Source organism: Arthrobacter sp. 8AJ (genome assembly GCF_902506025.1).
Taxonomy (GTDB): Bacteria; Actinomycetota; Actinomycetes; order Actinomycetales; family Micrococcaceae; genus Arthrobacter.
In genome coordinates this window covers 1,031,137-1,146,479 of sequence record NZ_LR733289.1, presented here as the reverse complement: position 1 = coordinate 1,146,479, position 115,343 = coordinate 1,031,137, and the positions used below count along the sequence as shown (strand labels likewise).

The window sequence follows — 115,343 nt, the reverse complement described above, 5'->3', positions numbered from 1 at the left end:
TGGGCTGGACGTCCTCGCAGCGGTCCATCTTGGTGGGGCCCACCTTGTCCGCAGCCAGGCGGGTGTACACCAGGACCTCTTCGACGGACATGCCGGGGACTGCCGACTTTCCACCGACCACCAGGGGCAGCCATTCGCCGGTCCCGTCGAACGCGCCGTCGGACGGAAGCGCCCCGGTCCCGGTGATCTCCGCGGCGGGCGAGTTGCCGGTGAACTTGGCAACGTAGAGGTCGCCCTCGGAGAGCAGGTTCATGTTGTTCCTGCGGTCGCCTTCCATGTACTTGCCCTTGGAGACGAACTTGTAGAGGTAGTCGAACTTCTCGTCGTCGCCCATGTAGGCCACCACGTGGCCGGATTCGGCCACGATCACATTGGCGCCCTCGTGCTTGAAACGGCCCATGGCGGAGCGCTTCTTGGGGGTGGAGGTGGGATCGAACGGGTCGACTTCGACGATCCAGCCAAAGCGGTTGGCCTCGTTCTCGTACCCGGCATTGCGGGTGTCGAAGCGGGGGTCATCGAGTTCCCACTTGCGTGCCGTGGGCTTGGCGGTGAGGCCGTAGCGCTTGTCGCCGGCTGACGTGCCGCCGGCGACGAAGTAGCCGTTGAAGTTTTCCTCCCCTGAGAGGATGGTGCCCCAGGGGGTGGTGCCGCCGGAGCAGTTGCCGAACGTGCCCTTGATGGCGCGGCCGGACGGGTCGGCCACAGTCTTCACCAGCGCCGAGCCGGCAACCGGGCCGGTCAGTTCGTAGGTGGTGTCGGAAAGGTAGCGGCGGTTCAGCGGCGCGCCCTTCACGTAGCTCCACGGCTTGGTGGTGTTCTTGCGCTCCAGCTCCACCACGGCCAGGCCGTGGGCGGCGCGGCCGATGGCACGGGTTTCCACCGGGTCATAGCCGGCCGGGACCATGATGTTTTCGTTGGTGTACTCGTGGTTGGTGAACAGCACCGCGCGGCGGCCCTTGCTGCCCGGGATTTCCACGATGTCCGTGTAGTCGTTGTTGTAGCCGAACTGGCGGGCCTGGGCTGCTGCCGTCTGGTTGTTCAGGTCGAACTCGGGGGAATCGCTGAACAGCGGGTCGCCCCAGCGGATGATCGGCTGCCAGGTGAAGCCCTCCGGCACGGTGAAGGCGTCGACGGCCTTGTCGACCGGCTTGATGGCCGTGAACTGAAGCTTGGAGTTGCCGAAGCCTTCCTTGGCGGCCTTGGACAGGCCCGCGGCGGAGGCAGGTTCGGCGGAGCTCACGGCTGAACCGAGGGCGACGGCGAGCGCACCGGCGGCGCCAAGGCCCAGGGCGGCGCGGCGGGACATGGTCGCGGAGGCGATGTCGCGGAAGTAGCTGTTGGAGCTGGTGTTGCAGACGTCGCCGGCGCAGGCGTTGTCGCACTTGAGCGCACAGGTGACGGGGCTGCGCTTGCCCTTGGTATGGCCGAGCATGGGCAGCAGGGTGAACTTGCGGGCGGTTTCAGACATGGGGAACCTTCCAAGGAATCTCTCTGGGGTGCCCGATCACCCTTCCAGCCGCTTCCTACAGGAACCCATCCAGTTGATGAAGTTAGGGTTAACCGCCCGTGACCTGCAGGAACGTTGCCAAATCCCTCATCGACTGCTGCGTAATTGTCGTTGTGGAGCCCCACAACGACAATTACGCAGCAATCGATGGTTTAGGCGGGAAGAAGGCGCGGGCCAGCAGCAGGAGCCCGGTCAGCGAAAGGGCGATGAAGACCACCTGGTGGATGTGGTCGTCGCCCGGAGGGAGGTTCCCTATGAGGTGTGCCGCCCAGAAGAACGGGTAGAACCAGAGCGCGTACCAGGCCCACCGTTCGCGCCGCCGGAAGGGCACCAGCACGATCAGCACACCGAAAAGGCCCAGTCCCGCCGAAGCCAGCCCGTCCGCCCGGTACAGGCCGGCATCCCCGGCCGGCGGAAACAGGGCAACCACCACACCGAACACCAGGATGCCGGCGCTGACGGCAGCAAGGCAGAGCCAGCCCACCCGCATTGTCAGCTTCTCCCCGCGCACGGCGACACCCTACCTACTCGGCAATCGACGGGGTGAGGAGGGCGTGGACGCGGCGGAGCCGGTCCAGCCACCAGTCCCGCCGCTCAGCGGGAGCCGCAAACCGCTCCAGCAGCCCGGCGTCGGCGGCCACGTCGCGGAGGCGGATGGCGCCGTCGTCGGCCACCAAGGGGTCCAGCGTGATATCCGATTCGAACAGCGACACCGTGCCCAGGCCGCAGGCGTACGGCAGGTCCGGCAGGGCGGCGGCCAGCGCCAGCCCGGCGCGGATGCCCACCGAGGTGTCCAAAGCTGAACTGACGACGGCGGGAAGTCCGGCCTGTGCCACGATGTCCAGGGCGCGCCGCACTCCCCCAAGCGGTGCCACCTTGACCACGATCAGGTCCGCCGCGCCGGCCCGGGCCACGCGGAGGGGGTCGGTCTCCTTGCGGACACTCTCGTCCGCGGCGATCAACACGGGAGTTCCGGCGTCACGGAGCCGGGTCCGGACCTCAGCCAGGCCCTCGATGGACGGCACCGGCTGCTCTGCGTACTCGAGCCCCACCGGCGCCAGCCGAGTCAGTGCCTCCACGGCGCCTGGAACATCCCACCCGCCGTTGGCATCCACGCGGACGGCAGCATCCGGCAAGGCGGCGCGGACGGCGTGAAGCCGTGCAACGTCGTCGTCCAGTGACTGCCCCTGCTCGGCCACCTTGACCTTGACGGCGTCCACCCGGCCGAACCGTGCCAGCACGTCCGGCACCCGGTGGGCGGGGACGGCCGGGACCGTGGCATTGACCGGAACCGTCGCTCGCAGCGGGGCCGGGAAGCCCTGCCACCCCGCCTCGATGGCGGCCGCCAGCCACCGGGAGGCTTCGGCGTCCCCGTACTCCGGGAACGGGCAGAACTCGCCCCAGCCCGCGGGACCCTGGAGCAGGAGGGATTCGCGCTGCATGATCCCGCGGAACTTCACCCGCATGGGCAGGCTGACCACGCGTGCTCCGGCCAGCAGTTCCGCCAGCGGGGGAACTGCTTGGGGCGGGTTGGCAGGAGNATGGCCGCCAACGGAGCACCGGTGAAACGGGTCATGACAGACAACGCCTTCGCCTACCGGCTCTCCCGCGACTTCCAGGACGCACTCGCTGCCCTGGGCGCCAAACACATCCTGATCAAACCCCGCCACCCCTGGCAAAACGGCAAAGCAGAACGCTTCAACCGCACCCTCCAAGAAGGCTGGGCCTACCGCCAACCCTTCACATCCAACCAAGCCCGCGTCGACGCTCTACAGTCCTGGCTAAACTTCTACAACAACCACCGGCCACACGGCAGCCTCGGAGGCAAACCACCTATCAGCAGGTGCAACCAACCTACTGGCTGAGTACACCTAGGACCGGTCCCCTGCCAGCAGCAGCCTGCACCAGGCATCGGCCAGCCACTCAGCGAACTGCCGGGGACCCCACCCCCGCTGGTCCACCAGGAGCACCCAGTACTCGGGACCGTTCATGCTCCAGACCGCATCGGCAAGTTCGGCCGCGGGGCGGTCCGTTCGCAACTCCCCGGTGGCGGCGAGGTCCCTAACGAACAGCAGCATGTTTGAGGCACGGCGGTCGGAAATCTCGGTCCACAGCGCAGCGCAGTCGGGATCAGTGCCGGCGGCGTCGCGCAGCGCCAAATAGACCGGCGCCAGGCGGGGCTGGATGCCGGCCAGCGCGTGGGCGTAGATCGAGATTTTCTCGGACGCTGCCTTCGCCTCCCGCAGGCGGACCACGTAGTCCCGTTGTTCAGCGGGCACGGCCTGGCCGGTGCCCGAGATGGCCGCTTCCACCACCTCCCGCAGCAGGTCCGGCTTCCGACCGATGGTCGCATAGATGGTGTCGACGGCGACTCCGGCCCTCCGCGCAATGCCCGCCACCGTAGTGGCCCGGTACCCCTCCCCCACGAAGAGCTCGCGGGCGGCGGCCAGCACGGCGTCGCGGGTGGCGGCCGCCTGCTCCTTCCGCAAGGGCGAGTGGTAGCGGCGTGCGGGGGCATTGACTTCACTCATCGCCGGGCCTAGCCTTAATTAATCCGAATACTATTCGGATGAATTGTAGCAGAAAGCCCCGGACAGCAACGCACGGCGTCAACGCAGCGGAACAGGGGCGGAAGGGCAGGGCATCATGTCAGAGCACTTCGACACCGTGGTGATCGGAGGCGGCCAGGCAGGCCTGGCCATGGGCTACCACTTGTCCCGCGCCAAGCGTTCGTTCGTCATCCTTGATGAGAACCCGCGGACCGGAGACAGCTGGCGCACCCGCTGGGATTCCCTCAGGCTCTTCACCCCTGCCCGGTACGATGCCCTTCCCGGAACCCGCTACCCTGCCCCGCCGTGGTCTTACCCGTCGCGTGAAGAGTTTGCCGACTACCTCAGCAGCTACGCGGAGAAGTTCGGGCTGCCGGTCCGGAACAACGTTCGGGTTAACCGCCTCAGCCACAACGGAAACAGCTTCGCCATCGAAGCGGGCGGCCTATACCTGGAAGCCGACAACGTGGTGGTGGCACCCGGCTGGGACAGAACACCCAACGTGCCGGCCTTCGCACGGCAGCTCACCCCGGACATCAAGCAACTCACGGCGGGAAGCTACAAGAACCCGAAGGACCTCGCGCCAGGACCCGTCCTGGTGGTGGGGGCCGGCAACTCCGGCGCGGACATCGCCCTGGAGCTTGCCGCCGGCCGCACGACCTACCTCTCCGGCCGGCACCCCGGCGAGATCCCCTGGCCCATCGACGCCGTGGCGGCCCGGCCCCTCACCCTCGCTGTTTTCTTCGCGTTCTCCCACGTCCTCAACCTCAACACCCCCGCCGGCCGGAAGGCCCGCCCGCAGATCCTTGCACACAGCGGGCCACTGGTCAGGGTGAAGAACCGGGACCTGGTGCGTGCCGGCGTCGAACGCGTCCCCAGGACGGAAGGCGTCCGGGACGGCCGGCCACTGCTGGCTGACGGACGAACACCCGATATCGCCAACGTCATCTGGTGCACCGGCTTCCGGCCGGACCTGGCGTGGATTGACCTGCCGGTGTTCGGCCCGGACGGCGAGCCGGACCACGCCCGCGGGGTGGCCAAAGCCCGGGCGGGACTGTACTTCCTGGGAGCCACGTTCCAGCAGTCGCTGGCATCCTCCATGGTGCACGGCGTGGGCAGGGACGCAGCCTTCATAGCCCGGTGCATCGCCGCCAAAGCGCCACGCGGATCAGGGACAACGCAACTGCCCGGGGACGTCAGGCCGGAAGGTTCAGCTGCTCCACAATGATGCGGGCGGTCGCGGGGTCGCCGAGGATCCGGAAATGCCCGGCCACCGGCAGCTCGATGTTGGTGGCCCCGGGCAGGACGCTCCCCTCCGGAATGTGCGGATCGAACGGTCCGTAGAGCGACGTGATGCGGCTGTTGATGGCCAACTCGCGGGACATCTGGAGGGTCAGGGCATTCCGCGGCGAGAAAATCCGGAGGCTGGGCAGCAGCATGTACCGGGCGTAGCGCGAGCCTGAAAAGGGCGAGCACACAGCGATCATCCGGGCGATCCGGTGCTCGGGATCCAGGGACAGCATGGTGTACTTGCCGATCAGGCCGCCCTTGCTGTGCGCCACCAGGATGGCATCGCGCAGCCCCGCCTCCTCCAGGTGCTGTGCCACCAGTTTGGCGGCGTCCGGCACCTTCAGTTTGTTGCGTTGGAGCACCGTGACCACATGCACCGGATGCCCGGCGTCGTGGATGGCCTGGATCAGCGGCATCATGAACTGCCAGTTTTCGTACACGCCGGGGATGATTACCACAGGCGGGCGGGTGCCGTTGCGGAAGGACGCCGGCTGCACGCGCGAGAGGAACCCGCGGACCTGCCAGCCCGCGGCGTACACATAGTCCTGCGCCCACCACACAGCCTTCTGCAGCGGACTGATGCGGGCAGCGGCGCCGGGATCACTCATGAGTCGAGAATAACCTCGGCGGGGCGCCTACCCACCAACCGGGCCCGCAAACACGCCTCAGTAGTTGCGGCGGTGCTTCAGGCGGGGAATCACGACGGCGAACACGGCCGCCGCGGCGAAGCCCAGGACGCCCGTGGCGGCGATCCCCGGACCCAGGGAGGCGAGGGCCGTCACCCCGGAGAGGAGCACCGGTCCCCCGGTGGAGCCGGCGTCCGCCATGAATCGCCAGAGGCCCAGGAACTGTCCCCGGCCGCGGTCCGGTGAGAAATCGGCGCCCAGGGTCATCACCAGCCCGGAACTGATGCCATTGCCAAACCCGATCAGCAGCGCGGCCAGCAGCAGCCCCACAAAAGACCCGGTCAGCGGAATGAGGAGCAGCGCGGTCCCCATGAGCAGCGTGGACGGAACCGCCACCCACTGCCGGCCCTTGCGGTCCATGAGTTTTCCCGCCGGGTAGAACACCAGCATGTCGATGGCGCCGGACAGCCCGTAGATCAGGGACGCTGAGGTGGCATCCATGCCAAGGTGGTCGGACCAGAGCGGGATCACCACTTGCCGGGAGGACCGCAAGGCGCTGAGCAGCAGGATGCCCACCCCCAGCGAAAGGAACACGCCGGCATGGGACACCGCGACGCTGCGGAGCGTGGGCTGGGGGCCAGCGTCCGCACCCAAGCGGACCTCCGGCGTCGTAAGGTCCGGGATGGTCAGGGACAGCATCGCGGCTGCCGCCATGGCCACCACCCCCACCCAGTAGGCGCCGGCGATGCCGAAGAACTGCATTACCGCTGCCCCCGCAAAGGGGCCGATGAAGACCCCGATCCGGTTCACGCCGCCCAGCGTGGACAGCGCGCGGGCACGGAATGCCACGGGCACGGCCTCGGTGAGGTACTTTTGCCGCGCCAGGCCAAAGACCGCACCGGACATCCCGACGACGGTCATCGCCACGGCGAGGAGCCATAGTCCGTTCGGGGTGAGGGAGGAAGTGGCGGCGGCCGCCAGGGCCAGGCCGGCGGCGACGGCGGCGCCCACGATGGACCAGCGTTCGCCGAAGCGCAGGGTCACCAGGGAGGCGGGCAGGTTGAAGAACCAGGACCCCAGTCCGATCAGGGTGACGATCAGGGCTGCCACCGCCACCGAGGCGCCCAGGTCGCGGGCAGACAGTGCCACCACCGGGAGGATGGCGCCCTGCCCGATTCCGAAAAGCAGTGTGGGGCCGAAGGCGGCCACCGCAATGCTGCGCAGGTTGAAGGGCTCGGGGTCATCCGGGGAAGTCATCAGATTTATCCTATGACCGCCGGATCCGCACCCCCCGCATCGCCGGCTGTCCGCGGCGCCTCCGGTGTCTTAGCGGGCCCGCGGCTCGAGCCCGGCAAGGGCACGGAAAAGGTTGACCAGCTCAACAATGGCGCCGATGACCGAGCCCACGATCCCAAGAACCAGGAGCACCCTTACCACAACGGGCCAGCCGGACCAGCTGGTGCCGAAGTCGAACGGGAATACCTCCCAGAGACGCATCATGGCGGCCACGCCGACGCCCATGACCACCAGGTTTCCCAGTGCCAGCAGTGCCCTGGCACGAATCACCGCGCAGACCAAGTTCACGATGATGCCCGCGATCAAGGAGGCATTGATGAGGTCCAGGGCGCGGGGCATGTCCGCCGTCAGGAACGGCAGCACCCGCCACCCGGGCCAGACGTTGATCCCGTACAGCAGCAGGGCGTTGACTATGGCGGAGCCAATGCTGCCGCTACGGCTGATGGTCCTGTCCGCCATGCCCACCAGCGTGGCCCGGAGGTTAGCCTGCGGGAAGTGCCGAAGGTCCCCTGAGCCGGGCTCAGTAACCGGCCAGGAGTTCGGCGGCCTTGCCGTCCGCGGCCGCGTTGACCAGTTCCTCTGCGACGATATGCAGTTTGGTGTTGGCGTGCTGGCTTCGGGTGGCCAGGACCTGGAAGGCCGCCTGGCCGTCCACACCCCGCAGTGCCATGACGATGCCTTTGGCCTGCTCAATGAGGGCCTTGTGCCCGTACGCACCCTCGATCGCTTCCTCCGCCGCGTGCTGGGATTCGATGCGCAGGCTCTGGGTCACGTCCACCATGAATCCGCGGACATACTCCACCTGCCCCGACGGCTCTGCAACGGCCTGGACCGCGGAGAAGACACGCCGTTCCCTGCCCCGGGCGTCTATGACCCGGTGGAGCAGGGCCCCTTGGCCTCCGCCGTCCAGGAGGTTCGTCCAGAGGGCACGGACCGGCTCCCGGTCCAGCGGGTGCTTGTGGGCCATGAACAGTTCCCAGGTAGGCACCACGTCGCCCTTCTTGAGGCCGTGGATGCCGTACATGCCTTCGGACCACTCCATCTTTCCGGAGGGGACGTGCAGTTTAAAGGTCCCCGAGGGACACAGCGCCGGCGGCTGGAGCGGAAAGAGATACGTATCCAGTTTTGACCACATATTATCCTTCTCAAGTCAGCCGAACCCAGCCGAAAGCAAGGCACCCACCATAACTTTACTTGCCGGCCATATGTCACATTCCATGGCAGGCTCCCCAAAATTGTGGGGGTCACAAAGGGCCCGGCGAGGAGTAGCGTTCGCCTTATGGGGTGCTGAAGCGCGTCCCAATCCAAGGGGAGGTCAGTTCATGGGTGAAGTATGGATCCGCACGCTGGGCAACGGGCTGGTCCGGTCAGACCGAGTCACCGAGATTTCATCCACCCGGGGGTCCCTGCACGAGGACCGCGGGTATTCACTGAAGGTCATCGTGGACGGCAAGGGCCACGTACTGATTGACGACGGCGGGCTGCAGGGTTCGCTGCCCGAGCGGCTGGAATATGCAAGGCACATGGAGGACGCCCTGCTGCTGGCCATCGACGAGGCGCGCGAAAGCGACGCGTCCATGGTGATCTCGTACGAGCCGGAACGCGAGCGCTGGTCATCGGCCCCCGTTTCCGTATTAACGGGAAGGCTCCCCGAAGTCGTCTGACCTGGGGAGCGTTCCCGCTGCACACTGTTCAGCTGTGGGTCGGCTCCTCCACCAACGCCGTGGCGATGCTTGCGGCATCCTCAAGCGCGGCCAGGAAGCGTTCGGCGTCCAGGGCAGCGGCGCAGCCGGTGCCGGCGGCGGTGATGGCCTGCCGGTAGCGGTGGTCCACGGCATCGCCGCAGGCGAAGACGCCGGGCAGGTTGGTGCACGTGGTGGGCGCGTCCACCTTGATGTAGCCTTCGTCGTCCAGGTCCACTTGGCCTGCCACGAGTTCCGTGCGCGGCAGGTGGCCGATGGCCACGAAGATGCCGGTGGCGTCCTGGTGCCGGGTTTCACCGGTGCGGGTGTCCGTCAGGGTGACGCCGCTGACTTTGCCGTCGCCGTGAATGGCGGTGACGGCGGAGTTCCAGGCGAAGCGGATCTTGGGGTTGTCCTTGGCGCGCTGCGCCATAATGCGGGAGGCCCGCAGTTCGCCCTTGCGGACGACGACGGTGACGGACTTTCCGAAACGGGTCAGGAAGGTTGCCTCCTCCATGGCGGAGTCGCCGCCGCCCACCACAATGATGTCCTGTTCACGGAAGAAGAATCCGTCGCATGTGGCGCACCAGGAGACGCCGTGCCCGCTGAACTTCTTCTCCTCCGGCAGGCCGAGCTCCTTGTAGGCGGAGCCGGTGGCCAGGATGACGGCCTGGGCCTCGTAGGTCTCCCCGCCGCCGGTGACCACGCGCTTGACGGGACCTTTCAGGTCGACGGACGTGGCGTCGTCGTACTCAATGCGCGCGCCGAACTTTTCCGCCTGCTGCTGCAGCCCGTCCATCAGTTCGGGGCCCTGGACGCCGGCCGGGAAACCCGGGAAGTTTTCCACCTCGGTGGTGTTCATCAGCGCGCCGCCGGCGGTGACGGATCCGGCCAGGACCAGGGGGTTCAGTCCGGCACGGGCGGCGTAGATGGCGGCGGTGTAGCCGGAGGGGCCGGAGCCGATGATGATCAGCTGTTCTTTGCTCATTGCGTGTCCTTCGGTGGCGGTACTGCGGTGCGTCCGCGGGCTGCGCGAACAGGAGTCGGGTGGTCAGTAGTTTCTGTGCGTGCCCTGATCACCCCGTCCGATTGTTTCATTGCTTGGCGGGCCACGGCCAAGCAGCGGTCCGGGCTGCCAACTGGCGAACCCCAAAGTGATAGGAAACTGCGGTCGATGTAATAAACGTCACCGTGTTGCGCACATCACATCGGTTGCCTAATCTAATTGAGGCTTAAGCAAACAGGCCATGCAAGAAGCTGCAGCGTCGCAGCCAATGCCGGGGAAGGCTTTACATCTTGAACTCTAAGCTGAACATCGTGGTCCGGATCGATCTGGACCACAGCAAGGCCCAGGTGATTGCAAAGGGGCATATCACCATCCACAGCATCAACGCCCTCTACGTAGTGGCAAAGCGCGCCAACTCCCTCAGGGGAGGCCTGGACCTGGAGCTCGATATCTCCAGCGCCTGGGTGGATCCGGAAGCGCTGGATATGCTCCACGCCGCTTCCGAGAGCGGGCAGCTGCCAGCAATGATCGATCCGGACCAGGCACCCTGCACCATCAGCGTGCTGGCCGACCGCCGGCATCCACGCACCGCGCCGTCCCGCCTCGCCGCATAGGACTCCCGGCCGCTCGCCGCGCCCACGTTTCGGGCCAGAGCAGGCCGCCAACCACTTCTTCCACCGCTCCAACAACCCGAAGTGCAGCTGCATCTGAACAGACGGATGGCTGCACTTCGGGGCTGTGCGGAGCCCCCGGGCCCCCGCGGGGCCCAAAACTTACATCAGCGGTGATCCGCCATCCAGGAATTCCCGGAGCTCCACCGCGCTCAGGCCGGCAGCCCTGCCCAGGGCCCCCTCCCCCGCGCCGTGCTTCGAGGCGTTCCTGACTGCATTCCCGAACTGCTCCTGCGCAGCGTCGAGCTCCCACTGAAGGCTCTCCACCCGTGCCGAAGCCAGCCGGACTGCTTCCAGGGGGTCGCCGGCCGGGCTGCCGTCCTCCGTGTAGCCGCAGGTACAGGACCATTCCGATGCGCCGAGCTCAAGCGGCGCCCACCCCAGGGACGCGATCGGAACCGGCCCGGAGGTCATTGCCACGCCGCAATGGAAGGGTGCGGCCGGCTCATCAAGCTCCATGGCCGGCGCCGGACCGTCCAGCAGCGCGGACACCGGGGATTCATCGAACGCACTGGGTGCAGTCGGCTGGAGTTGAAATACGTCATCGGCCTGGACGTGGATCCGTTGTCCCGCTGCCTGAGGTTCAAGTACTGCAGTCATGCGATCCGCCATCCGATAGTTTCTAAACAATGTAGCTAGTCTAACTAGGATTAGCCGCTTGTCTAGCGCAAGCCCACCACGTCACCGGGTACCACCGCATCCACAGCCTCGCGCATGCAACCCAGGAAGTGCATCACCGCTTTGATTTCCTCCACCGAAAGCGACTCGGCGGCCTCAAGCATGCGCTTGTGCATCTGGTTAAGGTTGTGCCGCACCTCCTCGTCGGCACCGGGCGTGGGCCGGATGATGACAGCCCGCCGGTCGGAGGGATGGGGCTCACGCGTCACATGGCCGGCTGCCACCAGGCGGTCAACGAGGCTGGTCATGGACGCGGAGGTGATGCCCAGGCGGGCCGCAAGCTGGGTGGGGCGGATGCCAACGCCGGCAGCTTCCGCATCGATCAGGTACCGAAGCGCCAACAGGTCGGTCTCCCCCATCGCGGCGGAGGAGCGGGTGCGCCTTCTCATGGCACTTTCAGAGGTCCGGAACTCCCTGAGGGCGTTAATGACGTCAACAGCACCGGGCTGCGCGCCCTCGCGGGGTGGGTACCAGTAGCCTTCGCTTGCACCGTGCGGGTTCATGCGAATTCCTTCGATATCCTACTTGCTTGGCCGTCTAACAAACCCATCGTAGCCCACTTGCCGCGGCGGTGGCTCCACGGGTCAACGGCCGAACGGGTACCCGCGGAGGGCCTGCAGGAAAAGTAGAGTACCGGCTACTCGTGCCGCTGCCGCGCGGGCCCAATAGGTTTTTGTGCAACCCCCAAGGCAGTACGGCCACGGGGCAATCGCAGATGGGGGTGCAGGGTGGCTTTTGGCCCGGCAGATAATAAGGGGCCCGACCGGCAAGGGTTCCTGCTGGATTTAGTGACAGGGGCCGACGGCGAGGCAGAGTCCCTGCAAAAACTCGCCGGCGCAGCGGCCCGCTGGATGAGCACCACGGCGGGCACGCCGGTTGAGTGCGCAGCCGTGCTGCACCGGCAACGGTCCTGTACCGTCACAGCCGGAAGCACGGCGGGCACCGCCGCCCTTGCAGCCTCGGAGGACGAGCACGTGGACGGCCCCACGGCACTGGGCTCCGCCTTGGCCGCTCCGACAGTGATCGGCCAGGCAGGCGCACGCTGGCAGGCCTACCGGAAGCGGTTACTGGAGCACGGCCTCGGCGCAGCCCTTGCCCTCCCCTTGGAACTGCAGCCCGGCTCGTCCGCGGCCCTCGTTTTCCTGGGCCCACCCGACTACGGTTTCCCCGCCAGGATCCTCGCTGACGCGTCATGGTTCGGCGAGGTGGCATCACAGAGCCTGAAACTGGCCCTCGACGTGCACGGCGTAATCCGTGCGGGGGACAACCTCAAGCAGGTACTGGAGAGCAGGACCAGCATCGACGTTGCCTGCGGCGTGCTGATGGCGCAAAACCGCTGCTCCTACGCCGAAGCCTTCAGCAGGCTCGCCGGCACCTCACGGAACCGCAACCTGAAGGTGCGCAGCGTGGCGGACGGCATCCTGAAGGCGATGCCCAGTGGTGCGCCCAGAACCCGTTTCGAACCCCCGGCGATTGCCTAGGAACTGCTGCGCACCTTCCTTGTGGTCCGCGGGAGCTATGCCTGGTGCCGCGACCGCGCCCTGATAAGTCCGGCCGCCACGAGTCCTGCACATCCGAGTGAAGCCAGCATGCCGCCGAGAGCCACGATGTAATCGGTGATGGTCATTGTCCTGCGCTCCTTCCGTCCTGCCTCCGTACTGCCTGATCCGCCCAAACTACGCGGCGAAACTCAGTGTTCGCTGAAGAATCGCCAGCAGCTTTGGTCAAGATCCGGTCACGGGGCATGCGGAAATCCACATGGTTTAGGCGTGCAATCTTTCCTTTATCACGGTGTTCCGTATTATTCATGCATGTGGACTAAACAAAGCCAGAGCTTCTGCCCCACCTGCGGCAGGACCACCAATCACGTCACCCACTTCCAAAAGGACGACGCCGGTTCCCTGGTTGCGGACGTTCGCTGCGCTGAATGCCCCGAGGTCGCCGGAGCGGTCGCCTAGGAAGGTTCGTTCCCCGAAGACTGCAGCCCCGGGCGCACGGCATGAGGACGGACGACGGCGAAGATCACCATGGCGGCTGCCTGCACTGCCGTGACGGTGATGGCCAGGGCAGGGATTGAGTACTCGTACAGCACACCGATGAGGAAGCTCCCGGCCAGCCAGGCGAGGCCGTAGCACGCAGTGAACATTCCATAGGCGCTCCCCCGCCGTGCCGCCGGAGCCAAGCCCGCCACGCCTGCCCGCATGGTGCTTTCCTGGACGCCCATGGCAGCTCCCCACACCAGCATGCCCGTGACCGCGAGCGCCGTGTTGTTGCTAAAGCCCAGCCACGGCACCGCAGCCGCCAGGACGGGCAGGACCAGGAGGACTTTCAGCCCCACCCGGTCAAAGAGCCAACCGGAGGCCAGGGCGGCCACGGCGTCCACTCCCATGGCCGCGGCGTAGAGGACAGGGACCACCGCCGGCGGGAGGAGCCCGGTGGCCACCAGGTGGAAGGACAACAGCCCGAACGTTGCATAGCCGAACATGGTCAGGCTGCTGAACGCGGCATACAGCCAGTACTGCCGGGGCATGGGAACAGCCTTCACGGAAGCGGGACCGGGTCCGCCAGGAGCAGGGAGCGCGGTGGCCGGTGATGCGTCCGCCGCCTCGTAAACGGCCGGCTCCGGGACCCTTCGCCGCAGCCGGAAGAGAATCAGCATGGCCGCCAGGCCTGGAACAGCAAGCAGCAGGAACCCCGGACCATAACTGCCCGACAACGCCAGGGCCACCCCCACCAGCAGCGGCCCCAGCAGCGCTCCCACCTGGTCCAGCGCCTCGTGCAGTGCGAACGCCTTGCCCTGGCCCAGCGCCGAACCTGCCTCGGCCAGCATGGTGTCCTTCGCCGGGCTCCGGACGGCCTTGCCCAGCCGTTCCGCCAGGACCAGGAGGCAGGCAACCCAGAGCGCGTCAGTGATTCCCAGCAACGGCACGGACACGGCCGTCAGCGCGTACCCGCTGATCGCCAGTGCCCACCGCAGCCCGGGCCTGTCCGCCAGCCGCCCGAACACCAGGCGAAGGACCAGGGCCACAGCCTCCCCGGCGCCGGTGACCACGCTGACCAGGAGCGCGGACGCGCCCAGCGCACCGAGGAACGGGCCGGTAACACTCCGTGCGCCCTCGTACACCATGTCCATCAGCGCGCTGATGATCCCGAAGACCAGGATGAAGCGGATGGCGGTCATGGGCGCCGCGGGAACGCTCCCGGCGGCGCTAGCGCTGGTGGGCATACTCCCGGACCTGCTTCACCGCACGATCAGCCACGGCACCATTCTGCCCGCCACCGTTCTGTCCGGCACCGTTCTGTCCGGCACCGTTCTGCCTGGCACCGCGCGAGCGGGCCCGGCGCACGCGGGCGCCGCGGCGCACGGGGGGAACAGTTCCTTCCGGACGGGTCACGGCAAGGATCACCCCAATCCCGGCCAGGGAGGAGACCATGGCTGAACCGCCGTAGGAGATGAACGGAAGCGGCACGCCGATCACGGGCAGCAGCCCGCTGACCATGGCGATGTTGATCACGGCCTGGCCCAGGATCCACGTGATCACGCTGCAGGCCACGGTCCGCGAGAACGTGTCCGTGGTGCGGGCAATGGTCTTGAACACGGCAATGGCCAGGATGGCGAACAGGCCCAGCACCAGGAGCGAACCGGCCAGGCCCAGTTCCTCGCCGAGGATTGAGAAGATGAAGTCGTTGTGGGCTTCCGGGATCCAGTTCCATTTCTGCCGGCTCTGCCCCAGGCCCACGCCGAACCAGCTGCCGGAGGCCAGGGCGTAGGCGCCGTGCTGCGCCTGGTAGCCCATGCCCTGCGCGTCCTCGTCGGAGCCCATGCCCAGCCAGGAGGAGATCCGGCCCATCCTGTTGCCGCTGGTGGCTGCGAGTACCAGGGCGCCCGCCGCGCAGATCAGGCCGGCCACGGAGAACACCTTCATCCGCACGCCGCCGTAGAACATGGTGGCGGCGAGGATCATCATGATGATCATGGTGGTGCCAAGGTCGTGCCCCAGCGCCACGATGCCCATGATCAGTGCTCCGGCCGGTCCCAGCGGGATGACCGCGTGCTTCCACTGCCCCAGCAGGGCCTGCTTCCGGTCCAGGATCCCGGCGCCCCAGACAATCAGCGACAGTTTGGCGAACTCGGACGGCTGCGCGGTGAAGCCTCCCACGCTCAGCCAGTTCCGGTTGCCGTTCACGGACATGCCCAGCGGCGTGAACACCAGCACCAGGGCAAACAGGGAACCGATCAGCAGCGGCCAGCCCAGCCAGCGGATCCGCCGCACCGACATGCGCGCCAGCACCAGCATGATCACCACGCCGGCCACGGTCCACATGGCCTGCTTCAGGGGAAGATCGTACGGATTGTTTCCTGCCGCCACGGATTCCACGGACGACGCCGATGCCACCTCCACGAGTCCGATCGCCGAGAGCGTGAGGACCACCGCCAGGATCAGCGGCCGGAGGCGTCCCGGGGAGTCGTCCTCCAGCCACACCGCCAGTTTGCCCAACCCGCGCCGGGCAGGACGGCCCGTCCCGCGCTGCTTTTGTCCTGTATTCATCTGTCCGTTCCTCAGCCTGCACACCAGGGCTTCCCCCATGGCCGGGCCCACCTCCGGGGCGGGTACCGCCGAGAAGAAAGAGTACGCCCCTGCGCCCGGTGCACGGCACCGGGACACCCGCCAGCCCAAGTGTTCTGGGCGAATTGCCAGCTTGGGCGTGTAGCGTAGCGGAAACCTGTCCCCTCCCGAAGGTCATTTTGTCGTGTTCGGTTCCAAAAAATCCCCCGGCCCGGAACAGGAAGCCGCCAGCCCCGCCGCCTACCCAGGCCAAGGCGAGCTGTACGCGGCCAGTTCCCGCCGCCGTCGCCCCTTCCGCCGTGCCCCGCGCTGGGTCAAGGCCGTCACCGCACTGGTGTCGGTGCTGCTCCTGGGCGTCCTGGCGTTCGGCGGCTACTGGGCTTGGCGCCTGCAGTCCAACATCAGCACCTCGGAGCTGACCGCCGGCGGCCAGCGCACCGAGGGCGCCGTGAATGACAGCACCGACCGTCTGCAGATTTTGGTGCTGGGCTCAGACACGCGGGAAGGCAACAACAGCCAGTTCGGCACGGCGGACCAGTCCTCCGGCTACGGGCAGTCGGACGTGATGATGCTGCTGGATATCTCGGCGGACAACAAGCACGTCAACGTCATTAGTTTCCCCCGTGACCTGCTGGTGGACGTGCCCGCGTGCACGGATTCCAAGACCAACCAGAAGTATCCCGAGCAGAAGAGCGCCATGATCAACAGCGCCATGGCCCAGGCCGGCATCGGCTGCGCCGTGGACACGGTGAACAAGCTCATGGGCCTGGAAGTGGACCACTTCATGATGGCTGACTTCAACGCCGTGAAGGAGCTCTCCAACGCAGTGGGCGGCGTGGAGGTCTGCGTCACCGCCGCCGTCAACGATCCCGATTCGCACCTGACGCTGCCCGCCGGCAAGTCCCAGGTGCAGGGCGACCAGGCGCTGGCGTTCCTGCGCACCCGGCACGCCTTCGCCAACGGCGGAGACCTGGGCCGCATCCAGGCCCAGCAGGGCTTCCTGGCCTCACTGAGCCGCAAGCTCAAGTCCGAGGGAACCCTGGGCAACCCGCAGAAGACGCTGACCATCGCCGATACCATCACCAAGAACCTGACGGTCGATTCGGGATTGTCCTCCATCCCGTCGCTGCTCACCATCGCCAACCGGCTGAAGAACATCGATCCAGCCAACATCAACTTCATTACCACCCCCACGGTGCCGTCGCCGCAGGACCCCAACCGGCTGACCCTCGATGAACCGGCGGCGTCCAACTTCTTCGCCGCCCTGCGCAACAGCCCGGACCTGAGCCAGCCTGCCCCCGAGGCGCCCACGGAGACGCCCGCAACACCCGCCGCCCCGGCCTACGACAAGTCGCTGCAGCCGGTCTCCATCGCCAACGGCACCGGGGTCACGGGCCGGAGCAACGCGATTGCCGGCCTGCTCTCGGATGCCGGTTTCACCAAACTGACCAAGTTGCAGGCCCAGGCGCAGAGCCAGACCATGGTCTATTACTCCGCCGGGTTCGAGGACGTCGCTGCCGATGTGGCAGCACTGTTCGGCCTGCCGGCCACCAGCGTCCAGCAGGTGGCGAACATCCAGGGCGTGCAGCTGTACGCCGGCACGGACTTTGCCACCGGCGACAAGCCCGCTGCACCGCCGTCGTCCGCTGACTCCTCCGGCAGTGTGGTGGCGCAGACCGGCAGCGACCAGACCTGCCAGTCAGCCAACCCCACCGGCTACTAAACCAGCCCACGCAAGGGATCCATTTTTGCCTGAATACAGCAACGGCTGTACTTTGGGAGGATGCAGACACTCACCCATGCGCCCGTGCTGGCCCGCTTCGGCTATGCGGTCTCGGACCCCACCCGTGCGCGGGTGCTGTTGGCTCTTGCAGAGTCGCCGTCCTATCCCTCGGACCTGGCGGACAGCCTGAAGGTGTCCCGCCAAAGCATGTCCAACCACCTCACCTGCCTGCGTGGCTGCGGCCTGGTGGTTGCCGCGCCGGATGGGCGGCGGAGCCGGTACGAGCTGGCGGACGCGCGGATCGGTCATGCCATCAAGGACCTGCTGAACGTTGTCCTGGCTGTTGACCCTGCGTGCTGCGCGCCTGACGGGGAGTGCCTGGCGTGACCGGGGCACCTACTGAACCCAGCACGGATCGCCGGCGGATTCTGACCCGGCGGATCAGGCTCTTGGCAGCAGCCACCATCACCTACAACATCATTGAGGCCATCGTGGCACTGTGGGCCGGCGGCGCGGCTGATTCCTCCGCGCTGATCGGCTTCGGCCTGGATTCCGTGATCGAAGTGGCCTCCGCCGTGGCGCTGTCCTGGCAGTTCTCTGCCAAGGACCCCGAGCGGCGCGAGCATCTGACGCTGCGGATCATCGCCGTTTCCTTCTTCGCCCTGGCCGCCTTCGTGGCGGTGGATGCCATCCGGTCCTTGGTCGGGGCCGGGGAAGCGCAGCATTCGGTGCCGGGCATCATCATTGCGGCATTGAGCCTGGCCATCATGCCCATCCTGTCCTGGGCGCAGCGCCGTGCCGGGCGGGAACTTGGCTCCAGGACGGCTGTAGCGGACTCCAAGCAGACGCTGTTGTGCACGTACCTCTCCGCAGTGCTGCTGGTGGGCCTGGTCCTGAACAGCAGCCTGGGCTGGTGGTGGGCCGACGCCGGAGCAGCACTGGTCATCGCCGCCATTGCCGTCCGTGAAGGCATCAACGCCTGGCGCGGGGACTCCTGCTGCGCTGTTCCGCCCCGCGTGGACGCGTTGGAAGAAAGTACGGGCTGCTGCCCGGGCTGCTCCGCGTCCAGTCCCGCGTCCGCTTCTGCCGGCGGACAGCCCCTGGGCCTGCCAACCGTCAGAAACGACGGGTTTTCAGGCAGCGGACAGAGGACCAGCGGCACTTAGCCTGCTGACGCCCCTACGGATGCCCGGGAAGGGCCGGCGGAGGAAGGCACGACGGCGGGCTCCAGCTTCCGGTTCGCCCAGAGCCGGAGCGGCCGCTCAACGAAGCGGAAGGACGCGTACGCCAGCAGCACGGTGAAGGCTGCGGTCAGGGCGATGCGGAGCGGAAGGGCCGGGATGAGGGGCATCAGCAGCAGGTAGACCGGCAGGTGCCAGAGGTACATGGCGTAGGAAAGATCGCGGCCCGGGCGGGCCAGCCAGGGATGGCTGAGGATGCGCGACAGGAAACCGGCAGGCTGCAGGACCAGCGAGCCGATCAAGACGGCCGAGATCAGCGCGAGCGCCGTGGGGCCCACCGTCCAGAACGTGTTGAACCAGGCTCCGGGGGTATCGGGCTCCTTCAGCAGGAACAGCGCGGCCACCAGGGCCAGGCCGGCAAGCGGGGCACCCCAGCGGGCCACCGATGCCATGGCGTTGTGCAGCCGGGAACCCTGCCGCACCGCGGTGAACAGCAGCGCCAGCGCGCAGCCGATCAGCAGTTCGTCGGCCCGGGTGTCCGGGCCGTTGTAGATGCGGTCCAGCGGCTTGCCCGCGTTGACCAGCAGGAACCGGTTCAGCACGAAGCCTGCGGCCAGGGCCACGGTGGCGATGGCTGTGGTGCGGACCTTCCAGAACCGGAGCATCACCAGCAACAGCAGCGGCCACACCAGGTAGAACTGCTCCTCCACGGCCAGCGTCCACGTGGGGCCCAGGGTTTCGCCGGCAATGGAGTCGCCGAACATGCCAAAGTGCGCCAGGTTCATCACGTAGCCGGCAGCGGGTAGGACAAACCCCGCCTGCCCGCCCCAGCCTGAGTCGGGAAACACGACGCCTGCCGCCACGATCACAGCGCAAAGGGCCAACAGCGCCGGCCAGAGGCGGGCCAGGCGCTTGGCGTAGAAGATGCCCAGGTGCAGCCTGCCGGTGGCGATCCGTTCCTTCATGATCAGCAGCGTGATCACAAAGCCGCTGAGCGTGAAGAACACGTCCACGCCGATGGAGCCACCCGGCATGGACTCGGTTGCCGTATGGAAGAAAAACACGCCGGCAACGGCGATGATCCGGAGCCCGTCCAGGGCATGCTTGCGCCCGGCGAGGAGCCCTGTTCCGGGCGCCGCCGGACCTGCTGGTGCTGACAAATTTGCGCTGCTTGACCTCAAAACCACTAAGCAAGCATATATAACGTTTCCATAACTGCGCTGTACGGCAGCTGGGCGGCGGCTGGCAAGAGAGGGTCCAGAGCGCCCTTGTGGAGGCTGGCCGCCGCTTCTACATTGAAGGCATGGTGGACCAGGACATGGCAGAAGACCTCGAAGAGCTTGTGGACCTCATCGCCGGAATGGAGGACATCAAATCCGTCCTCGACGACCTCACCGGATATGCGGCGGCCACCATGACCAGCACCACGGGAGAGCCCATCGAGTGCGCCGTTACCCTGCACCGCCGCAAACTCACCGCCACCATCGGCGGCAGCAGCAGCAGGGCCGTGGTGCTGGACCGGATTGAACAATCGCTGGGAGACGGGCCCTGCATCGAGGCCCTCGAAACCGGGGTTCCTGTCCTGCTGGATGACGTGTCCTCGGACCCGCGGTGGCCTGAGTACCGCACGGCGCTTTCCGCCGCGGGCGTCGCCAGCTCGCTGGGCGTACCCATGAAGCTGGATAACGACGCCGGCGCGGTCCTCGATTTCTTTGCTCCCGTCAGCGGACTCTTCAGTGAGCGGGCGGTCGCCGACGCGGCGAGGTTCGGCGACATGGCGGGCAAGGCGCTCCGGCTGGCCGTGCGGATCGCATCAGCGGAGCAGCGCGCCGACAACCTGAAAGCCGCGATGGACACCAGGACCGTCATCGACCTGGCCTGCGGGATCATCATGGCGCAAAACAAGTGCACCAAGGACGAAGCGTTCGACGTCCTCCGCAGCGCCTCCAACAGCAGGAACCAAAAGCTCAACGAGCTCGCCGAGGGACTGGTGAACCGCTTCTCAGGCCGCAAGGATGCGAAGGCCCACTTCGACGACTGAAGAGTCCGTGGCCCGGGGGCCAGCGACGCTGCTGGTCCCCGGAGTGTAAGACGGGATGTGGCCCACCCCCGAAAATTGGATACCCTGGGCCACATCCGCGTCGGCTTCACGGACTGTCGCATGCCTGGGAATGGTTGGCCAGCGGCCCGGAACGAGTCGGGGTGGCTGTGGATAAGGGTTCCTTAGGCAGCAACAGATGGGCCGCCTGCCTGACCCGGGGATCAGCCTAACAAACCCGTGCCGCCGGGCAATAGGGGGCGGTCCCGCAGTTTTTGCTCAACTTCCTGCGATTAATGCATCTGTGGCGCCCGGAGGGCTCATGAACCCTTCACCGGCCCAAATTTGCCGAACCACGTGCCGAGGGCCTCGGCGAGCCCGTCCGCTGAGCCTTCGCCCACCCAGGCTACGTAACCGTCGGGCCGGACCAGGACTGCCGTTGGCGCGGCAACCGCGCCCAGCACGGGAAGCTGCCACGCGCCGTCGTACGTTGCCCGGACGTGCTGCACGTACCCGGCCCACGCGACAGGTTCCAGCCCCGGGCCACCGAATTCCAGCAGCACCGGACGGCCCCGGTGCAGTAACCCGTACACCCTGGCCGGCCCGGCGCCAGTGGTGATGTCCAGGTCCGGCATCCGGCGGCCCAGCAGCGGGTGGCCCGGACCCACCTTGTAGGCGACGTCGAGCCCGGTGATGAGTGCCGCGATCGGAGCTCCCGCACCGTCAACGCGGAGCACCTCGCCGAGCAGGTCGCGCAGGGCTTCCTGCCGCGGATCGGACTTCTGAAAGAGGGACTGGGCCATGGTGTACTTGAGCGCCCGCTCCCCCGCCGGGTGGCGCTCCGCGTGGTAGGTGTCCAGCAGCCCGGCGCCGGAGATGCCCTGCAGCACCTGCCCCAGCTTCCAGCCCAGGTTGACGGCGTCCTGCAGCCCCAGGCCGATGCCCAGCCCGCCCGTGGGTGAATGGACATGGGCGGCATCACCGGCCAGCAGCACCCGGCCCTTCCGGTAGGACTCCGCCTGCCGGGTGGCGTCCGTGAAGCGCGACAGCCACGTGGGGCTGTGGACCCCGAAGTCGGTGCCGAACACGTCCGTCAGGGCCTGGCGCAGCTCGGCCAGGGTCGGCTCGGCAGCCGGACCGAGGGAGGCTTCGGTCACCACCACCCGGACCAGGCCGCCACCCATCGGGTGCAGCCCATGGATACCGCGCCCGTCCACCTTCCCCTGCTGGACGGGCTCCCCCGCCACCTCCACCTCCGCGATCAGGCTGCTCCGCGTCGCATCCGGACCCACCATCGGAATGCCCGCTGCCCGCCGCACCATGCTGCGCCCACCGTCGGCACCCACGACGTAGCGGGCCCGCACAGGTCCGCCGGCGGCAAGCTGGACCTCCACGCCGTCGTCGTCCGCCGAAACTCCGGTGACCTCCACGCCGCGCCGGATCTCCACGCCCAGCTCCTCCACCCACTCCAGCAGCAGCCGCTCGATGTGGTTCTGGAACAACGCCAGCGTGTACGGGTGACGCGTGGGCAGCCCGCCCAGGTCCAGCTGCGTATTGCCGAAGGAGGCCGTCTGGACGGTCTTGCCCGCGGCGAGGAAGCGCTCCGCGATGCCGCGCTGGTCCAGCAGCTCAATGGTGCGCGAATGGATTCCGCCGCCGCGCGAGCCGGCCAGCTCCTGGGAGGGGCGCCGCTCCAGGAAAACCGCGTCCACTCCCGCCAGCCGGAGCTCCCCCGCCAGCATCAACCCCGTGGGTCCGCAGCCCACAATCACCGCATCATGCATACCGTCCCCGTTCTGTTCGACGGCCAGTATGCGGCCGGACGGGGGCCTTGCGGCAAGGCCCCCGTGGCGAGGTACCTTGGAAATGCGGGGAGCACTGCGGCGGCCGGCAGCGGCTGCCGATGGCCACGCCCCCCGGCCCTGTTTAGTATTTCCCCATGAAGGACTGGGTCCGGGCACATCCCTACAAAGCCTTTGCCCTGGGTTACGTGGCATATTTCGTGCTCACTACGGGGGTCTGGATGGCCGTCGGACACACCCTGGAAGACGCCCTGGTCACTGCCGTCATATGGACCCTGGGCTATGCGGCGTTCGCTTACGTTGGCTTGCGGCAGCGGCTCAAGGCAAAGGCGCGTCTCGAGGAACACGGCCAAATCCGGGCTTACATCCGCTACCCGGAAGCGCTCACCGGTTCGCTTGGACGCATCTGGAACCAAGGGATTCTGACACCCGGCGCCGGCACTATCCACTTCCAACCTGCGGTTTACGACTCGCTCGAGCCGTCAGGGCGGCCTCGCACGCTGACAGTGCATCAGTTGCTCCCGGAGCGGCGCAACGTGACCGGGAAGGACCGCAACTACATCCAGGAATTTGAGGTCCAGGCCCTGACGCTGATGACGGACGGCGGCAAGGTAGAGATCGCAGGGCACCCCGAGACGCTGGACAAGCTACAGGAGCGCCTGGGTGCGGACATTGCAGAAGGGTGACGTCACGACGGCGGCACGCGGCTTCTGCCCGGAAGCCGCCCTTGAAAATCGCTTCGTGCTGTTGTCGATTTGTGCGTCCCGTGCACGTCGTATGGGTAGGAGCCCGGTGAAGGGGCTCTGCACAAACGGCAAAGGAGCATGACATGTCCAAGTATTTGATCCTGATCTACCAGGACGAGGCCGTGGCCCGGCAGGCCGAAGGGGAATCCATCAGCGCCAGCTATCAGGAGTTCCAGCAACGGCACGGCGCGTCCCTGCTCGGCGGCGCAGCCCTGCATCCCTCCTCCACGGCGACGTCAGTCCGCCGCGACGGGGCCGGCGGGTTCCTGGTCACGGACGGCCCGTTCGCCGAGTCGAAGGAAACCCTGGGCGGCTATTACCTCATCGAGGCAGCTGACCTCGATGAGGCGCTTGAGATCGCCAAGGAAGTTCCGGCCGGCGTCGGAGTTGAGGTGTGGCCCGTACGGGTGGCGAACTGATGCCGGAGGCCGCCAGCCCGGAGGTTGCCGCGGCGGTCGCTGACGCGCACCGCCGTGAATGGGCCTTCGTCCTGGCGGCCACGGTCCGTGTTGCCGGCAGCATCGATGCCGCCGAGGAAGCCGTCCAGGAGGCGTACGCCAGCGCCTTGGCCACCTGGGGAACGAGCGGCATTCCGCGGAACCCGGGGGCGTGGCTCACGGTGGCGGCACGACGGCGGGCCCTGGACATGCACCGGCGTGCGGCAACGGCTCAACGGGCGCTGCCCAAGCTGCTTGGGCGGGAGGATGACGACGGCGGCCTGCCGGACATGGCGCCCGAAGAGGTCCCCGACGACCGGCTCCGGCTCATCTTCACCTGCTGCCATCCTGCCTTGGCACTCGACGCCCGGGTGGCCCTGACGCTGCGGCTGCTGTGCGGGCTGTCCACGGCCGAGGTGGCACGGGCGTTCCTCGTCCCCGAGGCCACGATGGCGGCCCGCATCACCCGTGCCAAGAAGAAGATCGCGGCGGCCAATATCCCGTACCGGGTGCCGCCGGCAGGCGAGCTGCCCGGGCGGCTGGATGGCGTGCTGTCGGTGGTGTACCTGGTGTACACCACCGGGCACACCGCCCCGTCGGGCGTTGACCTGATGCGCCGGGACCTCGCCGACCGCGGGCTGGAACTGGCCAGGATGCTGCGCGTCCTGCTTCCCGGAGACCGCGACGTGGCCGGACTCCTGGCCCTGGTCCTGCTCACCGGGGCCCGCAGGGACGCCCGGGTCGATGACCAGGATGAGGTGGTTCTCCTGGAGAACCAGGACCGGTCCAAGTGGGACCGGCAGGCCATCGCGGAAGGCGTGGCGCTCCTGGGGGAATCACTTGCCGGACGGCCTCCGGGGCGTTTCGCCCTCATGGCGGCGATCGCAGCCGTGCATGACGAGAGCCCGTCCTGGCTGGACACCGACTGGCAGGAAATCCTGGCTCTCTACGACCTGCTCATGGACAGGTGGCCGTCCCCGGTGGTCCGGCTCAACCGCGCCATCGCCCTGGGGTTCGCGGTGGGTTACGCGGAAGGCCTGGCGGAACTTGACGTCCTGGGAGGCGACCCGCAATTGGCCCGCTACCCGTATCTGGCTGCCGCACGCGGGGATTTCCTGGTCCGGCTTGGCCGCCCGGAAGAGGCACGGGTGGCGTTCGAGGAGGCGCTGATCCTCACGGACAACGACGCTGAGCGCCGGTTCCTCCATGGCCGGTTGAGCGCGTTGGGCGGGTGACGGCCGCGCATCTGAAGGTCCGCTCCGGCGTCTGCTTTTGCCAGTATTCCAAGTAGTTCTTTGGCGCCTCGCGGCCGAAAAGACAGGTACCACCTCTTGTATCGAGGCCTGCAGACCGCAACCTAGGCTGACTTCACCGCCAAGGTAGCAACACTGGAACTACAAGTCGCCATCGCAGCACACCTGCCTGGAAGCGAAGACTGCGACTCATCGGGAGCAACCATGTTTTTTGACGTGCAGCGGCTGCGGCCCGGCGGCCCACCAGCCCTCGGAAATGCGGCAGACAGCCCCACCATCGTCCCCAGCCGGACCGGCTTGGCATGGCTCATGCCGCCCCAGGACGGGGAGAAATACTCCTATCTGCGCACGCCGCAGCACCGCTGGGTGTTCTGGCTGTCTGCGCTGGCCATGGCCGGTTTTGCGGCCAGCTTCGTCGGCCTGGCCACCCAGTCCTACTGGACCCTGGTCTTCCTTCTGCCACTCGTCCTGCTGGTCACCGAACAGTGCCTCAGCCTCCGGACCTCCACCTACCGCCGGCGCATTTCAATGGCTGACCACGCGGCCACCGTCGAACTGTGGGAACCCACCCAGGTGCCGAGTGTCGACGTCTTCATTCCCACCTGCGGGGAAGATCTGGAGGTGCTGGCCAACACCGCGCACCACGTCCGGAACCTGCAGTGGCCGGGTGTGCTCCGGGTCCATGTACTGGACGACGCCGGGCGCGAGGAAGTGCGTGAACTCGCCGTTGGGAGCGGTTTTGGCTACGTGGCCCGGCCGGGCAACGCCTTCAAGAAGGCCGGGAACCTTCAGCACGCCTTCGAGCGCACGTCCGGCGATCACGTGGTGATCTTCGATGCGGACTTCGTGCCCCGGCCGGACTTCCTGCTGGAGCTCGTGCCGTACCTGGACGATCCGACGGTGGGGATCGTGCAGAGCCCGCAACACTTCTACACCCACAAGTCGATGTCCTGGCTGGAGCGGTGTGCCGGAGCCACCCAGGAGATGTTCTACCGCTTCATCCAGCCCTCGCGGGATGCGGTGGGCGCCGCAATCTGCGTGGGCACATCAGCCGTTTATCGCCGCCAGGCGCTGATGGCCATCGGAGGTTTCCCGCAGATCGGCCACAGCGAGGACGTCTACACCGGCCTCCACATGAAGGAGCAGGGGTACCAGCTCAAGTATGTGCCAGTGCTGCTCTCCCGGGGCCAGTGCCCTACAGACATCGATTCGTTTATTTCCCAGCAGTACCGCTGGTGTGAGGGATCGATGTCGCTCGTGGCGGCGGATTCATTCCACGACACCCCGTCGCTGACGCTGCCCCAGCGGATGAGCTTTTGGTCAGGTTTCCTGTATTACATGAGCACGGCGATGCTGGCGCTTCTCGCACCCATTCCGCTGATCGTCATGGCGTTCTTTTTCCCGGCGAACATCACGCCGCTCAACTCCCTGCCACTGCTGGGCGCGATTGTGCTGTGGCTGATCGCGCTGCCGGTGGTTTCCCTGGGCCGCTGGCGGCTGGACGTGCTGCGCGTCCAGGCCATTTATGGTTTCGCCCACCTCTTCTGCATCGCTGATATGTTCCGGGGCCTGGTGTCGGAATGGGTGCCCACCGGCAGCGCATCGGCGCAGATCCCCGTCGCCCGGCGGGTACGGTCCTTCATGGGTCCATACATCCTGGCCACCCAGGCTCTGACCCTGGTGGGTTTGTGCTTGGGGGTCAACCAATACGGGATCGAGCAGTTCTGGGCCGCCATTGTCCTCTTCGCGCTCTCGTCCTACGTGTTCGTTCCGGTGGGGATCCTGGCGATGGGCCGGGGAATCTTCTCTGCGGCCAAACCAGCCGCTGTGGCAATCGTGGAGAGCGCGTGAGCACGGGCGTCGCCGCCCGTCCCACGTGGCGGGCGGCGCTGGAGTCATTCCTTCCGGCTGCCAAACGGCCCAGCGCGGACAAGTACATCCGGCGCATTCCCATCGCCCTGATCCTTTTGGTGCAGGCGGTCTCGGCGCTCCGGCTCAGCAACACCGCTTTCCAGGACGAAGCGCTGTATTTGTACACCGGCGACTGGATCCTGAAATCCTGGGCGGACCCGCACGTGGTGGTGTACACGCATCCGGAGTCATTCTTCTCCGGTGCACCCATGCTCTACCCGGTGCTGGGTGCACTGCTGGACCGGCTCGGCGGCCTGGCCTTGGCCCGTTTGTTGTCCACGGTCTGCATGCTCAGCGCCACGGCGGCGGTCTACTGGGGTACAAACGTGCTGTTCGACCACCACGCCCGGCCACGCACCGCGGGTATCTTCGCCGCTTTCGTCTTCGCCCTCTCTGCGCCGGTCACCTTCCTGTCCAACTTCGCCACCTTCGACGCCCCCAGCTTCGCCCTCATCGCCTGGGCGGCCGCGCTGAGCATCTGGTCCAGCAAGCGCAACCGCTCCATTGTGTGGGGCGTGCCCATCGGGGTCCTCTGCTCCCTGGCCGTGCTGCTGAAATACTCCTCGGCCATCGACGTCCCGTTCGTCATGCTGCTGACCCTGGTCGTGGGGTGGGCGGTCCGCTCCACCCGGGGGACGGCGGTGGCCCGCGGCGCGGTTGCCGGGCTCACCGCGCTGGTCCTGCTGGTGGGCTCGGCGCTGACCTGGGGGTCGGCGCTGCTGGCGGGCCTCCAGAAGACCACCACGGACCGGGCCGCCATGGTGCACCAGACTCCTGTCCTCACGCTGGTCGGCCAGGTGGGGTTGTGGGCCGGTCTCACCTTCGCCCTCATGATCGCCGGCGGCATCTACCTGATGCGCCGCCAACCGGTCCTCGCGGTGCTGATGCTTGCCGGTACCATCGCGGCCACCGGCTACCAGATCTGGATGGGCGAGGCCGTGTCCCTGCACAAGCACCTCACCCTTGGCATCATTTTCGGTGCGCCGCTGGCCGGGGCAGTGCTATCGGCCCTGGTCCGCACCGGGCGGAAGGTCACCGTTCTGCTCGTTGCGGCGGCGTGCTACGCCGTGCTGGTAACGGGGCTGATGCAGTCCGAGAAGCTGTTCCACGTGTGGCCTGCCACCACTCCCCTGCACAACACGGTCGAGTTCGCCGTGGACTCCATGCCCTGGATCCGCACGCTGGCTGAGGTCCCTGAGCCGTTGATGTACTCGCTGAAGGACAAGACCGGACCCTGGCAGTGGACGGCGACGTACGACGGTTCGTTCTTTTACGACGACCCCGATGAAGGCGACAGGGTCTTCCAGGGACTGGACGCATACCAGCACGCGCTGGAGGACAACTACTTCCAGCTCGTTGTCCTCGACCGGAGCACCCCAATCGGCCAACAGCTGCAGCCGGAGGAGTTCGGCTTCGCACAGACTGACACGGTCACCGACGCCGCGTCCGGCCACACCTGGCGGATCTACCAGAGGTTTGACCACATCCCCCAGTGACTGGGTGTGGCCGTTGCACAACAAAGGGAAGGCCCCTCCTAGGAGGGGCCTTCAACGTAGTGGTCATTTGTCTTCTGGTATCGGTCAGCGGTGATGCGCAATCCCCCTTCCCGGACGCCCCCGGCGCCCATCCGGACTATGACGCGTTCCACTTTAATAAGCTGCTGCCAGTGCGTAAAGACCCTGATTGGAAGAAATTTAAGGCACGACGGCGGCGGGCTGGGCCGGGCGCGGGAAAGAGGTCTGGCGACCGCGGCTCCTTTGTTCTATAACTAATAGAACAAAGGTAGGAAGGTGAAGGGCGTTGATCCTCAACGTCGACCTGGTTGCTGATGTGCCGATCTACCAGCAGATCCGGGACCAGATCGTGGAAGCAATCGCACACGGCGCACTGACCGAAGGCAGCCCGCTGCCGCCCACCCGGACGCTCGCCGCCGATTTCGGCATTAACTTCCACACAGTCAACAAGGCCTACGATCTCCTTCGCCAAGAGGGGCTGATCCGTCTCAGCCGCGGTTCCGGGGCGGTAGTGACCGCGGCGGCCACCGGCCAGCTCCTTCCGTCCGACTGGACCGCGAGGGCCAGGACGCTCCTGGCGGAGGCCGTGGCCCGCGGAATGCCCGCCGACGACGTGCTCCAGGCCTGCCGGACCCTGCTCGATTCATTTGGTGCCGCGGATCAGGAGGACACGCGATGATTGTTTCCGCCGTTCTGGGCTTTGTACTGCTGGGGCTGGTTCTCCTGCTGGCATTGGTGCTGCCGTCCGTCACCAGCAACACCATCCCCTTCGGAGTCCGGATCCCGTCCCGGTATGCCGCCGATCCGGTCATCACCGGGCAGGCGCACTTGTACCGGCGGCGCGTCCTGATCTGCGGGGGCATCATTGCGGCAGCCGGCGTGGTCAGCGTGGCGGTGACCGGGCAACCCCTGCTGCTGCCGTTGTCGGTACTGGTGCTGGTGGCCACCTGGTACGGCTGCTTCTTCCTGGCCCACCAGGAGATCCGGGCAGCGAAGCTTGCCGGCGGCTGGTTCGAAGGCCTGCACCAGGGCATCGCCGTGGACACGGAACTAAGGACCAATCCCCCGCGGTTCCCCTGGCTCTGGTTGGCACCGGCCGCGGTCATCACGGCCTCCGCCGCCGTAATTGGCATCCTGATGTACCCGTCCATGCCCCAGACCCTCGCCGTGCACTTTGGCGCCAACGGTGTCCCCAACAGGGTGGAAGCGAAGTCGGTGGGCTCGGCCTTTTCCCTGGTCTTCCTGCAGCTGGGCCTCACAGCATTCCTGGCGGGCATTGCGGCGGCCATCGTCCGCAGCAGGCCCGACCTTGACCCGGCCCGCCCGATGGGATCCTCGCGCTGGGCCCGGCACTACATGTCGCTTGGCGCCAAGGCCGTGCTGGGGCTGGTAGCCATGATCGACCTGGGACTGATGGGATCCTCGCTGCTGATGTGGACCGGAACGGTGACCCGGTGGGCGCCGCTGGTCATCGTGATCCCGGTCCTGGCTTCCGTGGCGGCAACCGTTGCGGTCCTGGCCAGGAACAACAGGGACCGCAGCGAAAATGGGGAGGACACGGGCCTGACCCACCGCGACGATGACAGGTACTGGCGCGGCGGCCTGATCTACGTCAACCGGGAGGACCCGGCGCTGCTGGTGCCGCGCCGGTTCGGCATTGGATGGACATTGAACTTCGGGAACCCCAGGGCCGCGATGCTGCTGGCTGGAGTGGTTGCGCTGATCGGCTTGGTGCTTGCCCTCCGCTTCGCCGGCTAAACGCGATTCTGACGAGCACCCGAAACCACACCGTTGAGGGGACTGCGGGGACTGGTTCAGAGAGTTCCCGTCAATAGGTCCACACCTGGACATCCGGCAGGCACCCCTAACGCGTTACGGGGCGACACACACGTCCCCTAATCCGGAAATAGGTACTCATAGTTGTAGGTAAATCGAGAATCAAAATCTAGGCTGATTTCTACCTCAAGCATATGGGGCCGAAACTAAACGTTTCGAAGCGAATGACGGCCTTCGCCACCAGTTCGCATTTGATGATTTGCTTCCCCGCACGATTTTTCGGCTGCTAGCTGCTGCCCAGATTTGAACCCGATGTGTTCCAAGCTCATTGCCGCGCTTGGAAGTGTTTGGTCACAGTCGAGTAGCAGCGTAATTGCAGCATGCCCGTGGGGGCAAAAGCGCACATTCGCTGGATGTGAAAAATGAATGTTGACCGTAATATACCGCGTTTTCGAATTTTGCAATTTCTATTCAAAATACGGTCTGGTCAGGATGTTTCCCGACCCGAATATTGCCCAAAACTCAACGACTGCGTGCCTATGCGTATCCAGCCGAGCCGGCGCAACCCTGTCCAGTCCCTTCACAAACGGGTTCTCCCTCGCATCGGCCGCCTAACGCGGTTCTCGGCGGTTGGAGCGCTCGGGACAGTACTCAACTTGTTCGTCATGGCCCTGCTTGTCCATGGCGTCTTCGACATCGACTACGTGGTGGCAGCTGTCGCCGCAGCCGAAATTTCAATCCTTCACAACTTCGTACTCCAGGAACGGTTCGTCTTCGCCGATATGCGGAACGGGATCAACTCCCGGCGGAAGCGCCTCACGCAGCACCTGCTTTTCAACAACGCAGAAGCGCTGGTCCGGCTGCCAGTCCTGATCCTCCTCGTCGAGACGGCGCATGTCATGGCGTTGCTCGCACAGGCGGTCACGCTGGCCGTCGCATTCGTCGCTCGGTTCATATTCGTCAGCCGCATGATCTACCGCCCAAAAACGGTCTAACTAGCTGCCGTCCCGCCATGCAGGCGCCGGGACCGTCTGCGCGACATGGCGCCCCAACAGCCCGTCCATCATATGGAGAGACATGTCATCGCTCGCCACCCGCACTACAACGCACGAGTACACGCTCGTGGCACCTCCCAACGACCAGGAGAAGTACGCCTACATCAAGGGACCACAGCACAGGTGGTTCTTCTGGGCGCACGCTATCGCCTTCGCAGGGATAGCCATCAGCTTGTACGGCTTCTCCCGCATGGATTACTGGACTCTAATCTTCTTGGTCCCGCTGGCCCTGTATGCAGGAGAGACTCTGTTAGGCCTGCGAACATCGACCTATCGTCGCGATGTGACCTTGCCGGATCACCTGTTCAGAGTTGAGACTTGGTCTCCGCCAAAATACCCCTCAATCGACGTCTTCCTGCCCACGGCCGGTGAGCCCCTGGACATCCTCAAAAACACGTACGGCTACGTGTCCAAAATTGACTATCCGGGCGATGTCACCGTGTATGTGCTGGACGATATGGCTCGTGACGACGTCGAGGCAGCTGCCAAGGCTCACGACTTCGAGTACATTGCACGCCCCGGCAGCGAATTCAAGAAAGCGGGCAACCTGCGGTATGCCTTTGACCGAACGAACGGTGACTTCATCGCCATCTTTGACGCTGACTTCGTTCCGCGCCCGGAATTCATCTCCGAGCTCGTCCCGTACATGGACGACCCTTCAGTGGGAATCGTACAAAGCCCACAATTCTTCACAACCCCAAAGTCAATGCATTGGCTGGAGCGCGCCGCTGGTGCAACCCAGGAGGTTTTCTACCGCCTGATCCAAGTCAGCCGCGCCTCGGTCAACGCGGCCATATGCTGTGGCACGTCAGCCCTTTACCGCCGGTCCGCCCTGGACAGTATCGGCGGCTTTCCGGCGATCGCACACTCTGAGGACGTCTTTACGGGCGTGACCATGGGCAAGGCTGGTTTCCGGCTTCAATACGTTCCAGTGAACTTGTCCCAAGGGATCTGCCCGGACAACATCGATTCATTTATCACCCAGCAGTACCGGTGGTGCGAGGGCTCGATGGAGCTCGTCAAGGGCGAGGAGTTCCACACCGGTTTGGGCCTGGACGGGCGCCAGAGGCTCTCTTTCTGGTCGGGCTTTTTCTATTACGCCACAACGGCGATGAACGCCTTTTTCGCCCCGCTACCAATCCTCATCATGATCCTGATTTTCCCGCAGTACATGGCAGCCGTGAATTTCCTGCCGCTAGTGCCCCTCCTGGCACTCTGGCTCGTTGCATATCCCCTGTTGCTCACCTCGCGCTGGCGCCTGGACGTGTTACGGGTACAACTCATCTACTCGTTTACGCACGCGGTGGCGATCCTCGATGTCTTCTTCGGACGGCAGTCGGAATGGGCGGTCAGCCACGGCACCGCGCAGCCCACCCCCCTGGCAGTCAAGGTCAAAAGAATCATCGCCGGCTACATTGGGGTCACGTTCGGAGCCGTTCTGGTCGGGCTCATCTGGCGCCTGTCGCAGCCGGAGCACTCGTTGGCCGACTGGTGGGCCGCCGTGGCCTTCGTTGGTGTCAACGCCTACGTCTTCGTGCCGGTGTTTCTGCTGGCAAAGGGGATCGATCTTCCTCGCTTCAGACTGCCGTCACGCAAGGTTGCCGGGAGAACGAGCCCTCATGACGAGGAGTCGAGGCTCGGCCGGATCTTAAGCGCCATCAGTGGCTACAAGAAGGGAGCCCGGGCGTGAGTACGATCACTCCAATCCATCCCAACGAAAGAATACCTGTGTGGAGGCTGGCAATCGCTTCCTTCTTCCCTGCCGGAGTCAGGCCACGCATCGCGTCCTGGACCAGGCATCTGCCTCTCGCGGCCATTTTGCTGGCCCAGGTGGCTCTCTCTTTACGCCTCAGTAACTCAGCGTTCGAGGATGAGGCCCTTTACATTGGCGCCGGTCACGACTACCTTCAACAGCTTTTCTCGGGAACCCCCGTCACCGTACCCTATGGTGACTCCTTCTCGGGCCTACCAATGTTCTACCCGGTTTTCGCCGCGGCCCTTGACACGGTCGGAGGGTTGAGTCTGGTGCGCCTCTTCAGCCTCGTCTGTATGGTCGCTACGACCTTGGCTATACGCGCAACAGCCCAGCACCTGTGGGGCAAACTCCACGGCAATCTTACAGCTGCGGCCTTCATCGCAACGGGACCTGTACTCTTCCTTGGATCGCTCGCTACGTTCGACGCCCTCTGCCTGGCGCTGCTTTCAGCCGCCGTTTGGATTGGCACCACGCGATGCACCTACCGTTCAGCTGTTCTAATGGGCGCGCTGCTGGCAGCGGCGGCAGCGGCGAAGTACACAGGGTTCGTCTTCATCCCGGTGGTCCTCGCGATGACCCTGGTAGGCTCGCAGCGCAGGCCACTCCGGGTGATCCTAGCCGCAGCCGTAACGGCATTAGTTCTGGCGTTGGTCTATTCCTTGGTCGGCCCCAGCATCAGTGGCGGGATCGCGTTCACCACGAGCCAGCGCACCGCGTTGATGCCGGCCTCGCTGAGCGTCTTGGCGGCCTATCTTGTCCAGAAAATCGGGCTGCTCCTCGTGCTCGCGCTGGCGGGTGCCGCGCTGCTGGCCCGTTCACTTCGCTCGACCCTCCTGACATTGGTGCTGCTGAGCGGTGCCGCTCTATTACCCCTAGCGCAGATGCGGCTGGGTGAGTATGTGTCTTTCGAAAAGCACCTAGCCTACTCCGCACTGTTCCTTGCACCCTTGGCCGCATGCGCCTTGGGAAGCCTAGTTCATCGCCGTTTAGGCCGACTCCTGGTTGTAGCCCTGGTTTGGACTCTCGGCCTAACAGGCCTTGCTGGGTCGTGGGCAATGTACCAGTGGCCGGACGTGCGCCCCGTCGTCGAGTTGGTCGAGAAGGTGGGGGCTCCGCCCGGTCAATATCTGGCCCCGGCAACCGCCCGCACATTGGGGTACTACATGGCCGACAACCCGCGCATCGAGTGGACTGAGCACTACGCGCTGTTCGATAGCGGCCAAGAGGCAATGCGCGCCTCGATCGATGGGGGGACCTTCCGAATGATCATCCTGCGATCGGGATCCACTGGAAACGTGAAAGAGGACTCGCGCACCTCTTTCTTCCGGGAGTTGGTGGCTAATAGTGACAAGTACCGACTCGTCGCCGCCCCGGTACCCGTCAGACGCTATGCCGAGGAGAACTGGCTTGTCTACGAACTCGTCACCCCGTAACCGTTATCACCGGGACTTCTCAGGGAGGATGTCAAGACGGCTCCTCCTGCTGGGTGCTGCGACCGGAGCTGTCGCGCTTGGGCTGCCACACAATCGATTTGGAGGCAGCATTTCGGGGGTTGAGCTCTACGCTCGCTGTTCCTTCGGCGCGTACGCCATGGACACAGCAGGGCACGAAGAGTTGGAAGCCCGGGTCGGGGCTCAGCTTAGGCGGTACGTCGCCTTCCATGATCTGCCCTCAGTGGGTGGCGGGGACGGATGGCCCCAGGTCGATGCGGATTGGTGCGCCCGTACTGGCCATGACCTGGTCATAGCTTGGGACATCCACACCGACATCAACCTCAACGGCGACCAGCTTCTGGCCGGAGCAATCAATGATCAGCTCGACTCCTTTTTCAACAAGGCAAAAGCCTTTCCTAACAAGGTGTCACTGCGTATGTGGTGGGAATTCAACGATGGAAACGGCCGCAAAGTCGGCAACTACCCAACCGCTTGGCCTGGAGGATATGCACAATGGCGCGACGGTTGGCGGTATGTCGTGGATCGCGCGAAGGCGACCGGTGCGCACGTCAGTCGTGGAGGAAACGTCACCTTCTTCTGGTGTGCGAACGGCGCGGATGCCACAGGCCTTCGCATGGAGGAGTTCTGGCCTGGCGCGGAGTACGTGGACATGATCGGTCTTGACGCCTACAACGACCACGGTGCCCCTTGGACGGAATTCGCCGACAAGATTCAACCGATGATGAACCGCATCCTTAAGCTGCCGGGCGCAACCGGAAAGCCTCTCGGCATCGGAGAAACCGGGTCCGTGGATATCAACAACGGCAAAGCCAATTGGTACCGGAACCTATTTATGACCACCAAGTGGGGTGATCTGAAGGTCGTCGATTTTTTCTCCGCCGTTGGCGAAGCGGACTGGAGGATCGACCATCCCGAGTCACTCCGTGCAGTCAGTGCCGAGTTCCTGCGAAAGGCCCCCAGATAGCCAGGAGCGGTCTGACAGCAGCAGCCTGGCAGCAATCTAACGACAGCTATTCCGACACCGCCCCCAACAGAGGAGTACCCCCGTGACCCGCGTACTGGCGATAGGCAGCCACCCGGACGACATCGAGCTGGGCTGCGGAGGCACACTGGCTCGCCACATCTCGTCCGGCGACGAAGTTCACATGCTCGTTATCACAACCGGAGAGTCTGGGCCCGGTGAGGTCAGCGGACGTGTACTTGAGCAAATTGCAGCCGCGCAAATCTTGGGAGTGCCCCGGGAAAACCTCTTCTGGGGTGACCTGCCGGACGGCAGGGTGAGCAATTATGAGCTCGACCTTGTTCACAAGATAGAGCTCATAATTACCCAAACACAGGCTGACGTTGTTTATACACACGGCAATCTGGACAGTCACCAGGACCACCGCGCAGTCGCCGCGGCCACCTGGGGCGCAGCCCGACATGCTAGCCGGGTGCTGTGCTACGACAGCCCCTCCAGCCACTCCTTCAATCCCAGCGTGTTTGTGGATATTACCGGTACGCTGGACAAGAAGTGCGAGGCGCTCAAAGCCCACAAAAGCCAGATCGGCAACTCCCGGATGGCATCGCCGTCATTGGTCGTGACCCAAGCTGGCTACCGAGGCTTCCAGGCAAGGGTGGAAGCTGCCGAGGGATTCATGCCCCACCGTTTACTTCTGGACGTATAGCGCAGGCGACGTCGTGCGCACCGGCGGGCGGGCTAGATGTCCGCCAGGAGGGACGTGGGGTTTTCGATGGCGTCGGCCACGAAGCGGAGGAAGCCCCCGGCCGTGCCGCCGTCGCATACCCGGTGGTCGAAGGTCAGGGTCAGCTCGGTGACCTTGCGGACGGCCAGCTCCCCGTTGACCACCCACGGCTTGTCGATGATCCGGCCCACGCCGAGGATCCCAACCTCAGGGTGGTTGATGATCGCCGCTGAGCCGTCGACGCCGAACACGCCGTAGTTGTTCAGCGTGAACGTTCCGCTGCCCAGCTCAGCCGGGGTCGCCTTGCCGTCGCGCGCCACCTGCGTGAGCCGGCGGATCTCCGCATCCAGCTCCCTTGCGCTGAGCTTCTCCGCCCCGCGCACGGAAGGCACCACCAGGCCGCGGTCGGTCTGCGCCGCAAAACCCAGGTTGATCCCGTCGAAGGCCACGATCTCCTGCGACCCGTCGTCGGCAGTCTCAATCCGGGTGTTCAGTTCCGGATACTTCTTCAACCCCGCCGTGACGAACCGGGCGATGAAAGCCAACAAACCCGGGACCTCCACACCGCTGGCTTTCAGCCCCTCGCGCAGCTCCATCAGGGCCGTGGCGTCCACGTCCACCCACACCGTTGCTTCCGGAATCTCGGACCGGCTGCGGGCCATGTTCGCGGCAACGGCCTTGCGCACGCCGCGGACAGGCGTGCGGGCCGCGACGGCAAGGCCCGTCCGCGCGTCGCGGCCCTGGGCTTCAGCGGACTCAGCAGGACGCACCGGTGCTTCCACAGGCGCTTCAACCGGCTCGGCTTCCGGTGCTGCCGCGGGCGCAGCCGCCGGCGCGGTGGTCCGCAGGGCGGCCTCCACGTCACGGCGCATGATCAGCCCGCTGTCACCGGAACCCGAAATGTCCCCCAGATCCACCCCGTGCTCCCGCGCCATCCGACGGACCAGCGGAGAGATCACGGCGCCAAGCTTTCCGGGCACCCGGGTACGCAGGAGCGCGAGCTCGTCTTCCTTGGACAGGCTGACCGGGGTGGACTCCGCAGGCTCAGCCACGGCCACGGAAGACTTCCGGGCACGGGTGCGCCGCGCCTGGCCATGGCCGCCGGGAGTTCCATACCCGATCAAAACATTTCCAGATCCAGCTTTTTCTTCCTCCCGGTACGTTTCCGCCTCAGCCGACGCGGATGACGCCGCCCCGGGAGTGGCATCGAAGGAACCGGACGAGGGACCCGATGCGAGCTTGCGAGCATTGGGAAGTCCGGTGCCGCTGTCGGAGCCGGCAGCATCGTCCGCAGGACGAATGCTGTCCGGCGAAGGGGCGGGGGCGGCATCGTCCGCGGCGGTCACCGGAGCGTCGGCGCCCAGGGGTGTGACCGAGATCAGCGGCTTCCCTACGTCCAGGGTCTCCCCCGGCTTCCCGTGCAGCTCGGCCACAATCCCGGCATACGGGGACGGCACCTCCACCGCGGACTTGGCGGTTTCCACCTCGGCGATCGGCTGGTCGACGGCGATCTCATCCCCAACAGAGACATGCCAGGCCACCAGTTCAGCCTCGGTGAGGCCCTCACCCAGGTCCGGCAGCAAAAATACGCGTGGTTCGCTCATGGTCAGTTCTCCCACTGAAGGTCGTCAACGGCGTCGAGGATGCGGTCCACGCCGGGCAGGTAGTACTTCTCGAGTTTGGGCGCCGGGTACGGGACGTCGAACCCGGTCACGCGGCGGATCGGTGCAGCCAGGTAGTGGAAGCAGCGCTCCTGCACCCGGGCCACAATCTCGGATGACACGGACGCAAAGCCATGCGCCTCCGCGATCACCACGGCCCGGCCGGTCTTGCGCACCGATTCGCATACGGTCTCATCATCGAACGGGACGATGGTCCGCACATCGATCACTTCCAGCGAGCGCCCCTCCAACGCCGCCGCCTCGGCGGCAGCCAAAGCAGTAGGCACGGACGGACCGTACGCAATCAGCGTCGCGTCAGTGCCGGGACGCGCGACGGCGGCCCTCCCCTCCGAGGTGCGTCCCGCCGTCGTACCTTCCTCATGAAGGCGCCGCAGCTCACCCAAGTCCACGGAGTCCTTGGTCCAGTACATCTTCTTCGGCTCCATGAAGACCACCGGATCGTCGGAGTCGATGGCCTCGCGGAGCATGCGGTAGCCGTCCGCCACGGTGGCCGGGGTGTAGACCTTCAGCCCGGCGGTGTGGGCGTAGTACGACTCGGAGGAGTCGCAGTGGTGCTCCACTCCCCCGATCCCGCCGCCGTACGGAATCCGGATCACCATGGGCAGCTTGACCATGCCGCGGGTACGGTTGTGCATCTTGGCCACGTGGCTGACGATCTGCTCGAACGCCGGGTAGGCGAACGCGTCAAACTGCATCTCGATGACGGGCCGCATGCCGTTGATGGCCATCCCAACAGCCATACCCACGATCCCGGACTCGGCCAGCGGGGTGTCGAAGCAGCGCTGCTCGCCGAACGTGGCGGTGAGGCCGTCGGTGATGCGGAAGACGCCGCCCAGGAGCCCTACGTCCTCGCCGAACACCAGGACTGAGGAGTCCGCGGACATGGCGTCGGCGAGCGCCGTGTTGAGGGCCTTGGCCATGGTGACCGGCTGCGGGCCGGCGGCCTCCGCGGACGCCGCTGCCGAGGCGGCCGCATGGGCGGTGGCGGCGGAAACGTTGCCGTTGGCCTCGGATGAGGTGGTGATGGTGGGGCTCACTTGCCGGCCTCCTTCGAGTCAGTGCCTGCTGCGTCGCGGGCCAGCTCATCGGCGAGCATGGCGGATTGTTCCTTCAGCTGCGGGGTCTGCACGGCGAACACGTGGCGGAAGAGCTCCTGCGGGTCCACGGGCACGTCCTCGCCGAGGCCCTCGCGCAGCTGCGCGGCAACCGCCTCAGCGTGCGCAGCGATCCTCGCCTCGCCGTCGTCGTCCAGCAGCCCACGGTCCGTCAGGTAGGTGCGCATCCTGTTCACGGGGTCCTTGGCCCGCCACTCCGCAACCTCGGCGCTTTCCCGGTATCGGGTGTCGTCATCGGCATTGGTGTGGGCCTGCATGCGGTACGTGTTGGCCTCCACCAGCAGGGGGCCGGAGCCTTCCCGGGCGAGTTTCACGGCGCGGTCCAGGACGGCGAGGAGTGCAACAACGTCGTTGCCGTCCACGCGTTCGCCCGCCATGCCGTAGCCCACGGCCTTGTGCGCGAGCGACGGCGCCACGGACTGGTGTGCCAGCGGCACCGAAATGGCGTACTTGTTGTTCTGGACGAAGAAGATGACCGGCAGGTGGAAGACGGCGGCGAAGTTGAGGGCTTCGTGGAAGTCGCCTTCGCTGGTGGCGCCGTCGCCGCACATGGCCAGCACCACGGTGTCCTCACCGCGCAGCTTGGCGGCGTGGGCAACACCGACGGCGTGCAGCAGCTGGGTGGTCAGCGGGGTGCACTGGATGCCCACCTTGTACTTGAGGGGGTCGTACCCGCCGTGCCAGTCACCGCGGAAGATGGTCATCACCTGGACGGGGTCCACGCCGCGGGTCATCACGGCCACGGCGTCGCGGTAGGTGGGGAACATCCAGTCGCCGTCGGACAGGCACAGGGCGGCGGCCACCTGGCACGCTTCCTGGCCGTGGCTGGAGGGGTAGACGGCCATGCGGCCCTGCCGGACCAGGGCGGAGTTCTGGTCGTTGACGCGGCGGCCGACGACGAGTTGTTCGTACGCGGCGAGCAGTTCCTTGTCGCCGGGCACGGGGTATTCGTGGCCGGGCTGGGTGCCCTGCTCGCTGCCGGCCTTGAGCCGGCCGTCCGGGTCCACCATCTGGATCTGGTGCCGGGCGGGGAGCATGTAGTCCTCCACCGTGATGCCGAACTTCTTCACAGCTTCCGTCAGCGCATTGTCTGGCGCTGCGGTGCTGGTGGTGTCCGGCGCGGTGTGGTCTGCGGAGATCGTCATTGGTCCGTCCTTCGGTAGCCACTATTCCCTCCCAGTATTGTCCTGACGCAGGTTTCGTATCCAGCACCTGCGCGAATCGTGGAGAAGCTGCTCAGAACTGCCTACTATGGGAGACGATTTGTAACTGTGACGTGGATTACCGACGGGAGTTGTGGACAAAATGCCGGGCCGGAAGTTCTCTGGGCCACGCGGGTGATCAACTTCGACTCGCATCTTCCTGTCCGCAGACCCAATTCCGTTCGCACAGGAGAACGTGCGAGTCATGAAGAAGCGTGGGCGTCGCTACACACTGGACGGCACGCCGCCCACTTTTCGTCCACGTCCTCGCCTACGCTTCGAGGAGCGCACCAAGTCATCGGGCACCTGCCCGGGTCTCAGAAGCTATGGAAGGAACCAGTGTCATGCACTATGTCGTCCTGCAAGTGATACTCAAAGAAAAGCTCTGGGGAACCGGGTCAGGCAACCTGACCTCACTCGAGAAGACCATCAACGACCAAGCCGCTAAGGGCTACCGCTTGCACACAATTACTACTTCCAGCAGCGGCAGTAAGGGACTTGGAGGCGGAGACCGAATCCAAGCGACATTGGTCTTCGAGAGCCTAAGCTAGGCAGTCACTCCCATATCTTCGCCCCTGTTACAACACCGCCAGGGAGCGGGTGCTGGAGCGCACCCGTGCCTTGCAGCGTGGCCTGGCGTCAGCGGTGAGGGACGGCGGCCTACTCAGTCGCAGGACGTTTGATTTGAGAACTTGGACGGATCACGCAGAACTTGCGACAGGGTCTCAACTGGCACCGCAATGTATTGGCCGCCCCCTCCTGCGTAGGCCACACCGACCAGTTTCCCCGCCTTGTCCACTAAGGGGCTGCCTGAGCTGCCGTGCTCGATAGGGGCGCTGTTGTACATCATTTGAAACGGGGAGGAGCCCAGAGGATCATTGCCGTACCGAAGCACTTTACCGCTGGTGGTGGTCAGCTCTCCGCCCAACGGGTATCCGACTGCCGTCACCTCCGCACCCGGAAGCGGGTTTGCGGAGGCCAATTGCAGCGTGGCAGGCAACGACTCCTTCGTCCAAACAAGCGCCAGATCGGCGACTACGACTGCGCCGACCGCGTTGACCGTGATGTCCCTTCCGTCGTAAGTGCTCACCTGCAGAACGGTCGCACCGCTGACGACGTGCCTGTTCGTCACAAAAACACGATCGGCAATCGCGAAGCCCGACCCGCGCGAAACCCCTCCGCACCCGATATTCCGCACTCGCAGTGCGGCCCGTTCAAAGGTGCTGAACCCCGACAGAGTAGCTTCAGGACTTGGCGTGCTTGTGGTTGCAGCAGCCATCGACTGCGCCGGAGCCACCGATCGTGCCGAGCTTGCTGCGGGCGGCGGTGGGACAGGGGCCAACCCGCATCCGGATAGAGCCAGCAAACAGAGCAGTCCGGTAGACGTGGCGCGCACTCTTGCCGCTATCACCTCAGACTCTGAATAGTCCGTGTGAGGCTGTCACTGTCAGCCTGTGCAGCGTTGCACTCCGAGTTCACACCCTGGACGAAACTGATCAGTGAAGCCTGTTCGTAGGCGGTGAAGTTGACCAAATAGCTCTGGAGTTTCTTCAGGTCTGCTATGCACGTCGACATCTTTGAACTGACGTTTTGGGAGGCGGCAACTACCTCCGTCAGGAATGCAGCGTTGTCCCCGATCTGAGCCTTCTCATTTGCCAGCGAGCGGATCCGGGCATTGGTGTCGCTGAGCTGGTTCTTGGTGTCATTCAGCTTGCTGTTGGAATCATTCAGTTGTTTGTTCAGATCAGCATTCTTCGCTGACAACGCATCCCGCTCGGCGGTCATCGACGTCAGACTACGCGTCGTCTTATCGGCCGTCGCTCTCCACTGTTCGGCCGAATTGGTGCTGTACGCGTACGCTGCACCAAATCCGAGGACAGCGACCGACAAAACCACGATGGTTAGTACATATGGCCATCTCCGTTGCCTGCGGTTTTGCGGTAGGGGAACGGTCTCCATCCCCAGCGGCAGCAGGCCTCCCGGACCAGGATTTTCGATCATTTCGTTCCCCCGTTAGGTGTAACAGCTAGGCAAGATTATGAATGGCAATTCCTTTGACGACCAAGGAGGCCCTGAGTTGTGTCAGGTCAAAACGGAATTGTGAAGGGGCCAGCAAAATTCAGCCGCTGGCGTCTTCTTAGGACACGTTAGACCGCAGCACGGTGGGGATGCCCAGCCGTTACTCGTAGGCTGCGCAGCGCTCCCACGTCCCGGGGCGGTGTCAGAGTCCTGCTGTTTACGATTCGTACGGGGTTTCTCGGAGATTGCCACACCTGTGCACAGAAGTGCCTACACTGAAAGACAATATGTAGAAGCGGACCGAATTGCGGGGACGGTGGACCAGGTGGCTTCGAAGGACGGCCAGGCGGAGCCGGCGGAGCTGGATGAGATTGACCGCCGCATCATTGCCGAGCTCACCCGGGACGGCCGGATGTCCGTCACTCAAGTGGCGGAAAACGTTCACATCTCGCGGGCGCATGCGTACTCGCGGATTGCCCGGCTGACCGGGGACGGGGTGCTGACGCGATTCACGGCGCTGGTGGATCCCATCAAGGCGGGGCTGAAATCCTCGGCCTACGTGACGCTGAAGCTGAAGCAGGATTCCTGGCGCGAGCTCCGCGATCAGCTGGGCGCCATCCCGGAGGTGCACCACATCGCGCTGGTGGGCGGCGACTTCGACGTCATCCTGCTGGTCCGGGCCGTGGACAACATCGACCTCCGCCGGGTCATCTTCGACCAGCTTCAGTCCATGCCTGGCGTGCTCGATACGCAGACGTTCCTGGTGTTCGAGGACGTGGATACGCGGTAGGAAATTCAGCGCCCAGCGCAGTACTTATTCCCGCATTTGATGTTCCAGGTACGCAAGATTTCCTCAATGTGAGCGCTCCATAGCAGTACCCGAAGTCAGCGGGGACTACTACTTGGGTTGCCCCTTTTCGCCTTGAGCCTTCACGGTGCGCCGAGAAACTTCCACGGCAACGCAGCTCGGAGAACGCAGGTAGTGGCAGCGCTTACCGAGTACCCGGCTTCTTGAGGTTTCAGAAACTCGGGTACCGGTACCTGTTGTTGCGCCTATTTGGCTCCGACAAATATTGGGTCATCGATCCACCGGAAGGCACCTGGATGGAGCCACCAATGGGGGAACGGGTTCTCAATCACACATTCAAGGAGCTTCTCCATGCGCAAGATGACCAAGAAGAACAAGATCGCCGCTGTTGCCGCTTCCGCCGCCCTGGTGGCCGTTGGCGGCGGTGCAGCGTACGCCTACTGGAGCACCACGGGTGGCGGTAATGGTTCAGCCGCAGCCTCGCAGGGCACCTCTCCCATCACGATCAACGTGACGGTAGCACCGGGCGTTGCCCCCGGCACCCCGAAGGGCATCACCTACACAGCCACCAACCCGAACAGCAGCAGCACTCCGGTGACGCTGGCGAAGCCTGTGGTCACCACCAGCTCTGATGCCTGCCTGCCCGCTTGGTTCTCGGCCACCGCCCCGACCGGCACCACCACGGTGCTCGGCAATGCAGACGGCACGGCCCTCGGCACCGGAACCCTGACCCTCAATGACGATCCTGCCGTCAACCAGGATGCTTGCAAGAACGCCACCATCACGGTGACTGTCGCCAGCAACTAACTAAGCGAGCGGGCCGGGGGCGGTGCGAATCCGCCCCCGGCTTGCCGTCATTTGCACCGAAGAAAGAGGGGCACAGGGTGCACGAGCAGGACGGGCATGCGCGGCGTCGCAGGCGGATCGGTATCAAGGCAGCGCTGGTGGCGCTGGTGCTGCTGCTGGCGGGTGCCGGATCGCTGATCGCGGCGGCAAACAATCCAAAGCCCGGCATTACGGTGCAGGTCTCCCCCGCAAGCCAGTCCGTCCAGCAGGGCCAGTCGGCCTCCTACACGGTGACCCTGACCTCCACCGGAGGCTTCAGCGGCGCCGTCAGCCTGGCCGCCGCGGGACTTCCGGCCGGGGCAACGGGCGCCTTCACGCCGTCGTCCGTCACCCTCAACTCCGGCAGCAGCGCAACGGCCACCCTGAACGCCACCACCGCCGCGACCACGCCGGCGGGAACCAGCTCAATCACCATCACCGCGGCAAGCGGCAAGGTCTCCGGCAGCGTGACGGCCAGCCTCACGGTGAACTACAAGATCTCCAGCTCGTTCTCGATGACAGCCACCCCGGACTCGGTAAGCATGCCGCCGGGCGCCACCGCCGTCTACACGCTGCAGCTCAGCCGCAACAACTTCACCGGCCCCGTCACCTTCAGCGTCCTGGGCGGACTTCCGGCGGGAGCAACGGCGTCGTTCTCGCCCAACCCGGCCACCGGGACCTCCACCACTCTCCAGGTGGCCACCACCAGCGCCTCCCCCACCGGAACCTCCAGCCTGTACCTGGTGGGCACCGGCAAGGACTCCTCCGGGAAGGCGCAGTACGCCTACGCGAATGTCCAGTTGGTCCTGGACTCCACCATCAAACAGTTCGGCATCACCGGGAACGTCCCCGGAACCCTGTCCCCCGGCACGTCGGCCGGACTGAACCTGCAGATCAGCAACCCCGTCAACAAGCCGCTGTCGCTCACCAACCTCTCGGTCGCCGTCACGGGCGTCACCCGGAGCGCGGCCGCCGTGGCGAGCAACCTGCCCTGCACGCCGGCCGACTTCACCGTCACCCAGTACAGCGGCCCCTACCCGCTGGCCATACCGGCCACGGGCGGTTCGCTCCAGGGGCTCAACGTCGCGCAGACTGCCTGGCCGCGGGTGGGAATGCTGGATACGTCCACCAACCAGGACGGCTGCAAAGGCGCCACCCTCCAGCTCAGCTACTCAGGATCAGGACAGGGGAACTGAGATGACCAACACCAGCAGAGGCCGGGGCCTCAGGGCAGCTGCCCTCGCCGGGCTCCTGGCCACCGCCGGCGCCGGAACCGCCTACGCCTACTGGACTGCGTCCGGGACAGGGGCGGGATCCGCGGCCGCCGCCACCATGCAGGCCGTCACCGTGGACGCCCTCGTCGCCGGCGACCACCCCAGGACGGCTCTCTATCCTGGCGGCAGCGCCGACGTCGTCCTCCGCCTGACCAACCCCAACCCGTACTCGGTGCAGGTGTACAGCGTGACCGGCAACGGCCCCGCGGTGGCCGACGCGTCGCACCCCGGCTGCACCACCACCGGCGTCAGCTTTACCGGGACCGCCGCGCCGCTGTCTCCCGCCACATACGTTCCCGCTAATTCGTCAGCACTCATCACCCTCCCCGGAGCGGCCGCCATGGATACCACCTCGCTCGCAGCCTGCCAGGGCGCAACATTCAACCTCCCCGTCACAGCGGAGGTCCGGAAATGAGCCTCGCCATCCGCAACGCGTCCCTCTTCACCGGCCGCCGCCCGTCCCGCAGGCTGGCCTGGATCATCACCGCGGTCCTGCTCCTGCTCGGCACGGGCACCGCGGCCTACGCGTTCTGGGCCTCCACCACCAGCAGCAACAACGCAGCCGCCGCAGCCGACACGCTCTCACCCGGTTCCAAGCCCTCGGTCACCGCCAGCGGAGCCGCACTCTCCGTCACCTGGGCCAACGGGACCACCGTCAACGGCCGTCCCGCCACCGGCTACACCGTTGCCCGCTACTCAGTTGCCACCGGCGGGACCGCCATCCCGGCCACGGGCGGCTGCGCGGGAACCGTCACCACGCTCACCTGCACCGAGCAGAACGTCCCGGGCGGCACCTGGTACTACACCGTCACCCCGGCCATCGCGCTCTGGACCGGAGCCGAGAGCCCGCGCAGCAACGGCGTCAGCAGCGATGCCATTGCGCCGACTGCCTCAGCCACAGTTTCGCCCACCCCTAACGCAGCCGGCTGGAACAACACCAGCCCCGTCACCGTAACCATCACGGCCGACGACGGGACGTCCGGTTCCGGCGTCGCCTCCATTACCTACGTGGTCGACGGCGGCGCGCAGCAGACGGTCAGCGCGGCCGCTGCCACCATTCCGGTCATGGGAGAGGGTACGCACACGGTGTCCTACTTCGCGACGGACAAGGTTGGCAACGCCGGGTCCGCGCAGAGCCAGACGGTCAAGATCGATACCCAGGCGCCGGCTGCTCCTGCCTTCTCCACCGTTCCCGCCTACGTAAGCCAGGCGACGGTTTCCGGGGTGACGGTCAGCGGCACCGCCGAAGCAGGGACCACGGTCAACCTCGTAGCCAGAGATGGCGCCGGGCATTCAGTGCTGGCGACGGCCACCGCTACGCTGGGCTCCTGGTCCGTCAAAGTTGACCTGACCGGCCTGGACCAGGGCACCGTTACCTACTCGGCAACCGCCACGGATGCCGCAGGCAACACAGGGACCGCCAACACGGCCACGAGCGCGAAGGACACCGTCGCCCCGTCCCCGGCTGCCAGTGTGGGCGTGCCCACCTACGTCTACACCGGCAACGTCTTATCCGTTCCCGTCACCGGCAGCGCCGAAGCCGGGTCTACGGTGACCGTAAGCGCCACCGACACCGCCGGCACCACCCCTGTCACGGGCACCGCCACTGCTTCCGGAACGGGCGCCTGGTACCTGAACCTGAACCTTGGAACCCTGGGCCAAGGAGCAATCACCTACACCATCAACGTCACCGACCCTGCGGGCAACACCAGTAGCGCTGTCACTGCATCGGACACTAAGGACACCGTGCTGTCCCTAAAGCTCAATTCCCTGCCGACGATCTTTTCGGGCAACGTGAAAAACTACCCGGTCAGCGGCACCACCGATTCCGGTTCCACCGTGAACCTCACGGTCACCGACTCGGCCACGGGCGTCCCGGCAACCGCATCGGGCTCCGCCTGGACCACACCCGCACTGGACCTCTCCAGCCTCCGGGACACCTCAACAAGCAATCCAATCGTCACGGTGACGGTCACAGCCACTACGGGTGACGCTGCGGGCAACACCGCTTCTGTCAGCGCCACTGTCACCAAGGACACCACCGCGCCGTCCGTCACGGGCGTTGTCCTCACCAACGGCGGGCCGAAGCAGTATTCGGCGGACAAGGGCGACACCCTAACCATCACATACTCCGAGGCCCTGGATCCGGCGAAATTCTGCACCAGCACCAGCGGTGCCACCACCTTCAACGGCATCGCAACGCTGACTGACAACACCCTGAACGACACGCTCAGCTTCTCAACGGCAGACTGCACGGGACTCAGCATCGGCAGCATCTCGCTGGGGGGCAACTACGTTTCGGGAACAGCCACATTTGGGCCCAACGCCAACGGATCCGGTGGGGCGTCCACTCTTACGTGGAACCCCACTGCGAAGACGTTCACCATCAAGCTCGGGAACTCCGCCAACGGCAGCACCCTGCAGAATGTGACCGCGGGACAGCCCTCCTACACGCCGTCGTCGAACCTCGCTGACATGGCGGGCAACACGGCCGTACCTGGACCGGGCAACTGGGGAACTTCAGGTTTCTGACAGTTCCGGGGCGCAAGAGGATGCCACCTATCCGTGGGCAGAACCGCCGCCCCAGTATTGGAAGCCGTCATAGCAGTGGCGGGAGCAAAATGCCGCGGATGGAGATGGGGGCAGGGCCATCCCGCAATACCGGCACTTTGGCTTGGATCGCAGGATCTGCTTCACGATTTTCAGCATGAAAGAACGGTAGGCGCCCGCTCCGCGGATGTGACCAGTAATTGATACTTCACTACAGATCGCCGCCATACCTGCACGGCTCCTACCGCGTCGGCGGCCTTGAGGAACGTGGGGCTACCTTGATGGATTCTTGAGCGGATCCAAGCCCTCCCTTGAGGCAGGCCGGGCAAAGTGATGCCGAAGGGACGGAATGCAGCCTTGCTGCAACTGGGTGCTGGGCCCAGTACCGCCCACCGTCGGCTAACGCCGATGGTCTCGGACGCCTGGCGGCACCACCAGTGGCGTCGCCAGGCACCCACTCCACGTGAACCACAGGCCAGGGGCCGGCGGCGGAGGCCAAGGATCAGCGTCGATCCGAAAAAAGCCGCCGGCCCCCACACAACACACCGGGCGCCATGCCACATCACCAGGCGCCGTCACGTGCCACAGGTGCACCGAGTTTCAGCGGAACCGGTCACCCTGCAGTCCACCCGATGACTGCAGGGTGAGCCATTCAGGAACACGGGCGCGCCCTGGGCTTTTCCGGCCGATGTCCCAAAATATGATGTGCTGCCGGGGCGCCATCATCCGGCAGCAACCACGGTACCCCGCTGGCGGAACCCCGCAGAAGGGTTGCGGGCACCCGACCGGCGCAGCCGGCTACCCAATTCCAAGGGCAGGTTGCCGGCGGGGCACGCCCGGCAAGCCCCCGCACCTACCCAACGGACGACGGCGGCACGCCCCAGGTTGGGCGACGCCGGCTCCTCACTTCCTGCGGCGCAGCACAATCACGATGTACAGGGCGGCGGCCACCGCCACCAATGCCCCTATGCTGACACCTGCACTTTGTCCGTCGAGCACTCCAGGGATCCTTTGCGGTTGCACGTCGCTGCCGGAGGTATCAGGATAGGACGTTCCGCGCCTGCGGCGACTCCTTAAGGCGGCGCTTTTATTCTTCAGCAAGCCTTAAGGACCTTTACTCAAATCATTGGATGTTTATTAATCGATTCAATGGTCAGTTCTTGATGTAGGGCCTTTAGTGTCATGTCCGGGCCGCTCCTCCCTGGAGCGGAACGCGTTCCTACGCACCCAAAAGCTTCCGGGTTGCCCCGCAGGGGTCCACCCGGGTTCTACCGGGGCCGGCGGCGGTGTGTGCCCTCCTGAGACCAGGGCGCATCCCCCCAGTCGCCGTCGGCCCCCCAGCTCCTGGCCACCATCCACACCCCTTACGCTTCACGACGCTGGCGTCACCCGCTGCCCTGGGCGCGGCCGACCAGCCGCGCGTGTTCCCGGGGCAACAGGTTTCGCAGCTCCCGCCTGCCGCCCGAAGGAAGACATGACGTCACTGAAACATCTGCTGCAAGACACCTATGCCCGCCAAATGTTCGTGTTCGTTGTTGTGGGCCTGGCCTTGTCCGCCATGGTGCCGTTCGGCAGCAGGTTCCTTACCGGCGGCTCACCCGTCCTGGTCCTGGCGGCGGCAGTGCTTCCCCTGCTGCTGGCGGTAGCGCTCATCGTCACGCCCCGGATCTCCAAGGCAGACCAGCAGGCCGCAGGCGGTTCGCAGGAACGCCTGGGCGCGGCCCTGCTCCTGTACCTGTCCCCGGTGCTCCTGCTGAACGCCGTCTACCCGCTGGTGAGTCCCGCCATGGCCGGCATCAATGTTGCAGGGGTGCCGCTGACCTACGTGGTCTTGGCATCGTCGGTCACCGTGCCGTGGCTGGCCCAGGCTGCGTGCCTGCCCATCTACCGCGTGCTCGGTGACCTCATGGCCGAGCGCAATCTCGGGGAGATCACCCGCCGGTTCTGCCAGCACTGGCCGCTGATGTTCGTCCAGTCCCTGCCCCTCGTTGCGGTGTTCGCGGTTCCCCTGTGGCTGGCCACCGGCTGGTCCTGGGACGCCATGATGCACTACGTGGTCCTGTGCGTCCTGCACCTGCTGTTCGTGCAGTCTCTGGTGCTGGCCAACGTGGCCAACCGCCGCGGCTTGTGGGCTGCCGCCTGGTCCGGCTACGCGGCCGCACTGTTCCTCGCTCCTGCCGCCTGGTGGCTGCCGCCGGTGGTCGGAACCGCCACGCAGCTCGTTGCCATGCGCTCGGGCCTGCGCCACCTGGGCATCACCAAGCACCTGGGCGCACGGGTGTTCGGTGCTGACCTGGTCCGCGGCCTGCTCATGGGCGCGGTCCTCTGGGCTGACAAGTATGCGCTGTTCCTGGTGACCGGCGGCGCGTTCCAGGTTGTGGCTGTTTTCGCGGCCATGCTCCCGGCAGTCATCGCCTACAACTTCTACTTCGTCCACCTGGCACCCGGCGTGGACCGGGCCCTCGGCAGGCTGCACCACGACATCGCCACCGCCCCGGTCAGCGTCCTGAAGGGCAGCTCCAGCCGGCTGGTCCGCGTCCTGGACCGATCGGTGGTCCTCACCGGAGCGATCGCCGGGCTGCTGACCCTCTCGGTGTCGCTGGCAGTGTCCGGCCTGGACCCGGCCAACACGTTACTGACGGTTGCCGCCGCGCTGGCCTCGTGGTCCTTCATGATGCTCACGCTCCTGAACTACGAGCTGGACTTCATCGGGGAGAAAGTCACGCCCCAGATCCTCGGCGCCGTGCACCTGGCCGTGTGCATCGCAGCCTTCGCCGGCGGAGTCCACCTGATCGGCACCTCGCTGCACTCGGCCAGCTACCTGATCCTGGGGGCCGCTGACTTCGTCCTTATCGCCGTCGGCTGGACGCTCTACAAGCGGCACTGGAGCCAGCCCGAATACACCCTCTTTTGGCGGCACGCCACCACGTGGTGACGCGGCTCCCGTCACCACCGCACGTCCCTCAGTCAGTCCGAAACTCTTGAGCCTTCAGAACACCAGGTGAGGAAACAACCATGTACTCGACCCTTAAGAACCTAAAGACCCGCTGGAACAGCAACCCGGCCCCGTCAGTGCTTTCGGCGGGACCGGCAGGCGCCCCGGCGCCCCGGGATGTCGAGTACCAGGACGTAGACGTGGCCATCGTGATGGAGTCCACCTACCCCTACCTCAAGGGCGGCGTCTCGGCAGTGGTGCACGACATCGTCACCCACAACCCGGACCTCAGCTACGGCATCATCCACATCACCTGGGACTCCAGCGCCCCGCTGACGGATCTGTACGGCATGCCCGAGAACGTCCGCTGGGTCCGGACGGTGTTCCTCAGCATGGAGGAACACCGGCACGACTACATGTCGGTGACCGTCAAGGACCTGGGCATGGACTCCAAACAGCGAGAAGAGCTCTCGCACCGGCTTTTTGACGCCATCTACGCCCTGTCCGAGCACGGCGAAGTGGAGCCGCTGTGGGACCTGATTGACGAGGGCCTGAACAAGCGGACCCGGCAGTACCCCCTGTGGGCCCTGCTCGGATCCCGGGAATTCATGCAGGCGCTGCAGGACCGCATGCCGCAGCTGAACCTGCCGCTGGCCGAATCCTTCTGGGTGCTGCGCAACTTCTTCTCCCTGGCGTACGCCATCACCGGCGAGACGATGCCCCGCGCCAAGGTCTACCACGCCCACACCACCGGCTACGCATCCCTGCTGGGTGCCGCGGCCGCCCGGGACCACGACACCGCCTTCCTGCTGACCGAACACAACCTGTATGTCCGGGACACCGTGAACACCCTGCTGGACCGCAACATGGCCCTGTCCATCACGGCCGACGATTACCGGCTCTTCGACGTCACGGCTGAACAGCGCGCCTGGATGGCGTGGTGGACGGAAATGGGACGCTTCTGCTACCCCAGCGCCCGCCTGATCACCTACCTCTACCCCAGCGCCATCACCGAGGCAGCCCGCCTGGGAACGGACATCGACAAGTCCGTGGTGGTGCCCAACGGCATGGTCATTGAGGAGTTCGACGGGAAGTACCGGGCCCGCAGGCAGGTCCTGGAAAACCTCCGGCAGGACTCCGCGGAGCACGTCTGGCGCCTGGTCTACATCGCCCGCGTGGTGCCCATCAAGGGGCTGCTTGACCTGCTTTCGAGCATGGAGGTCCTCACGCAGCGCGGCTATCCCAACCTGCACCTGGACGTCCTGGGCCCGACCGAGCACGTGCCCGAATACTACGAAGCGTGCCTGGCCAAGATCGAGGCCCTGGGCCTGCAGGACAAGGTCACCATCCACGGTACCGTCAACGTCAGGGAAATGCTTGACCAGTTCGACCTGCTGGTGCTCCCTAGCTATAACGAGGGCCAGCCCATCGTCATCCTGGAGGCCATGGCCGCCGGCATTCCCACGGTGGGCTCCGACGTTGGCGGCGTGGCCCAGCTCATCGCCGATGACCTGCTGACCACGGACGGGAAGACCATCGGCGCCTGCGGCGAAACGGTCACCCCGGGCAACGTGGTGCAGATGGCGGACGCCGTCCAGGCCGTCATCGGCAACCTGGACGCCTACGGCGAGTATGCGGCCAACGCCCGCACCCGCGTGCAGGAGTTCTTCCAGATGCACGAGGTGATGTCGTCCTACAACCAGATTTACCGCGCCCTCGGAGACCTGCCGGTGGTGGAGCCGGCTGCGGCGGACGTAACAGCGCTGGACATGGCGGCTGCGGAAGAGCTACCTACCGAAGCCCTCACCGTGGTGCCGCTGTGACCGGAGTGGGTGCGTGGATCCGCTACGGCGATCCCATTTCTCCGGCGCAGATCGATTTCGCCGCGGAGCACTACCGCGCGGCCATCCTCCAGCCGTGGGAACTGGACGCGGCAGCCGAGCTCAAGCGCCGCCGCCCGGACATGACAGTGCTCTGCTACAAGTGCCTGTCCTCCACCCGCGCGTATGAACCGGGGCCCATCTTCAGTTCCGGGGTGACGTACCGGGAGGCAGAGGACGACGGCGGCACATGGTTCGCCACGCGGCTGGACGGCGCGCGCATCGAGTGGAACGGGTACGGCGGACACTGGCAGATGAAGGTGTGGGACCCGGAGTACCGTGCCCGCTGGGTGCAGAACGTCACCAGCGAGCTGGCAGGCTCTCCCTTTGACGGCGTGATGGCGGACAACGACGTCTTTGACGACTACTACGGCATCCGGCCCCCGGTGCAGGACGCGGCATCCATGGCCGACTTCCGGGACGGCCTGGACAAACTGGTCCACGCTGCGGGGGCTGCATTGAACGGTGTGGGCAAGGTCCTGGTGCCCAACATTGCCGAATCCCGGCGGCTGCCGGGCCGCTGGGATTCCCACGCGGCGTACGGCGGCGGCTTCGAGGAGGTGTGGCTGGGCTACGGGCCGGCGAACCTGTTCGATCCCCGCACGGCCGAGGCGCAGCTTTCCCAGGCAGACGGGCCGGGCCTTTCCATCCTGCGCGTCCCCACCGACGGCGACGATGCGCACCCCAACTTCCGGTACGGCCTGGCGGCGTTCTGGATCTTCGGCGGCGGCGAGGGCTCCTACACGGCAACCGGCCACGACGACTACAGCCGCACCCAGCACATCCAGGAACTGGACTGGCCCCTGGGACATCCCGAGGGGCAGCCCCATGGCCGGCGGCACGTGTGGCAGCGGACGTTCAGCGATGGCTGGGCGGCAGTGAACTTCAACAATGACGGCCGCCGCCGGCGCCGCATCAAGGTCCCGTCCGGGCTGGTCGATGCCGCCGGGCAGCCGGCACCCCACCATGTGGTTCTGGCGCCGCAAAGCGGGGTCGTCTATCAGCGAGGGCAGAGACATTAAGGTTCTAGTCACCGGCGGCGCCGGGTACATCGGGTCCCACACCATCCTCCAGCTGCTCAAGGCCGGGCACGACGTCACGGCGGTGGACAACCTCAGCAATTCCCAGGTGGAGTCGCTGCTGCGCGTCCAGAAACTCTCCGGACGCAGCCTGGCCTTCCACGAGGCCGACATCACGGACCCCGCGGCGCTGGACCGGGTGTTCGCGGCCGCCGGGGTTGAGGCGGTGATCCACTTCGCGGGTTTGAAGGCGGTGGGCGAATCGGTGTCCCAGCCCCTGCGCTACTACCGGAACAACGTCACCGGGACGCTGAACCTGCTGGAGGCCATGGACGCCCACGGCGTGCGGACCCTGGTTTTCAGCTCCTCCGCCACGGTGTACGGGAGCAACCCGCAGATGCCGCTCAAGGAGGACAGCAGGCTGGGAGCCACCAATCCCTACGGCCGGACGAAGCAGCAGATCGAAGAGATCCTCACGGACGTGCAGGCCTCCGACGGCCGGTGGCGGCTGGCCCTCCTCCGCTACTTCAACCCGGTGGGCGCCCACCCGTCCGGCCAGATCGGCGAGGACCCGCAGGGTCCCCCGAACAACCTCTTCCCGTACGTCACCCAGGTGGCAGTGGGCCGCAGGGACATGCTGAACGTCTTCGGCGGCGACTACCCAACATCTGACGGCACCGGGGTCCGCGACTACATCCACGTGATGGACCTCGCCGCCGGCCATCTGGCGGCACTGGACTACCTCGCTGCCCATGAGGGGGTCCACACCTGGAACCTGGGCAGCGGCAGCGGCCACTCCGTGCTGGAAATCATCCGCGCCTTCGAAAAGGCTGCGCAGACTGCCATCCCCTACAGCCTGGCGGAGCGGCGCCCGGGAGACGCCCCGGTCAGCCTGGCGGATCCGACGGCGGCCTTCCGCGACCTGGGGTGGAAGGCTGCGGAGACGCTGGAGAACATGTGCGCCGATGCCTGGCGTTGGCAGCAGAACAACCCGAACGGGTACCGCATGGAGGCGGCAGCCAGTTAGCAGTCGGCGGCCCCGGCTTGGCGGTGGTCGGTGGTCAGGATGCGGGGAAGTAGTTGCGTCCCAAGGTTAGCCATCCGGGCAGCGTCTGGTCCTGGGCAGCGTTGGCAAAGCGCAGCGGGACGCCATTGGCCAGCGGGTTCACCGGCCGCAGCACCAGCGTGTAGTAGTCGGCGGGGAGGCCGGCGGTGCTGAGGGGCGCTCCCAGGGTGGGTGCCATGCCGGGTTTGATCGAGGTGAGCCGCCAGGAAATGGTCCAGGTCCTGGCGATCTTCCCGTCGCCGCCCACGGCAGCCACCTGCACCGGCCAGTCATAGTAGAACGGCGCAACCCCGGTGTTGCGGATGGTGACACTGAGGTCACTCTGGCCCTTCACGGCTCCTGGGGCCAGGGAGAAGCCGGTGGCTTGGAACCGGTAGCCCAGCGACTGGGACGCTGCGGCAGCATTGCTTTGGGCAGCCCCTGAATACGTTGGACTGAAGGCGTACTGGTTGAGCAGCCACGAGGCGTGGGTTGCCGCCACGCTCCCCGGGAAGTCCTTCTGGGCCGGGTCGGCCACCCAGGGGCACGGGACGGCGTCGAAAAGGCAGGGCTGCAGCTCGGGGCGGAGTTCGCCGCCCACCGGCTGGGTGAGCCATTTGCCGGTTGCGCCGGCCTGCTCCAGTTTGTCCACGAAGCTCCAGCCGGTTCCGGGCATGGTTTCGGCGGCAAACGAGTCGTCGTGGTAGCCCACGCTGAGGCTGCTGTTCGCGGTGGTGGGGTACCGCACCTGCAGCTTGGTCCTGGTGAAGGCGGCCGTGTAGGCCTGCAGGACAAGTTGTTGCTCGGTGGCCGAGGCCGACCAGTTTTCCGGCGAGGCCCACCCGTCGTGGGGGTAGGTGTGCCATTCGCCCCAGAACCCCAGCAGGCCCGCCTGGATGAAGCCGATGCGCCGGTCGCCGTCGTACTTTGACCCAAAGGCCGCGATGAAGCTGTCCAGCGCCTGTGCCATGCGCGGGTCGTCGTAGTCGGGGGAAACGCTGATGCCCTGGTTGCCGTAGTCGGTGTAGGAGTGGGTGGCCAATCCGGCGTCCAGGAGGTATTTGGGAACGCCGGTTGGCTTGCCGGGGTAGTCGAGGTAGAACCTGAAGACGGCCTGGTGCCCGCGGGCGGCAATGGCGTTCAGCTGGGATTCCAGTGCGGACCAGTCGTAGGTGCCGGGTCCCGTGACCACTGCGTTCACCGGAATGTAGAACCATTCCATGGAATAGGGCAGGGAACCGTACTTCCCGGCGTAGGGGACAAAACCCTGCAGCGGGTTGCTGGCCGGCGCCGGACCGGCCGCCAGGGAAACCCACTCCCCCGGTTTGACGTCTGCGGCTGTCGCGCTGGGTACAGTACCGGCGGAAGGGATGGTGAGGGATATCAGCCCCGCCAACAAGGACAACGCCGCGGCAGCGTTGGCTATCCCTTTTGTCTTTCCGCGCGGGCGGACAATATTCGAAAACGGAACAGCACCCAGCCTGTGCAACGCTTTCACTGAAGCTTCTTCCTACGGGCGGTGCCAGGGCACCTGCGAGACCAAGAACTGCACGAAAGTCGCCCAGTGCGACGGCGCTAATTCAAACTGAAAACGCAGGGCTCCACAAGTGGCCAAGGGGTTTCCGTCATTTCTCAATGCGCCCCGGTCCCCAATACGATGAGCCTTCCGGCCTGCCGGTGGTCCTTCCTGGCTGGGCCATGGCCCATTTTTTCAATCGGTTCGTGGTCCAGCAGCAGCACTGATGGAGGGACGCTGCCCGGACCTGTAGGCAGAGGCTATGACGGGTTCGAGTTCGTCCATCACCGTATGGTTCCCGGGGAGCACCACATGGGCCAGAAATTCGGATTCGAGTGTTGCAACACCGGCTGCCGCCGCTGCGAGTTTGGCGTCGGTGGACAAGGCGAAGGCGTGCCAGAACCTCCGGGCATCGAGTTCGAGCACTTTTGCGCTAACCTCCTTGCCGGGGACGTCGGACACTCCACCCGGAACAGCAGGGCTTCGCTCGGTCTGCGGCAAAGAGAGGACAATCCGAAATTGCCTTCCGCTGGCTCTGAACGAGATGGCGTTGAGGTGCCCCCGTTGGCTGAAGAGAACATCGGTTGCCCCGAAGTCAAGAAGCGAGCGTTCAACGTGTTCCCGCGAAGCTCCAACACTGAAGGAATCACCGCGCGTGTAAAAACTCCGGGAATCGTAGGTTGCCATACTCCAACTATGCCCCGCCCGGCCCCCTTTCGGTCACAGGGGCCTCGCCCAGTACGTAAATGGCTGGACCCCGGCCCGGTTTGGGTGGCCGGGGCCCCGTGGGTTTAGGGCTGTACAGAGTCGAAGAACCGGTAGGTCGGCTGTGCCGGGGACGGTTCTTCCTGGCGCGTTTTGGACCGGATGAACTCGATGTTTTCCGGTGACAGGACAGTTTCGCCGTGACTGTCAGAATCAGCGTCCTCTCCGGATTCGGCATTTATCTCTGCCGAGATGGTCCGGGGCAGAATTACACAACCAGGATTGTCGAGGAGCCACTGCTTGCTGGCCGGGGACAGCCGGTGCCAGTACTTCTCAAGGTGCATGGAAGTCATTGTTTCCTTTGCGGGTTTGGGTTCGTGTGGAGACTTCTTTGAGGAGGCGCGCCTATGCGCGTGTCCGTACTGTCGACTCCGCGGTGCTGGTTACGGGTGTTAGTCGAAATGGATTTCTGCCGCGGATTGACGGATCGCTTCAAGTCGTTGTTCCTCAAGCAGCCCCAGGGCATCCAGTTCTTCAGACCTGTGGGCGCGCTCGGCTTCGGCCTGCACGGAGATGTCCCTCAGTATCGTGCCCACGAGGTGGGCAAGCCCTGACTTGAGGTCCTGCAGATTGGTGTTGGTGATCAAAAGGCGGCGGTCGGAGACCCGCAGTTCGACGTCGCTGTACCCTTCCTCCGCCAGGCGCTTGGTGACACTCTTGTCGTGCAACAAATCGAGTTCCCGCGGCTGGGGCCTGCGGGAAAAAACGACGGGGACGGTGTACCGGGAGGCGGCCGTTGCCGTACCGAGGTCGTGAGGCAGGGCGGAAGCGAGGACGCCGCTGAGCGCGAGGCGCCCCTCGACGTGGACAGGCTGTTCTTGGGTGGTGGTCATGGCATTGCGCCAACGTTTCTTGGAGATGCACTGTCAGAACCGCAGATACGGGCGGATTGACTGTGACTGGGGTTCTAGGGACCCGAAACCGGGCCCCTTATATTGGGAGGGCACGGGCTGAAGGGCCGGCCTGCGTAGCAGAACGGCCAGGGCCGCCCTCGTTGTCCCAACTCATCACCACGTGTTCAGCGCAGTGACGGGATGTCACAGTCGCCGATGTGCCGGCGCACGCGGAGTTGGTTTCATTGCCCGGGAAACCGGATGTCCAGTCACGACGTCCCGATACTCTGACTGTACGCCCTCGTGGGCCACGACCGGTGAAAACCCACCAATCAGTTCTGTCCGCTTCCAAACCCGGGCCTGCCCCTGGCTACGTCCCGTTCCCACAATCCACAGACACAGCAAGGGTGCCTAGGGTCAGATAACAGCCAGGGCGCCCTTCGCGCTCTCCACCAGCACCTGCGTGGCCGCTGGAAGGTGGATGACTTCGCCGTCGATCTGGCAAGGGACAGCATCCCGCGTGGTGAAGGAATAGCTGCTGACGCTGGGCTGGTGGCCCAGTCCCAGCGTCACAGCCCGCAGGGTCATCAGCGCCATCTTCCAGCGCCCGGCATGCGGCAGCGTCACGACCTCGAACAGGCCATCGTCGGGGCTGCCCATCTCGCTGACCGTCCCGTACTTGGCCATACGCGAAATGTTGGCGAGGATCAGGCTGTCGAAGCGCGCGGTGGCCCCGTCTGCACGGACGAGTTCAAAGGGCCTCAACGCAGAGAGTGTGCGGGCGACGGACAGGAGTTCGAGGATTTTCCCCTTGCCGCCCCGCTCGATGCCGATCGCCATCAACGGTGTGAGCCCGAAACCTATGTAGGAGTGGGCGTACTGAATCCGCTCGCGGTGTTCCCCGCCGAACGTGATGCGCAACAGGTCGATGTGGCGGACCGGGCCTTGGCGGACGGCCTCCGGCAACGGCGGCGCGGGCATGCTGCGGTGATGGTCATTGGCGTTGCCTGCCGCAACAACAGTGCACACCGCCCTGCTGCCGGGAACGTCCATTACCCCGTTGACGACCTCGTGGTATCCGCCATCACCACTGACGGAAACAATGAGAGGGGTTCCCTTCGCCGCCACGGAGCGTGCAAGATCACGGGTGTGCCCGGCAAACTCCGTTGGCAGCAACTCAATCGGCAGCTCCGGCAATGCGGCAGTCAGACCCTGTTGTAATTCGTCGATCCTGGCAACCATGCCGGGCTTACCCGGATTGAAGACCAGGACTACCCGATCAAAACGGTCCACGGGCGCCCGCTCACTCGACATAGCCGCCCTTCCAACCGCTGTCACCCAGATTCTGCTCCGGCAGAGGAGTGCCAGTGGGAAACTGTCCGGCCCCTTAGTTCTGGCCCCGCTCGGGAGCGTTGTCAGTGCCGCGCGGGGTTGGCCTTGAGGTGGTGGCCTCAGGGCCATGCACGTTTGTCCGTCGTTCCTGCAAGAGTCTAACGGCGTGAGGCCGGGCGCGGGTAGCCGCCAGGGAATCAGCAAGTCGCATGGCGTCCAATAAGAGCATTCTGTTGGACGGCGGAACACTGCCCGCCTCGCTGGTGCAGATAACCAGCGCCGCGGTGACTTCCGCGATCAGGTCTGTGTCACGGCTGCGCCGGTACTCCTGTGCGAGGTCCCCTGTGTGCTCAAGTTCCCCGGAGACGAACACCGCGACCTCGGTTCTGCGCGACATGTCGAATTTCATCAGCACCGATGAGACCATGTTTTTCACGGTCTTTTCGGCCAAAAACATTTCCTGGCCCATCTGGCCGTTGGTCAACCCCCGGGCAACCCCGCCCGCCACCTTCATTTCCTGTTTTGAAAGCATTCCCAACCGGGCGTCGGGCCCGTTTGTTCCGTCAGCCTGGATCGGAGCCAGGATGCCGTTCTGGAAACGACGGCTGTAGGCTGTGTACCCCTGGATGGCCCGCCGGATCAGCCTGAGCTGCTCCTCATTGTCATCCTGTTGTGACAGACACCCCCATGCGCCGGCCAGGATAGCCCCGATCAGCACCGATTCGTCAGTTTCACCCGTCATCAGGACGCACCGGATGTTGGCATCGGCAGCTGCGATAGTTCGGCAAAGCCCGGCACCGGAACCATCGGGAAGATCATCGTCGATGATGGCCAGATCCGGGCGTACCGCAGGGATCCGCCGCGCCGCCTGGTGGGCAGACGCCGACTCACCGGCAAGGCTGAACCCGTTAACCTCCAGCAGCCTCCGCAAACCCCGCCGGACGAGCTCTTCGCCAGTCACGACATACACGCTCCCAGAAGAAGCCGCTGAACCGGGCTCATGGCCAGTCGCCATATTCGCTTCCGTTCATTCGCCCTTCGAAACCCCAAAGGCGGTTGTTAGTCTCCTGCTGCCACTCTGGCCCACCACGAAAAGGAGAACAGCCACCTGCCCCACAGGTATCTGTTGGAAAAGCGAACGAACTTGCCGACTCACTTACAGGCTAGCCCCATAAGCAAAATCGCAGCACCCCGTCCGGAACGTTATTTAGTTCTCCTGGTCCATGGGTGCTGCCAGCCGGTAGCCAAATCCGTGAACTGTCTCGATCCAGCGGGGCTTTGCTGCACTGTCGCCCAGTTTCCTGCGCAAATTGGCGATGTGCACCTGGATTACCTGTTCATCCGGGGCACGGTCCATGGCGTCGTCCACGCTTTGTCCCCCGCGCATCGACTGGGCAAGGTCTTCCTTGCTCAGAACCACCCGTCCGTTGACGAGGATGGTGTTCAGCAGCTCAAACTCGGAGGCGGTAAGTCCGCGAATTTCCGCCCCGTCCACGCTCACGGTCCTGGTGGAGACATGCAGGCGCAGGCCGTTGTGGGCCAGGGCTGCAGGGCCGTCCCGGACATCAGGCGGCGCGTCCGGGCCGGTTGCCGGCGCCGGCTGCAGGGACGAGGCCGTCAGGTGTGGAGTGTCGGTGCGGAGCCGGGGGCGCCGCAGCAGTGCCTCCACCCGGTACCTCAGCTCGCGGGCGCGGAAGGGTTTGGTGAGGTAATCGTCGGCGCCGGCCTCCAGCGCCAGGATGGTGTCCAGTTCCTGGCTGCTGGCTGTCAGGATCAGCACGTAGGCATTGCTGAATGTACGGATGCGCCGGGTCACTTCAAATCCGTCAATGTCCGGCAGTCCGAGATCAACCACCACCACTTCGGGGCTGTGTTTATTGACGGCGTCAACTCCGGCCTGCCCATGGTCGAATGCATGGATGCCGAATCCTGCCTCACGCAGAATTCCGGACACCACAACACTGATGTCCGGATCGTCCTCCACCACCACTACCGTCCCGCGCTCCAACAATTCCCCCGATCAAATCCTTGGCCAAACCAGGCTGATTTCCGCAGACAACAAATTCCAAAACTTAATGTGCCCGCGGCCAAGCTGTTTTTGGCCCTTTTCTACGGTAGTAGGCATTCGAAGCCGTGCATGTGGCGGATCGGTCCAAAGTTATGCAACTCACGCAATTCGTCATTTCCGCCTGTCCCGCGCCCCTGCGCCGGCGCATGCCGGAGCTCCATCGAATTGCAGAATAAGGGCATTTGCCGGGGACGGGCCCCCGTAGTGGCTACCTGTCTTCCGGGAGGGGACTACTTGCCCTCACGCGCACTCACACCATGAAGCCGCAGGTCAACCGGCAGTTTACCCAATGGTAAGCAGGGTTACTACGCAAGCGAAGTTGATGACGTGGCGGCCGGGCAAGATGGCGACCCTACCTGCCCTGGCCCATCCTGGCAGGAGTCTCCGCGTCCACATTCCGGTTGCTGGGTAATTGCTGGGAGCCGCCGCAGGAGGGGGATAAGGAATGGCCATATTGAATACTGGTGCATTTGAGAATCGCCGTGGTTCAATGGCCACTGTGCCCCACGGCACAATGAGGCCCCAACGAGCACCAGGAGGACAGACAGTATGGCTGGAATCAACGCGAAGTTCGACAAGGAATATCTCGACAAGGGCATCGATGATCTGGCCAAGGCGCCGGTCGAGGCTCTGAAGGGACTGTCCGAGAGCGACGCCCAGAAGCTCAAAGAGGCCCTGAATATCAAGACCGTCAAGGATCTGGGCACCAACAAGTTCTTCATCTGGGCGCACTCGGTCGCCAAGCTCGCGGAGTAGCGCGCCCCCTCGCAGTTCGAAGCAAAGCCCCTGGCCTCCACCAGGGGCTTTGCTGTTTAACCCCGCAGCCGGCGTTCCGGGCCTCCTCCACATCCTGAAGTTGATTACCTGCCCATGGGGGTGGTTCCTTACAGTGGAGGGTGGCAACTGTAAAGGGAAGGGTGGCGAGTGGCATGAGTGCTCCGTTCCGCGTCCCCCGGGCCATAGCGTTCACCGCAGCCATGTTCGCCCTTGCCGCGGGAGCCCACGTTCTCGCAGGGGGCCTGCTGCCGCAGCCGGCCATCGTCGCTGGCATCGTGGCGTTGGTCCTGGCGCCGGTCACGATCCTGTCAAAGACCAAGATCAGCATGCCCGCGATGATCGGCCTCCTGGGCTCCAGCCAACTGGTCCTGCACTGGGCCTTCGACGCGTTGTCGGTGTCCGCATCGTTCACTCCCACCGCCGGCGGCCACGTCCATAACGCCTCAGCGGTGTCGCCTGCGGCCGCGGCCCTGATGCCGGACCATGCCGCCGTACCGGGCGCCCTGATGCTTGCCCTGCATGCCGCGGCAACCCTGGCCACGGCGTTGGTCCTGGCCAAGGGCGAAGCAGCCGTCTGGGCCTTGGCCGCCTGGCTGCGGCCACTGGTCCGGATCCTGTCCGCCGTCGCCATTCCTGAGTGGCCGCACCTTCCCGCGCCGGCCGCCGTCGTGATTCCGTCCCGGTGGCGGAACCTGCGCCTGCCTGCGCTGCGCGGGCCGCCGGCCTTCCACGCCGCGATCTAAAGCGGCTCCCGACTTTCCGCGCCGTCCGCACCTGCCCCCATGGCAGGCATGGGCGGGCTGCGTTGTCCCTTTTTCTGCGCCGCCGCCGTACGCGGTCCTTTTTGGCGCATCCTTTGGAAGGCTTGCTTTGAACACCTCATTCCGCCGTACCCTCAAGTCCCTCACCGCCGCCGCTGCCACCGCGGGAATCATCGCCGCAGGCGCCACCGCCGCGTCCGCCCACGTGAGCGTGGACCCGGATGACACCGCCGCGAACGGCTACTCCCACCTGACGTTCAACGTCCCCAACGAGTCCCCCACCGCGAAGACCACCAAGCTCGAGGTCACGCTGCCCACCGATACGCCGTTCACCTCCGTCTCCGTCAAGCCTGTGGAGGGCTGGACCGCACAGGTGGTCACGGGAGACCTTCCCAAGCCGGTCACGGTGGCCGGTGCCACGGTCACCAAGGCGCCGGTTTCGGTGGTCTGGACCGCGGACGAAGCCCACCAGCTGGGCCAGAACCAGTATCAGTCCTTCTCGCTGTCCGTGGGCCGGTTGCCCGCCGAGGGCACCAAGGTCACCCTGAAGGCAGCCCAGAGCTACACCGACGGCAGCGTGGTGAAGTGGGACGAAGTGAGCGCTGAGGGGCAGCCGGAGCCCAAGCATCCGGCTCCGTCCTTCGTGACAACGGCCGACGACGGCGCTGCCGCCGCCGGTGCGTCAGCGGCACCGGGCGCCGAGGCAGTGTCGGAGACGAAGCAGGTCTCCACCGACGCCACGTCCGTGTGGGGCCTGGTCCTGGGCGCGGCAGGCTTCGTGCTCGGCGCAGCGGCCCTGGGGCTGGTCCTTGCCGGGCGCCGGCCCCGCACTGCCGGCAAGTAGGGCGGGAAACCGAATGAAGACAACGTCCCGCAAGAGCCCGGCGGCCTGGCTGGCATGGGTGCTGCTGGCGTTCACCACAGCGGCGTTCGTGCTCGCTTCATCGGCACCGGCGCAGGCGCATGACTCCCTGGAATCCAGCAACCCGGCCGATGGTTCCACGGTCAGCGCGATGCCGGCGAAGATCGAGCTGACCTTCGACCACACCCCGATCGCCATCAACTCGATCGTGCGGGTGGAGGACGCCACCGGCACCGACCAGGCGGACGGGCCGGTTCAGATCGTGGACAACCAGGTCAGCCAGCCGGTCAAACCGGGTGCTCCCGAAGGAAAGTACACCGTGGTGTGGCGGGTGGTGTCCTCCGACGGGCACCCCATCGAGGGAACCTTCACCTTCACAGCCGGCGGACCGAACACCGCACCCGCCGCCGCCGTTGCCACGCCTGCTGCTGCGGCGAGCTCCGGGCTGCCGGGGCAGCTGGTTGTGGTGGGGATCCTCGCGGGCGTGCTGGTCATCGGACTGCTGGTTGCCGGGGTCATGATCAGGCGCCGGCTGCGGAACCCGGAAGACGAGGCCTGATTATGGCCAGCGCCGGCACGGCAACCGCCAGAAATGTGGCCGTGCCGGCGCTCCTCGGCTTTTGGGGCGTGCAGCGCTAGGGTGGGCCTTGCCCGGTCCACACCTGCACACACCAGGAGTCCCCATGCCCAAGCCCACTATCGCCCCCGGTGATCCCTGCTGGATCGACCCTCTGACGTCCCGCCCGGAAAGGTCCCGCGAGTTTTACTCCCGGCTGTTCGGGTGGACCTATGAAGAGGGCGACCAGGAGACATACGGCGGCTACATCACGGCGTTCGCCAATGGGTCGCCGGTGGCCGGGATGATGAAGAACGACGACGACTCCGGATATCCCGACGTCTGGACAACGTACCTGCGCGTGGAGGACATTCACGCGACTGCGGAGGCGGCGCTGGCCGCGGGCGGCCAGGTGCTCATGCCGCCCATGGAGGTTCCCGGACAAGGACACATGGCGATGATCGCGGACGTGGGCGGAGCAGCAGTTGGCGCCTGGCAGTTCGGCGGCCACACCGGATTCCAGTCCACGGGCGAACCCGGGACCCCGTACTGGCATGAACTCCACACCCGCAACTACGCCCCGTCCGTGAAGTTCTACCAGGACGTCTTTGGCTGGGATACCGACGTCATGAGCGACACCGAGGACTTCCGCTACACCACGCTGGGGTCCGGACGGGACTCCCGGGCCGGCATCATGGACGCCTCCAGCTACCTGCCGGAGGGAGTGCCGTCCAACTGGCAGACCTACTTCGCGATTGAGAACACCGACGCGGGCGTTGAGATCGCCACGTCACTGGGAGGCCAGGTGGTCCATCCCGCCGAGGACACCCCGTTTGGGCGCATTGCTGCCCTGACCGACCCCACAGGGGCACTGTTCAGGATCGCCCAGCGGTAGGTCCGGGTTTCCTCCGGTCCCGCAGGGGGTAAGGTCTGACCATGATCCAGGCTGCGGCCGTGTCCGCGCTGACGTCCTACCACTGGCTCGGGATTCCCATCGCCGCCGCCGGCGCCGTCCTGCTTGCCCTGGGGACGCTGTTCCAGCACCGCGCCGTGGAAAACCAGCCGGCGGCATCCGGACGCGCGGCAGGCAGTATGGGCGGCGGACGCCTCCAGGCGCTGGTCCGGAAACCAGCATGGCTGGCAGGGACGGCGATGCTGGGCGCCGCGATCCTGCTCCAGCTGACCAGCCTCCGGTTCTCGCCCCTGATCGTGGTGCAGCCCATCGGTGCCGTGGCACTGGTGGTGACCACGCTGGCCACCGCCCGGATGACCCGCAGGTCCCCCGGGCGCCGGGCGCTCACCGCCGTCGCCCTCTGCGTTGGCGGGGTGGGGGTCTTCGTTGCCGTGGCAGCGCTGTCCGCGGAGGACGTGGAGATCAGCGACCGGCACCTGGTGACCATCCTGATCGTCCTCGCCGTCGTCCTGGTGTGCGTCGCCGTGGCCTATCTCTTGTGGCGGCACAGCTCGCACGCCGTGGTTTTCACCGCCGGCGCCGGGATCCTGTTCGGGTTCGTCGCGGCACTGGCCAAGACCGTGATCGCCCGGCTGTTCCAGGGCGACTTCGAATGGCTCTCCCTGACCTGCCTGGCGGGGCTGGTCATTGCCGGGCTGGCCGGCAGCTTCCTGGTCCAGAACGCCCACACCCGGGGCACGCCCGAGCTGGTGGTGGCCGGTCTGACCGTCATCGATCCACTCGTCGCCGTCGCCATCGGCATCACCATCCTGGGCGAGGCCGACGCAGCCCCGCCGCTGGCGATCGTCCTGTTCCTTCTGTCGGGGGCCACCGCCGTCGCCGGTGTCCTGCTGCTGGCCACCGTCAAAACAGCTGTCGAACCAAGAATCATGCGGTAACACCACCCAGGGTTTTATTCGTGCTCGCGGACGTATTCCTCGGGGCTTACATCCTGCGATTCAATTCCGCCCGCATGTTGTGACTCGAAAATGCTGAAGGCCAGGCCCAAGCGGTGCCGCAGCTCCAGCGACGCGTGCTGCCGGAAATCGGTCAGGCCTTCACGTTCCTCCTCTGCCATGTGGTCGCCGTTGGCTTCATTGGCCTTCGCCACCGCCGCCCACCACTCCGGTGTACCCGTCGGGTGCTTGGAAACGTCAGCGATGGCGTCCCGGATTTCGTTGTGGTCGTGAATGGCATCGGTGGTTTCGTCCTCGGCGGAGTCTTTTCCGCCTGCGCCCTTCCCCAGTTCCAGCAGTTCCGGGTAGAAGAGCTCCTCTTCTGCCTTGGCATGGACTTCCAGCAGGATGCGCATCCGCTTCCACACCGCTTCCAGGTCCGGCTGTTCGCAGTTGTGCATTTCATCGAGCAGGGCGAACAGGCGGCGTTGCTCGTGGTGGTCATTCAAAATCACTTCAACGATGTCCATGGGGGTCCTTTCGCAGGGCAGGTACGCAACAACCCTTACCCCCAACGAGCCCCTATGCCACTACCTGCCACCCGTCGGAACAGGATTCCCAGCGCATTCCCAGCAAACAACCACGGATGCGGGCTGGCCGGTGGGTACGTCTTCGCTGGGACGCTGATGGGAACCACGCAGGGAGGACGAGACATGGAAGCACTGCCCCTGGCGGTACTGCTCGTGATTTTCGCCGGTGCCGCGGCGGTGATCTGGGTGGCCGGCATCCAGCTGTCGAAACAGACGGATGTCCTTGATGACCGGCTCCGCCTTGGTTCGGCGCTGGGCGGGCTGATCCTGCTGGCTATCGCCACCAACCTGCCGGAGATCGCCATCACCGTCAGCGCTGCCCTGTCCAACAACATCGGAGTGGCGGTAGGGAACATTTTGGGTGGTATCGCCATCCAGACTGTGGTGCTGGTGATCCTGGACGTGTTTGGCACCAGGGGCACCGATCCGCTCAGCTACAAGGCGGCCTCCCTGACCCTGGTCATCGAAGCCGTTACGGTCATCGCTGTCCTGGGCGTGGTGATCGCCGGCAGCCAGATGCCGGGCTCGCTGGTGGCCTTCCGCCTGACTCCTGCCGCGGTGCTGATCGCCGTGATCTGGATCCTGGGGCTGGTCCTGGTCCAACGCTCCCAAAAGGGGCTGCCCTGGCACCAGCAGGGCGACGCCCCCGGCGGGCAGGACCAGCCCAAGGGCCACTCCAAGAAGAAGTCCGCGGACAAGAGCCGGCACATCAGCACGGCTAAGTCAGCCCTGATCTTCACTGTGGCGGCGCTGGCAACCCTGGGCGCCGGCGTCGTCCTTGAGCGCAGCGGCGATGCCATCGCCGGGCATATCGGTCTATCCGGCGTCCTGTTCGGCGCCACCTTCCTGGCCCTGGCCACGTCCCTGCCCGAGATCTCCACCGGCCTGGCATCCGTGAAGCAGGGCGACTACAAGCTGGCCTTCAGCGACATCTTCGGCGGCAACGCGTTCCTCCCGGTCCTGTTCCTGGTGGCGGTCCTCATCACCGGCAAACCGGTCCTGCCCCAGGCCCAGGCGACGGACATCTACCTCACCGCCCTGGCGATCCTGCTGACCCTGACCTATCTGCTGGGCCTGCTGTTCCGCCCGAAAAAGAAGCACCTGGGCATGGGCATGGACTCACTGGTGGTCCTGGTCCTGTACCTCGTGGGCGTTGCCGGTCTGTTCGCCGTCGCAACCATGTCCTGACCGCCCCAGGCGCACCCCGTCAGGACGTTTGCGACGCCGCCGCGGACGGATCCAGGTCGGCGAGCGTGAGCGGGTGGGCAGGTTGGTCCGGGAACGGGAAGGTGCAGGTCAACCCCAGGTCCGGACCAACGTGCACCAGCTCCCCCGGCGCCAAGGGACGCCAGCCGGGATTGTGGTCCATGGGTTCGGTGGCAAAGAGCACGGACCTGGCCCCGGAGAGTTCGGTGCTTCGCGAGTGGATCCGGTGGCTCCGTGCGTCCAGCGGGGCCGCCGGGGCCGGCTCCGCGGACGGGTCGCGTTCCAGGATGAACAGCGGGTGGGTTGCCGGGTAGCGGAGCGCCCAGAGATCGGTGGCCGTGGTGACGATCAGGTTCAGGGCCAGGACGGGCAGCTCGACGGCGATCCAGCCCCCAGCGCGCACAATGCCTTCTGTCACGTCCCCGCCGGCGCGCCGGGTCTCAGCGGTGATCAGGGCGAAGAGCCGTTCGCTGTCGGTCTGGCCCTGCACCAGCCCCGCCACCCCCAGGCCAGCCAGCCGCGCGTCGAGCCGGTCCAGCCCGTGGAAGGCGCCGTTGTGGGCGAACAGCCGCCCGTCCTGCTCGAACGGGTGCGTGTTCACCAGGGTGTGTGCGCCCGTGCTGGCGTACCGGACGTGGGCCAGGAAGGTGGTGCTCACCAGCTGCCGGGCCTCCCGGGCAAAGGCGTGGTCCTCCCATGCGGCGAGCGGCCGTTTGCTGACCCGCGCGCCGCCGTCGGCCTCAAACGTGCCGATCCCCGCACCGTCGGGCTCCCTCCTGCTTTGCTCGGACAGGCTGTCCGGGGCGTCCAGCAGCCAGAAGGTGGCGTGGACGGGCCGGGACCCGGCGTGAAGCCCGAACAAACGGCACATGGACGCTCCTTGGACCAAGCTAGTGGTGGAATGCTTCCTTCTGCTGCTCCGTGGGCATGGGACCCGTCAGCGCGTCCAGGTAGTCCACTTCCTTATGGAGGTCGGCCAGGAAGCTGCCTGCAAGGTCCCGGGTGAAGCCGTTCCGGACCACGATCCGCTGTACCGTGATGCCATCGAGCCCGTCGGGCAGCGGGTAGGCCGGGACCAGCCAGCCGTTCATGCGCAGGCGCTCGGAGAGGTGGTGCAGGTTCCAGTTCTTGGTGTGGCCGTCGGTGAGCTGCCAGGCGAAGACGGGGATGTCGGACCCGTCGCTCCAGAGGGTGAAGGCGTCCATGGCGCCGATCTCGTGGGACAGGTACCGGGCCACGTCGCGGCAGCTGGCCTGCACGGACCGGTAGCCGGCAAAGCCCAGCCGGAGGAACAGGTAGTACTGCAGCAGCACCTGCGCGCCGGGCCGGGAAAAGTTCAGGGCGAAGGTGGGCATGTCCCCGCCCAGGTAGCTGACGTGGAACACCAGGTCCCCGGGCAGTGCGTCAGCGTCCCGCCACACGATCCAGCCCAGGCCGGGGTACACCAGCCCGTATTTGTGGCCGGAGGTGTTGATGGAGGCAACCCTGGGGAGCCGGAAGTCCCACACCAGTTCCGACTGCAGGAACGGCGCCACCATGGCCCCGGACGCGCCGTCCACATGGATGGGGATGTCCAGGCCGGTGCCCGCCTGGATGGCGTCCAGCGCCGCGGAGATCCGTTCCACGGGTTCGTAGGCGCCGGTGTAGGTGACGCCCATGATGGCCACCACGCCGATGGTGTTTTCGTCGACGTACCGTTCCAGGTCGTGGCCGTCCAGCGTGGGGTGGTCGGCGGACACGGGCACGTAGCGGGCTTCCACCTCGAAGTAGTTGCAGAACTTCTCCCAGCACACCTGCACGGCGGAGCTGAGGACAATGTTGGGTGAGTCGGTGGGCTGCTTGGCGGCACGACGGCGGTGTTGCCACCGGCGTTTGAGCGCCAGGCCACCGAGCATGCACGCCTCGGAGGACCCCACCGTTGAGGTGCCGACGGCGGCGGCCGGGTCCGGGGCGTTCCACAGGTCCGCGAGCATGCGCCAGCAGCGGGTCTCGATCAGTGCGGTCTGCGGGTATTCGTCCTTGTCGATCATGTTTTTGTCGAACGTTTCGGCATAGAGCTGGGAGGCTTCCCGCTCCATCCAGGTGCCCACGAACGTGGCCAGGTTCAGGCGGGAGTTGCCGTCCAGCATCACCTCGTCGTGGACCACCTGGTACGCGGTGCCCGGCAGGGACTCCCCGTCCGGAATGGTGAAGCGGGGGAAGATGGTGGACTCCCCCGGCCGGCTGAAAAGGGGGTTTAGCTCAACGCTCGCCTCGGGCTCATGCCCTGCGCTCCGGTGTGACCTGGTCATGTCTGCTTCCTTCGCCCGCAGTCGTGGCAGGCTTGCGCTCGCCGTTGCAGATCCGCTGTTCCCAGCACTCCGTATTATTCATGCACGCGGGGAGAACGGCAGCAGGCACGGCGGTGATATGAATCCTGAATCCGCCGTTCGCGGCTTTAAGACTTTTGCTTGTTCTTACAACCGAAATGGGCTTGATAGCATCACTAGGCTCCAGTATCACAATTTTCCGCGAAAGTAGACCCATGCCGCGACTCCCGCAGTCCACGTCGGCCGTGCTGAACACAGCCCGGCCGAGGCTTCTCCTCCTCGACTGCCTGCGTCTCACGGCGGCCATGGGGGTGGTGCTCTACCACTACACAGCTTTCGCCGGCTCGGAATTCTGGGGTGTTCCTGCCAAGGAGGTGTTTCCGCGCCTGTCTGGAATCACTGCTTACGGGGCGCTGGGGGTCCAGCTTTTCTTCATCATCAGTGGATTCGTGATCCTCATGTCTGCTTACGGGCGGTCTGTAGGCCAATTTGCCGCTTCCCGCATCTCCAGGCTCTTCCCGGCCTATTGGACTGCCGTAATCCTGGCGGCAGTTCTGCTTCTCGTCATCAGCCCCGGGAACCTTAATACGGTGTCGTGGGCTGATGCCGCACTCAACCTCACCATGCTGCAGCAGGCCGTCAATGTCCCGTCCTTGGACGGGGTTTATTGGACCCTCTGGGTCGAGTTGCTGTTCTACGTGACCATTGCTCTCTTTCTCTGGCGCGGAATGACGGAGCGGAAACTACTCGCATTCATTTTTCTCTGGCCACTCCTTGGGATGCTCTCCATACAAGCGGACGCCGAAATGGTTCAGGCACTCCTCATCCCCGTTTATTCACCGCTTTTTGCCGTTGGCATGGGTATCTACCTGATCCATGCTTATGGACATAACCTGGTTCGTTGGCTGGCCGTCGCCGTCAACGTCCTGCTCTCCTGCCACCAGACATCGGTGGGTTTCCTCCCCGCCATGTCTCACAGCACAGGCCAGGACCTTTCGCTTGGGGTGATGTGGCTGGCGATCCTGGCCTTCGTCGCTATTGTGGCTCTGATCACCACCACCCCGCTGCGCCACCGCGGTTGGAAATGGATGAGCGTGGCCGGAGCGTTGACGTACCCCTTGTACCTGGTCCACGAGATGTGGGGCTGGTGGATCATCAGGACCGTGCATCACGCCCTCGGCCCTTGGCCTTCCGTTGCCCTCGCCGCGGCCTTCGCCGTCACGCTGGCGTGGCTAATCCACAGACTGATCGAGCGGCGCTTCGCATCACCGTTCAAGAAGGCCCTCAGCCGGGGACTCTCACCGGCACCTGTTCATCCCGATCGATCCCTGAGCGACGCAAACGCAACGCCGGTCATGAGCTCTTCCCTAAGCTGAAGGCCATGAACCCTCGCGCTGCGTTTCCCTTGGCGGTTGATGCGAGCTCCACGGAAGAGACCGGCGACTGACCGGTCCGGCGGAAAGTACAACGTGCCGCCGCCTCAACTTGGGGGGTTATGAGGCAGCGGCACTGCATCCACGGTACTCCCGGGCACACCCGATCAGCCGGGATCCGGCCGTCACGGCCGAAACCTTGACGAATTTTTTACGCCGGGGTTCCACGTCCGGCACTCCGCACTATTAGCGCGCTGGGACGGGCGGCAGCATGCACAGCGCCTGCACATGGCCGCCCTAAACCGGTGACAGGCAGGGCCCCGAGGCTTGGTGTATTCCCTCCAGCGGGAGGGCCAACATCTAAGGAGCCCCCATGAAAACAGCATGAAGTCAACGCTGGCCGGCCCTGGCCCTCGCGGCAGCGATCGGCGGCGGCGCCCTGGCAACCACGGCCTTGCCGGCGAATGCCGCCAGCACCGACTCCAGCCAGTCGGGCTCAACCCAGTCCACGGCACAGGCGCAGCCGCGCGACGAGTCGAAGGGCGGCCACCAGGCCAACGGCATCACGGAAACGCTGCTGACCGGTGACACGGCAACGAAGGTTACCGACGCCGCGCTGGTCGCCAACCCCGGCGCCACCATCCAGCGGGTGGAGAACGACGCCGAAGGCGCCGTGTACGATGCGCACATCATCACGGCGGACGGCACGCGCGCCACCGTCTACCTGGACGCTTCCTTCACCGTGACCTCCACGGAAGCGGGCGGTCCTGGCGGTGGAAGGAAGGGCTGACTAAACGCGTGCGGAACGCCGGATGATGATGATCCGGACGGCGACTCCCGCGATAACCATGAAGACTCCCAGGGCCATAAGGGTCCAGACAGGGACGGAATCGGCATCGATGTTCTTGTAGCAGACGGCCGCCGCCCCGATGCCGGCCTTCTGCAGGCCGATCAGTTCCGCCGCGTGGCTCTCCCGCAGCAGCGGGCTGCCGCAGAGGGGGCCCGATGGCTGGAGTCCGATGACGAAGCCGAGGATGTACACGTCCAATCCGGCAGCAACAATCCACATCCACATTCGCCGCCGCCACAGCCCTTGGTTCCCGGGAACAGCGGGCTTCGCGGGGGAATCGTGCATTGCCATGGTTCGAGCATAATCGGCACTCCAGACGGGCGGGTAAGGACCGGGTGAAAGTCAGAGCCTGCATTCAGCTTTTCCCCAGCCTGCGCTTTTACAGTGAACGCGTGCCGGTCCATGCAGTCGGGCCTGGGCGCACGCGCAAATTGTGGAAGGACACACCGTGGTGAAGCCATCAATCCCGTCAATGAAGACCCGCATCGGAGTCGGAGCGGCAGCTCTCCTGGCCGCCGGCGCCATGGCCGCGGCGGGCGTGGGTGCCGCGTCCGCATCACCGAGCACAACGGCGCCGGTTTCGGCCGCATCCACGTCCTCTGCTGCCACCGGCGGGGCAAAGGCGGCAAAGGGCGCCGGCGGACTGCAGGCCTTCCTGAGCCTGAACGCGGACAGCCCGCAGGCTGCCGGGGACCGTGCGGCGAAGGCAGCCGCAGCCCTGGCCAACCACCCGCAGCTGTTCGCCAAGCTGCCCGCGGCCCTGCAGGCGGACGTGACCACGCTGAAGGATGCCGCCCCGGCGGACCGGGTGAAGGACGCCTACAAGATCAAGACCACCGCCCTCTCCGGCGGGTACGGCGCCGAGATCCAGAAGCGTGCCGAGGCGCTCGAGAAGACTGCCACCGGCGTGGCCGGCCTGCGCGAGGAGCTGCGGACCGCGTTCAGCTCAGGCAACCCTGGCGCCGGGCTGCAGCAGGTGGCCGACCAGCTCATCAGCCACCCGAAGGTGTTCGCCAAGCTCCCCGCGAATCTTCAGGCTGACCTGACCACACTCAAGAACGCCGCCCCGGCAGACCTGGACGCGCAGGCGAACAAGATCAAGGACACGGCGCTGAACGGCGGCTACGGTGCCAAGGTGCAGAAGATGGCGGAAGCGCTGCAGAAGAAGGCTGCCACGCCCAGCACGTAGGGAGGCCGCACCGGGAAAGTTCGACGGCGGGTCCCCGGCTGAGGCCGGGGACCCGCCCACGTCGTGGCATTACTGCGGTGCAGCAGGAATCGTCCAGTCGTAGTCGCGGGGACGGAGATCGCGGTCGTCGGGTTCAAGGTCAATAACCCTGAATGTTCCTGCCTCTGAATCCACCACGCCGTCTATCAGGCGCATGCCGGACCACACGCCGATCCGGCACTGCCCGGGGTGCCGGCGGGCATGGTCCACCTCATTGCGGGTCAGGATGACTGAACGCCCTGCACTTTGGGTGCCCTTCGCTTCGAGGTAGATCTCCTCGGTTCCCCTGACGGCCACGGCATCGTATGGACGGTTCAGCCGGGTATCAGTAACCATCCAGCTGCGCTCCCGGTAATAACGCATCAGGCGGTCCTGCGCCGCGTTCTCGATCGCTAGCCGTGTGGCGGTGTCCATTTGCAGACCTTGGCCGCCGGCGTCGGGCCGGTCCCAAAAATCCCGGCGATCTTCGTCCCCAATCCCGTCAGCCTAGTGTTAGCACAGGGGTACATTTATGACTTCCGCGCCCAGAGTTCCTATTTTCACGGTGTCACAAGCCTCCCCTTGACGCGTGCAGTGTGTCGTGGGTTACCGTGCCGACCGGCTCGGCTGGATCGCGACGAGCCTGGGGGTGCCCGCAGAGATGCTTTGCGTCCTGGCCCGCTTAGTCTAGGTGACGTGCCGGCGCCGGCCACGCGGTGAGGGTGCTGCTCCTTTCATGGGTTCGGAGACCGGATCCCGGATTAACGAGCAACTGACCCCCGACACCAACTCGACGCCTCCAGCGACATGATCCCCATCCATGTTAAGAACCGCGCCCGGAGATAGGATGCAGGGGGGCGGGCCGACTCGGTGCTTAGCCGCGGCCGCCGCTGCAAGTCACCGTAGAAAGTTGGTTTCGACTACCTTCACGTGACTGTCGATGGCTGCAATCCCTGCCTGCGCGAGGTGCTGCCCGATAAAAAAATCCGACCTGCTTTGGGGTTCTTCACCCGAGCTGCAACCGCCATCGCGGGCAACGGCTCACGCCTCTGCGAAGTCAGGACGGACAACGCGTTCGCCTACAGATCCTACGGCGACTTCCTGGAGGCACTGGGTGACCTGGGCGCTTAAGCTCATCAGGATCAAGCACCGACATCCCTGGCAGAAACGGCAAAGCAAAACGCTCGAACCGCACCCTCCAAGAAGGCTGGGTACCGCCGCCCAAGCCCGCATGTGAAAGCCATTGCTACACCTCGATAACTACCACCGTTTAAGGGGAAGGCTCGAAGCAGGCCACCGGTCAGCAGCTGGTGCATCCTGGTCGGCCCATAGGTGTTGGGCGTCGCCTCCGCTGATCCGTCCATCCTTATCGTCGCGAGGTGGCCGCCATTTTGAAGAGCTCACGATAACTTGGGACCTCTAGCCCCTCTGGAAAATGGGTCTGTCTATAATTCCAGCTTTCCAGGCAAGCACGCGAACAGAATACCGGAGGCGGTGTCCGCCGAAGGGACATTCTGCAGAACCCACATCTTGGACGATGCCCGAGGACTCGAAGAACCTTTCGTAACATGGAGGAAGGCTATTCGAACGGCGCTTCTGCTTCACCAGTAATGACTACTCACATCTATGGAACTTACTACCTGACTTCGCGTTCAGTAGAGGCATCGAGTCCAGAAGCTTCTACATCTTGGCGTGATTAGCCGTCATGTTCGTGCCGATTACCAGCACGCGACCATGTCTATCATTCAACTTCGCGGAGGGAGCGCTGCATAAATGGCAAATAGGATCCACTAGCAGGGACACTGCGGTCAACTGGACGGTGGCCATCCCGGTCTTCGCTCGTGACGCCAGTTGACATGTTGTTTCCTCGTAGACTCCATCGTTCAGGGGGCAAACGCTCATGTCCCGAACCTTCACATCCCGGTTGATCGCAGAGACGCGGCACGCGTACCAGCCTAGAGGTAAAACCGGTGGCCGTGGACATATCGTACGCACTAACATTGCATCAGCCGCGTGCGGGAACCCCGATGCAGACTTCGTTGCGAACAACAAGACTGCGCGAACAACTCGGTCCTATATGACGGGGCGATTTCACCAATACCGCCTGCCGAACCTTGATTCAACTATGTGTCTTGGCTTTACGATATCGCGGTGGCAGACCCCTTAATCGGCTTTGTGGATTTCTACCGACGACTGGGGTCGACCCCCGTCGCCACCTTCACTGGCGCCGGGAAAAGGGACTTACCAGCATATACGAGAGCCACTACACCGAATAAGGTGCCCTGTGGACTGCAGACCAACTCTCAGCTAACGCCAGTCCTCGCTACTTGAGTACTATCAGCGGTCGGCGAAGACCTGTTCGTCGCACGCCTCGTAGCCTGCGCCGGGCCACCTAGTGGTGGCAGGGTGGCTATCTCGTCCCTGAAGGGCAACACCGCGTGGCTGAATGGCGCTCCCTATGAGCTCCAGCATGTGCATAAGGACGGTTTCACACCGGCTCACAGTGACGGCATTTAGAGCCTCGTTTTGATACGCCGTGCGGGCACGCCCGCCCATACCTCATTGATCCCCGTGGATTCAGTCAATACCGCGTTCGCGCCGACTATCGTTCCGCGCCCGACTGTGATTATGCCCCTGTTACAAATAACTTTCGCTCCAGCGCACAGCACAACGTCATCTTCGATTACCACGCCTCCTGCGGAAGATTGATGCCCGGGGACCCACGGATCACCCCGGCCGATCGTCACTCCGTGGAATATGGTCACGTTGTTGCCGATTATTGTTGAGGGATGGATGACCGATCCAAATCCGCGATGCAGTACCTTCAAGCCGTGGCCTACTTCGACCTCCGCGGGGAACTCAACGCCATAGAGAGCCAAAGCTTCTTTAGCGGCGCGCCCTAGGACAGGATGGCGGCGCAAAGCTACGAGCCGGGTAATGAGAGACATTGCTTCATTTCCCCTGCACTGCTGCCGCTAACAAAGGCGCAAGCTTCACCGAGTACTCAACTGTCAAGTGACCGCTGTCTACCCGCACCGGGGTTGTCCCCACAAACCCTGGGCACGACCCATTTAGACAGAACCAAGAGGATGTGTCGACATACGTCACATTGGGTCCACTGGCGACGCGGGCCTCAGCCGCGCTCAATGCCTGCCAATTTGTCGAAACCTTTGTCACGCAATCCGCGGGTGTTCCGAGCCTTGTGACGCACTCCTGCAGGTCACGCCCTTCGGGAGGGGAACTCAGAACCAAGATCCTGGGCGTGCTACTACGAATGTTCTCGATCGTCTTTGCAAGCCCCGCCGCTACCTCGTTTGCAGCCGTTGTGCCCTTGTTACCCGAGGCAAGTCTACTGAAAGTACTGTCTTGCGCCGACGCTAAAATTGTCAGGTCCGGTTTAGTAGCGGTTACCCGCTCCGTAGCCCAGTCCAGGTGTGCTGGGCATTCCGGGAAGGCTGCCCCGCCAGCCTTGGTCACCTTCACCGCGGCGGCGGGGCATTGGCCCATCGTGAGAGCTTGAACTTTGTATCCGAGTGGTTCGAGGGCGGCCCGGATGCCGGGAAGCCAAGCCACAGCAAAAGAGTCTCCGAGAACCGCAACAGTCTTCGACGCTCCAGCAGCACCGGTGGCACAAGATGCCAGATTGCTGTCGGAAACATTCATGCAGGCAGTCTCCGGTCGCTTCGACCACTTCTCGATGCCCAGGGAGTCAACCGGCGGTTTGAAGTCAGGAAAGGTTTGTGCTGCTAAAGCAGAAGAAATTTCCGACTGAACAGCATTTCGCGGCGAGGCCGCAACGGGTGAAGGCTCTCCACTCCCGGCAGCGGCCAACGGCTTAGCCACGATGTCACTGGCCGCCGGTTCAGACGGCAGGCTTTTGAGCATAGCTATACCGCATACAACGGCAGTCACCAATGCAAGCAGAACCAACCCCGCATATTGGAAGGAACGGCCATTCAAGGCTCCCCTCTTACGTGGACGCCGCTGAGCTTCTGGCAGCAACCACCCCGAGTAACGAACAGGTTGTTCCACGAGATGAAAAGTCGCCACAGATAGTACGACCATAGAGACGACTGCCGCCACAAAGTAAAGGGGCGTCTCGTGAGGTATAACGGCCTGAGCCAGGATAATGACGGGAAAGTGCCAAAGATACAAGGAGTACGAAATGTCTCCGACATACCCGGATACCCGGTTAGTGAGAGGCCACATATAGCGTTGGTCCCCTCCGGTGCCTGCGACGAGGACAAGCACTGTTGACAGGACAGGGACAGCGGCCCAAGGCGCGGGGAAGGGCATATTTGAGTCAATACTGAAGGCCGCCCAGATGATGCCAGCCACGCCGGCCCATGCAAGTAGCGGTCGCACGGCCACCGGAATCCGTCTGAAAGTTGTCGCAAAGACCGCGACTAGAGCGCCAACGCCGAGCTCCCAAGCCCGGGTGAAAGTGGAGAAGTAAGCAACAGTGGGGCTCAACACCGATTGTGACAAGGCCCAGATAAAGGACGAAACAACGAGGGCAAGCATCACAAAGCCGATAGCACGGTGAACGCCCTCGCGGTTCCACTGGCTGGAACGAGTAGCTACCCGGAAGATCAGCAGCATCAGCCATGGCCACACGAAATAGAACTGCTCTTCTACGGCTAGTGACCAGAAATGCTGCACCGGAGACACTACGCCCGAGGCCTGGAAGTAGTCAGTACCAACAGCAGCGAAGTGCCAGTTGGCCGAAAAGAAAAACGCCCAAACGGAGTCAATCGCGACCTGCTGCCCACGGCCCGCGTTTAGGAGCAGGAAGCTCACGCCGACGGTGGCGGCGAGAACGACAGTCGCACCTGGAACGATCCTCCGGATGCGACGACGATAGAAGGCGCTAAAGGAAATATCCCCGCTCTTTTCGTGCTCGCGCAGCAGTAAGCCTGTTATCAAAAAGCCTGAGATCACAAAGAACACGTCGACTCCGATAAAGCCGCCCGAAGGCCAATGCAATAGGTGATCTAGGATTACCGAGATTACGGCTAGAGCGCGTAGACCTTGAACGTCCTGGCGCTTGCGGTTGGGCGTCACCGACCGCTGGGCAGGACTTTGTAACAGCGTCGGTTGCGCCATGCTTCCCCCATTAATTTTGACTTGAGCGCAATTCTACCTGTTGGAACGGCGCTACTAATAAAGGACCGCGACTATTAGCGGCACACAGGGACCGTGATCGCCGGATACGCGGATGTGTGGCATAGACGCAACAAGAATCGAGGCTCATATCGGGAACGAAATGCGCGGCAAACCAGGCCAGGTTCACTCGAGCATAAGCAGACCTTCGTTCAAAGGTGAGCACGGCTGCGGACTAGCGGTAGATAAATCCGGCATAAATGCTGCACTCCGGAGTGACCGGACCCGAGGTTAGGGAAGCTGCATCATCATCGAACCTGCGTACAAGCTTGGTGGGTGCTCGCTGGCTATCAGAGTGCCGGCGAGAAAGCCTGCTCCCTCTTCCCCGGTCACCCCGGAAAGAAGACCGCGCACCGATTCCGGGGCCATCCACGATGGTCGCTGCCAGCCCGTGGGCTTATGCCGCACGCCGGACAGAAGACCGATCTCATGGGAGCTTGTGCAGATCAGCACCATGACCATGGCGCTGACTGCTGACCTGAGTTCTCTGTCAAGGCGCCGCGGCTACTATAGGTGCCACGCCCGATGCTGATAGGGCGCCCGCTGACCGAGTATCTCGGCAATATCCCCGATCTATTCAGGTCCATGCCCAGCCCGGAGAGAGCGCCCCCTGACTCGACGCGATACTAACCGCTTATGAATCACGGAGTTTACATAGCATCGAAAATTAGGGCCTAGAGTTTGCCCTTGCATGAGGGAGTATAGACGGTTCAATTGGGTCATGCCCCCGCTAAAAGCCTTAGGCTTACCGGTACCCGTCAACGATTGCGGCGGCGATTTCCCTGTACGCCCGTCGAGTCTCGGGTTTCAGCACGTCGAGGGTAACCAAGTCGCCGTCGGCAACCCCCCTGTCGTGTGGGACCGCGATCAATTCCCTGCAGATACCTGCCAAATGCTCTTCGATGGCGTCCTTGTCTACCCGAGAGGAAACTTCGTCCTTGTCTGTGATCACCACAATCGCATTACGGGCCAGGTCCTCGTACCCGTGGCTCGCAAGCCACTGCAGGGTACTGCGCGCCCGCTTGGCACCCGACACCGCGTAGCCAGCGGCAATCACCAGGTTGTCCGCCGACTGCAAGATCCCGCTCATCGCGTTGTGGGTCACGCCTGTGCCGCAGTCTGTCAGCGCGACGGAGTAGTAACTGGAGATCAGTTTTCGGATCCGGAGGTATTCCTCGGCCGTCAAGGAGTCCGAGACCTCCGGATCCTGTTCCCCCGCTATCAGGTGCAAACGGCCGGCATGATGCATGTACCGAGCCAGTGCTGTAAGGGAGTCGATAGATTCGATATTCTCCAGCAGGTCTGTAATGGTCCGCGGACTGGCCTGCTGATAGATGCCTTCGCCCAAAGCACGCTCTACCAGGTCCCCCGAGTCAGGATTGGCATCAATAGCGCAAGGAGCATCTCCCCGGTATGCGGCAAGGGTTAAGCCCACGCCAACAGTTGTGGAGGTCTTGCCGATTCCTCCCTTGAGGCTGAGGACCGCAGTGTTGTAGCTGCCTTGGAGCTGGCGCGAGATTCGACGGGCCAACTCATCCTCCTGACGCTGTTTAGGTCCAGGCCCCAAGTTCCAGGCCCCACCGGTCAGCTTGTAAAGGGCGCCACGTAAACCACCCTTGGGGCGCGGCCTCTGCTGCTTGACGAACAGGCCCGGCAAGCTAATGAAGTCCGGCATCGGGCCGTCAGCGATCTCGTCGGCCACAGTTGGCCGACTGCGGCGGAAGGCAGGTGGGTCGGACGGCGGCGATGCTTCTGGAGCAGACCCACCAGGGCGGTCGCCCGGAGCCGCGGCGGACCCGGACGGGACGGGTGCCCAGGTAGGCGCGGCCTCTGGTGGACTGACAGACTGGTGGTCCCGCGAGGGTGAACGGGAAGGCTTAATAGCGTCGGCTGCGGCAGCCGCGTCCCCCCAAGAGGAGCGGCGCGTCGCCAGCTTGTCGGCGTCGTTAGAACTAGACATATCGGGAGCAAAGGCTGGCATGGTTCCTGTCCTGGCATCCCCGACTGAGCCGTCCGCACGACGAAAGTCGCGGCGTCGGCGAAGTTGGGGCTGCCCTGCATCATCTGCTTGGGCACCTGCATTCTGATCCGCCGGATGTGGCATGTCTGTCCCTCCGGACGTTTTCGGCAAACGGTTCTGCGGCACTGGTTCTATCAGTAAGTCTAGGGGTGCGGCAGGACGACCTCCCCGCTAACCGATGGTTAGCGGGGAATGAGGGCGACTGAAACCACGACTCCAGTTAGCAACAGCAGGACGGCAAGGACGGTGTACGCCACCCATTTGGGGCGGTCTTTGTGAGGGTTGATGTCGACATACGGCATAGTTATTGCTGCTTGCCTCGGGAACCGGCGCGGACGGGGATCCGGAGTGCGCGGCGTTTGAGCCGAAGGATTTGGTACAAAACACTGAAAGGCACCAACAGCGTGCCCGCTAGAACACTTAGCGCGAGGGCGTAGTCAGACAAAGCCATGGTAGTCTCCATCGGTCATAAGCTTCCTTATTACACATGACCTAAGCACGTGACAAAGCTATTGACAAGTTGAGTCAATCTGGAGTTACAGGAGTGGCAGCATTGCTAACATAGTAGAACTGCAACAGCCGAGGCCGTGAAGAAGACCCGGAGAGCAGTCCTCTCTAAACCCCCAATTCTCAGCGTGGGCTCGGCTAGCACGCCCCTACTCCGCGCATGGAACAGACGAAATCCATTCCTAAAGATGGTACAAGGACACCAGCATTATGGAGCTTCCTCGGAATTCAGCTTGGTCTCTCGGAGTCGCTTGATCAACCAGCGCGATTGTTCAGGGCCGTAAGGCAGCACAGGAATAGCTTTGGTGGCGTCGTTGGGGGTCTCGCGGATGGACTGTCGGGCCTGACGCACAGCGGTCGTCATGGTGTCGGCCATCGTTCTCACGAATTGGTCGCTGCACGGCTTACCGTGTCCTGGTATCAGGAATTCGTAACGGTGGCGCAGCGCGGAAATATGCCGGAGAACGCCGGCCCACTCCTCAGGGTACGAGTCCTCGAAGGAGGGGTGGGCGCCCTGTTCCACGAGGTCTCCAACATAGAGAGTAGTTGGCGTGCCAATCAACAAGTCACCGTCCGTGTGCCCGCGGCCAAGGTAGAACAGAGTTGCCGCCAGGCCACCCAAATCGACCAGAACAGGCTGGTCCTTGACGATGGCGTTAGGCACTAAGAGTTCAACCTCGGCCCCGACTCCGGCGGACATCTCAGGTTCAATGGTTCCCACATACCGGCGCTGCAGGTCGCCGCGCTCGTCGATATCCTTGGCGCAGTTCTTGTGGGCCCAAAATTCAGTCACCCCAGCTTCCGCGAAAACGGCGTTACCAAAGAAATGGTCGTAGTGCGCGTGGGTGTTAACGACAACCAGGGGCAGGTCGGTTTTATCCTTAACTGCACTCAGGATCTCGCGTCCCTGGCGCGGACCACAGCCCGTATCAATCACCATCGCTCGCGCGGACCCCAGGATCAGGCCCGTATTCAGTCGGGACTCTTCAGTGATAAGTACGAAGTTGTTCGCGCCGACTTCGAGCCAATCCGACATTACTTTTCGCACCTCCGGCAAAGCACTCGTTTGATCATTGGCCTACATTGTAAGCATCGAAATGCCTTCACATCCCGCCGAAAGGATCTGAGTGGGGCATGCCCCCTCCCCCTCTCCTCCGACCGCTGTCAGCCGACAACAGTCGCAGGGGTCAGAGTAAGCCCCTGGCTGTGCGCAGAGCTAATCACGCATTTCCACCTCAATTCAACGAGACAGCCCCCCCCCCATAACACGTAGCATCACTAGGACTAGCGCGACTAGATCGCACGTCCTGACTCAAGGGGCGCGGTGCGTGCCCCTTGATCCTGTAGCTGTTGACCGAGACCTTTTACTCTTAGCGGTTGAGCTCGACATAAGGTAAGAGGATGAAGGTTTTAGTCACCGGGGGCGCCGGCTACATAGGATCGCACACCACCCTTACTCTTCTGGAGGCGGGTCACGAAGTGATGGTGTTTGACAACCTTACAAATTCCAGCGTGGAGTCGTTGCGGCGAGTGGGGGAGCTGAGTGGGAAAAAGATCCCATTCTACCGCGGCGACTTACTCGATGAGACCGCGATCGACTCCGTCTGCGCAGAGGGTGGAATAGATGCAGTCATCCATTTTGCAGGCCTGAAGGCTGTCGGCGAATCCGTCGCAAATCCGCTCAAGTACTACAGGAATAACGTCGCAGGAACGCTCAACCTTCTTGGGAGTATGGAAAGAGCTGGAATTCGGCAATTGGTATTCAGCTCCTCCGCCACCGTGTATGGCGCCTCTGAACGAGTACCTTTGTCCGAACAAACACCATTAGATGCGACAAATCCATACGGTCGGACAAAAGAACAGATAGAAGTTATCCTTTCGGATTTGTGCCATTCTGATCCTCAATGGGCCATCACTGCATTGCGCTATTTCAATCCCGCGGGCGCTCACTCGTCCGGTCGGATTGGGGAGGATCCGCAAGGCGTCCCCAACAATCTTGTTCCATTCGTTGCCCAAGTGGCCGTGGGCCGGCATGAGAAGGTCTTAATTCACGGCAGCGATTATCCAACCCCAGATGGCACAGGCGTCCGGGACTACATTCACGTAATGGACCTAGCGGACGGTCACCTCGCTGCCCTTCAACACATGCAGGACCGCACAGGGATGTTTCGCTGGAACCTAGGGACAGGATTTGGATCATCCGTCTTGGAGGTGATAGACGCCTTCAGCGCGGCGGCGGGTAAGCGTATCGCATTCGATTACGGGCCTCGCCGTCCTGGTGACGCTGCCATCAGTTACTCCGATGTATCCGCCGCTCAGCTAGGTCTTGGATGGGCGGCTAAGAGGAACCTCGCGCAAATGTGCGAGGACCATTGGCGGTGGCAGAAGTCAAATCCAACCGGATACAACTAAAAAGCTAAGTCGCTGCGTGCCCGTTTGCGGTTCGTCAGCGATCCTTCGGACCGAATCTGGACAGCACAGCTCTCGCGACCTTGCTTGTTCGTTGCCATAAAAAGCCTGGGAGCGACCGCTTACCGTGTTCTTTTGGCATTGGGACCACAAGCGCCCCGTCAATCACCATATGCTTTCCTGACGCTTTGGCGACTGACCTGTTAAATATCACGTGCTCACAAATGTTGGCGCTACTTCCTGGTTGTAAGTAGGATCCCAGGGCATAGTATTCGGGTAGATACAAACATAGCCCATTGAAGGCAGACAAACACAAGATATCGAAGTTAGCGGTAAGAGCGCGCTGTTCGCGGTAAATCACATTACGAAAAAACAGGTAGTACTTCAATGGATTTCTTTGAAAGCTCGTTATCTGAAGTTCAAGATTCCAGAATGAGCGATTATCGTCCTCAAAGGCAAGTAGGTCGTAATAAGTTGGACGCGAGGTGGCAGCAACAGCAAAAAACTGACCACCATCAAGTCGGCGCAGCGCTTCCGTAAACGATTCCTGATCGAGATGCTCTAAAAAAGGCTCGTCGATGTCTAGAACGCAGATAGAACGAGTAGACACTGGCATCCCTCTAGCGTAATCGGCCAGCATTTGGCGGCCGAAAGCCATACGGTGGAGTCGTCCAACTACTTTTGACATTGCCGATGTGTCCACAACCGTTACAAGTCCCGTCAGACTTTCCGCCTTTTCAAGCAGTTGCCTGGTTCCGTCATGAGAGCCGTTCTCTCCCACCAGTGCCATGACGCGCATCCCTGAGCCCCGGAGCGCTTCTAAGCCTCGCACAAACCCCGGAATAGTAGCAGCACAGTTTTGTGCCAAAGCCAAAAACAAAACATCAAATTCAGTGTTGTCATCCACTGCAACAGTGTGCCACAACGGCGTTCACACAGTTCCCAGCACGCAACCGCGCCGGTACTGGGAAAGAGACGTCAGTGCAAGTTGGCTATTGTTGTCGAAGCGGCCAAAGTTATACCCGGAGACATGACGTGCGCCGACACAAGCACAGCGCTTTCAGACCAGACTCGCGTCCTGGTGGCCCGCCGCTCCCGACGAGCACAAGTCTCCCGGAGCAGCTTGAGAGCGTGGCTACGAGTACAACGACGGCCCCTGCTGCTCATGTCAGACACGCATTCCAGTGTGTCCCGACGCTCCCTGAAAATCGCTACAGCGAGGCAGGTATAATCAGTCTGACCGCGCACATACATTGCCGTTCTGAAGGCGTGCCGACTGGCGTGCCGTGCCAACCGACTCAGGGGGACCCCGGTTTGAACCTACAAGACTACGGGCACATAGTGCGACGCGGCTGGATAGTTATCGTTGCATCAACTATGGCCGGTCTACTTCTTGCTGGAGCCGCCTCCATAATCTCAAGACCCACTTACACATCTGAAACACAATTGTTTGTCGCGATCCAAAATTCTGGTTCCGTTCAGGAAATGCAACAGGGCAACACTTTCAGTCAGGCCCGCGTTCAGTCCTATGTCAAGACGGTAACCACGCCAGTGGTACTTGAACCGGTTGTCGAGTCATTGGGCTTGGACACCACAGCAGGCGCATTGGCCTCAAAGGTCCGGGCAAGTACTGATCTCAATACCGTATTGATCAACATCTCCGTTAGTGATTCCTCCCCTGTGCAAGCCGCGGCAATAGCACAGGCTGTGGCCAACAGTATGATAAAGGCCGTAGACCAACTCGAAAGGCCCAAATCGGGAGGGGACTCCCCCGTGAGCCTCTCGATAATCACTCCAGCGACTGTGCCATCCGCACCTTCCGCACCTAATACGCAGATCAACCTACTACTCGGTTCATTGTTTGGACTCGGAATCGGACTGGCGATCGCCGTTCTTAGGTCAACTCTGGACAGCCGGGTGCGGGGGGAACTCGACGTGCGATCAGTGACGGGGGCACCGATTCTCGGTGGAATTTCTTTTGATCAAACAGCCACTCGCAAGCCCCTCCTGACTCAAGTTCCATCCCAAAGCCCTCGCGCTGAATCATTCCGTCAACTCCGCACCAACCTGCAATTCGCCAATGTCACTCGCCAGGCCAGAACTGTTCTCATCACCTCGTCTTTGCCTGGCGAGGGGAAGAGCACTACTGCGACAAATTTGGCTATTGCGCTGGCACAGGCGGGGCAAACTGTGTGCCTGATCGACGCTGATCTCCGCCGGCCTATGGTGAATGAGTACCTAGGGCTGGACCGGAGCGTTGGATTGACGACGGCATTAGTCGGCTCCTCAGACATAAATGATCTCCTGCAGCCTTGGGGCGAAGAGAACCTCTACGTTCTCACTTCCGGACAAATTCCGCCGAATCCGAGCGAGCTTCTGGGATCGGAGGAGATGAAGCAGCTTATTCTCAGGCTCGAGAGCGTGTTTGATACGGTCGTTGTGGACGCTCCTCCGCTGCTTCCCGTCACAGACGCGGCGGTGCTCTCCCAGCACGTCGGAGGGGTCATCCTGGTTATCGGCGCACAGAAACTAAAACGTCAAGATCTCAACAAGTCTATTGATGCACTGAACTTGGTTGGTTCCAACCTCCTAGGTCTGGTCCTTAATTATCTTCCGGCGCGCGGACCCGACGCTTACTCGTATACATACTCCTATAGCTCCCACGACAGCAAGAATGATGCTGAGGTACACTTTTCCTCCCGTCACAGCCCCGCAGCCTCCCCGAGTACCGAAACGTTCGATGATTTTGAGAGAGTAATTTCGGAGCCGGCGGAAAAGCCGGCAGGAGTCTTTCCCTCTCGTAGGCTGGATTCCCACTAACAGATGAGTAAGCGAGACCTAGTTGGGATGAGCACACCAAGCTTTTTGGATTTGTCGCTTCAAATTCATGAGCCATCCGCAGGAGAAACGGTAAACAACAAGCGTGTAGTTATACTACAGGAATATGTCCCTCAATATCGTTTGCCTTTTTTCTTGCGCCTGATTGAGCTTGGCAAACAAAATGGCATAGATATTCGCGTGGCGGCGGGAAGAGCTAATCAAAAGCAAAGCCAACGACGGGACGGGGTTTCAGCTGATTTCATAACCCCAGTCGCCCAGTACGAGCTGCAAGTAGCAAATACCCGTATGGTATTTCGAAGAATACGTTCCGTCATTACGGCAGCTGATCTCATCATAATGGAACAAGCTCGAAGAAATTTAGACGCGTATTTCTTGCTCCTTTGGCCGTTCCAAAAGCGCAAAATTGCGCTCTGGGGCCATGGTCGCGACTATGTTGAAAACGCGTCTTGGGTCAAACGTCGTTTTCTGTCCAGGCTTACTCGTGCGGCTGCTTGGTTCTTCGCCTACACGTCCGGATCCCGCGATTCCGTGGTAGCTCAAGGCTATCCCTTCGATCGAATCACGGTAGTCCAAAATTCCATTGATACCGTCGATTTGCAAAACGACATCGAGAATATAACAGCTGCGGAAGTTGCAGTTTTTCGCACAGAGCATAATTTGACGAAAAGTACCGCGATCTTCGTCGGCGGCCTGGATGACTCCAAGCGCCTTCCCTTTCTGTTTGCGGCGTGCCGTCAGGCTTATCGGCTGAATGATGAGTTCCGACTACTTGTTGCGGGAACAGGTCCTCTTGGGGAGTGGGTTCAACGATGCGCACAGAATGAACCTTGGCTTCGATATGCTGGGCCGCTGTTTGGCAAGGACAAGGCGCTCGCCCTAGCATCAGCAGATATCATATGCATGCCCGGAAGGGTGGGTCTGGTTGCCGTTGATAGCTTCGCGGCCGGTCGCCCTATCGTCACCACATCTTGGGCCTACCATGGGCCCGAATTTGAGTATCTAAGCCATGGGGCTACATGCTTCGTTAGTGCTGATGACGAACTGCCTTACGCTGAAGCCTTGATACATCTGTTGACGGACAAACCGAAGCTGCGCCGCATGCAGGATGCGTGCCGTGCGGAGCGTGGGCGCTTCACGATCGAGGCCATGGCATCGCGATTTTTCGAGGGCATACAACGCGCCATTCAGAGTTAAAGATAGACGACATGTCTTTAGCACTGGTTGCGATACCGCCACTGCGGCTGTTCTTGTCCGGAAGAAGCCGGGTGACCAGTCGATGGCGAGGCAAACAGTGCCCGCTGACGGAGGGCTGCAGCGTAGTCCGATACCAGTGCCGAGGTGTGCCATAAAGGTGCCAGGCGGACCGAGCAGAATGATGTTTGACGCTTCGGTGAGGAATGCACTGGCCGCCAGATGCGCGAGAGCGTCCCGTGTGGAATCGGACTTGTCCTTGAGGGCGGAGTGCTCCTTTCTTAGGCGCTTTCATCGCCCAGGAGTAGTACCTATCTGGGCGGTGGTTTCCTTGGCGGACTCCCTTAGGCAACCTGACCGTCGTCCAGGACAATACCGAAGGCCCGGTCGTAGTCGGCCAAGGGACGGAGGCCACCGGTTTCCCCTATTGACTAAGGGGGGTTTGAAAGGCCTTCAGGAACGTCCTCGCTGCCTCGACGTAATGAGGGCTGTGTTCATCAGGCCACTACCCGGGAGCAGGAGTGGACCCCAACGGTTCTGCCGTCTCAACTAATCGTGACATTGACAGCTCGGTAGTGATTTCGACGAAGCAGCCAATAGCTTACGGGCTGACCGAGTAGTCGTTAGATAGATTCGGACGAATTAGCACCGCAGTCGCCGGGCCCCGGCGAAGCCGGCCGTCGGCGGAACTGGTGGCAGCCCAGCATGGCCGCCTTGTCCGCACTGAGCAGACCTGGCGGGCTCTTACCGTCCGTTTGAAAAGCTGGCCGCTGGCCCTCTGTAGTAGCTTCGCCAGCTGGTTGGTGAAGTCCTCCGGCGAGGTGAAGACCCAGACCGGCAGGAAGGAACGTGCCAGGAACTGACTGACCCGCTCGACCAGGGCCTTGGTCTCCGGGTCTTATGGAATGACCTACACGTCACGGGCGGCGACGATGCCAGCAAATGCCTAGAGTCCGGCGGCCTAGCTATTCCTGGGACCGATGCAGGCTTCCAAGTCACAGATCGGCCGGCATTTAACAGCGCCAAGGCCCCCGAGTACTTCCCACATGCAGGCCAGCAGGTCTCCGGTTGCCCGCGACGGGACCTGCTGTCGATGATGAACCGTGAAATTATGCCGACCACCACCAGCACGGGCATTACTGGGGCCCGTCGGGACCGAAGATATCCCGCGGTCCCAAATAAAAGGTCGCACTGCTTCGCAGTGCACTGGGTTCCCGGGATTGCGAGCTCCGGTCAGCGGGGTAAGACGGGGTATGCTCTGGCCCGATCGTTGCCACTTTCTCGCGGAATCAAGCCAGGCACCACGACCGCCCACGCCATCTGCCAGGAACGACGCGGGCATCCCCAGATTCTCTAGCAGGCGCCCATGGTCGACCGGCAGTCGGGCTTGATTCCGGAGTCTACGGCGGCCGCACGTAACTTGCAGGAGACTCCGAGCTGACTGCCTTAGCGACCCTATTCCTCGAGATATCCAGCCCCACCGATATCGTCCTCCTCATGGACACCCCTCGTCCAAAAGCAGCATTGGAATAAGCCCACGTCCTCAACTATGATCACCCAAGCCATCGTTGGAGAAGGTGGGTCAGTCTTCGACCGTGACAATATGCGGCAGGGCGCCGTGGGTTCGGGAACGGCCGGCGGCAGGCATGGGCCTGCACTGCTTGAAGGATCAGCGGCCAGATCATGAGAGCGTCCGTGGTGCTCGTAACGGCGTTAGCCTTAATCCAGCATACCCTCCACTGACGCTTGGTCGGTCGGCCCGCGACGCGCAAACTACCGCATCGGATCAAGTGGTCAGACTCACACGGAGTAGACCGGCAGTCGCTCACGAGCTAGGTGCGTCGATCTGGTAGTCCGCATACCTGTCAAATGACTTAAGCCGCAACCCATCGAGAGTGCCTCGGGCCGTGGAGAAATGAAGAAGGGCTCGCTGTCGCGAGGCGTAATCCCGCTGCAGAAGCGCAACGAGATATTCCTTAATCCCGATACATAGCCTTCGTACCACACGCAAAATCGTCCAGGCCACAGTCGAACCCATTTCTCGGTCAACCCACACATAGGCTAACGAACTGAAGTAGGCCCGATCCAAAGCGTATGTGAGGGTCAAACGACCCTCCGGGACTATCTCAGTTACTTTTGCTTGTGCACTCCACCGCAAACGTCCCCCCGAGCCAATCCATTTCTTCAATAAGTGCGTGTCCTGCGCCCCAGATGTGTTGAATCTGGGGGAATAACGCCAGCCATTGACAAAATTACGCGGATAAAGGATGTTCCCGTCTCCCGTTGGCTTGCCAAGGATAGCACCATCGTCGAATGTTTCGCGCTGCCAGTACGATCCGTCCTGACACCAGGACGGCAGTTTTGCTTCGAAGCGTGGAATCACGGGACCTGCAATAACGTCCTCAGGGAACATGAGATGCGTTTGCCAGAAGGACGCGAACCACCCCTCGTCCGGGAGTTCATCGTCATCTATAAATATGAGGACCGCATCATGCAAATCGGCAAAATCCAAGGCCGCATTTCGAGCCATGACGAGGCCTTGAGGCTGAACTGGTAGGTAGAGGACAGGCAGGTCAGACCCGGTTTTCACAATTTCATCGTAAACTTTTTTTGCAGATTGCTCCGGGTCGTTATCAATAATTAGAAGATCGACTCGTCCGCCCGTAGTAGAAAAATCTTGGACAAAGATTTCTTTGAGCAATGATTCGAGGAGCAACGGACGCTTATAAGTACATATCGCAATAACACATGGTCCCTCACGCCCTACTTCTTCGGACCTATCAATGGTCGTCATACGGTCAGCCTCTAGCATCTAGCGTTAGCCATTGTGCGCAAAGAAGATCGGCCGCGCTTTCTCCACTCGACATCCACGGCCGGGGAGCGATGATGGGCAACTCGGCACGCCTACTCATCAGCCATGCCGCCCACCAACTGAAGGAAGAATTGCTCATGATCATCCCTTCGCCTTGGGACATCGCTTTGATGGTATTTAGTGTCGATAGGCTGGAGTTTGAGTCAAAAAAACTCACATTCCCTAGGTGCGACAACTCCGAACGGGCGATTTCTGGTTCATCCGAAAAAACTATCGATCGCTTCGAGTTCGAGACTCTACTAATAAGATCCAGACCGCGTTCAAAGTAAATACTAGAAGTGATGCCGTGAACCGCCCTCGTCTGGGCAGATAAGTAATCCCCACGACGAACATGGACGGTTATCCTACGTTCACCGGCCAACTCGTCTAGTATTTGCTGTTCGGAAGGCTCTGCATGGCTTTCCAATATCAAACTAGCCATTCGATCCGCTACACGTTCGAAATAACGGGGTGACTGAAAATACCCAAAGATTGTTGTTCCTGGAACGATCTTCTCGATCTCGGGAGAATATCCAAACGATGCCTCCCGGTAGACGCGGCTCGCTTTCCGCCGCCGAAAAATCGTCAACTTGCGATACCGTTTATCCTTATGGAGCCACGGCGATTCACGTGATATTACCGTGCCAGGCAGCGGCAGGGATCCGAGTTCGAAAGAGCGTAAATCACCTGTGACATATTTAGACGCATCGATATATAGGGGACAGTCTAGGCGTTCGGCCTGGTCCCAGGCCGCAGCAAGAACAAACAGCTGGTTTCCCAGCCCGCCAGTTAGGTAAGCACAAATACCGTCGTCTAAGCTCAACTTGCTTTTCTCCTGGTGATATCCAACAGCCCAGCTCCTCCGGCGACGAAGCAGTCCCACCACACTCTGTCATGAGATCGCGATAGCCAAAACCGCAAAAGGTATGTTAGAGCTTCGAACAATGTGCCATAAACGACCATAGGCCTACTGACTCTTCCTAAATTGTCCTCCGCAAGCGACCATCGATGAGCAATAGCCATACGGACAAGAAGAGGTCTTTTGTGCCGATTCACCGGAGACTGATGATGGTAAAGCCGCGCCTTATGAACGTGCCGAAGAGCGCCCCGTGCACTCGCACGCAGGCCGAAGTCCGCATCCTCACCAATCGCGTATCCAACTCTTCGCTCATCGAACCTGAGCCCGGCGATCTTTGACAGACGGAAAGACATAGAACACCCCGGAAGCCATTCAACCTCGACGTCATAGGGAGTCTCATGGGCACCTATGTTAAAACCCGTGGACAGGACCTTTCCTGGAGTGGCACTATCGCGCCCACCTAGTCGCGCAAACAGCGTTGGATTTTTACGGTTTCCACCCTTAATTAGTCCCCCGGCGCCTACCAAGGCATCATCCAGCTCGAATGCATCCATCAGCTCTTCAAGGTACGTGCCTTCGAGCTCGACATCATCATCAATAAAATGAACTATTTCAAAGTTCCCATGTGCCTGTTCAAGCGCAATGTTACGTTGCAATGTAAGCCCAGGCGCTGTATGCACATATTCGAGGAGCGGCATATCGGGCCGGTTGGCATACTCTGCGCATATCTCTGCCGTAGTATCGTCGTCGCTGCTATCAACCACGAGAAGAGCCGATGGCATTCTCGTCTGATCTAGCACCGAATCAAGGCATCTACTCATATCGGCGTGACGGTTGCGTGTACAAATTACAAGAACGTCTTTCAAAAACCTAGCTCCATACTCTGTTGAGAGTGCTGTATTTTTCCATTGACGAGATCAACCCGCCTATCCACATAGTCCAGTGCTGCGAGACGGTGAGTCACTATGATCACAGTCATAGTCCATGGAACCTTTGCAACCGCCTCTAGGATCGCTTTCTCTGTGTTCAAATCCAGAGCACTCGTCGCTTCATCCAAGACGAGCAGTTTGGGCTGGCGGTAAAGCGCTCTGGCCAGCCCAATGCGCTGCCTCTGCCCTCCTGAAAGACCGATCGACTTAGAGTCAATAAACGAGTCCAATCCTAGTGGCAACTCACCGATCAGCCCGTGGAGTTGAGTCATGCCAATTACTTCCTCAAGAAGGCGCCGGTCCATAGACATCCCCCAGAGGACATTGTCTGCAACGGTACCCCGCCGGATAGGAACATCCTGCGGGACAATCCCGATCGTGCGCCGGAAAGCATTCCAATCTCGGGGCGTCAGGACCTTACCGTTTACTTCCAAGCTTCCTGAGGTAGGAGGGAATAAACCGAGGAGTATGTCCAGTAGTGTAGTTTTCCCGGAGCCGCTTGGTCCCAGGACCGCCAGGCTTTCCCCGCTGGAGATGGTGAGATGGATTCCATCAAGTGCCGGACGGTCGCGGCCAGCAAAGACGTGAGATACGCCGCGAACGACGAGTTCCGGAGGGCGATCCCAACTAACCTCGCAAGACTTCAAAACAGGATCCTGAAGCACTGAAGCGTCCGCTGGAGCCTCGGATAAAGCTTCCATCCTCGACTCCCATTTTTCTATCCAGGTCACCTGCCCCAATGCTGTATTGATCTGGTTCTGAACAGCTTGGACTCTGGGGATAATCCGATAAAAAAGCGCAACGAAAACCAGTCCCAAAGTAATATCACCTTGGACAATTAGGGCCAAGCCCACCACCAATGCCAGAAAAATAGCCGCAATAGAGTCGACCATCGTGCGGGTAGCAGCGGGCAGCATAATCTGTCGGCGACGGAGACGTCCCAACACGTCCGCGCTCCCCTGCGACCTCATCAACCAATCAAGGGCCGACCCTGACTCACGAAGAAATTTAATGTCCGATAGAGAGGACGTCACTTCTTCGGCGATGTCGGTTGTCTCGGCGGACAGTCGGGTCTCATTTAGTCGCACGTGCTTCAGTCGCTGGCGGAAAATAATCGCGGAGGCAACGATGAACAGCAAGGCCAAAGCGAGGAGACTTGGCGTCAGAACAGCCGAGGCGCTGATCAGAATGATTACCACTACGGCAGTTCCGGCGCCGGAAAGCAGTGAGAATACACCGTTCGACAGCTGCGTAGCTTCCGACATGACCGCAGCCGTAACTTCACCTTGACCGAGCTTCCCGACCTCCATCCAGGGTCCCGACACCAGGCGCTCCATCAATTGGCGACGTCCTCGTGCTTCTACCGACGTGGTGACTTTGCTGATCAGCCCGTCTCCCCAGTACTTCAACAGCGAAGAGGCGATCAAAAATGTGGTCAAAAGTGCCAGTATTGGAAATATCGATCCAATGGTGGGATTAGGTTTGCTGAGTAGTGGGAGGATGCTGGCTAAGCCCAATGCCTCAGCGACTCCACTCAGAGCGAGCACCCCCACGGAACCAAGAGCTTTGTACCTAAAAGGTCGCAAAAGTCTCCAGTAATGACTAAGAGCACTGAACCGCTTATTGTTTGTCACCTTTGAGCTCTTTCTGTTCACGAATGGCCAGGAGTGCCAGTGATAACGTCATCCACAGGAAGGAGATAGAAGCGGAGTTACGTGCGGCTTCAATCTTTATTTCATCTAGAAGCATGTAGACCACAACGACAGCGGCACTCAGCGACGCCGAATGGGGCAGCGCTATCCCGCGCAGTAAACTAACTATGACCACGAGAACTACTAGGCAAAAGCAGATTAATCCGAGCATTCCTCCGGACCAAAGAAGCCAGAGGTATATACTATGCGGATACGTGCCGATTTCCTCATACGGATATAGATATCCATTTCCAACAAGACCGGCATCCACAAAAGTAGGTAACTGGGTGAAGTATCCCCAGACACTCGCTCTATTCAGAGTCGAATCGAGGCCGCCGCCAAATTGGAGCGATGAAAGACGCGCAAAAAGCGGGGACGAAGAAATTGAATCCAATGCAAAGTACAAAGCAAGAACGGCGGATATCAGTACGCCTACAACCTTGCCGGCGGAGTCGCGAAATCGAACAATTGACACTCCCGCGAAGGCCGGAGCGAGGATGCACAGGGTGATTATCGGCCCTCTCGACTGGGTCGCCAAGAGTATCACCGCGGCCGGGCATACGAGAAGTACAGCACCCAAGCGCCATAGTCGCGAATTGTCAAAAAATAGCGACGTCATACATATCAAAATCAAGGCACCGTAGAACTCCGCCAGCAGTTCGTAATCCCCTAACGACCCGGTGAACCTACCCGCGTTGAATGGACCGGTATTGAATGCGCGACCGCTAATCAGCAACGAGATGTCATACAGAACCGTTACCCCGCCCGCTACCAGGACTGCGCGCCGAACGGTTGCGAACGATGGTAGTAGCGAGGGTCGCGCAGAAGTAATTAAAAATCCGAGAGCGACTCCGTTCAACCAGGGCAGTAGCGCTACCAAGCCCTCCGAATTGGCAATCGTAGATAAAATCGCAGACAAGAGGAAGGCAAAAAGCGAAGATTGTATCAGCCCTGATGACCGTCTTGTGCGGCTGCTAGCTGACATCGAGGTAATCGAGCGATGATTACGCAACGATGAAAAAGCGGACAGCAGAATAGTCACGAGCGATAGAATTACAACAACGTCGGCGCCGCCCACCATACGCTGCGGAACTACAAGGAAGGCAGCGTTCAGGAAGAAAAGAAAAGTGAATCTTGATCGACTAGACGCCGTAGAAAGGACAGCAATAAATGCTATGCCTAAGGAGAATGCAGCAGCGACCACGAGTGGTATACGACCCATGGCCACCAAGCCCGCAAGGACGGATGCGAGGAGTGTCGTTCCTATCAAGGCCCAGGAAGAGGCGCCCGGAAGGATTATATATGCGAGTCCCTTCCTGCTCAATGCGCGAATCACAAACACAGAGTTGCCTTGGCCTCGACCCCTCATCCTGGCATGCACCCGCCCCAAACCACCAGTGACTGATGGGCGAGAATGGGGAGTCTCGGGCTCACTTTCTGACATTCCATCCATGTTCCTTCATATCCCTATATGCAACTAAGAGGAACTGGATGTTGCCAAACAAATACCTGCGCCAAAGGCGTCTGGGTTCGCTGCAAAGCCTAAAGAACCATTCCAGGCCAGCGACACGTAGCCATTTAGGTGCTTCTTTTACCGTTCCAGCTGCAAAATCAAAAGCCGCCCCCACTGCAATCGTGACCGCCCCAGTCGACGTCGCGATGCGCCTGGCCTCCCAGTCCTGCTTCGGCGTACCTAGTCCCACCCAAACAATGTCTGGCGCACTTTCCTTGATCCGACGATCCTGCAATTCCAGTTCAACGGCAGTGAGGGGACGGAAAGGCGGGCTCTCAACGCCAACGATCGCGCAACCAGGATACCGGCTTGAAAGTGTCTTTTGAAGGCGGTCCAAGACTTCTGGTGTTGATCCGATTAGAAAGTGGCGAATGTTGTGCTGCCGGCCAACATCAAACACATCAAGAAAGAGCTGGGGACCCCTTATCTGCTCCAGGGGATTTCTGCGATTACGCAATCGAGAGAGCAGGGCTAGGGGTCGGCCGTCAGGGAGATTTACTGCATCTGCACTCAATAATTCGCTATATGACTCGTCCCTCGCGGCAAGCGAAATCGTGTAAGCATTGACAAGATGCACATGCGCAGCAGAGGTCGCCGATTGACGCGCGAGGCTGCAAAGGCCTTGAGCCGCTTCGAACCGGCCACAAGAAACAAGTGAAATAGGCCCAAATGGCTGAAACTCGGTCGGCCAAACCCCTGACCCGACAGCAGAAACGTGCGTCATTTCCCCCAAAATCCTTCTAAATTAGGCCCCCAACGTCTGCGCAGTTGATACCGGACGATACGCCCGAACTCTTCATCTCAATAAACGCGATACCTACAACGGCGGATACGGCGTTCAGACATGGGACTAGGGCAAGGATACCCGTTGGTCTCCGGAGCCACGAATCCAGCCTTCATCAACCAGGACTGTCGGTGAAGCGCTCTTCCGTTAGCTAAGATATCTGCGGAGTCGTCAGCGTTGCTGCAGTTGGCAGCCGAGGGACTCCTACAAAATATCAACAAACTGGGGATGGCTATGACAAAACGGGCGCTTATCACGGGTATTACTGGCCAAGACGGCTCCTATCTTGCGGAGCTACTGCTAAACAAGGGATACGAGGTCCACGGTCTCATCCGCCGAGCTTCAACCTTCAACACCGGTCGTGTTGACCACCTCTATGTGGATCCCCATGACCCTAAAGCCAAGCTGTTCTTGCACTACGGAGATTTGTCCGACGGCGCCCGCCTTGTAACACTCCTCGCAGAGATACAGCCCGACGAAGTGTACAACCTTGCCGCACAATCCCACGTACGTGTTTCCTTCGATGAGCCCGAGCATACGGGTGACACTACCGGCGTCGGGACTATCCGGTTGCTCGAAGCGGTGCGAATGTCTGGCATCGAGACCAAGTTCTACCAAGCGTCGTCATCAGAAATGTTTGGTGCTACACCACCGCCCCAGAACGAAGATACTCCTTTTTATCCGCGATCTCCTTACGGTGCCGCAAAGGTTTACAGCTACTGGATCACCAAGAACTACCGTGAGGCGTACGGGATGTTTGCAGTGAACGGCATTCTGTTCAACCACGAATCACCTCGCCGTGGCGAGACTTTCGTTACCCGCAAGATCACCCGCGCGGTCGCGGCGATTAAGGCGGGGAAGCAGGACCTGCTGTACATGGGCAACCTCGACGCCGTACGTGACTGGGGCTACGCAGCTGAATACGTCGAGGGCATGTGGCGTATGCTTCAGGCTGACGAGCCGGACGACTTTGTGCTGGCTACCGGTGGTAACTACACGGTAAGAGACTTCCTTCAAATTTCTTTCGAGCACGCAGGACTCAATTGGGAAGATCATGTCCGTTTCGACGAGCGCTACCTACGTCCGACGGAAGTGGATGCTCTTGTAGGAGACGCATCGAAAGCCCAGGAAAAGCTCGGTTGGAAAGCCTCGGTCCACACGCCAGAGCTGGCTCGCATCATGGTGGACGCCGATATCGAAGCCTTGAAGCACGCCGGCAATCATTGGATCGACACTGTCAATCTTGAAAGTTGGAAGAACTAGTGTCGGACGACGTCGTTTTCGAACCCGGACAGCTCGACAGAACCTCGACCTTTTATGTCGCGGGACACCGCGGACTTGTTGGGTCGGCCATCTGGAAGATGCTGCAGGAAGAAGGATTTGCGAATCTTGTCGGGCGCACATCTGCCGAGTTGGACCTCAAGAATAGGGAAGCTGTATTCAGCTTCTTTGAGGAAGCCCGACCTCGCTATGTGATACTAGCTGCCGCAAAGGTAGGTGGGATTCTTGCGAACAACACCTATCCAGTGGATTTCCTTAGTGACAATCTGCGCATTCAGGTGAATGTTTTGGACGCCGCACGTCAGTACAACGTCGAACGTCTTTTATTTTTGGGCTCGTCGTGCATCTATCCGAAATTTGCCGATCAACCGATCCGTGAGGATTCTCTACTCACGGGGCACTTGGAGCCGACAAACGATGCCTATGCCATCGCCAAGATTGCTGGGATTATGCAAGTCCAGGCTGTGCGTCGTCAATATGGATTGCCTTGGATTTCTGCTATGCCCACCAATCTTTATGGGCCCAGAGACAATTTCTCTCCTGAGGGCTCACATGTTTTGCCTGCGCTCATAAGACGCTACGACGAGGCTGCAAAGTCAGGTCAGACGGTCGTAACAAACTGGGGTACGGGCTCACCGATGCGCGAGTTCCTGCACGTTGATGACATGGCGGATGCTTGCTTGCATCTGATGGAAAACTATGACGGTCCTTCTCAAGTCAATGTCGGGACAGGATCAGACGTCTCAATTAAAGAACTTGCCTCCATTGTCGCGGCGGCCGTTGGGTACACAGGAGCCATCGAGTGGGATGTTTCTAAGCCCGACGGAACGCCCAGAAAACTTCTGGATGTCTCCATGCTGGCTGAGGCGGGCTGGAAATCATCCATAAGTCTGGAAGAGGGTATTCGTTCAACCGTGGACTGGTATCGGAACCACATCGAAAGCATTCGCGGCTAGCACTGCTAGCGCGATGAGTATCTGAAGCTGGATTGGTGGGGGACTCTTAGGTGAAAGAGGCGCGCGACTGGCGATCAAAATGCAGTCGTCAGCTACGAATCGTTGATGCTTTCGTGATCGCATGGGCGGTGACCGGTGCCTATGTCATTCGTTTCGGTTGGGCCTCGGAATTAGTTGTTGAAGACCAGGAGGCCATTTACTTATGGCTTTCGATCGCGCTAATCGTTGTTTGGTGGATCATGCTTGGCGCTTGGAACAGTCGCCAGAGCCGAATCCTCGGGGCCGGTCCTGACGAATACAAGCGGGTGGCAGCAGCCTCGCTATGGCTATTCGGACTAGTTGCAATAGTCTCGTATGTTCTCAGGCTCGACACCGCTCGGGGCTATGTGGGCGTGGCCCTCCCTGTGGGTCTATTCGGGCTCCTCCTAGCGCGGTGGCTCATCAGACAACATCTGAACGTGAATAGGCAGCTAGGGCAGAGCATGTCCCGGTTGCTGTTGCTCGGGGGTCCGAGCGCAGTCGCACATTTAGCCCGCTCCCTGCGGACTGCCAAGCACGCTGGATACCTTCCGGTCGCCGTCTACACTCCCAACACCCATGACATCTCTTCCATTGAGCCGGAGTCGGGGCTTCCCGTAGTAGGAAGTTCTCCTGATGCGAAATCAATAGTGGACGCGATACAGGCTTGTGGCGCGGATGCTGTCGCTGTGTCTGCAGGGGTGCAGTTGCACCCGCAAACTCTAAGGCACCTTGGGTGGGAACTGGCATCCAGGAACATCGGACTCATAATGGCGCCCGCTCTTACTGACATAGCCGGCCCTCGAATCCACACACAACAAGTAGCTGGTCTCCCGCTGATTCATGTCACCACTCCAACTCTCGAGGGAGGCCAGAGAGTGGCAAAGCGGCTCTTCGACGTAGTCGTATCGGCCCAGCTCATAATAGCGACTTTGCCACTTATGGCGGTCGTCGCACTGATGATCAAGATCGACGACGGCGGTCCCATTCTCTTCAAACAAGACCGAGTTGGAATCGAAGGGGCGCGATTCCAGATGTTCAAATTCCGTTCGATGGTCGCCGACGCGGAGGCTCAACTTCTATCCCTTAAACTCCTAAGTGAAGGGAATGGCCCGCTCTTCAAGATGAAAGACGATCCACGTGTCACCTCCGTGGGTCGGATTATCCGTAAATTCAGTCTTGACGAGCTGCCCCAACTCTTCAACGTCTTCATGGGATCGATGAGTCTTGTTGGTCCCCGTCCACCGCTTCCTTCTGAAGTGGAAGCTTACGAGCAAGACGTTAGGCGCAGACTACTTGTCAAACCAGGCCTCACTGGGCTTTGGCAGGTGAGCGGCCGTTCTAATCTTTCTTGGCAGGATTCCGTCCGACTTGACCTCTACTACGTAGAAAACTGGTCAATGGCCGGGGACCTATTAATACTCATCAAGACCTTCCGCGCTGTCTTTCAGAGCGCCGGAGCCTACTGATTCTCTGGTGGTTGAAAACCGCTACGGGGAAGGACACACAATGCGAATCTCAGTTATTGGCTGTGGCTACCTTGGTGCCGTCCACGCTGCCTGCATGGCAAAACTTGGACACGAAGTCATTGGCATCGATGTCGACGAAGGTAAAATCGCCGACTTGTCTGCTGCTCGTGCACCGTTTTTTGAGCCCGGATTGGAAGACTTGCTGAACGAAGTTCAGGCGACGGGCAGGTTATCTTTCTCAACCGACATGGCTGCAGCAAGAGGAAGCTCTGTGCACTTCGTCTGTGTCGGAACTCCTCAAAAGAAGGGAGAGAACGCTGCTGACCTAACTTATGTCGATGCCGCCGTCACTGCGCTTATCCCCCACCTTTCGGCTGATGATGTAGTTGTGGGCAAGTCAACTGTTCCGGTTGGCACGGCCGCACGACTCTTGGCACTTATAACGGAAGCTAAACCAGAAGCTCACTTGCTGTGGAACCCCGAGTTTCTTCGCGAAGGCCATGCGGTCTCGGATACGCTGCGGCCTGACAGACTTGTCTACGGGGTTGCTGACGGTTCAGAGGAACACGACGCCGTTCGTGTACTCGACCATGTCTACATGGCTCCGCTCGAAGCTGGAACCCCTCGTTTGGTTACAGATCTCCCAACCGCGGAGTTGGTGAAAACTGCGGCTAATTCGTTCCTTGCAACCAAAATCTCCTTCATCAACGCAATGGCTGAGCTCTGCGATGCTGCTGGCGCTGACGTCACTCTATTGGCAGACGCGATTGGTCTGGACGATCGTATTGGCCGCAAATTCCTAAACGCTGGCATCGGCTTCGGCGGCGGTTGCTTACCAAAAGACATACGAGCCTTTATGGCTCGGGCCGGTGAGCTCGGCGCCGACCAGGCACTGACATTTCTCCGAGAGGTAGATGCGATCAACATGCGGCGACGGACCCGCGTCGTTGAATTGACGCGTGAACTTTGTGGCGGCTCCCTCCTCGGAAAGCGAATTACAGTGCTGGGTGCAGCTTTTAAGCCTGAAAGTGATGACGTGAGGGACTCGCCAGCACTAAGCATCGCGGCCCAATTGCAGCTTCAAGGCGCGGTCGTGACGGTAACGGACCCTGAGGCGCTTGGCAACGCTGCGCGCCGTTTCCCGGAGTTGCACTACGAGGGTTCTACGAACTCTGCCCTCCTGCGAGCCGATGCACTGTTGCTGTTGACAGAGTGGAAGGAGTATCGAGACTTGGATCCTTACGAAGCTGCGAGCATCGTCTCGTCTGCCAAAATCTTGGACGGTAGAAACGTCTTGGATTCCAATAAGTGGCGTGCTGCTGGTTGGACATACCGTGGCCTAGGCCGTCCCTAATCATGACCTCCACTTCACAACCAGAGATGCCGCCATCCGCTCGATCTGGGCGAATGCCTAAACAGGCGCATCAAAATCGGTCGCAAAGACTGCTCAGGGTCGGCCTACTGATTCTTGCTCTGGCCATACTTCTCGCCCTGGCGACGACTTGGCTCGGCATCAAGGCTTCTGCGATCAAGGGCGAGTTGGAGGCGTCTGCTGACCTAGTCCCGACACTAAAGCAAGAAATTCTCGCTTCAGATGCTGTGGCTGCCAAGAACACGGTAGCTAAGCTTCGAGAACATACCGCCGCAGCCCGTAGAGAGTCTGAAGACCCCATATGGACTCTTTCTTCGGCGATTCCCTGGGCTGGCCCAAACCTCCATGCAGTTTCGGAATTAGCAAGATCGGCCGACGACGTCTCTAGTCTTGGTCTTAGTCCCTTAGTCGAAATTTATGGGTCTCTGAATTGGGACGCACTTATGCCCAGCGCGTCAGGCAGCAATGTCGGACCCCTCAAAGCCGCAGCCCCAAGAGTGACTTCAGCCGCATATAGCGTTCGTGCATCAGCCGAACGACTGCGTGACATTGACTCTTCTCCACTTCTCCCGCAAGTGGCCGCCCCCTTAGGTGCAGCCACGGAAGAACTGAGCCGAGCAGCGGATGCACTCGACACGGCAGCGGATGCGGCAAGAATTGCTCCGGTTATGCTGGGTGCTGAGGACCAAAAGAGTTACCTGCTCATGATTCAAAACAACGCAGAAGCTCGGGCATCAGGAGGAATCCCTGGAGCCCTCGCGGTTGTAACGCTTGAGAAAGGAAAGCTCTCTCTCGGAAGCCAAAATAGTGCCACGGAACTGGGAAGCATGTCGCCGAACGTACCCGTCGACCAACAACAGCAGCATATTTACTCCACTCGTCTTGGCAAGTACATGCAGGACGTAAATCTGACGCCCGACTTTCCAACAGCTGCCATCACCGCAAAGGCCATGTGGGAAAAGAAAACAAACCAGCATATCGATGGTGTCATCTCTATCGATCCAGTGGTTCTGAGCTACATCCTTCATGCGACCGGCCCAGTCGCGGTCGACGGTCCTGAGTTGGCCGCCCTTAGAGCGACTGGCCTACCAACAGAACTCAACGGCGACAATGTTGTTTCGACCCTGCTTTCGGACGTCTATTCCAAAATTAGGGACCCTAAGCTTCAGGACGTCTATTTTGCCGGCGTAGCCAAAGAGATCTTTTCAGCCCTTTCCTCAGGTAAAGGAGAGGCAAAAGGCCTTGTAGAAGGTATCACTCGCGGCGCCGAGGAAGGACGCGTATTGGTTTGGTCGGCTGACTCTTCGATCCAGAAAGTTCTCAGCAAGTATCGGCTGAGCGGGTCAGTGACTGGGCCCAGCGTGCTTCCTGCTCAATTTGGCGTGTACTTCAACGACGGCACGGGGGCGAAGATGGACTATTACGTGAAACACACTGTCAAGCTCATTAGAGAATGCCCCGCAGACGGGTACGAGCAAACTACTGTGCGGATTACCAGCGTTAATACAGCACCTGCCGACGCCGCCACGTCTCTGTCCGCATACGTCACGGGCGGCGGCGCCTTTGGCGTAAGACCCGGTTCGGTGCAAACCAATATTGTCGCGTATGGTCCGGCCCAAGCAAACGTGGAGTCAGCATCTGTAGATGGCCAGAAGGCGCCGTTTGCTCCCTATCTTCACGGCAACCGCCCCGTCGGCGTTGTTGCTCAGCAACTCGCACCAGGGGAAAGCAAGATAGTTGAGTTCACCTTCGGGAAGATCGTCCAGCACACGGAACCTAACCTAGTTGTCACGCCCACGGTCCAAGCTGTAAAGGACGTTATTCAAGCAACCGAAAATACGACGTGCGGTCAAGGGCAGTGACGAATGCATTAACACTATGTAAACCAACTCGATTGAGCTTGGTCGCTGGGCGGTTCGGATGGTACCGTCTGTCGTGGGATATCTATCCGTAGTTCTGCACATGGTCTCGTGCGGAGGGGACAATTCCCCATATCGGGTATCAAAAAATTACACGTCTCCGGGGGGACACACATGAAGAAGACTTTTGCTGCACTCGCACTTGCAGGTTCCATCGCTTTGATCGGCTCGGCACCCGCCATGGCCGCAACCTACCCTGCACTTCCGCCCCAGGCAGCTGTTTCCGACGGCACCGTCGGCCCGGGCGAAACCTTCGTCTTCCGCGGCCAAGGCTTCCGCGCCGGCGAACCACTGATCATCACCGTTACGCCGGGCCAGGCTCCTGCCTCCAATGGCGCCGGCGTTGGTAACCGGGCGGTTGCCGCTCGCATCGCGGTCGTGACCGCAGCGCAGAACCTGTCCGCAACTGCCGATGCACAGGGTGCAGTAGCGCTGCCCATCTCGATCAGCGAAGCCGGCACCTACTCCATCACCGCAACCGGCACGCAGTCCGGCGTTACCGTCGGTCCCGTCACGGTTACCGTTGCAGCCTCTCTGGCCAACACCGGTGGCAACGCTGCTGGTGCTCCGCTTGCCAACACCGGTCTGGCCAACACCGGCGCCGACTCCGGGCTGATCCTGTGGACCCTGGTGGGCGCAGGTGCACTGGCCGCCGGTGCAACCTCCGTAGTGGTGGTTCGCCGCCGCGCCAAGGCCGAGGTTGCTGCCTAGCATCATCGCTCTTTAGCACCAACGAAGGTGGGTGCATCCCCGGAAACGGGGATGCACCCACCTTTTGCTTTGTGTGGTATTTATTTGATCTATGGGGAGACATTGGCGCAGAGCACCACTCGAATACGACTTTTCAGTTCCGCTCCCCCGACCGCAGGTGATGACGTACGCTCTCCTCGTTCTACTAGCGGCCTGCGCACTGACCATAGCCGCGTTCGCCCTTCTCGGAACGTCCTGAGCTTCGCTTGACGCCCATTCCAAACCGCCGACATTGGCAGCTAATTCTTGCTGGTTTGGCCGTGCCCTTGGCTCTCATCGCGTTTTGGCCGTCGACCGTGGACAAGCCAGTGTCAGGACAGCTCGCGGCATCCCTAGCTTTCCTCCACAAACATGGAATACCCGACTGGATTAACTATAGTTTCGTAGAGGCGTCCGCCAACGTGGCTTTATTCATTCCCGTGGGATTTGTGGCTTCCAGAGCATTCCCACTAAAAATCTGGTGGCAAATTGGCGCATTCGGTTTGTTGGTTTCCGGCTGCATTGAACTCGGTCAGCAGTTGTTTCTTCACGACCGCTTTGCAAGCCCGTCAGATGTCATGACCAATACATCAGGTGCTGTCATCGGGGCGTTGCTAGCCCTGTGGGCTACAAAAAAGGGAAGGCCCACCACCTTTCGGCAACAGGCCCCCCCAGAGCGCTAGAAGCTGATTTAGCCGACGAAGCCCTTCATCCAGGTCTTCAGGTCCTCACCGAATTCGACGCGTTCGGAAGCGAGCGTGATGACAGCCTTCAGGTAGCTGAGCTTGTCGCCGGTATCGTAGCGGCGCCCCTTGAACACGACGCCGTACACGCCGGAGCCGTCGCCCTCGCCTGCGGCGAGCGTCTGGAGGGCGTCGGTCAGCTGAATCTCGTTGCCACGGCCCGGCGCCGTGTTTTCCAAAACGCCGAAGACGCTGTGGTGCAACACGTAGCGGCCGATAACAGCCAGATTGGACGGTGCGTCAGCGACAGCGGGCTTCTCCACCAAGCTGTTGACGCGAACATAGTCCTCGCCCTCAACAACCGAAACGTCCGCGCAGCCGTAAGCGCTGATCTGCGACGGATCAACCTCGATCAGCGCGATGACTGAACCACCGGTCTTCTGCTGCACCTCCATCATGGTGCTCAGCAGGTCCTCGGCCTCGTCGATAAGGTCGTCACCCAAGAGCACAGCGAAAGGCTCGTTACCCACGTGCTGCTGAGCGCAGAGTACCGCGTGGCCTAGGCCCTTGGCCTCGCCTTGGCGGACGTAGTGGATGGGGCCCAAGTTGGAGGCGTACTCCACCATGCCCAGCTTGTCTTTGTCCCCCTTGGCCTCCAGCGCAGCCTCCAGGCCGGGCTCACGGTCAAAGTGGTCCTCCAACGCGCGCTTGTTGCGGCCCGTGATCATCAGCAGGTCCGAGAGGCCCGCGTTGATCGCTTCCTCGACGACGTACTGGATGGCCGGACGGTCAACCACCGGCAACATTTCCTTCGGCATTGCCTTGGTGGCGGGCAGGAAGCGAGTTCCCAATCCGGCAGCAGGAATGACGGCTTTGGTTATAGCTTTCCCCGTAGTCATAGGTGAACCTTAACAAATTTGTTGGGCTAATCGGCAATTGGAAGCGAAGTCATCAGAGGCCACGAAGGCTCCGCACGAGTCGCGGAACTCCACGTAGAAAGCGCGCCCACCGGGCGCGATGTTGCTTGAATCGTCCCGGAAGAGACATGTCGGCGTAGATATTTCCGCTGAGTAGCACTGCCGGCGGTGGAAGGATCGCGGCCCAAAGCATACGGGATTTGTCCCTCCAGGATGCCTGCGCGATGGCAATGAGCCGGGCGCTCCCAGGCGCCTGCGCGGCAACACGGTTGTGCCACTCCCGCGAGGGCTCGGGCCATACCGCGGTAATGGCTTCGGGCAGAAGGCCCTCGAGGAAAGGCCTGACGGCGGCCAAGGCACCCGTTGCTGAAGCGAGCTCCAGGAGCGTCTCCGCCAATGATTCCCGCCGCGTGAGCATGGCCAAGGACTCAAGCTCCTCCCGGCAGGCCGCCAGGTCGCGCGACCTGAGGGCGTGCAGCGCCAGAAACAAGATGCCAAGAGCCTTCGTAGGGACCCTAAGCCGTTGCCCAGCGAGTTCCATGTGGACGGTGTTTTCCCACAGCGCCTTGAAACAGTCATCGGCGGCCCTTTCCATTCCGGGGAAGCGAAAATGGACATCGATACAACAAGGCCACTCTGCATGGTGGACCGTGACCGAGTGCTTTGGGAACGTCCTATCATCCGGATCGACAGGACGTTGCCGCCACCCGCGTTCGTAGAGCCCCTGCAGCAATTGCTCTATTCTGGAGGGGTCCACGAAAACGTCCACATCGGCAGATATTTTGGCTTTGCGCAGCCCTTGAATGACGCTGGCTGGTCCCTTGATAAAGAAGACACGGATGCCCAGGCTGTCCGCCAGCCGCGCCACGAGGGCATGGCCGAGGAGCACGCCTTCTTGGATCCTGAGCTGGGCTTCGTGGCCGGCGGAAGTCATGGACGGTTAGATCCGGGCCCGACGCCCGCCGAGGACGGTTTCCACTGTGCCACGAGTATCCGCATCGGGAAGAACTTCAGTCACTTCCGGTTCCGCAGGCGACGGCGCAGGCGCCGAGGTATAAGTTCCGTAATAGGAGTAGGCGTCTGTGCCCTTAGTGGGAACGTAGTTGAGGACAGCTCCCAGGACCCGCCCCTTGACCTTTTCAAGGTTGCCCAAGGACTGGTCCAGCTGTTCCTGGGTAGTCCTGCCGGTGCGAATCACGAGGATGGCACCGTCGGCTGCCCGGGACAGGACGGCAGCATCCGTTACGGGGAGAAGCGGCGGCGCGTCGATCAGGACTACAGCGTCCTTGGCCAAGGCATTGAGCATATTCTTCATGGCCCGTGAGCCGAGCAGCTCGCTGGGGTTTGGCGGTATACGGCCTGATCCGAGAACTGAGAGGTTAGGCAGCGCTCCCCAGGGCTGGAGAACATCAGGAAGCTCGGCGGCCCCGGTAAGCACGTCGGTGACTCCTGCTCCCGGAACGAGGTTGAAGACGTCCACCAACGTGGGCCGGCGGAGGTCGCCGTCGACCACCACCACGTTTTCACCCGCTGCCGCCATGGTGACTGCCAGGTTGGCCGTGACAGTGGATTTTCCCTCTGCTTGCAGTGAGCTGGTGACGACGATGATCCGCGGCGGCTGGTCCACGTCAAGGAAACTAAGGTTGGTGCGCAGCTCGCGGAGAGCTTCAGCCATGGCACCGCCAGCATCATGAAGTTGTGCCGCGGTTCCAGCGTCCACGATGGTGCTTTTCCCATCCAGCCGGTGGTCCACCGGCAAGGTGCCAATCACGGGAACGCCGAACTTTCGTTCAATGTCCGCAGCCTTTCGGATCCGCCGATCCAAGTGCCGGCGGACCAACGCATAAGCCACACCCAAGGCCAGCCCGACAAGAGCGCCCAGCGCCAGGTTGAGCTTGGTGTTAGGCGACGTAGGGCTGGTGGGCAGGACGGCCTTGCCGAGTGGGAGGACACGGACAGCCGTGGCTGTGCTCCCTGCGGCCACGGCCTCGGGCGTTGTTGCAGCACCTGACGCTGCCTCTGTCGGAGGCGCTGTCTCGATCGCCTCCACCTGGGCGGCGAGGCCGTTGACCCAGGCATCGGCCACGCGCTGGGCAGTTGCAGGATCCTTGGATTGTGCGGTGACCCTGATCTCAGCCGTGTCCAGCGGCACCTTGACGCTGATGCTGCCAAGCAGGGCATCGGCAGTCGTCTTTAGGTCCAGGGCTTGGATGACGCGGTCCGCGACGAGCCGCGACTTGGTCAGCGACTCATAGTTCTTGACCTTGGCCTTTGCCAGGCTGTCACCAGCCAGTGCCAGGCTCACGTTGTCCGACCCTGGTGTGACAACAATTCCGCTGGAATCTGAGGAGTATATCTTGGGCTGGAGAACAGTCCATCCGGCGGCCGCCAGGGTGGCCAGCAGGGTGAAGGCGAGAATTGCCTTCCAATAAACCCTGAGGACGCTCAGATAGTCAGCCAGGTCCAGGCCCTGAGGCGCCTCCGCAGGGGCTGCTGTTGTTGCCATAGTGGGTTCCTTTGACTCAAGTTCTTGCGTGCGATGTGCGGGCCGTTCAGACGCCGCTGCATACCAAAATCGACTTTGCGAGGAGCTGCTCTACGGCTCCGGCGACGGCGGCCCGGTAACCTTCGGGTTGGCCGTGCGCCCTGCAGACGTGGTTCGTGATTTGTTCAAGATTTGCCGGGCCGGCGCAGGCTTCCCAGACCGCAGGACCGATGCCGCTCAGTCGTACGATTTCGTTGTCCAACATGACCAACAGATCACCGTCAATGGCTACAGCGTCTTCCGGGACCCTGCGCTGGACGCTACCGGCTGGAAGGTGCCCCAATTCGGAGGACTCCATTGATGCCGGTTCCCACTCTGTCCCTGACGCCGGCTGCAGCCGGAACAGGGGCTCCAGGGCCGCAGGAAGATCGGCGGCCTCCGAGTAGGTCACCTGCCACACTCCCCCAACACTTTCGATGAGGCGGCAGAGCGACTGCAGCGGATCCACGACTTCTGCCTGCGAGGACGAGTCCGGGATCAGTGCGAGCACGGCATCGGCCAGCGGTACCTTTTCCAGCACGGGAGCGGTTGCAGGGTTTCCCTGGACCCGGTTCAGGAGCACGATGGACTGGATGAAAGGCATAGCCGGGGCCGGCTGAAGTCCGAATTCGTCCGGCCCAACTTGGCGCTTGGGTGCGCCCTCGCCCCGCTTCACAGACAGCGGTTTGGGAAAAGGAATTACTGAGCCATCCCAGGCAATGGCCACGGTCTCGTCCGTGACGTAGCCATAGCTTCTGGCGAGCACGGATGCTGCGGTGGTCTTTCCTGTTCCAGACTTGGCCACCAGCGCCACCACGGCCCCCGTGCCGGGTTCCGCCACGCCGCAGGCGTGGAGCATGGTCAGTTCACCGGCATTGGCCAGAATGGCGGCAACCGTTAGACGGGACGTCAGGTTCTCAGCCAACTCTTCGAAGGAGGCGGCTTCCAACCGGAAGGAGCCGGCCGGGTGCTTGGTGGACGTGCTGGTGACCGAGGCAGTGAATCGCCCCCCAGGAGTGGGCTCCGGTGGCACCGGCGGCAACCGAGGCTCAACGGTGCTGATGCACCGAGCCCAAGCTGAATTCATGCTGACGCGCTGTTGCCAGCTGACTGCACGGCCCCAGCGGACCACAAACTCCTGCCCCAGGACATCCAGGGACAGGAGATCACTGCCTCTTGCCAGTTCCTCAAGCAGACGCTGCTGCCAACCCGCACGTTCGATGCCCGTAGCCGTCATGCCGTTAGAGCCCAACGCCGTGCTGAGCCTCAATCAGGTGCTGCGCTTCGAGGCTGGCCAGGAAGTCCTCCACCTGGGCCTGCATCTTTCCCGATTGGTCCTCGAAGGTGGCCTCAATCTCGGCGAAGATGTCCTGCTCGCTTCGCTGCCCGTCAATCAGGTCCCAGATAACCGCGGCGGGTCCCTCCAAGACCACAGGCTGGGTCGCATCAAGGTGCAGCAGGGCGACGCGCGCCCGGGGTTCGGTACAGACCTCAGCGACCAAGCCGCCACGTTTCCAGACCACGCCGTGGTCACCCGGCCTTCGGCAGGAAGATTGTAGAAGTTGGTGCGGACTGCATTTGTGTTGATGTGCCGTTTTGAACATACGTGATCACGGTGCTCACAGTGTAGGTGCCCGTGTCTTGTTTCCTGCCCGTGTAGCTATACCCGCTGAAAGCAAAATCAAGGGTGGTGGCACCCGCTGGCAACGTAGCCTTGAACTGGGCCGCGTTGCTCTGGGGCCGAGAGACGGACAGCGCGGTTGTCCCTACGGTGACGGTCGAGAAAGAAATTGCCGGAGACGTCGACAATGGCGGCGTAATGGTTACTACAACCGTGACATCACCGGTTACGCCGTTGAGGTTCTTAAGACTCAACAAAGCCGGTACTGCCATCCCGATCCGGTCATGAGAGGCGCTAACCGTCGACGTCATGTTTTGCGTACCCGAAGTAAACGAGCCACTCGCAGGAGTTGCGGTAGGTGTGGGCGTCGGAGTGGGGCCGGGTGATGCTGACGCAGGGGGTGCTGCCACCGTTGTCAGGATGACTGGTACAGACCAGGCGACGCCGGCAACTACCCGTCGGCGACTGAAACCGCCTTTTTTGTTTTCATCAACATCCGCGTTTGAAACTTCAGACAATTGTGCCCCCAGAATAGGTTTCCAGCTGCGGCTGCCTTTTGAGACCGGCAGCGCGCTATGGCCGGTGTTGCCCGGCTTCGCCTACTCTCGCGAACGCAAATAAAGTTTTCTGCAAACGCGTTGCAATTTTTTATCAAGAATCCTTCAAGGAATCTTGAATAAGCCCGCTAGCGGGAGGAACCGGAGAACTTCGGTTCGCGCTTCTCCTGGAACGCCCGGAAACCCTCCGCGTAGTCCTCGGTCTTGCAGAGCCGCGCCTGCTCTTCGTTTTCCTCCTGCATGGCCTGCCACAGGCCCAGCCGCTGGTCGCGGATGTGCGCCACCAGCTCCTTCGAGGCAACAAAGGCGCCCGTGGCGCCGGCAGCGACGCGGCCAACGATCTCCCGCGTCGACTCCAGCAGTTCTGCGGCCGGCATGGCCCGGCTGAACATCCCCTGAGCCACGGCCTCGGCGCCCGAGATCAGGTCCGCCGTGTAGATCAGGTCCAGCGTCCGGTGCATGCCCAGCCGCTCCGTGAAGTACCAGTGCCCGCCCGAATCCAGCGTGGCCCCCAGCTTGGCGAACGGCGAGCCGAACTTCGCGTTCTCCGCCACGTACACCACGTCCGTGGCCAGCAGCAGCCCCAGCCCCACTCCCAGGCAGGCGCCCTGCGCCGCAGCAAACGTCGGCGCGGGGAAAGCGGCCATCTTCTGCAGCAATGGCTCCACCAGCCCGCCCAGGTATGCGGCGGCGTCATCGTTCTCCGGGGTGACCCCCGCAATGTCCCGGCCCGCGCAGAAGGCCCGCCCCTCTCCCCTCAACAGCAGCGCCCGCACCTCCCCACGTGAGGCGGCGGCAGCAGCGTCGTCGTACGCCTGTGCTAAATCCCGGAGCGCCTGCTCATCGAGCGAGTTCAGCTTGTGGGAGGCGTCCAGCACTACCTCGGCGATGCCGTTGCTGATGGAAAGGGAAATCATGGGGCTCCTTCTGGTGAAAACGGGTTAGACGTCGAAGTCGACCGTGACTTCCTTGCTGGTGGGGTGGCTCTGGCAGGTCAGGACGTAGCCCTTGTCCAGCTCATCCTGCTCCAGCGCGTAGTTCTCGTCCATGGTCACGCTGCCGGTGACCACCTTGGCCCGGCAGGTGCCGCACACTCCCCCGGCGCACGCGAACGGCACGTCCGGGCGCACCCGCAGCGCCGCGTTCAGGATCGACTCGCGGGCATGCGTGGGGCTGGCCACCTCGCCCTGCAGGCCATCCAGCTTGAACGTGATCTTGTACGTCTCCTTGGACTCGTCCACCACCACGGGACGCCCGGCATGGCCCTCCGGGCGGTCCGGCTTGCCCGACGTGAACAGCTCAAACCGGACGTTCTCCGGCTTCACCCCGCGCTCGGCCAGGGTATCCCGGCACAGCTGCACCAGCTCGAACGGCCCGCACAGGAACCACTCGTCCACATCGTCAGCGTGCAGGGCGGTGCCCAGCAGCTGCTGCAGCTTCTCCGCATCGATCCGGCCGCTCAGCAGCGGCGCGATCCGCTGCTCACGGCTCAGCACGTGGTGGATGGCCAGCCGCTGCGGGTACTTGTCCTTCAGGTCCGCCAGCTCCTCCAGGAACATCACGTCCATGGCGGCCTTGTTGGCGTAAATCAGGTCGAACCGGGTCTCCGGGTTGGCGGCCAGCAGCGTCCGGGCGATGGCGATCACCGGGGTGATGCCGGACCCGGCCGCGATGGCCACGAAGTTCCCGGCCTCCCCCGCCAGCTCCTCCGGGTGGTTCATGGAGTTCATGACGTTCTGCTCCACGGCCTGCCCGTCCCGGCCGTGCTTGGACACGAACGCGCCCATGGGGCTCATCACGTCCAGGGTGTCCCCCGCCTTCAGCTCGGCGTTGGCCCACGTGGAGAACAGCCCTCCCAGGTCCTTCTTGATGGCCACGCGGATCTCGCTGGTGCCGTCCGCGAAGCTGCGCGGCTCGGCGCAGATGGAGTAGCTGCGGCGGATTTCCTTCGGCTCGCCGGTTTCATCCGGCAGTGTGGTGCGCAGGGCCACGTACTGGCCGGGCAGGTAGTCGAACTTGCCGGCGAGCTCGGCCGGCACATGGAAGCTGACCTCGATGGCATCGTCGGTGAGCCGGCGCACCTCCTTCACCTCAAGGGAATGGAAGGACGGACGACGGCGGCCGGTCACCTCAGCCTCTTCGGCGGCGGTCTGGCGGACAACAGGCATGGGGGCTTCCTTACAGGACTTTGAAGTAGTCGAACGGTTCCTTGCAGTCCTGGCACACATACAGCGCCTTGCAGGACGTGGAACCGAAGCGGGTGAGTTCCTTGGTGTTGAGGCTGTTGCACTGCGGGCACTTCACGGCCAGGCTCAGCCGGATGGGGCCGGAGTGGCCGCCGGCCCGGGAGTTTCCGCTGGGCGGGGCGATGCCGTACTGCTGCAGCTTCTGCTTTCCGGCCTCGGTCATCCAGTCCGTGGTCCACGCCGGGGCCAGGACCAGGTCCACGTGCACGTCCTCGTAGCCTTCCTTCTTGAAGGCGGTGTGGAGGTCGTCACGGATGGCGTCCATGGCCGGGCAGCCCGAGTACGTGGGGGTGATGGTGACGGTAACCTTGTTGTCAGCCACGTCCACCTTCCGCAGGATGCCCAGGTCCGCGATGCTGAGCACCGGGATCTCCGGGTCCACCACGGTGGCCGCGATGTCCCAGGCCTTCTGCTCCGGGGTACGGGTCCGGGATTCGAAATCCGAGATGTACACGGCAGTCACCAGCTGGCCCCGGGATGCTCGCGGGCCAGCACCTGCATCTCCGCGAGGATGTAGCCCAAGTGCTCCGAGTGCTTGCCGTACCGGCCGCCTCCCGGGGCTGCCGGAACATCCGGGACCTCCAGCTCAGCCTCGTTCAGGACGTCAGCCACCAGGCGGTCAAAGTCTTCCCGCAGGCTGGAAGGCGCGACGGCGGCACCCGCCTCAGCGAGGCGCTGCGTCAGCTCATCGTCCTGGAACAGTTCGTTGACGTACGGCCACATGGTGCGCAGGCCGTGGATCATCCGCTGGCGGGATTCGTCCGTGCCGCCGGCGAGGCGCAGGACCCACTGGGTGCTGTGGTCGCGGTGGTAGTCCACTTCCTTCACGGCTTTGGCGGCGATGGCGGCCAAGGTGGCGTCCGTGGACTCGGTGAGGCGGCGGTAGAGCTCGTACTGGTAGTAGCTCACCACGAACTGGCGGGCGATGGTGGCCGCAAAATCCCCGTTGGGCTGCTCGAACAGCTGGACACTGCGGAACTCGTGCTCGCGGCGGAAGTAGGCCAGGTCATCCTCTGACTTGGCCGTGCCGTCCTCGTTGGGCATGCCGGCGCCGGCGTAGGTGAGGAAGCTGCGGGCGTGGCCCAGCTGGTCCAGGGCGATATTGCCCAGGGCGATGTCCTCTTCCAGCTCGGGGGCGCGGGAGATCCAGTGGCCCAGGCGCTGCGCGAGGATCAGGGCGTCATCGCCCAGGCGGAGGGCGTACTCCGCGACGTCTTCGGTGGGCTTGGCGAGGCCGGTCTTGACCTCGAGCGCGATGTCCTCCGGGCGGAGGGCGTTTCCGGGGGTGATGCGGGTGGCGGAGGCGTTGGAGTCGCCGCCGGCCACACCGGTGGAGATGTCGCCGTGGCCTGTGGTGGGTGCGTTCACAGGTGCTTCACTCCCTCGCTCTTGGTGTAGTACGTGGCGTGCCGGTAGTCCTTGCCCTGCGGGGACTCGAAGAAGGAGCCCTTGGAGTCGGGGTCGCTGGCGGCGATGGCGTCGGCCGGGACCACCCAGATGGAGACGCCCTCGTTGCGGCGGGTGTAGAGGTCCCGTGCGTTCCGAAGGGCCATGGCGGCGTCCGGGGCGTGCAGGGATCCGGCATGGACGTGGCTCAGGCCGCGGCTGGACCGGACGAAGACCTCCCAGAGGCCCCACGTGGAGCGGTCGTGGTGATCCGGTGCGGGGCTGGCCTTGGGGGCTTCGCGGTTGATCTCGGTGGCCGAGCTGGCCGGGCTTTCCGGGTTGCCGTGCGGGCTCATGCTGCGTATTCCTTCGTCTTCTTTGACTGTTTTGCTGCGTAGGCGGCTGCTGCCTCGCGGACCCAGGCGCCGTCGTCGTGCGCTGCCCTCCGGCGCTCAAGGCGCTGGGCGTTGCAGGGGCCGCGGCCGGCCAGGACTTCGTGGAACTCATCCCAGTCCAGCGGACCGTGCTCCCACTTTTTGGTGTCCTCGTTGAAGCGGATCTGGTCATCGGGGAGGGTGAGGCCCAGGACCTTGACCTGCTCCACCATCATGCCCACGAACCGGCTGCGGAGCTCGTCATTGCTGAACCGCTTGATGTTCCAGGCCATGGACTGCTTGGAGTTGGGGGAATCGTCATCCGGCGGGCCGAACATCATCAGGGCCGGGGCGTACCAGCGGTTCACGGCGTCCTGGGCCATCTGCTTCTGCGCGGGGGTGCCGTTGGAGAGTTCGAGGAGGATCTCGAAGCCCTGGCGCTGGTGGAAGGACTCTTCCTTGCAGACGCGCACCATGGCGCGGCCGTAGGGGCCGTACGATGCCCGGCACAGCGGGACCTGGTTGCAGATGGCTGCGCCGTCCACCAGCCAGCCGATGGCACCCATGTCCGCCCAGGTGCGGGCCGGGTAGTTGAAGATGCTGGAGTAGCGGGCCTTGCCGGCGATGAGGTCGTCCATCATCTTGTCCCGGGACTGGCCCAGGGTTTCGGCGGCGCTGTAGAGGTAGAGCCCGTGGCCGGCCTCGTCCTGGACCTTGGCCATGAGGATGGCCTTGCGCTTAAGGCTGGGGGCGCGGGAGATCCAGTTGGCCTCCGGCTGCATGCCGATGATCTCGGAGTGCGCGTGCTGGGAGACCTGGCGCAGGAGCGTCTTGCGGTAGGCCGCCGGCATCCAGTCGCGGGGCTCGATGCGCGAGTCCTCGGCGATGATCCGGTCGAAGTGGGCCTGGCCTGCGGCGTCCTCTTCCGGGGTTAGCTCAGCCGGCACTGACTGCAAGTTTTGCGCTGCCATGGTTGCTCCTATGCAAAGACCTGTCGGGCGTCTCGGAATTATTTACCGACCGTTCGTTCAGGATATGCGGGAGCGTGCGGAGGCGTCAAGCGTGTCCCCCTCTTTCAACGCCCCATCACCTCCTGCCCATCTTCCGCCAACGCCCCATCAC

The 115,343-nt window shown here is 62.8% G+C and carries 105 protein-coding genes (1 of these 105 running past the window's edge); 51 read left to right on the top strand and 54 right to left on the bottom strand.

The window, feature by feature from the left end:
* The 3 genes from BACI349Y_RS05305 to BACI349Y_RS05295 form a co-directional block, all read right to left on the bottom strand.
* A protein-coding gene (locus tag BACI349Y_RS05305) for a PhoX family protein (protein ID WP_159631122.1) crosses the window boundary here: on the bottom strand, positions 1–1,468 show its 5' portion. 599 nt of this gene lie to the left of the window's left edge; 1,468 of the gene's 2,067 nt are visible here — the first part of the coding sequence; the start codon lies at positions 1,466–1,468; its stop codon lies off the left edge, out of view.
* A gap of 172 nt (positions 1,469–1,640) precedes the next feature.
* Positions 1,641–2,018: a hypothetical protein gene (locus BACI349Y_RS05300; protein ID WP_201302392.1), complete on the bottom strand. Its 378-nt coding sequence runs from the start codon at positions 2,016–2,018 to the stop codon at positions 1,641–1,643.
* A gap of 13 nt (positions 2,019–2,031) precedes the next feature.
* Positions 2,032–3,015, bottom strand: a complete 984-nt coding sequence (locus BACI349Y_RS05295) for an o-succinylbenzoate synthase (RefSeq protein ID WP_159635259.1) — start codon at positions 3,013–3,015, stop codon at positions 2,032–2,034.
* A gap of 33 nt (positions 3,016–3,048) precedes the next feature.
* Between BACI349Y_RS05295 and BACI349Y_RS05290 the strand changes: the two genes are divergently transcribed.
* On the top strand, positions 3,049–3,372 hold a 324-nt coding region (locus BACI349Y_RS05290; RefSeq protein ID WP_159631120.1), incomplete at its 5' end, for an integrase core domain-containing protein.
* A 6-nt stretch (positions 3,373–3,378) separates the two neighbouring features.
* On the opposite strand, the gene BACI349Y_RS05285 is transcribed toward BACI349Y_RS05290, so the two are convergent.
* On the bottom strand, positions 3,379–4,038 hold the full coding sequence (locus tag BACI349Y_RS05285) for a TetR/AcrR family transcriptional regulator (protein ID WP_159631118.1): 660 nt from the start codon (positions 4,036–4,038) through the stop codon (positions 3,379–3,381).
* Between the two features lie 115 nt (positions 4,039–4,153).
* Here BACI349Y_RS05285 and BACI349Y_RS05280 point away from each other — a divergent pair, with 115 nt between their 5' ends.
* Positions 4,154–5,284, top strand: coding sequence for a flavin-containing monooxygenase (locus BACI349Y_RS05280; RefSeq protein WP_159631116.1), 1,131 nt, complete (start codon positions 4,154–4,156; stop codon positions 5,282–5,284).
* Here BACI349Y_RS05280 and BACI349Y_RS05275 read toward each other — a convergent pair.
* The 4 genes from BACI349Y_RS05275 to BACI349Y_RS05260 form a co-directional block, all read right to left on the bottom strand.
* Positions 5,253–5,954, bottom strand: coding sequence for an esterase/lipase family protein (locus tag BACI349Y_RS05275; RefSeq protein WP_159631114.1), 702 nt, complete (start codon positions 5,952–5,954; stop codon positions 5,253–5,255). The genes BACI349Y_RS05280 and BACI349Y_RS05275 overlap by 32 nt on opposite strands.
* 57 nt (positions 5,955–6,011) lie before the next feature.
* Entirely contained in the window at positions 6,012–7,229 is a 1,218-nt protein-coding gene (locus tag BACI349Y_RS05270) for an MFS transporter (protein WP_159631112.1), read from the bottom strand.
* Between the two features lie 69 nt (positions 7,230–7,298).
* Positions 7,299–7,727 carry a hypothetical protein gene (locus tag BACI349Y_RS05265; RefSeq protein ID WP_159631110.1) on the bottom strand — a complete coding sequence of 143 codons (429 nt, stop codon included), beginning with the start codon at positions 7,725–7,727 and terminating at the stop codon, positions 7,299–7,301.
* Between the two features lie 61 nt (positions 7,728–7,788).
* The gene (locus tag BACI349Y_RS05260; RefSeq protein WP_236560741.1) at positions 7,789–8,310 is read right to left on the bottom strand and encodes a PAS and ANTAR domain-containing protein; all 522 of its coding nucleotides are present in this window, start codon (positions 8,308–8,310) and stop codon (positions 7,789–7,791) included.
* Positions 8,311–8,590: 280 nt separating this feature from the next.
* Here BACI349Y_RS05260 and BACI349Y_RS05255 point away from each other — a divergent pair, with 280 nt between their 5' ends.
* Positions 8,591–8,932 (top strand): hypothetical protein, encoded by a 342-nt coding sequence (locus BACI349Y_RS05255; RefSeq protein WP_159631106.1) that lies wholly within the window; start codon positions 8,591–8,593, stop codon positions 8,930–8,932.
* A gap of 28 nt (positions 8,933–8,960) precedes the next feature.
* Here the strand turns inward: BACI349Y_RS05255 and trxB are convergent, their stop codons facing one another.
* Entirely contained in the window at positions 8,961–9,938 is a 978-nt protein-coding gene (gene trxB, locus BACI349Y_RS05250; protein ID WP_159631104.1) for a thioredoxin-disulfide reductase, read from the bottom strand.
* Positions 9,939–10,246: 308 nt separating this feature from the next.
* Here trxB and BACI349Y_RS05245 point away from each other — a divergent pair, with 308 nt between their 5' ends.
* On the top strand, positions 10,247–10,570 hold the full coding sequence (locus BACI349Y_RS05245) for a hypothetical protein (protein WP_159631090.1): 324 nt from the start codon (positions 10,247–10,249) through the stop codon (positions 10,568–10,570).
* A gap of 159 nt (positions 10,571–10,729) precedes the next feature.
* Here BACI349Y_RS05245 and BACI349Y_RS20215 read toward each other — a convergent pair whose 3' ends face one another.
* Both BACI349Y_RS20215 and BACI349Y_RS05235 read right to left on the bottom strand, forming a co-directional pair.
* Positions 10,730–11,227, bottom strand: coding sequence for a hypothetical protein (locus BACI349Y_RS20215; RefSeq protein WP_236560740.1), 498 nt, complete (start codon positions 11,225–11,227; stop codon positions 10,730–10,732).
* Positions 11,228–11,289: 62 nt separating this feature from the next.
* Positions 11,290–11,808: a MarR family winged helix-turn-helix transcriptional regulator gene (locus tag BACI349Y_RS05235; protein WP_159631088.1), complete on the bottom strand. Its 519-nt coding sequence runs from the start codon at positions 11,806–11,808 to the stop codon at positions 11,290–11,292.
* Between the two features lie 285 nt (positions 11,809–12,093).
* Here BACI349Y_RS05235 and BACI349Y_RS05230 point away from each other — a divergent pair, with 285 nt between their 5' ends.
* The gene (locus BACI349Y_RS05230) at positions 12,094–12,786 is read left to right on the top strand and encodes an ANTAR domain-containing protein (RefSeq protein WP_236560739.1); all 693 of its coding nucleotides are present in this window, start codon (positions 12,094–12,096) and stop codon (positions 12,784–12,786) included.
* A 473-nt stretch (positions 12,787–13,259) separates the two neighbouring features.
* Here the strand turns inward: BACI349Y_RS05230 and BACI349Y_RS05220 are convergent, their stop codons facing one another.
* Entirely contained in the window at positions 13,260–14,531 is a 1,272-nt protein-coding gene (locus tag BACI349Y_RS05220; RefSeq protein ID WP_236560738.1) for an MFS transporter, read from the bottom strand.
* Complete coding sequence (gene ftsW / locus BACI349Y_RS05215; RefSeq protein WP_236560736.1) at positions 14,515–15,855, bottom strand: putative lipid II flippase FtsW; 1,341 nt, start codon at positions 15,853–15,855, stop codon at positions 14,515–14,517. The genes BACI349Y_RS05220 and ftsW overlap by 17 nt, the downstream gene beginning before the upstream one ends.
* A gap of 202 nt (positions 15,856–16,057) precedes the next feature.
* On the opposite strand from ftsW, the gene BACI349Y_RS05210 reads away from it, so the two are divergent.
* The 3 genes from BACI349Y_RS05210 to BACI349Y_RS05200 are packed head-to-tail and all read left to right on the top strand — an operon-like array spanning position 16,058 to position 18,762.
* Entirely contained in the window at positions 16,058–17,596 is a 1,539-nt protein-coding gene (locus BACI349Y_RS05210) for an LCP family protein (RefSeq protein ID WP_159631083.1), read from the top strand.
* Between the two features lie 60 nt (positions 17,597–17,656).
* The gene (locus BACI349Y_RS05205) at positions 17,657–17,983 is read left to right on the top strand and encodes an ArsR/SmtB family transcription factor (RefSeq protein ID WP_159631081.1); all 327 of its coding nucleotides are present in this window, start codon (positions 17,657–17,659) and stop codon (positions 17,981–17,983) included.
* Positions 17,971–18,762, top strand: coding sequence for a cation diffusion facilitator family transporter (locus tag BACI349Y_RS05200; protein WP_442858396.1), 792 nt, complete (start codon positions 17,971–17,973; stop codon positions 18,760–18,762). Before BACI349Y_RS05205 ends, BACI349Y_RS05200 begins: the two co-directional genes overlap by 13 nt.
* Here BACI349Y_RS05200 and BACI349Y_RS05195 read toward each other — a convergent pair.
* A complete protein-coding gene (locus BACI349Y_RS05195) occupies positions 18,759–19,937 on the bottom strand; it encodes an acyltransferase family protein (protein WP_159631077.1) in 1,179 nt (392 codons plus the stop codon). The two genes, BACI349Y_RS05200 and BACI349Y_RS05195, sit on opposite strands and share 4 nt — an antisense overlap.
* A gap of 143 nt (positions 19,938–20,080) precedes the next feature.
* On the opposite strand from BACI349Y_RS05195, the gene BACI349Y_RS05190 reads away from it, so the two are divergent.
* Positions 20,081–20,818: a GAF and ANTAR domain-containing protein gene (locus BACI349Y_RS05190; RefSeq protein WP_159631075.1), complete on the top strand. Its 738-nt coding sequence runs from the start codon at positions 20,081–20,083 to the stop codon at positions 20,816–20,818.
* Positions 20,819–21,135: 317 nt separating this feature from the next.
* Here BACI349Y_RS05190 and BACI349Y_RS05185 read toward each other — a convergent pair whose 3' ends face one another.
* Positions 21,136–22,599, bottom strand: a complete 1,464-nt coding sequence (locus BACI349Y_RS05185; RefSeq protein WP_159631073.1) for an FAD-dependent monooxygenase — start codon at positions 22,597–22,599, stop codon at positions 21,136–21,138.
* Positions 22,600–22,754: 155 nt separating this feature from the next.
* Here BACI349Y_RS05185 and BACI349Y_RS05180 point away from each other — a divergent pair, with 155 nt between their 5' ends.
* From BACI349Y_RS05180 to BACI349Y_RS05125, 12 genes are all read left to right on the top strand, one after another.
* Positions 22,755–23,303 (top strand): hypothetical protein, encoded by a 549-nt coding sequence (locus tag BACI349Y_RS05180; RefSeq protein WP_159631071.1) that lies wholly within the window; start codon positions 22,755–22,757, stop codon positions 23,301–23,303.
* Positions 23,304–23,446: 143 nt separating this feature from the next.
* The gene (locus BACI349Y_RS05175; protein ID WP_159631069.1) at positions 23,447–23,782 is read left to right on the top strand and encodes a YciI family protein; all 336 of its coding nucleotides are present in this window, start codon (positions 23,447–23,449) and stop codon (positions 23,780–23,782) included.
* Positions 23,758–25,035 carry an RNA polymerase sigma factor gene (locus BACI349Y_RS05170; protein ID WP_236560735.1) on the top strand — a complete coding sequence of 426 codons (1,278 nt, stop codon included), beginning with the start codon at positions 23,758–23,760 and terminating at the stop codon, positions 25,033–25,035. The genes BACI349Y_RS05175 and BACI349Y_RS05170 overlap by 25 nt, the downstream gene beginning before the upstream one ends.
* A 222-nt stretch (positions 25,036–25,257) precedes the next feature.
* The gene (locus BACI349Y_RS05165; RefSeq protein ID WP_159631067.1) at positions 25,258–26,904 is read left to right on the top strand and encodes a glycosyltransferase family 2 protein; all 1,647 of its coding nucleotides are present in this window, start codon (positions 25,258–25,260) and stop codon (positions 26,902–26,904) included.
* On the top strand, positions 26,901–28,460 hold the full coding sequence (locus BACI349Y_RS05160; protein ID WP_159631065.1) for an ArnT family glycosyltransferase: 1,560 nt from the start codon (positions 26,901–26,903) through the stop codon (positions 28,458–28,460). The genes BACI349Y_RS05165 and BACI349Y_RS05160 overlap by 4 nt, the downstream gene beginning before the upstream one ends.
* Before the next feature lie 304 nt (positions 28,461–28,764).
* A complete protein-coding gene (locus tag BACI349Y_RS05155) occupies positions 28,765–29,157 on the top strand; it encodes a GntR family transcriptional regulator (protein ID WP_159631063.1) in 393 nt (130 codons plus the stop codon).
* The gene (locus BACI349Y_RS05150) at positions 29,154–30,236 is read left to right on the top strand and encodes a DUF1648 domain-containing protein (RefSeq protein WP_159631061.1); all 1,083 of its coding nucleotides are present in this window, start codon (positions 29,154–29,156) and stop codon (positions 30,234–30,236) included. Before BACI349Y_RS05155 ends, BACI349Y_RS05150 begins: the two co-directional genes overlap by 4 nt.
* A gap of 440 nt (positions 30,237–30,676) precedes the next feature.
* A complete protein-coding gene (locus BACI349Y_RS05145) occupies positions 30,677–31,249 on the top strand; it encodes a GtrA family protein (protein ID WP_328699841.1) in 573 nt (190 codons plus the stop codon).
* A gap of 82 nt (positions 31,250–31,331) precedes the next feature.
* On the top strand, positions 31,332–32,999 hold the full coding sequence (locus tag BACI349Y_RS05140; RefSeq protein WP_159631057.1) for a glycosyltransferase family 2 protein: 1,668 nt from the start codon (positions 31,332–31,334) through the stop codon (positions 32,997–32,999).
* Positions 32,996–34,498: a glycosyltransferase family 39 protein gene (locus BACI349Y_RS05135; RefSeq protein ID WP_159631055.1), complete on the top strand. Its 1,503-nt coding sequence runs from the start codon at positions 32,996–32,998 to the stop codon at positions 34,496–34,498. The genes BACI349Y_RS05140 and BACI349Y_RS05135 overlap by 4 nt, the downstream gene beginning before the upstream one ends.
* Positions 34,499–34,655: 157 nt before the next feature.
* Positions 34,656–35,483: a glycosyl hydrolase gene (locus tag BACI349Y_RS05130; RefSeq protein ID WP_159631053.1), complete on the top strand. Its 828-nt coding sequence runs from the start codon at positions 34,656–34,658 to the stop codon at positions 35,481–35,483.
* 82 nt (positions 35,484–35,565) lie between these two features.
* Positions 35,566–36,186, top strand: coding sequence for a PIG-L deacetylase family protein (locus tag BACI349Y_RS05125; protein ID WP_159631051.1), 621 nt, complete (start codon positions 35,566–35,568; stop codon positions 36,184–36,186).
* A gap of 32 nt (positions 36,187–36,218) precedes the next feature.
* On the opposite strand, the gene BACI349Y_RS05120 is transcribed toward BACI349Y_RS05125, so the two are convergent.
* The 5 genes from BACI349Y_RS05120 to BACI349Y_RS05100 form a co-directional block, all read right to left on the bottom strand.
* Positions 36,219–37,808 carry a dihydrolipoamide acetyltransferase family protein gene (locus tag BACI349Y_RS05120; protein WP_159631049.1) on the bottom strand — a complete coding sequence of 530 codons (1,590 nt, stop codon included), beginning with the start codon at positions 37,806–37,808 and terminating at the stop codon, positions 36,219–36,221.
* A gap of 2 nt (positions 37,809–37,810) precedes the next feature.
* Positions 37,811–38,923, bottom strand: coding sequence for an alpha-ketoacid dehydrogenase subunit beta (locus BACI349Y_RS05115; protein WP_159631047.1), 1,113 nt, complete (start codon positions 38,921–38,923; stop codon positions 37,811–37,813).
* The gene (pdhA, locus tag BACI349Y_RS05110) at positions 38,920–40,146 is read right to left on the bottom strand and encodes a pyruvate dehydrogenase (acetyl-transferring) E1 component subunit alpha (protein ID WP_159631045.1); all 1,227 of its coding nucleotides are present in this window, start codon (positions 40,144–40,146) and stop codon (positions 38,920–38,922) included. Before pdhA ends, BACI349Y_RS05115 begins: the two co-directional genes overlap by 4 nt.
* 721 nt (positions 40,147–40,867) lie before the next feature.
* On the bottom strand, positions 40,868–41,482 hold the full coding sequence (locus BACI349Y_RS05105) for a S1 family peptidase (protein ID WP_159631041.1): 615 nt from the start codon (positions 41,480–41,482) through the stop codon (positions 40,868–40,870).
* Between the two features lie 128 nt (positions 41,483–41,610).
* The gene (locus BACI349Y_RS05100) at positions 41,611–42,204 is read right to left on the bottom strand and encodes a hypothetical protein (protein ID WP_159631039.1); all 594 of its coding nucleotides are present in this window, start codon (positions 42,202–42,204) and stop codon (positions 41,611–41,613) included.
* A 343-nt stretch (positions 42,205–42,547) separates the two neighbouring features.
* Between BACI349Y_RS05100 and BACI349Y_RS05095 the strand changes: the two genes are divergently transcribed.
* The 9 genes from BACI349Y_RS05095 (at position 42,548) to galE (BACI349Y_RS05055) (ending at position 54,540) form a co-directional block, all read left to right on the top strand.
* Positions 42,548–43,012 carry an Lrp/AsnC family transcriptional regulator gene (locus BACI349Y_RS05095; protein WP_159631037.1) on the top strand — a complete coding sequence of 155 codons (465 nt, stop codon included), beginning with the start codon at positions 42,548–42,550 and terminating at the stop codon, positions 43,010–43,012.
* 369 nt (positions 43,013–43,381) lie between these two features.
* Positions 43,382–43,837 carry a hypothetical protein gene (locus tag BACI349Y_RS05090; RefSeq protein ID WP_159631035.1) on the top strand — a complete coding sequence of 152 codons (456 nt, stop codon included), beginning with the start codon at positions 43,382–43,384 and terminating at the stop codon, positions 43,835–43,837.
* A gap of 77 nt (positions 43,838–43,914) precedes the next feature.
* Positions 43,915–45,051, top strand: coding sequence for a COG1470 family protein (locus BACI349Y_RS05085; RefSeq protein ID WP_159631033.1), 1,137 nt, complete (start codon positions 43,915–43,917; stop codon positions 45,049–45,051).
* A gap of 1 nt (position 45,052) precedes the next feature.
* Positions 45,053–45,544, top strand: a complete 492-nt coding sequence (locus tag BACI349Y_RS05080) for a hypothetical protein (RefSeq protein ID WP_159631031.1) — start codon at positions 45,053–45,055, stop codon at positions 45,542–45,544.
* A complete protein-coding gene (locus BACI349Y_RS05075) occupies positions 45,541–47,661 on the top strand; it encodes a beta strand repeat-containing protein (RefSeq protein ID WP_159631029.1) in 2,121 nt (706 codons plus the stop codon). Before BACI349Y_RS05080 ends, BACI349Y_RS05075 begins: the two co-directional genes overlap by 4 nt.
* Before the next feature lie 1,492 nt (positions 47,662–49,153).
* Positions 49,154–50,614: a hypothetical protein gene (locus tag BACI349Y_RS05070; RefSeq protein WP_236560733.1), complete on the top strand. Its 1,461-nt coding sequence runs from the start codon at positions 49,154–49,156 to the stop codon at positions 50,612–50,614.
* 80 nt (positions 50,615–50,694) lie between these two features.
* Positions 50,695–52,437, top strand: a complete 1,743-nt coding sequence (gene pelF / locus BACI349Y_RS05065) for a GT4 family glycosyltransferase PelF (RefSeq protein ID WP_159631027.1) — start codon at positions 50,695–50,697, stop codon at positions 52,435–52,437.
* On the top strand, positions 52,434–53,516 hold the full coding sequence (locus BACI349Y_RS05060) for a putative glycoside hydrolase (protein WP_159631025.1): 1,083 nt from the start codon (positions 52,434–52,436) through the stop codon (positions 53,514–53,516). Before pelF ends, BACI349Y_RS05060 begins: the two co-directional genes overlap by 4 nt.
* Positions 53,512–54,540: a UDP-glucose 4-epimerase GalE gene (gene galE / locus BACI349Y_RS05055; protein ID WP_159635241.1), complete on the top strand. Its 1,029-nt coding sequence runs from the start codon at positions 53,512–53,514 to the stop codon at positions 54,538–54,540. The genes BACI349Y_RS05060 and galE (BACI349Y_RS05055) overlap by 5 nt, the downstream gene beginning before the upstream one ends.
* A gap of 34 nt (positions 54,541–54,574) precedes the next feature.
* On the opposite strand, the gene BACI349Y_RS05050 is transcribed toward galE (BACI349Y_RS05055), so the two are convergent.
* From BACI349Y_RS05050 to BACI349Y_RS05020, 7 genes are all read right to left on the bottom strand, one after another.
* The gene (locus tag BACI349Y_RS05050; protein ID WP_236560732.1) at positions 54,575–56,056 is read right to left on the bottom strand and encodes a DUF4832 domain-containing protein; all 1,482 of its coding nucleotides are present in this window, start codon (positions 56,054–56,056) and stop codon (positions 54,575–54,577) included.
* A 213-nt stretch (positions 56,057–56,269) separates the two neighbouring features.
* Positions 56,270–56,761, bottom strand: a complete 492-nt coding sequence (locus tag BACI349Y_RS05045; protein WP_159631023.1) for a hypothetical protein — start codon at positions 56,759–56,761, stop codon at positions 56,270–56,272.
* A gap of 104 nt (positions 56,762–56,865) precedes the next feature.
* Positions 56,866–57,132: a hypothetical protein gene (locus tag BACI349Y_RS05040; protein WP_224026821.1), complete on the bottom strand. Its 267-nt coding sequence runs from the start codon at positions 57,130–57,132 to the stop codon at positions 56,866–56,868.
* Positions 57,133–57,231: 99 nt separating this feature from the next.
* Positions 57,232–57,672, bottom strand: coding sequence for a hypothetical protein (locus BACI349Y_RS05035; protein ID WP_236560731.1), 441 nt, complete (start codon positions 57,670–57,672; stop codon positions 57,232–57,234).
* A 417-nt stretch (positions 57,673–58,089) separates the two neighbouring features.
* A complete protein-coding gene (locus tag BACI349Y_RS05030; protein WP_159631021.1) occupies positions 58,090–58,986 on the bottom strand; it encodes a diacylglycerol/lipid kinase family protein in 897 nt (298 codons plus the stop codon).
* A 73-nt stretch (positions 58,987–59,059) separates the two neighbouring features.
* Entirely contained in the window at positions 59,060–59,974 is a 915-nt protein-coding gene (locus tag BACI349Y_RS05025) for a response regulator (RefSeq protein WP_236560730.1), read from the bottom strand.
* A gap of 237 nt (positions 59,975–60,211) precedes the next feature.
* Positions 60,212–61,015 (bottom strand): response regulator transcription factor, encoded by an 804-nt coding sequence (locus BACI349Y_RS05020; RefSeq protein WP_236560729.1) that lies wholly within the window; start codon positions 61,013–61,015, stop codon positions 60,212–60,214.
* Positions 61,016–61,621: 606 nt separating this feature from the next.
* Between BACI349Y_RS05020 and BACI349Y_RS05015 the strand changes: the two genes are divergently transcribed.
* The 6 genes from BACI349Y_RS05015 (at position 61,622) to BACI349Y_RS04990 (ending at position 65,879) form a co-directional block, all read left to right on the top strand.
* Positions 61,622–61,828 carry a hypothetical protein gene (locus BACI349Y_RS05015; RefSeq protein ID WP_159631017.1) on the top strand — a complete coding sequence of 69 codons (207 nt, stop codon included), beginning with the start codon at positions 61,622–61,624 and terminating at the stop codon, positions 61,826–61,828.
* Between the two features lie 173 nt (positions 61,829–62,001).
* Entirely contained in the window at positions 62,002–62,592 is a 591-nt protein-coding gene (locus BACI349Y_RS05010; RefSeq protein ID WP_159631015.1) for a hypothetical protein, read from the top strand.
* A gap of 127 nt (positions 62,593–62,719) precedes the next feature.
* Positions 62,720–63,454 carry a YcnI family copper-binding membrane protein gene (locus BACI349Y_RS05005; RefSeq protein ID WP_159631013.1) on the top strand — a complete coding sequence of 245 codons (735 nt, stop codon included), beginning with the start codon at positions 62,720–62,722 and terminating at the stop codon, positions 63,452–63,454.
* 13 nt (positions 63,455–63,467) lie between these two features.
* Positions 63,468–64,031 (top strand): copper resistance CopC family protein, encoded by a 564-nt coding sequence (locus BACI349Y_RS05000; protein WP_159631011.1) that lies wholly within the window; start codon positions 63,468–63,470, stop codon positions 64,029–64,031.
* A 124-nt stretch (positions 64,032–64,155) separates the two neighbouring features.
* A complete protein-coding gene (locus BACI349Y_RS04995; RefSeq protein WP_159631009.1) occupies positions 64,156–64,923 on the top strand; it encodes a VOC family protein in 768 nt (255 codons plus the stop codon).
* Between the two features lie 41 nt (positions 64,924–64,964).
* Positions 64,965–65,879, top strand: coding sequence for a DMT family transporter (locus BACI349Y_RS04990; protein ID WP_159631007.1), 915 nt, complete (start codon positions 64,965–64,967; stop codon positions 65,877–65,879).
* A gap of 14 nt (positions 65,880–65,893) precedes the next feature.
* Here BACI349Y_RS04990 and BACI349Y_RS04985 read toward each other — a convergent pair whose 3' ends face one another.
* A complete protein-coding gene (locus BACI349Y_RS04985) occupies positions 65,894–66,406 on the bottom strand; it encodes a hemerythrin domain-containing protein (protein ID WP_159631005.1) in 513 nt (170 codons plus the stop codon).
* A 183-nt stretch (positions 66,407–66,589) separates the two neighbouring features.
* Between BACI349Y_RS04985 and BACI349Y_RS04980 the strand changes: the two genes are divergently transcribed.
* Positions 66,590–67,654: a sodium:calcium antiporter gene (locus tag BACI349Y_RS04980; protein WP_159631003.1), complete on the top strand. Its 1,065-nt coding sequence runs from the start codon at positions 66,590–66,592 to the stop codon at positions 67,652–67,654.
* Between the two features lie 19 nt (positions 67,655–67,673).
* On the opposite strand, the gene BACI349Y_RS04975 is transcribed toward BACI349Y_RS04980, so the two are convergent.
* Positions 67,674–68,543, bottom strand: coding sequence for a class II glutamine amidotransferase (locus tag BACI349Y_RS04975; protein ID WP_159631001.1), 870 nt, complete (start codon positions 68,541–68,543; stop codon positions 67,674–67,676).
* A 19-nt stretch (positions 68,544–68,562) separates the two neighbouring features.
* Positions 68,563–69,963, bottom strand: coding sequence for a glutamate decarboxylase (locus tag BACI349Y_RS04970; RefSeq protein WP_159630999.1), 1,401 nt, complete (start codon positions 69,961–69,963; stop codon positions 68,563–68,565).
* Positions 69,964–70,226: 263 nt separating this feature from the next.
* Between BACI349Y_RS04970 and BACI349Y_RS04965 the strand changes: the two genes are divergently transcribed.
* Entirely contained in the window at positions 70,227–71,357 is a 1,131-nt protein-coding gene (locus BACI349Y_RS04965) for an acyltransferase family protein (RefSeq protein WP_236560728.1), read from the top strand.
* Between the two features lie 451 nt (positions 71,358–71,808).
* The gene (locus BACI349Y_RS04960; RefSeq protein ID WP_236560727.1) at positions 71,809–72,144 is read left to right on the top strand and encodes a hypothetical protein; all 336 of its coding nucleotides are present in this window, start codon (positions 71,809–71,811) and stop codon (positions 72,142–72,144) included.
* Here BACI349Y_RS04960 and BACI349Y_RS04955 read toward each other — a convergent pair whose 3' ends face one another.
* Entirely contained in the window at positions 72,145–72,495 is a 351-nt protein-coding gene (locus tag BACI349Y_RS04955) for a hypothetical protein (RefSeq protein WP_159630995.1), read from the bottom strand.
* Positions 72,496–72,652: 157 nt separating this feature from the next.
* Between BACI349Y_RS04955 and BACI349Y_RS04950 the strand changes: the two genes are divergently transcribed.
* Positions 72,653–73,393 carry a hypothetical protein gene (locus BACI349Y_RS04950; protein WP_159630993.1) on the top strand — a complete coding sequence of 247 codons (741 nt, stop codon included), beginning with the start codon at positions 72,653–72,655 and terminating at the stop codon, positions 73,391–73,393.
* 69 nt (positions 73,394–73,462) lie between these two features.
* Here BACI349Y_RS04950 and BACI349Y_RS04945 read toward each other — a convergent pair whose 3' ends face one another.
* Positions 73,463–73,846, bottom strand: coding sequence for a protein NO VEIN domain-containing protein (locus BACI349Y_RS04945; RefSeq protein WP_159630991.1), 384 nt, complete (start codon positions 73,844–73,846; stop codon positions 73,463–73,465).
* 495 nt (positions 73,847–74,341) lie between these two features.
* Here BACI349Y_RS04945 and BACI349Y_RS04940 point away from each other — a divergent pair, with 495 nt between their 5' ends.
* The gene (locus BACI349Y_RS04940) at positions 74,342–74,542 is read left to right on the top strand and encodes a hypothetical protein (RefSeq protein ID WP_159630989.1); all 201 of its coding nucleotides are present in this window, start codon (positions 74,342–74,344) and stop codon (positions 74,540–74,542) included.
* Positions 74,543–76,363: 1,821 nt separating this feature from the next.
* Here BACI349Y_RS04940 and BACI349Y_RS04935 read toward each other — a convergent pair.
* The 3 genes from BACI349Y_RS04935 to BACI349Y_RS04925 all read right to left on the bottom strand — a co-directional run bounded on the left by BACI349Y_RS04935 (position 76,364) and on the right by BACI349Y_RS04925 (position 82,137).
* Positions 76,364–78,517, bottom strand: a complete 2,154-nt coding sequence (locus BACI349Y_RS04935) for an acyltransferase family protein (protein WP_159630987.1) — start codon at positions 78,515–78,517, stop codon at positions 76,364–76,366.
* 802 nt (positions 78,518–79,319) lie between these two features.
* Positions 79,320–80,276 carry a MinD/ParA family ATP-binding protein gene (locus BACI349Y_RS04930; protein WP_236560726.1) on the bottom strand — a complete coding sequence of 319 codons (957 nt, stop codon included), beginning with the start codon at positions 80,274–80,276 and terminating at the stop codon, positions 79,320–79,322.
* Positions 80,277–81,309: 1,033 nt separating this feature from the next.
* Positions 81,310–82,137 carry an MBL fold metallo-hydrolase gene (locus tag BACI349Y_RS04925; RefSeq protein ID WP_159630983.1) on the bottom strand — a complete coding sequence of 276 codons (828 nt, stop codon included), beginning with the start codon at positions 82,135–82,137 and terminating at the stop codon, positions 81,310–81,312.
* A gap of 365 nt (positions 82,138–82,502) precedes the next feature.
* Here BACI349Y_RS04925 and galE (BACI349Y_RS04920) point away from each other — a divergent pair, with 365 nt between their 5' ends.
* Positions 82,503–83,513 carry a UDP-glucose 4-epimerase GalE gene (galE, locus tag BACI349Y_RS04920; RefSeq protein ID WP_159630981.1) on the top strand — a complete coding sequence of 337 codons (1,011 nt, stop codon included), beginning with the start codon at positions 82,503–82,505 and terminating at the stop codon, positions 83,511–83,513.
* A gap of 34 nt (positions 83,514–83,547) precedes the next feature.
* Here galE (BACI349Y_RS04920) and BACI349Y_RS04915 read toward each other — a convergent pair whose 3' ends face one another.
* Positions 83,548–84,417 (bottom strand): glycosyltransferase family 2 protein, encoded by an 870-nt coding sequence (locus BACI349Y_RS04915; RefSeq protein WP_159630979.1) that lies wholly within the window; start codon positions 84,415–84,417, stop codon positions 83,548–83,550.
* Between BACI349Y_RS04915 and BACI349Y_RS04910 the strand changes: the two genes are divergently transcribed.
* Positions 84,372–86,330 (top strand): polysaccharide biosynthesis tyrosine autokinase, encoded by a 1,959-nt coding sequence (locus BACI349Y_RS04910; RefSeq protein ID WP_328699840.1) that lies wholly within the window; start codon positions 84,372–84,374, stop codon positions 86,328–86,330. The two genes, BACI349Y_RS04915 and BACI349Y_RS04910, sit on opposite strands and share 46 nt — an antisense overlap.
* Before the next feature lie 27 nt (positions 86,331–86,357).
* Positions 86,358–87,545 carry a glycosyltransferase family 4 protein gene (locus tag BACI349Y_RS04905; protein ID WP_159630975.1) on the top strand — a complete coding sequence of 396 codons (1,188 nt, stop codon included), beginning with the start codon at positions 86,358–86,360 and terminating at the stop codon, positions 87,543–87,545.
* A 1,822-nt stretch (positions 87,546–89,367) separates the two neighbouring features.
* Here BACI349Y_RS04905 and BACI349Y_RS04900 read toward each other — a convergent pair.
* The 6 genes from BACI349Y_RS04900 to BACI349Y_RS04875 form a co-directional block, all read right to left on the bottom strand.
* Positions 89,368–90,336, bottom strand: a complete 969-nt coding sequence (locus tag BACI349Y_RS04900; RefSeq protein WP_159630973.1) for a glycosyltransferase family 2 protein — start codon at positions 90,334–90,336, stop codon at positions 89,368–89,370.
* A 4-nt stretch (positions 90,337–90,340) separates the two neighbouring features.
* Positions 90,341–91,216, bottom strand: a complete 876-nt coding sequence (locus BACI349Y_RS04895) for an alpha-1,2-fucosyltransferase (RefSeq protein ID WP_159630971.1) — start codon at positions 91,214–91,216, stop codon at positions 90,341–90,343.
* Positions 91,213–92,118, bottom strand: a complete 906-nt coding sequence (locus BACI349Y_RS04890) for a glycosyltransferase family 2 protein (RefSeq protein WP_159630969.1) — start codon at positions 92,116–92,118, stop codon at positions 91,213–91,215. Before BACI349Y_RS04890 ends, BACI349Y_RS04895 begins: the two co-directional genes overlap by 4 nt.
* Entirely contained in the window at positions 92,115–93,620 is a 1,506-nt protein-coding gene (locus BACI349Y_RS04885) for an ATP-binding cassette domain-containing protein (RefSeq protein WP_159630967.1), read from the bottom strand. The genes BACI349Y_RS04890 and BACI349Y_RS04885 overlap by 4 nt, the downstream gene beginning before the upstream one ends.
* A gap of 181 nt (positions 93,621–93,801) precedes the next feature.
* Positions 93,802–95,076, bottom strand: a complete 1,275-nt coding sequence (locus tag BACI349Y_RS04880) for an O-antigen ligase family protein (protein WP_159630965.1) — start codon at positions 95,074–95,076, stop codon at positions 93,802–93,804.
* Between the two features lie 226 nt (positions 95,077–95,302).
* Positions 95,303–96,109 carry a WecB/TagA/CpsF family glycosyltransferase gene (locus tag BACI349Y_RS04875; RefSeq protein ID WP_159630963.1) on the bottom strand — a complete coding sequence of 269 codons (807 nt, stop codon included), beginning with the start codon at positions 96,107–96,109 and terminating at the stop codon, positions 95,303–95,305.
* A 294-nt stretch (positions 96,110–96,403) separates the two neighbouring features.
* On the opposite strand from BACI349Y_RS04875, the gene gmd reads away from it, so the two are divergent.
* From gmd to BACI349Y_RS04840, 7 genes are all read left to right on the top strand, one after another.
* Entirely contained in the window at positions 96,404–97,432 is a 1,029-nt protein-coding gene (gene gmd / locus BACI349Y_RS04870; protein WP_159635223.1) for a GDP-mannose 4,6-dehydratase, read from the top strand.
* Positions 97,432–98,406: a GDP-L-fucose synthase family protein gene (locus tag BACI349Y_RS04865; RefSeq protein ID WP_159630961.1), complete on the top strand. Its 975-nt coding sequence runs from the start codon at positions 97,432–97,434 to the stop codon at positions 98,404–98,406. The genes gmd and BACI349Y_RS04865 overlap by 1 nt, the downstream gene beginning before the upstream one ends.
* Positions 98,407–98,456: 50 nt before the next feature.
* The gene (locus BACI349Y_RS04860) at positions 98,457–99,893 is read left to right on the top strand and encodes a sugar transferase (protein ID WP_159630959.1); all 1,437 of its coding nucleotides are present in this window, start codon (positions 98,457–98,459) and stop codon (positions 99,891–99,893) included.
* 40 nt (positions 99,894–99,933) lie between these two features.
* Positions 99,934–101,247: a UDP-glucose dehydrogenase family protein gene (locus BACI349Y_RS04855; protein ID WP_159630957.1), complete on the top strand. Its 1,314-nt coding sequence runs from the start codon at positions 99,934–99,936 to the stop codon at positions 101,245–101,247.
* Positions 101,248–101,249: 2 nt separating this feature from the next.
* On the top strand, positions 101,250–103,127 hold the full coding sequence (locus BACI349Y_RS04850) for a DUF4012 domain-containing protein (RefSeq protein WP_236560724.1): 1,878 nt from the start codon (positions 101,250–101,252) through the stop codon (positions 103,125–103,127).
* Between the two features lie 171 nt (positions 103,128–103,298).
* Positions 103,299–103,895, top strand: a complete 597-nt coding sequence (locus tag BACI349Y_RS04845; RefSeq protein WP_159630955.1) for an LPXTG cell wall anchor domain-containing protein — start codon at positions 103,299–103,301, stop codon at positions 103,893–103,895.
* A 347-nt stretch (positions 103,896–104,242) separates the two neighbouring features.
* The gene (locus tag BACI349Y_RS04840) at positions 104,243–104,596 is read left to right on the top strand and encodes a VanZ family protein (protein ID WP_236560722.1); all 354 of its coding nucleotides are present in this window, start codon (positions 104,243–104,245) and stop codon (positions 104,594–104,596) included.
* Between the two features lie 8 nt (positions 104,597–104,604).
* On the opposite strand, the gene galU is transcribed toward BACI349Y_RS04840, so the two are convergent.
* From galU to paaA, 12 genes are all read right to left on the bottom strand, one after another.
* Entirely contained in the window at positions 104,605–105,495 is an 891-nt protein-coding gene (gene galU, locus BACI349Y_RS04835; protein ID WP_159630951.1) for a UTP--glucose-1-phosphate uridylyltransferase GalU, read from the bottom strand.
* Between the two features lie 52 nt (positions 105,496–105,547).
* Positions 105,548–106,447, bottom strand: coding sequence for a nucleotidyltransferase family protein (locus BACI349Y_RS04830; RefSeq protein WP_159630949.1), 900 nt, complete (start codon positions 106,445–106,447; stop codon positions 105,548–105,550).
* 6 nt (positions 106,448–106,453) lie between these two features.
* Positions 106,454–108,019 (bottom strand): polysaccharide biosynthesis tyrosine autokinase, encoded by a 1,566-nt coding sequence (locus tag BACI349Y_RS04825; RefSeq protein ID WP_159630947.1) that lies wholly within the window; start codon positions 108,017–108,019, stop codon positions 106,454–106,456.
* A gap of 46 nt (positions 108,020–108,065) precedes the next feature.
* On the bottom strand, positions 108,066–109,070 hold the full coding sequence (locus BACI349Y_RS04820; protein ID WP_236560721.1) for a PqqD family protein: 1,005 nt from the start codon (positions 109,068–109,070) through the stop codon (positions 108,066–108,068).
* A 208-nt stretch (positions 109,071–109,278) separates the two neighbouring features.
* On the bottom strand, positions 109,279–109,539 hold the full coding sequence (locus BACI349Y_RS04815) for a PqqD family protein (RefSeq protein ID WP_236560720.1): 261 nt from the start codon (positions 109,537–109,539) through the stop codon (positions 109,279–109,281).
* A 28-nt stretch (positions 109,540–109,567) separates the two neighbouring features.
* On the bottom strand, positions 109,568–109,969 hold the full coding sequence (locus BACI349Y_RS04810; protein WP_159630941.1) for a hypothetical protein: 402 nt from the start codon (positions 109,967–109,969) through the stop codon (positions 109,568–109,570).
* Positions 109,970–110,343: 374 nt separating this feature from the next.
* Positions 110,344–111,132, bottom strand: a complete 789-nt coding sequence (locus tag BACI349Y_RS04805) for an enoyl-CoA hydratase/isomerase family protein (RefSeq protein WP_159630939.1) — start codon at positions 111,130–111,132, stop codon at positions 110,344–110,346.
* A 24-nt stretch (positions 111,133–111,156) separates the two neighbouring features.
* Positions 111,157–112,383, bottom strand: coding sequence for a 1,2-phenylacetyl-CoA epoxidase subunit PaaE (gene paaE / locus BACI349Y_RS04800; protein ID WP_159630937.1), 1,227 nt, complete (start codon positions 112,381–112,383; stop codon positions 111,157–111,159).
* Positions 112,384–112,393: 10 nt separating this feature from the next.
* Complete coding sequence (gene paaD, locus BACI349Y_RS04795; protein WP_159630935.1) at positions 112,394–112,915, bottom strand: 1,2-phenylacetyl-CoA epoxidase subunit PaaD; 522 nt, start codon at positions 112,913–112,915, stop codon at positions 112,394–112,396.
* Between the two features lie 5 nt (positions 112,916–112,920).
* Positions 112,921–113,829, bottom strand: a complete 909-nt coding sequence (gene paaC / locus BACI349Y_RS04790; protein WP_159630933.1) for a 1,2-phenylacetyl-CoA epoxidase subunit PaaC — start codon at positions 113,827–113,829, stop codon at positions 112,921–112,923.
* Positions 113,826–114,203 (bottom strand): 1,2-phenylacetyl-CoA epoxidase subunit PaaB, encoded by a 378-nt coding sequence (gene paaB, locus BACI349Y_RS04785; RefSeq protein ID WP_159630931.1) that lies wholly within the window; start codon positions 114,201–114,203, stop codon positions 113,826–113,828. Before paaB ends, paaC begins: the two co-directional genes overlap by 4 nt.
* A complete protein-coding gene (gene paaA, locus BACI349Y_RS04780; RefSeq protein ID WP_159630929.1) occupies positions 114,200–115,192 on the bottom strand; it encodes a 1,2-phenylacetyl-CoA epoxidase subunit PaaA in 993 nt (330 codons plus the stop codon). Before paaA ends, paaB begins: the two co-directional genes overlap by 4 nt.
* Positions 115,193–115,343 lie beyond the last annotated feature (151 nt).

What these genes read in the sequence shown, in the direction of transcription:
- BACI349Y_RS05260 (WP_236560741.1), bottom strand. Translation starts at nt 8,310, where the DNA reads ATGGAGTGGTCCGAAGGCATGTACGGCATCCACGGCCTCAAGAAGGGC.
- BACI349Y_RS04985 (WP_159631005.1), bottom strand. Translation starts at nt 66,406, where the DNA reads ATGGACATCGTTGAAGTGATTTTGAATGACCACCACGAGCAACGCCGC.
- BACI349Y_RS05180 (WP_159631071.1), top strand. Translation starts at nt 22,755, where the DNA reads ATGAAGGACTGGGTCCGGGCACATCCCTACAAAGCCTTTGCCCTGGGT.
- trxB (WP_159631104.1), bottom strand. Translation starts at nt 9,938, where the DNA reads ATGAGCAAAGAACAGCTGATCATCATCGGCTCCGGCCCCTCCGGCTAC.
- BACI349Y_RS05185 (WP_159631073.1), bottom strand. Translation starts at nt 22,599, where the DNA reads ATGCATGATGCGGTGATTGTGGGCTGCGGACCCACGGGGTTGATGCTG.
- BACI349Y_RS05220 (WP_236560738.1), bottom strand. Translation starts at nt 14,531, where the DNA reads ATGCCCACCAGCGCTAGCGCCGCCGGGAGCGTTCCCGCGGCGCCCATG.
- BACI349Y_RS05010 (WP_159631015.1), top strand. Translation starts at nt 62,002, where the DNA reads ATGAGTGCTCCGTTCCGCGTCCCCCGGGCCATAGCGTTCACCGCAGCC.
- BACI349Y_RS05035 (WP_236560731.1), bottom strand. Translation starts at nt 57,672, where the DNA reads ATGACCACCACCCAAGAACAGCCTGTCCACGTCGAGGGGCGCCTCGCG.
- BACI349Y_RS05130 (WP_159631053.1), top strand. Translation starts at nt 34,656, where the DNA reads ATGGACACAGCAGGGCACGAAGAGTTGGAAGCCCGGGTCGGGGCTCAG.
- BACI349Y_RS05175 (WP_159631069.1), top strand. Translation starts at nt 23,447, where the DNA reads ATGTCCAAGTATTTGATCCTGATCTACCAGGACGAGGCCGTGGCCCGG.
- BACI349Y_RS05280 (WP_159631116.1), top strand. Translation starts at nt 4,154, where the DNA reads ATGTCAGAGCACTTCGACACCGTGGTGATCGGAGGCGGCCAGGCAGGC.
- pelF (WP_159631027.1), top strand. Translation starts at nt 50,695, where the DNA reads ATGTACTCGACCCTTAAGAACCTAAAGACCCGCTGGAACAGCAACCCG.
- BACI349Y_RS05040 (WP_224026821.1), bottom strand. Translation starts at nt 57,132, where the DNA reads ATGACTTCCATGCACCTTGAGAAGTACTGGCACCGGCTGTCCCCGGCC.
- BACI349Y_RS04810 (WP_159630941.1), bottom strand. Translation starts at nt 109,969, where the DNA reads ATGACGTCGACGGTTAGCGCCTCTCATGACCGGATCGGGATGGCAGTA.
- BACI349Y_RS05000 (WP_159631011.1), top strand. Translation starts at nt 63,468, where the DNA reads ATGAAGACAACGTCCCGCAAGAGCCCGGCGGCCTGGCTGGCATGGGTG.
- galE (WP_159630981.1), top strand. Translation starts at nt 82,503, where the DNA reads ATGAAGGTTTTAGTCACCGGGGGCGCCGGCTACATAGGATCGCACACC.
- BACI349Y_RS20215 (WP_236560740.1), bottom strand. Translation starts at nt 11,227, where the DNA reads ATGACTGCAGTACTTGAACCTCAGGCAGCGGGACAACGGATCCACGTC.
- galU (WP_159630951.1), bottom strand. Translation starts at nt 105,495, where the DNA reads ATGACTACGGGGAAAGCTATAACCAAAGCCGTCATTCCTGCTGCCGGA.
- paaE (WP_159630937.1), bottom strand. Translation starts at nt 112,383, where the DNA reads ATGCCTGTTGTCCGCCAGACCGCCGCCGAAGAGGCTGAGGTGACCGGC.
- BACI349Y_RS05255 (WP_159631106.1), top strand. Translation starts at nt 8,591, where the DNA reads ATGGGTGAAGTATGGATCCGCACGCTGGGCAACGGGCTGGTCCGGTCA.
- BACI349Y_RS04935 (WP_159630987.1), bottom strand. Translation starts at nt 78,517, where the DNA reads ATGGCGCAACCGACGCTGTTACAAAGTCCTGCCCAGCGGTCGGTGACG.
- BACI349Y_RS05205 (WP_159631081.1), top strand. Translation starts at nt 17,657, where the DNA reads ATGCAGACACTCACCCATGCGCCCGTGCTGGCCCGCTTCGGCTATGCG.
- gmd (WP_159635223.1), top strand. Translation starts at nt 96,404, where the DNA reads ATGACAAAACGGGCGCTTATCACGGGTATTACTGGCCAAGACGGCTCC.
- BACI349Y_RS05275 (WP_159631114.1), bottom strand. Translation starts at nt 5,954, where the DNA reads ATGAGTGATCCCGGCGCCGCTGCCCGCATCAGTCCGCTGCAGAAGGCT.
- BACI349Y_RS04990 (WP_159631007.1), top strand. Translation starts at nt 64,965, where the DNA reads ATGATCCAGGCTGCGGCCGTGTCCGCGCTGACGTCCTACCACTGGCTC.
- BACI349Y_RS04855 (WP_159630957.1), top strand. Translation starts at nt 99,934, where the DNA reads ATGCGAATCTCAGTTATTGGCTGTGGCTACCTTGGTGCCGTCCACGCT.
- BACI349Y_RS05145 (WP_328699841.1), top strand. Translation starts at nt 30,677, where the DNA reads ATGAATGTTGACCGTAATATACCGCGTTTTCGAATTTTGCAATTTCTA.
- BACI349Y_RS04945 (WP_159630991.1), bottom strand. Translation starts at nt 73,846, where the DNA reads ATGGACACCGCCACACGGCTAGCGATCGAGAACGCGGCGCAGGACCGC.
- BACI349Y_RS05030 (WP_159631021.1), bottom strand. Translation starts at nt 58,986, where the DNA reads ATGTCGAGTGAGCGGGCGCCCGTGGACCGTTTTGATCGGGTAGTCCTG.
- BACI349Y_RS05270 (WP_159631112.1), bottom strand. Translation starts at nt 7,229, where the DNA reads ATGACTTCCCCGGATGACCCCGAGCCCTTCAACCTGCGCAGCATTGCG.
- BACI349Y_RS04850 (WP_236560724.1), top strand. Translation starts at nt 101,250, where the DNA reads ATGACCTCCACTTCACAACCAGAGATGCCGCCATCCGCTCGATCTGGG.
- BACI349Y_RS05285 (WP_159631118.1), bottom strand. Translation starts at nt 4,038, where the DNA reads ATGAGTGAAGTCAATGCCCCCGCACGCCGCTACCACTCGCCCTTGCGG.
- paaA (WP_159630929.1), bottom strand. Translation starts at nt 115,192, where the DNA reads ATGGCAGCGCAAAACTTGCAGTCAGTGCCGGCTGAGCTAACCCCGGAA.
- BACI349Y_RS05120 (WP_159631049.1), bottom strand. Translation starts at nt 37,808, where the DNA reads ATGAGCGAACCACGCGTATTTTTGCTGCCGGACCTGGGTGAGGGCCTC.
- paaB (WP_159630931.1), bottom strand. Translation starts at nt 114,203, where the DNA reads ATGAGCCCGCACGGCAACCCGGAAAGCCCGGCCAGCTCGGCCACCGAG.
- BACI349Y_RS05235 (WP_159631088.1), bottom strand. Translation starts at nt 11,808, where the DNA reads ATGAACCCGCACGGTGCAAGCGAAGGCTACTGGTACCCACCCCGCGAG.
- ftsW (WP_236560736.1), bottom strand. Translation starts at nt 15,855, where the DNA reads ATGAATACAGGACAAAAGCAGCGCGGGACGGGCCGTCCTGCCCGGCGC.
- BACI349Y_RS04905 (WP_159630975.1), top strand. Translation starts at nt 86,358, where the DNA reads ATGAGCACACCAAGCTTTTTGGATTTGTCGCTTCAAATTCATGAGCCA.
- BACI349Y_RS04955 (WP_159630995.1), bottom strand. Translation starts at nt 72,495, where the DNA reads ATGGCAATGCACGATTCCCCCGCGAAGCCCGCTGTTCCCGGGAACCAA.
- BACI349Y_RS05150 (WP_159631061.1), top strand. Translation starts at nt 29,154, where the DNA reads ATGATTGTTTCCGCCGTTCTGGGCTTTGTACTGCTGGGGCTGGTTCTC.
- BACI349Y_RS05045 (WP_159631023.1), bottom strand. Translation starts at nt 56,761, where the DNA reads ATGGCAACCTACGATTCCCGGAGTTTTTACACGCGCGGTGATTCCTTC.
- BACI349Y_RS04830 (WP_159630949.1), bottom strand. Translation starts at nt 106,447, where the DNA reads ATGACTTCCGCCGGCCACGAAGCCCAGCTCAGGATCCAAGAAGGCGTG.
- BACI349Y_RS05015 (WP_159631017.1), top strand. Translation starts at nt 61,622, where the DNA reads ATGGCTGGAATCAACGCGAAGTTCGACAAGGAATATCTCGACAAGGGC.
- BACI349Y_RS04825 (WP_159630947.1), bottom strand. Translation starts at nt 108,019, where the DNA reads ATGGCAACAACAGCAGCCCCTGCGGAGGCGCCTCAGGGCCTGGACCTG.
- BACI349Y_RS04875 (WP_159630963.1), bottom strand. Translation starts at nt 96,109, where the DNA reads ATGACGCACGTTTCTGCTGTCGGGTCAGGGGTTTGGCCGACCGAGTTT.
- BACI349Y_RS05140 (WP_159631057.1), top strand. Translation starts at nt 31,332, where the DNA reads ATGTCATCGCTCGCCACCCGCACTACAACGCACGAGTACACGCTCGTG.
- pdhA (WP_159631045.1), bottom strand. Translation starts at nt 40,146, where the DNA reads ATGACGATCTCCGCAGACCACACCGCGCCGGACACCACCAGCACCGCA.
- BACI349Y_RS05265 (WP_159631110.1), bottom strand. Translation starts at nt 7,727, where the DNA reads ATGGCGGACAGGACCATCAGCCGTAGCGGCAGCATTGGCTCCGCCATA.
- BACI349Y_RS05090 (WP_159631035.1), top strand. Translation starts at nt 43,382, where the DNA reads ATGCGCAAGATGACCAAGAAGAACAAGATCGCCGCTGTTGCCGCTTCC.
- BACI349Y_RS05070 (WP_236560733.1), top strand. Translation starts at nt 49,154, where the DNA reads ATGACGTCACTGAAACATCTGCTGCAAGACACCTATGCCCGCCAAATG.
- BACI349Y_RS04995 (WP_159631009.1), top strand. Translation starts at nt 64,156, where the DNA reads ATGCCCAAGCCCACTATCGCCCCCGGTGATCCCTGCTGGATCGACCCT.
- BACI349Y_RS04970 (WP_159630999.1), bottom strand. Translation starts at nt 69,963, where the DNA reads ATGACCAGGTCACACCGGAGCGCAGGGCATGAGCCCGAGGCGAGCGTT.
- BACI349Y_RS04900 (WP_159630973.1), bottom strand. Translation starts at nt 90,336, where the DNA reads ATGACGACCATTGATAGGTCCGAAGAAGTAGGGCGTGAGGGACCATGT.
- BACI349Y_RS04925 (WP_159630983.1), bottom strand. Translation starts at nt 82,137, where the DNA reads ATGTCGGATTGGCTCGAAGTCGGCGCGAACAACTTCGTACTTATCACT.
- BACI349Y_RS05190 (WP_159631075.1), top strand. Translation starts at nt 20,081, where the DNA reads ATGGTGGACCAGGACATGGCAGAAGACCTCGAAGAGCTTGTGGACCTC.
- BACI349Y_RS04975 (WP_159631001.1), bottom strand. Translation starts at nt 68,543, where the DNA reads ATGTGCCGTTTGTTCGGGCTTCACGCCGGGTCCCGGCCCGTCCACGCC.
- BACI349Y_RS05165 (WP_159631067.1), top strand. Translation starts at nt 25,258, where the DNA reads ATGTTTTTTGACGTGCAGCGGCTGCGGCCCGGCGGCCCACCAGCCCTC.
- BACI349Y_RS04980 (WP_159631003.1), top strand. Translation starts at nt 66,590, where the DNA reads ATGGAAGCACTGCCCCTGGCGGTACTGCTCGTGATTTTCGCCGGTGCC.
- BACI349Y_RS05075 (WP_159631029.1), top strand. Translation starts at nt 45,541, where the DNA reads ATGAGCCTCGCCATCCGCAACGCGTCCCTCTTCACCGGCCGCCGCCCG.
- BACI349Y_RS05100 (WP_159631039.1), bottom strand. Translation starts at nt 42,204, where the DNA reads ATGATCGAAAATCCTGGTCCGGGAGGCCTGCTGCCGCTGGGGATGGAG.
- BACI349Y_RS04805 (WP_159630939.1), bottom strand. Translation starts at nt 111,132, where the DNA reads ATGATTTCCCTTTCCATCAGCAACGGCATCGCCGAGGTAGTGCTGGAC.
- BACI349Y_RS05105 (WP_159631041.1), bottom strand. Translation starts at nt 41,482, where the DNA reads ATGGCTGCTGCAACCACAAGCACGCCAAGTCCTGAAGCTACTCTGTCG.
- BACI349Y_RS05080 (WP_159631031.1), top strand. Translation starts at nt 45,053, where the DNA reads ATGACCAACACCAGCAGAGGCCGGGGCCTCAGGGCAGCTGCCCTCGCC.
- BACI349Y_RS04845 (WP_159630955.1), top strand. Translation starts at nt 103,299, where the DNA reads ATGAAGAAGACTTTTGCTGCACTCGCACTTGCAGGTTCCATCGCTTTG.